Origin of the sequence: Serratia sp. PL17 (assembly GCF_017832355.1) — a bacterium.
GTDB lineage: Bacteria > Pseudomonadota > Gammaproteobacteria > Enterobacterales > Enterobacteriaceae > Serratia.
The window spans coordinates 227805-341514 of sequence record NZ_JAFIBY010000003.1 but is presented as its reverse complement, the minus strand read 5'-3'; the positions used below and the strand labels follow the sequence as shown (position 1 = coordinate 341514).

The window sequence follows — 113710 nt, the reverse complement described above, 5'->3', positions numbered from 1 at the left end:
ATAATGCAGGGTTTCCGGTAGCAGAGATTTTACGGTGCGGACATCGGTGCGCAATTCCCGTTCAAGGGTGGTCTTTTTAACAAGGCGTTTCTTTATTCTGTCCAGCTCCGGTGTGAATAACCGGCGAAGCATAATATGGAAAATAATCCCGGTTACAGTGAAAGCAATCCGTACTGACCAGGCCAGTACCGTATTATCACTGGTGAGTCTGGTCTTATACAGCCACTGGAAGGCTCCGATCACCACCGGGGCCAGTGTGCCGAAGAGAAAACACAGCAGGGAAAAAGCGATAATCAACCTTTTCCATAACGGGGCTTTCTGCCGTTCATCGCTTTTCATCGACGCGAAAAACGGCATCGTCAGCCCCGATAACAGCGCCAGCATCAGCTGATGCTGTTGCATAAAAGCCATGAAGCTCAGCGCGCCATTCACTATCGGCGACAGTGAAACGGCCAGCTTATTCAAAATCACGATGCCTCCTTCGTCAGCAGTTCGCCCCATGACGTCGCCCCATCAGTTCGCCCCACGGTGTCGGGCGAAAAGGCGGGGCGACCATCAGGGACGAAGAAGGTGGCCGCTGTGCGACCATGTGCAGGAAAGCATGCTTGCCTGCCCGAACGGCGTGCGCCAGTACATGCGGGCTGGACGCCCTTATGATATGTCGCATGGGGGTAATGTCGCGGCTGGACGCCGCACCAAAACCCCCAACGTCAACGGCGGCACACCGTCGCCCGCTACGCGCGACCACCCCCTTTAAGACGGTCGCTTTCGCCTTTTTCTTCCCTTTGCTCGTTCCTCGCAGCGGGAATAAAAGGGAAGCTGACCTTTAAAGAGGGTGGTCGCGCCACGCTACCGGCTTTTGGCCGGAGACTTAGCCGCGACGGTGTGCGGGGCTGTGCCCCCCAAATAAACCGCTGTCGTGGGCGACAGCTTTCCGCTCGCTGGGGCGGCGAAATTTATTCGGCTCCCCCCGGCCTGCAAAATCCGCGTGGGCGCGGCTGTTTGCCGGTGAGGCGCGGTGCCTGAACTATTTTCGCTCCTTAACCCGCGAAAATAGTTCTGTCCGCTGCCTCATTTTTACGGCCTGCATTTCTTCACTCCTTAATTCGTGAAAAATGTGCTGGGCCGTAAAAACCGGAAAACCACCACGCCTTAAGCCTGATTCGGCTGAAATATTTTGGCGCTATAGGGGACCTGCGAATAAAATTAATACAGGGATTAATAGTGGCTCTCGCGGATTTCCCTGATGATGTCAGAATAACACTGACGACTTTCTTTAATGCTGGTTTCATCCAGCGTAAAACCTCGCCGGTTGGCTTCCTCTGTCAGCGTTATTCTGTCGGTGGCGTTCAGCGTTTGCAGCAACTGCAATAACCTGCAGACAACCCGGTAGTGATAAATTTCATAATAAAGGCCGCATCCGTGCATCGCCTCATTTTCAATGTGCTCAATAACACAGGCTGCGCGCATGGAATCCCCACGCTGATGTGTCCAGGGATGCTGAATAAAACCCGGTTTGGTCATAAAGATAACCTCCGCTAATTAACCACGCATGCGGCCAAATTTACTGATTATCTGGTTGATAATTGCCGGGGCTGCCGAGTCACACTCAAGTAAAAATGATTTTCTCGCATCGGCAGTATGGTCTGGCAGAAAACCGTGCTTGTTCTTTTTGACGATATTAAAGAATGCACGTTCGGCCGAATGGCATTCATTGCCGCCGCCGTTCCCGGTGGCTTTACCGTACATACATAACACCACTTCACAGGCGTCAGCGGCCATGACGGAGGTGGAATATGACGCCATAATGCAGAGCAATAATGCGGAGGATATTGATTTTTTCATTTCGGTCACCTTCATATTCAAACGAGTGTTGCGTAATTCGATAAGTTATTTATTGAAGTCCTTTGCTGAATACACCTCTCATGCCATTAAGATGAAGGGGTTTAAAATAAACATCACTCATCCGGCGTATGTCACCGTGAATATCAATGCTGACTATCACATCAATGCTCTTAAGCACCTTGCGTAACAGCACGTCGAAAGGCATGTTCCGGCAGTCGGGGTTTTCATAGCAGCGGTCAATTAACCCTTCAATGCATTCTTCCGGGCTGCCCGCATGCAGGGAGGTCATTAATCCCTCATGTCCGGAACCAACGATTTTCAGCGCATCCCAGGCTTCCCGACCGCGAATTTCTGCCAGTAATATCCGGTCAGGGTTCATACGATAATTGGCGCGTATCAGTCTGCCGGGCGTGACAATGGCATTATCCCCGGCATCCGCCGGATAAAAGAGATGGACATAATTGGTGTGGTGATAGAAGCGGATTTCGGGACTATCCTCGATGGTGGTCAGCCTGAGGTGCCGGGGAATATGGTGCAGCAGCGATTTCATATAGGTGGTTTTACCGGATCCGGTTTCACCGACGATAAAAATCGTCTTGCCGTATTCCACCGCTTTTTCCATAAAGCGGGAAATTTCCCCACCTTGAAAATAGCGGGTCAGTTCAACATCTTTGCCTTCCGTTCGCTCCTTACCGCTTACCCGGTTATAAAATCCCGCATCAATCCATGACTGATGCGTTTTCTGCCCGAATGAGGGTTTGCGCAGCGTAATAGACACGGTATTACGCTCACAGGCCGGGGGAATGATGGCCTGAATGCGCTCGCCTGATTCAAGCGTGGCGGAAAGGATCGGCGAGGTGTCGTCGATATTATCGTCCTGCCACGACGCCAGTGCTCTGGCAAAGGCGTAACACTGACGCAGCGTAACCGGGGAATCATGTTTTTGCCATTTCCCCCGGATTTTGGTATGGAGTTCACCCGGCCGGTTAACGGCAATTTCCGTCAGGCCGTCCTGCGCAATAAACTCACCAAACAGCTGGTTTTTCATAAAATCCAGCGACAGGTTTTCAGCGTTCATACCACCTCTTTTTCAGTCGCAGCTGCCAGACGGATGAGAAATCAATCTCGGTGCCGGTCATGATCCCGATGACATCACCCTGATTCAGGTACAGGGTGGGCGGGATATTGATGCTGTTGTCCAGCGTCGTTTTCGCCATTTCCGCCGTGGCTGCGCGGGTGTTTTCGGTGTAGTCGGTATTGCGGTCTTTCCCCGGGGCAGCATCCGACGCCGCCGCTGCCACGTCCTGCACGGTACTGAGCATCAGGGCATTGCCGAAGCGCTCCCAGAAATGGTTGTCGATCCAACCTGAGATCCCCGCTTCGCCGAGCGGGCCGCTGGCCTGCGTATCAGTTAGCGGGATTTGCAGGCTGCCGGGCTCAGGCGTGCGCAGCTCCGTCCACAGCACAAACATCCGGCTGCGTCCGTGTTGCAGCGCCCCGGTGCGGTAGATGCCACGGGCGACCGTTCCCGCCGGGATCAGCGTCACATGGTTGCTGGCGCTGTAAACATCTTCACTGACCAGGCAGGAAATATGCCCCCCGGCATCGGACACGAAGCGCCACATCATCGAACACGGGATATAGCGGTCCACCGGGATATAGAGATCAGGATCGAGACCCAACCGTCTGACGCCGGTGACTCGGGCGACGCCCGGATTGCCGTTGTTACCCGTTTCCGGCACGGCAGTATCCGTGCAGCGAAGGCTGCCATCCTTTCCTCGGGTCAGTACTGACGGGCAGGATGTGTACGTCGTGGATGATGACCCACTGTCGGATGTTTCTGCGTGGCTGCGCGTTTCACCCGGGGACGTGCGTGCATTATCACCCGGCATTGTTCGGGCGTTGTTCAGCCCGTCAGCCAGCGCGGCTGCCTTGTTCAGGGCGGGTGGGGCCGGTGGCAGGGTGGGTGCGGGAGTGACGGTCTGGCTGGCAGGGGCAGTGGCTTTCTGTCTTTCCGGCCCGAACAGGCCAAACGGGTTACTGTCCATGCCCAGATTTTTACGCTCCTGCTGCGCAGCCCCGGCAGAGTGTGGCGGCGCGGTGTCGGCTTCTTTCTCATTACCCCCTTTCAATGCACTGAAAATCCGATCGCCGCCGGATGCCAGGGCGATCACCAGCGCCAGACTCAGCAGGCTGACGATCAGCGTACGGCGACCGGATGCCTTACGAAAACGGCTCACTTCCGGCTGGCCGGGTGGTGTTTTCTGCTCCGGCTCCTGATACGCCATTGTCGCACGGGCGCGTTCGCGGGCTTCCGCTTCCCGCTCTGCGGTGGTTTTTTCCGGTTCATCCGGGACAGGTTTATCGGTCATTTCGCCTCCAGCGTAACGGACGGTGAAACAGTGTCGCTGCGGGTTATCGGGATGCGCCCGAATCCGTCGTTTTCGATCCCCACCACCGAGGTGCCGTAACGCAACACCAGTTGTGGCGCTGCCGGCACCACCATCACGGTGTAATTACCCTGCTTAACTGTCCGGGGCGTGAGCGCCTGCTCCCGTCCGTTAACCACCCGGAAAACGGAAGGCAGGGTTCTGATGGGGGAAAAACCGATATATGCAAAACGACCATCGTCCCAGGCAAAATCCGGCGCGATGGAGGTCGAACCGGCGGCGACCCGTTTGGTGTAGCGCCAGTTGCGTGGCATGCTGGCCTCTCCGAATGCCGCTGCTATTTGCTGCTTCTCCTGTCTTTCACGCTGCTGCGTCTGACGCGCGGCGCTGGCAGCGGCGGATTGCTGGCGAACCTCGGCCGGATAGTGGTAACGGATAACGAACGCCTGCGCGGGGGAATCGTGGTCCAGCACGTTCAGCTCCAGGCTGTAATCACGCTTTGAGGTCACCACGAAGAGGTTGGTCTTCCAGTCCTTTGGCGTGGGCAGGAACACCTGGCTGACGTTGTTGCCGCTGGCGTCCGTCACCGGCTGGGTGATGGGGTTCGGGCTGACGCCCACCCGGTTATCACTTTTCGTTACCGTCCAGCCTTTTGGAAAGCCCGCTTGCGCATCAATCACAGCTTCATCGTCGTCAAACAGCAGCGTGGTGACATAGCCAGGGCGGGTATTCACCACGGTGGCGTTCTGGCTGTTATACGATACGTTCTGCATCCGGCTGTCATAGGCGCTGCCGCGCGGGGTGGCGGCGCTCCATGTCGCGCATGACGCCAGTAAGCCCGTCAGGAGCAGGATGTTTTTCAGCATTATTCGCTCCTCAGTTCTTTATCGCGCTGGTAGCTGGTGACGATAAAGCCCAGCGGATTCACTTCCCGCTGACTGTCCGTCAGTTGCTGATGCGGTACATAGCGGTAAGTGAGGCGGATATTCCAGAAGTCCGTTTTCACTGAATTATCAGAAATACGGCGAAGGGTACGCTTGATACGCAGGGTTGCCAGGTTATCCTGCCCGGTGGCAGGCGCGTGCACATTGGAAATAATGTCGATATAGACAACATATTCGGCTTTATTAAAAACAACGTCCGGTGCCTGGTCGCCGTTAAACCCGTCAAGATAAGCCCGGTTCACGCTGTCGCTGTTAAATAATTGTACGTCGTCATAATCACGCTGGAGGGAGAAATAGTTATACCCTTCGCGGAGTCTGACATAGTGTGCCGCCAGTGAATGGGCCAGCGCTTTTTCAGACGCAATATCCCGCTCTTTAATGCGGGTCATATACTCATAACGGCCGGTCTGTTTATCCACCGACCACAATTCAATGTCAGTGGTTTTCAGCGGCAGCAGAATAATAATGGCCGTAATTGCCAGTGCAGCCAGAATCAGCCCGGCAGCGGCCACCCGCCAGGCGGTTTTGCGGGAACGCTCTTCCTTTTCCAGCAGGATGGATTCAAAAGAGCGCGAGACATTAATGATACGCTGAATATCAGACATGGTGAGTCAGCTCCTGAATTATGGCGGGGGAATTAACCGGCTGGGGATCGCCGGACACCGGCGGGAGGTCGCCCTGATGCTGCGCGCAGCCCGTAAGCGCGCACAGCATCAGAAGCAAGATGGTGAATTTCATGGAAGCCTCTTATCGGATAAATGCAGGAAGGCCGCACCGCTGGCAGAGGCCACGGCGTGACGGAGAAAAGAAATTAGCGGTCGGGAGGATTAAAGGTGACGCTGCTGATTCTGGCGCTTCATGCTTTCGATGGCGGTGGCACGTTTCTGCCAGGCGTTCACGGCTTTGCCCGCACCTGCGCCAATGAACCTGCCGGTTGTCGCGGCTGCTGCCATGCCACCTTTGGCGGTCAGTCGGCCCCCGGCCTTTATGCCGGGTCTGGCGACGTCGGCAGATTTGCTCACCAGCCCGCTAAGTCCGCTCATGGTTGCACCCTGTAACACGGCCTGTACGGCGGCACCGCTCAGCGCAGTGGCTATTTTCGCTGAAAAATACACCACGACGCCTGCGGCAATTCCGGCCAGCAAACATTGCGCCGCCAGGGTCACCATATTGCTTTCAGCAGACGTTGCTGTGGCGGTATCCAGTATTTTATTCAGGTAGTTGATGGCGATCCGGACAGACAGGGCAGAGAACATGATCGTTAAGATTGCGGTAAATATTGTTTTCAGCCAGTTATCAAACATGGGTTTAAGAAAACCGTACAGCAGGCAGAAAATAAAGAGTGGGGCGGTGGTGGTCATTAACAGAATGGTGATTTCGGCGAGCAGGTTGACAAAGGTTGCAGCCAGTAACAGAACGATTGCACCGGCCCAGACCAGCACCTCGGCAAAACCGCCATTCACTTTAACGTAGGTGGAGGTATCGAGATTAAACAGCGTTTGCCCCAGCGCTTGTGCCTTTTCCCACACCGTGTCGAGCAGCGCCCAGACATTATCATCGCCACTGATGCCGTCCTTAAGCCCTTCAATGGCCACAATGATGGCATCCAGCCAGCCCTCGCGGTTTAAAACAAAAGTGGTGATCAGCAACATGCGCCCCACATCCCAGACAACATCTTCAACCGGTGTCTGGAGTTTGCCGCCAAGCGTCTGATACCCCCGATACGTAATAAATAGGGTGAAGGAACTGACGATAATCACACTGATCAGGGTGCCGTAGGTAGAGGACTGACCTTCTAACACGGCATTGAGTCCATCCATGATGTTTTTGTCCATACCAACAAAAATACCACCGGACATGGTGCCTCACTTCAGAAAAGAACAGATGGGGAATAAAAGATTAGTGATAGTCTCCTTTGCAAGGGGCGCCCAGACGTATTGCTCTGATCAGAGTTCTAGCAATCCATTAGAAAAACAGTAACAGTCCTACAAAATGCCAGACGTCTGCATTGGATTTGGCAGTGCGATCATTAAAATTGAGATTGGTACTATTCTCAGAACAGCGATAAGGCACTGAACCTTGAAAAACAAAATTGATCAGTTCAGAGATGGCGCTAAGGTCATCGAAATTTTAGATGTGGACGACCAGACGCCTTTACGTTTCATGTTTGGGACACCGGAAGGTCTTTATGTTGTAAAGGATAAAAGTATTTTCCTGATGCAAAAGGCCGATCACATCGATCCTGAGCGAACCAATATCAATGTGAGCGATGTTTATCAGAAGGTGTTTTCCTACGGTTTTGATAATCCGATTGTCGGGAAAATACTCGTTTCCGGCGAAAGGTTGTTTAGTTCCGGATTTATGAGAGATGTCATTTCGCAAGAAACAGCGATGGGACTCATCCTCAAAGGGACAGGCATCCTCTGTGAGATTCACGACCTGACCGAGAAGGTTTTCGAACAGATTTTAGAAGTCGCAGATGCGGGTGGGCCAAGCGGAAATAAAGGACAAAAGTTGCCTCATACGTCCAATCTGCATACAAACATTGACATTTATATAAGGCTAGCCGACAACCTACGACAGGTGTTGACCGATTTTCTTGTGTCAATTTATAAGCCGACGGAAGGAAAGAGGCTGCTGGAAAATCTGAGAACTACCATTCACCAAAAACACGGTGATATCCACGGATTCTGTGTGTTCTTCGACAAACTGATCTCAGTGATGTGCTTTATACGAGAGCTACGCAATGCCTGGGAGCATCCGAAAGCCGGTCAGAAAGTTGCCTGGAAAGACTTCACGATGAAACCCGATGGCAGGATTTATTCGCCGACAATCGAACTCATTAGCGATAAATATCCACAAGATGAGATGGATCTTGGTACATTTATGAAGCAATGCACCGCGATACTCATCGAGCAGTTGGAGGCCCTGATTGGCAACGCATGTGCTGCCAACTGTTCCTTCGGTGGCTTTAAATGTGGTGTGATGGAGTTACCTAAGGCGTGCCGTCCACACCCTGAAGCACGCTTGACCTGTGCAGTATTTCTCAATGGACAATGGCAACCAATCGGGTAGTTCTTTAACCTCCCTATAAAGAGTTCAGATCAGCAACGGGCGCAGTTAATTGCTGTTGCTGAAAGGCTTTCTGTTTTTGCTGTTCCAGCAGCGTTGCGCGCTGTTCAGTTTGTTTGACTGACATCTCCCACTGGCTGGTCAGCGCATTCAATTGTACGCTTTTGGCCGCGATGGCGTTAGCCAGGTCTTGTGACTCTTTCGAATCCTGCGCATTAGCAATACGGTCCGATAAATCTGATATATCGTCGAGCGTGCCCGTGATCTTGTTTTCAACCTCGGACGTATTTTCTATTGCTACAGCCTGATTCAGGATCATCTGTTTGCAACTGTCCAGATAGCGTTGTGAAGCGCTGGACGGGTTACAGGTATCGAACGTTTTATATTTGTTATACAAGCTATTAAGTTCAGACGAATATGACCCGCTTTGGTTGCTCAGCAGGTCATCCAGTGAAATACCGTTTTGACGAAGATTATCGATATCGGTTTTCAGACTTTTGGCCTCGCGGAGAAATGCCTGAACGTCCCGCACGCCCGTTGCTGTGGCTAATTGCTGCTTGTAGGCATCGAGTTCACTTCTATAGTGGGTGACGGTTTCCTGCCACTGCTGGAGTTTCTGGATCCACTGATTCATGGATTCGGTATTCTGTACGGCGTCGAATACCGGTATTCCGGCGCTCATCGCCTGGGTGGAAATACACAACGATAATGCCAGTATGATATCTCTGAACCGCATTTTCATTACCTCCGTCATGAATATTACAGGGCTTTTTTAAGGAAGGCGGCTTTCCAGTCATCAGGCTGCATTCCTTCCTGATACAGGGTGTCGAACAGTTTCAGGTTGTCTTCGCTCCCGCTCAGCATTTTGGTAAGTTTCCCGAGGCCCGATAAATCCATTTTCGCCATCGCCACAAACGGCCGGGTTTCACCTGCGCGTAACGGAGTTTTCAGAACCACCATAGAGCGCTCACCCGGATCGAGGTTTCTGACGATGTCGTACACGCTTTCAGGCACTTTCATCTTTTCCACGTAATCCGCCCGGCTGGCCTTCGGGTTGGCGAGAAAAATCTGCGTGCTGCACTGCTCAATAATCGCCGGAGCAATAGGGTGTTTGACGATTTCGTCAGGTGACTGGGTGGCGGGGACGAAGATGCCGTTCAGCTTGCGGATCACTTTCAGCATATTGAGCGAGAAGCGGGAAAATTCGACATCGGCCAGCCATTTCCAGAATTCGTCCATGAACATCACCAGCCGGCGACCATCCAGCAGGCCGGTGACGCGGTAAAGCAGATAAAACGTGATGGGGCCGCGAATATCTTCATCATCGAGAAATTCCGTACCGTCGATACCCACGTTATCAATGTTGCCGATGTTGCCGATGTTGAAGGTGTCCTCCTCATTGTCGAATACCCAGCCGAACTCGCCCCCCTGCGCCCATTGTTTAAGGCGGATGCGCAGCCCGTTGATGCGGGCGTCGGTGGTTGGCGGCTCCGGCAGGACTTCCAGCAATCGGGTGATACCGAACTTGCGGTATTCGGGCGGGTAGTCGAGCATAATGGTATCTACGGCGGCACTGATCCGTTCCTCATCGCGCGGATCGAGCGGCTTGCCGTTGCGGCGGCACAGCATGCGCACCAGTCGTTTGATAAAGCTGATATTCCGCCGGGTTGGGGCAAGCGAAAACGGGTTAAACCCGGTGGGCGTGCCGGTACGGATACGGAAGTAGCGTCCACCCATCTGGCGTATTGCCATCTCCGCCGCCCGGTCCTTGTCGAAATACACCGTTGTGAACCGCTGGATTGTGGCTGAGGCGGAGAACGTCGCCGGATTGCGGTACTTCTGCATCAGTTGCTGCATCATGGTCATCAGCATTGTTTTCCCAGAGCCGGTTTTCCCGATAATCGCTGTATTACCCGGCGTTTTTTCGTTGAAGTCATCCCGCCCACTCTGGCTGTCGTGCAGGTTCAGGTAATACCCGCCACCACCCGGTGATTTGAGGATGGCGATGGCGTCACCCCAGGGATTACCGCTCCGCTTGTGGGAATGAAAGTTGTGCAGGCTCGCCAGGTCGGCAAAGTTCTGGCTGCTGACGGCCACCAACCGCGGGCGTAGCGTATACACCCCCGGCAGTTGCGCCAGGTACGCAGCGGGCAGCGACAGCGTGGACAGCGTCGTCATGATGCCGAGGTCGGCGAAGGGCTGCGCCAGCGCGTTGGTATCCCTCACCACCTGCTCGGGGCTGTCTGAAGATACCAGCAGGGAAAAGTGATATTTCCCGCAGGAGACATGCCCGGACTGGAGCAGGTCACGCAGTACAATCAGCTCTTCGCGCTGCGAAATGGCGTCGTCATCCGCTGAAGTCAGGCGCTTTTCCGCCAGACGGATATGCTTCTGCACCTCATCGCGGGCCATGCAGGTGAAGGACTGCGTCAGCACATACTCGCTTTCGGCATACAGCAGCGCGTCCAGCAGGCCGGTCGCGGTCTCCGGCGAATAATCTTTGATTTCCAGACTGCGGAAAAAACGGGAGCCGCCGACGGTCTGGCACTCGGCGGTGTCGGTGGTAAAAAAGACATCCGGCGTGCTTAATGTTTCATAAAACGGCGCACGCGTGACCGCGACCTTTTGCCACTGGCCGGTGAGCAGGCGGTGATAAAAGGACAGCTGGGCGGAATACACCCGCCGGTTTTCTTCATACATCCCCAGCGGCGTCGCCGTATAGCGGGACAGCGCCGAAGCCAGCGCATCCCGGTGTTCCAACATTACTTTCAGAGCATCATCCAGCGCCGCTTTGCGTTTACCGGACGGCTGCGCCTTCATGGCTTTTTTCTCCAGCGGAGAGAAGGGCGCGTAGCAGACGGTGAAAAACAGCCGGTGCCGCCAGAACGGTTTTTCGCTGATCGGCTGGTAATACAACCGGGTCACTTCATCAGAAAAGGGAATGCCTGAATTCGCGTCAAAGACATCGTGGTACTTTTCCCGGATACGGTGAAGATAGAAGGTAACCGGCAGGCCTTCATACGCACGAATCACGTTATTGAGATGCATCGCCATTAACGTCAGATGATGTTCGTCCTCGCATTCAAAAAAGGTGCCCTCCAGCTCCCAGCTGGCAACCAAATCACCCTGGCGGTTTCTGATGACGTGAGGGTGAATATGGGAGGAATACGGAATGTATTTATCCAGCGTAACGTGCTCGTTTAACTTCATTTTTTCAATAAACTCCGAGACGTCGACGGCGTCATAGCGGTTTGCCAGCAGGGCATTGGCACCAAAATGTTTATTGGTGCCAAAACGGCCACGGGTTTTAAAGGCCAGCCAGAGCAGCCCGAAATAGTGAATATCGGTTCTGGCCTTTGCCTTCATCTCCAGCCAGGCGGGAATAAGCAGTAATATCAGGTAATAGCTGACATAGACCGCCAGCAGGACGATGGCCCCGCTGACCATCACGAACGGCACGAGGGGAATACCGGCTATGGCGGCAGGCCGCGTCAGCGCTTTGTTCAGCGTAGCCATCGTTACCTCCCTTATGACGCCCAGTAGGCACCGAAACCTGACGCACCGACGATAAGGATGGCGCCAATGATGACGTTGCGCATGTCATGCAGGCTCTTGCCGTCAAACAAGACTTTGTATCCCACCCACATGGTGGCCAGCGTGATGGTGACGGCGGCTAGTCCGAGCAGGCCTGTGGAAGTGTTGCTCAGCGTCTCATTGGCTTTATTAAATCCGCTGTCTGCTGCCAGCACCGGGGTTGTCATTAGCAAGGACGTGAGGACGGGCCAGTCAGTCTGTTTTCGTTTCATCATTGTTCCTCCTGGGGGCCGGGAATGGGTAACGCGCCGCGTATCACGGCATTGGGGTAGCGCAGGGATGTCAGAACTGGCGTGGCGTTATCGGTAAGCTCGCCACGCATGACGGCGGTGGGGTAATGGATTTCCGGCACGAGCTTTTCGGCGGGAGGTCGCTGCCGGTCTTCCCGCGTTGACGGTACGGCGTAGCCGATGCGCTGGATGTAGCTGGTGTGGTTAAACGCGGATTCCGGCTGTTGGCCGGTCGTGAAATTTCCCGAGTAGTAGCAACTGAGCGCACGCTTGAGGGAACCGCCGCCGCGGTAGCAGTCGGTGAGGATGCGCTCAAAGACGGACAGGTTGGTACAGGGGTCAAGAAGGTCGCGGGCGCTCACGCCGTAATGGCGGAAATTGGTGCTGGTGATTTGCATCAGCCCGACCGAATAGCGTCGGCCCTGTGCCGTCAGCTGTCTGATGAGGTTGGCCGCCTCATCTCGGCTGGCGGGAAAATGTGAAATCACGCCTTTGCCACCGGGCAGAATTTCAGCAATGGCATACGGATTCAAACCGGATTCGACCCGCGCCACATCAAGTGCCGTCGACGGGTGAACGCTGGCGGCGCACTGCATGGCCGCCGCCAGAAATACGGTGGTGGAAAGCATGGTGGCCTCGGAACGGTAAACCGGACAACGCGTACCGCCATCAGACGGCACAGGGCCGGGAAAAGGGGGAAGGGCGGTTAAATGGGCTGAGTAGCCTGTGTCGCGTCGCCGTCATCCCTGGGCTCAAGGAGCACCAGCTTTCCGGAAACGGCAATGCCGGGTGTCAGTACCACGTTCAGTCCGGGTTTACCGTGATGGGCAAAAGCCACGCCGACTTTCGTCCACCAGGTGTTTTTTTCACTCTGTGGGTCGGGCTGACTTTCCTGGGTGACAAATACGTGGTAAATGGGTTTTCGCATGGAATATCCTTTAATTAAAATAACAGCGTATGAAATAAACAGGTCACATCCCGGCTCTGCATTCCGATTTTAACGGGTCAGCGAGAACATTCAGCGGCACCCTGAATTGTGGTTATGTGACAGCCCGAACCTTATTTTTAAAGAGCAGCACCTGAACCAGGCGAATTAACGTCAATACGGGTAACTATTATGTAATGACGTTTTTATGATCAGATATCCGGGGCGGTATATAAACGATAAATTCAAAGTTAAAATGAGAGAGATAAATGAGCGGTGGAAGGGGATAAGCTTTGGAGTAAATAAAAGGAAGTGGAATATATAATAAAGACGACTGTGGATTTATAGTTAATGATAGAGACATGCAGGAGAAATATTCCTGCATGTCTCTGTGACCATTATTAACGTCTTCGGCGTTCAAGTTTTTCCTGACATTCCGTGCAGGTGGTTATGCCCGGAAGTGCCTGCCGTCGCTTTTCAGGAATGGGCTTACCGCATACACGACAATGGAATAATGATGGCGTAGACCCTGGCTTAAAACGACTCTGTTCAATCATATCCTCCAGTCGTTGCTCATTAAATTCCTGATCGCGGTCAATCTCATCTGGCATGGGCGGCTCTCCGGTCTGACGCCTCCTGTTCGCAAAGTGCGATACGCTTCCAGACGATGGTCAGTGACAGCCCTTCGACTTTCGGCAGCAGGGTTTGCGTTACCTGCATCATGGCGGCCAGCGCATCGGTCGATTCCAGGTTGGCCACCCGGCATTGTTGCCATTGCCGCCAGATGTCCGCATCCGTCTCTTCGTCCGGCTCTGGCGTCCGGCCATAAGGCACACGGACGCCCAGTAACCGGCGGCGAAGGCAAACTTCGTTGGAGGTGAGGCCAAAATACTTGTTGAGTAGCGCAATTGACCCGCCGAGCCGGATGGCATGATTGATACGTTGCTGCTGCAGAACCTCCTCACGGGATTTAGCCAGAAGCAGGTGTAACGCGTCGTGATGAACCGTCACAGCCAAAAACTGTGCAGACTCCCGACTGATGATAAACAGTTCGTCTAGTGATAATTGGTTGAGGGCATTCATTTCGTCGAAAGTGAATCCTAGCGATTCACAGTAACGAATGTTGCCATCCTTCAATGCATGCAGGGCATCGGTTAATACGGCGTAATTCAGTGACGGGATAATCATGGTGTTTTCTCCCTTCAGCCTATTGAGCGGCGGACTAATTTAATATTGATCCATTCGTCAATTTCCGATTCGAGCCAGGCGACACTGGCCGGGCCAATCTTGATTGAGCGGGGGAAGGTGCCGTCTTTCATATACAGATAGATTTGAGAGCGCTTCAGGCCCGTTTTTTCTTCAACCTGTTTCAGACGTAATAACTGATGAGATGTCACGGTATTCTCCTGTGGCAGATATAGCGCTAGCCGGGAGATAACACGACAACACAAAGTCGTGGTGTGGAGAAAGCTGATGAGCCCGTATTACGGAAAATACAATCCTTAATACGGGTTTTCATAGCGAAGGGCATCATCTTACTTTTGTGTTGGCAGGGAAGGGGGCGAGCCGCGCTCAAGCGCAGCCTTGAGCGTGTCGCCACTGAATCGATCGGTAATGCCTTCCTCTGATGCCCATTGTTCAAAAATGGACAATAGTTTATACGGTTGCATGATTAGCGGACTGATAGTTTCATTATTTTTGCAGGCAAGCCAGAAGAGGCGTGATAGAGGGGTGGATATCCGAGTTGGAGAGGGTGGAAGTATTTCTTTTTCGATCGGTTTGTTGATCAACTTATCAAGTTCACTTTTTCTGAGGACAAAGCAGGCATCACTCGGTAATTCATGCATAGGAAAATAACATTTATTAAAATCTTTTTTTAGGTCGTTTAGTGCTATTTTTTCGTAATCATCCGATGAAATATCTTTAGGTAGCCTTTTTACTTGTCGTTCGATTCTTTCATGCCATGTCATCTTTTCGAAAACTTGAAACGCTTCCCCCAATAAAGAAACGGTAATGCCATAATTATTCGACCTTGCTCCAGTTACAGGTGGTGGAATCTTTAATGATTGTGCAAGTAAACGCTGTATAAGGACATATTCATAGCCGAGCAATGTTGTGTCGATGACTCTCTGTACAGGGTGGATATATCTTCCTTCAGTACTGAAAGTTAAATTGTTTTCGCTGACAAAGGAACTTTCGGCAAGCATGAATGATTTCATCGTTGACGAACTTTTTATTGGTCTTAGCTTTAATTTATGATTTCGTGATTTAATTTTCCTCAATATTACTGGGGATTGAAAATATATTGAAAGACGAATTTTACCTTGTAGCGCGAATCGATAAAAATCACTTTTTTTTATTTTACACCCATTCAATCCGTTGAAGAGTCTAACAGCCTCCCTGATAGTTATCCAATCTGGAATTCCATCTCTAATGTTTGGGTAAGTGGGCTTTTCTGACATAGTACATCTCCTTTCACACAATGATATTGCTGATGAATGTCGCTGTGTTTTTGAAAGGTGTTTAAAATTACGATTGATACTAAACAGGCCAGAATAATAGAGGCTGAATTTGTAAAATAAACACTACTTGTATCTGGTTGTGATATTTTTCAAAGAGGTAAAATAAAATGGCTCAGTGATTTGGTGTTCACTGAGCCATTTTAAATGCTATGTGTACTATCAGGAGTAATCGGAGGTGGTGCGTCTTTTATTTGAATTTATTTGTAATAACATCCACAAAATACCAACTATTACAACTCCGCCTCCAACCCAAGTAGGGCTTGTAAGACCAGTAACATCCAGTGCTACACCTCCCAATAGAGACCCTAATGCAATACCTCCGTTAAAACCGGCAATATTCAGTCCTGCTGCCACCGCTGGAGCTTCAGGTGCATGTATGTGAGATAGTCCGATCACTCTTGCTTGCATTGAAGGAACCGCTGCGTATGTCAATGCTCCAAGCAAGCCAATAAACAATGCCATTAACATTAAGGATGAGACAGAGAACCACATAGCAAAGAGGACGATCGCCAGACCAATAAGAACTGTCATCACTGCACGGTCTGCACCTTGCTTGTCAGTCAGGCGGCCACCCCAGACATTCCCGATAGCGGCCATCACGCCGTATACCAACATAAGCAAACTACTCGTACGCTCGTCTACATGCGTTACCTGAAGTAGAATCGGGGAAATATACGTATACAGGGCAAAAGATCCTGCATAAGCCAAAACTGTAATTCCTGCTCCCGCAAGCAGTAGTGGATTGAACATGGCTTTTAAACCGTCCATGGCATTTGCTTGCAAGGATGGATCATTTTGATCCGTGGGCATCAGCATTGCCAATCCAATGAAACCGATCGCTCCACTTGCCGTTACTGCCATGAATATAGACTGCCAACTCAACAGACTACCGATGTAGGTACCAAGTGGTACGCCTAATGCCAACGCAATTGTAAGACCGCCAAAAACGACCGAAACAGCGGCGCCGGCACGATGTCGCCCGGCCAGTTGGGTTGCCACACTTGAAGCAACAGCAAGAAACACTCCGTGCCCTAAACCGGAAGCAAATCGTGCAATCAACATAGGCGTTAGGGACTCAGACGCACTGACGATACCATTGCCAACTGTAAACAGGCCCATAGCAACAAGTAATAATCTTTTACGAGGCCATCGTGTTGCCAACGCAGTTAATCCCGGAGCACCAATTACGGCACCGAGGGCGTAGGCTGTCACCGCTGTACCTACATGACTGACACTGACGTTTAAATCAACTGATATCCTGGAAACCAAGCCGATCGTGACAAATTCAGTGAATCCCAAAGCAAAAGCGCAGAGTGCAAAGACATATATAACAAAAGGCATGCGTTCTTTCATAACTCAGGCTCTTCTATTTTCAATAGAAGCCAACAAAGGCAGCATTGCCTCAGCGACTCCTTTTGCGGAAGCGGGATTCTGTCCGGTCACTAATCTCTCGCTGACAATCACCTGTGGCTGAAAATTTGCGGCTGCAAGATGCTCAGCACCTCTTTGCTTCAGCGTGTCTTCAAGTAAGAATGGAACAATGTCGTACAACCCTACGGCACGTTCTTCATCGTTGGTAAAAGCTGACACCTTTTTGCCTGCAACCAGATATTCATTATCGGAAAGCCGAATATTCACCAATCCGGCGGGGCCATGACAAACCGCAGCGACAACGCCACCCTTTTCATAAATTCGTGATGAAACACCCGCCAACTCTATATTGTCAGGGAGATCCCACATCGTCGCATGCCCTCCTGCATAGAAGACGGCGTCATAGACGTCAGGATCAATCTGCGAGGGTTTTAATGTGGTTTTAGTTGCCTCGCGTAAGGAATCATTATTCCAAAAGGAGGCGTTAACCGGATCGCTGAGGTCTAAACCGTCAACATGTGTCTTGCCCCCCTTGGGACTCACGAAATCAATTTCATATCCTTCTTTTGTGAGTACATCGTAGGGGTGAGACACCTCAGAAAGATAGAAACCACTGGGTGCGGCATCTTTACTCTCGGCTTGACCTTTACGGTCATGGCTGGTCAATACAAACAGGATACGTTTAGGCATTTTAACTTCCTCTATATGGGGGGACTTAAAGCAAAATTCTTCTGACTGCATGCGACATAACAGACTTGTCATATTGAGTCTTATTGTGGAACAATCTATTTATCCTTTAAATAGACCTAAACGGACAAACACTTACCCCAAAATGAACAAAATAAACTTGAGAAATGACGACCTTGAAGTGTTTTTACACGTCGTCGACAGAAACAATTTCTCTGCCGCAGCACGAGACCTACAGATACTCCCCAAGATGGTGAGCAAGCAGATAGCCAGGCTGGAAACTGCACTTGGCACTACACTTTTTGAAAGAAACACCCGTAATCTACGTATTACAGACGAGGGCAGAGCTATAGCTGAGAGGGCTCGCGTAGCGTTGGCCGTTCTGGATGAGATGAAGGAACTTTCCCGAGGGGATAGTGAGGAGTTAAGCGGAAATATTCGTTTGACTGCGCCCGCTCCGTTTGGCCGAAAATATGTTGCTCCTGCGATCGCTGCATTCTGCCAAGTACATCCGAGGGTGGGCTTTGATTTAAGGTTATCTGACCAAATCCAGGATCTTTACAGTGGTGATTTCGATCTGGCTATTCGTATGGGGGATCTGGCTGATTCTCGCCTTCTGGCCAGAAAAATAGCAAATAATAGACGTATTCTCATCGCATCGTCCGAATACCTGAAGAATCATCCACCCATTGAGCGACCAGAAGATCTTTTAAATCACAACTGCTTAGTATTCGCTTACCCGGGTTTTTTACACAATTCATGGACGTTACGTAAAGACGGTCATGAAAGAAGCATCAGCGTTACTGGCAACCTTATCAGTGACAACGGAGACGTATTGCATGCCTGGAGTTTGGCGGGGCTTGGCATATCTCTTCGAGAAACTTGGGATATTCATGATGAATTGAGAGCTGGGAAACTTTGCCGAGTTCTGCCTGATTGGGAAGCAAACACATCTCAGATCAGTGTTGTCCGGGCGCGGCGAGAACCAATACCCCGTAGGCTAAGTGTATTTATTGATTTCATGACTGAAAAATGGAAACGGGCACCATGGGATGATGATTAATGTTCCGAGAGGTAGTCCGAACCGGTCTAAAAGAAGCTACCGCTTCGCTGACCAACGGAATTTGTGATAACTCGATTTGAGTTGAGGTTGTCAACGTTAATAGATAAAAATACAATGATTGTTTAGTCAATTTAAAGGTTTAGCGACTATCACTCCCCAGGGTATGTAATAGAAGACAACACGCCAATCCGAATCTCATGGCATGCTTGAAACCTTAATGCCAACCAGTATAACGCACGTTAAATATAGCTATATCAATGGGTTATCTTGATATGTTCTATCCTTGCCCTATAAAATCCTTTAATTGTTAAAATAAGTTAATATGTATAGAAGCATTAACGGAACATGTTTATAACATAATACTGTGCAGGCTTTCGATTTTATGTCGTAATCGGAGAGCTTCAGGCTCTTAAGGATGCGCAGTATGAGCTATCTGGTTCAGTTACGAAGTTTTGTTGAAGTATACAAAGCTGGTTCGATTTCAAAAGCGGCAATGCGGTTGGGCATAAGCCAGCCTGCAATGTCTGCCCACATTCATTCACTTGAGGCTTTTACCGGGTGTGTTCTCTTTACTCGTCGTTCACATGGTGTGGTGGCTACAGTGGATGGGGAGGAATTGGCGAGATTGGTGGCTTCAGATTTAGAAACGATTGAACTGAAGTTGTCGATGCTTAGATCACGTACAAGAAAGTCCTCGGGGACAGTATCTTTCATCGGGCCAGCAGAATTAATGTGGTCAAAATTACCGTACTTGGTGAAAATATTATTCAATGAAGGTATTAAATTTAAAGTTTTGACAGGAAATAGGAAGCGCATATACAGCTGTCTTCTGGACGGAAGTTGTCAACTAGGTTTCACAACTTCTATGCCGGATAAACAAAAATTTGGATATGCTGAAATTGGAATGGAAAAGTTAATAGTTGTGGTAGCGTCACTCATAGCAGACAACTTCAAAGAAAACGAGGACGTGATTGATACGCTGTCGAAGCTTCCTCTAATAGCTTACGATGAACAGTTACCCTTGATAAGGGAAGTTTTCCAGGATTCTTCGCGATTTTTTGCACTGCTTCGTCCGTCTATTACTGTACCGGATTTGCGGATTTTAGAAAGAATGATCCGAGAAAATATTGGTTGGACTGTGATGCCTGAGTATTTATGCGCCCAAAGCATAGCAGGAGGTCAGATCGTTGAAGTAAATGTCCATGAGAGACTCCCTATAAATTCAATCTATTTGGTATGGATTGATAGCTCATTACGTAACCCACTCGTTTCAGGAATAAGAGACAGAATTCTCGAACTATCAAAAAATAGCGGATTTATGGTTTGAGATACATAAAACAGGCAGCCTCATCGGCTGCCGTGTCATTATTTTATCCGTGGAGATCGCTTGGCAAAGTCATCTGCAATGTCATTCAATTTTAGGAATTTCACCCCTGGATGACCAAGCATATGAGTTAAGAGGCGTTCGAGCATCATTAATACGTGCGGGCGTCCAGATACGTCCGGGTGAATCGTAAAAGTAAAGATCGCATATTCATGCTCACGGTAGACCCAATCGAATTGATCTCTCCACAACTGTTCGATGTCCCTGGGATTCATGAAACCTTGGCTGTTGGGTTTTGTTTTCATGAACATGAAAGGAGGAATATCGTCGATTGTCCAACTGGCGGGTAATTCAATAAGGTCCGTCTCTTCTCCGCGTACCAGCGGTTTCATCCATTCGGTCGGTGTCTTGGAATAATCTATCTTGGTCCAGGAATCACCTTTCCTGACATAATAAGGCTGATGATCATGATGCATTAGTGAATGGTCATATTTGATGCCATTTTCTAATAGAAGATCTGTGGTTACAGGAGAAAATTCCCACCATGGAGCGACATACCCAGTAGGTCTCTTCCCTGTTAATTTTGTGACCATGTCAATGCCTTTTAGAAGGACTTCTCTTTCTTGGTCAGGCGACATAGATATTGGGTTTTCATGACTGTAATTATGAACCCCTACCTCATGTCCAGCATTGACAACTGCTTCCATTTGCCGAGGAAAGGTTTCGATGGAATGACCAGGCATAAACCAGGTGGTGGGGATATTAAACTGGTCAAATAGATTCAGAAGACGTGGAGTACCTACTTCGCCAGCGAACATACCGCGAGATATATCGCTTGGAGAATCTTCTCCCCCATAAGAAGATAGCCAGCCTGCAACGGCATCTACACCCACTCCAAAACCACATAGTATTTCTTTCGCCATGAGTTATTACTCCTCATACAGAAAAAATTGAAATAATATTGCGTTAAGAGGGTTTCTTGACTAATTTCAAGAGATCCTCGGTATCTAATTCATTAATTCCTTTTTGAAGTGCCATTAATTTATGCTCAGGGATGTTGTATCCCCAATTAGCCCAAAATGATTGAATGCCATGATCTAATGCATCAATAACATTTTGGATATTGTCATCAATAAATAGAATATCCTCGTTTTTATCGAAGGCTATTGATTTTAGCAAGGTAAGAGTCTTGTTTTTGTCAGTCATCCTTCCATATATTTTATTCGCGGGTATGTTTAAACCATATTTACTTAGAATGTATAATATAGACTCTTCATCCTTTCCTGATACAATATAGATATCATTAGCTGTTTCAAATAAATTTGAAACATCCAATAGCGGACGGTGTAGTTCAGCCCAAAAATCAGGGTAGAGACTTCTTGCCAGCTTCCTATAATGGATGAACTTATCCCTGAATATTTTCTTATCTTCAGTTGGAATTGATTCATATATAGCAGTGAATCTGTCATTATCTATAGCTTCATTACCAAATTCAGTGAATGAGGCAATAAAGTGACCGTCATGGCGTACAAAATTCCTTAATTTCCTGAATCGTTTAGCCATCAGGCGTGGGATGTTTTGAAGTACATCTTGGTTAAAATCACTGAGAGGTCTGTCATGTAATACATTCCATGTAATTAGCATGCATTCGTCTACTCCATCAACCACGACCCCGTCGAAATCCATTGCTATTAACATCGAATTATACCACCAGCGGTTCTTTAAGAGTTTCGCCGCGCTTCCATCTATCTATTGCATCGAATGTCTGACGCATAAATTTTCCACATTCAGCATAATAGGAGCAAGTTATGATATTCCCGTCGACAACTACATCTGCTTCAATTACATTGGCGCCGGAATTAACCATATCGTCTTTCAGACCAACATAAGCGCAGGTGAGTTTGTCTCTTAGAATACCGGCAGAAATCATAATCCAGGGACCATGGCAGAGCCCAGCCACAACTTTCCCCTGTATTACCATCTGCTTTAGAAAATCTTTAACTCTCTGATCTTGGCGAACTCTATCAGGCGCTTCATGACCGCCAGTGAGAATAACAGCATCAAAATCAGTGGCGTTGAGTTGATCAAAATTAATATTGTCTTTGGATCTTTTATCCATAGGAACAGTGATGCCATATTTCCCTGTCACTGCACTTCCATCCTTTGTTGCAATAGATATATCGTATCCTTCCTCTTTAGAACGATAGTAAGTATAAACTACATCGTGATCCTGAAAACCTGGACCAGTGATTATCACTACTCGTGTCGGATTAGACATGTTATTTTCCTTCTTATTGCGTTACGGGACGTTAATTAAAAATACATTCTGACCACAGTACATTTCTGAGATGGCATCTTTAGCTCGTAGGATATGAATCTTTCCCATTAGATGGCTTTTTACATCTAATGAAATAAAAATAAAATCATCCTCGTCATTCAACATTTTTCTATCAAGATTTTTGACGGAAAAGTATGCTAATTTGTGTAGGTCATGTTCTCTGATCAATGTGCCTGCAGCTATCTGTTGCAAAGGAGGTAAAAGATCATGTTCCTGTGATTTCTTTTCATATGCCATATTTTGCCGGCCATAATTATCTTTAAGTCTGAGTAAGTCGAATTTGTTTCTTGGATTTTCAACTTCGATTAATTCGATACCTGATTTTCCCGAAATAGTCTGATGGAATACACCTTTTGCAATATATATGCTGTCCCCAGATTTTAACGCCTGATGTGTACCATCAAGAAATCTGGTCTCGCCATCACCATGTAGGCATATAAGGACGGTGTCTTTGAGTATATGACAATGCATTGAAGTGGATTGATTCTTTGATATATGAAGGCGCCATACATCAAAAATAGAATCACAATAAACTCTATACTCATGTCCCCATGGTTTTTCTATGAATCCATTGAGATGTAAGTCTTTCTCAAATGACTCACCATTATTTGAAGTTGAAAGTAGGATTTTGTTTATTTCAAGCAAGTCATATACATTTGGAGTCCGGTTGTGGATTTCCATATGGTCGCTCCCCCGCTAATTGAATTGCTGAATGTTGATTTCACTTCGGTCAATCGTTCTGTGATTTCAGTCTATAACGGTTATTTAGTACGAGAGAAATAACTTTTATGATGATTGCCTATATTGTTTCTTTTGATCAGTCCTTCATACTCAATAATTACTGAAAACTATGCTTCTATACTTGGGTACTGTTAAAGATGCATAGATTCTATGCCGTCAGGAGGTCATAGCTCACAAGCGATTAAGATGCTTAGCAAGATGCCGAACTCGGACGTCAGCACGATACATCGCATAATGTAGATATCGCAGCGTTTACGTCCCTGTTTGTAGCTCTATCTTAAGAAGTTGCCCCCATAGTGGTAGACAACACCTCAATCTTAAAGTAATCTACCATCTAGTAGGTTGATTGCGTTTGGCACCAACCTTATCTTTGAGATCACTCGACACTTCAGGAGTTGTCATGACTAATTCAAAAAAACCTTTTGCTGACGCTAATGTTATTCGCGGTACACGAGAAGCTATTCGCCAGCAGCCAGAGCTGGGCAATCTCACCTTTAACATGAAGAGTAAATCCAACGGTGGGGTATCCGTCCGTGTGGAAACTCATGCGACTATCCAGAACGGCCAGGTTGATACCAGTCGCGCCGGAAAATTTGCTAATGTTGGCGATGAACCTGCTGATTTATCGGGTACTGATAGCGGTATGGGCCCAGCTGAGTACATTTTGCAGGCACTTGCCGGCTGTTATACCGCGACTCTGACTGTGATGGCGGCAGAAAAGGGCATTGAGCTTGATGGTATTGAACTTGACCTGAACTTCGACATTAATCTGAACGGTTTCCTGGGTCTTGACGAAAAAGTTCGCAACGGGGCGAAAGCGATCAGTGTTGGCGTTAAGCTCTCCAGTCCGACCGCCAGCCGTGAACAGCTTGAAGAAATGGTTCGTGCACTGCCAGAAAGCTCGCCGATCCACGATACGTTGGCGAACCCGGTCAATATTGATACTCGGTTGGTGTAGGTAAAGCTCAGAGAGGGAAATGACTGAACACTGTCATTTCCCTACTGCCTGATGGCTATTAACTCCGACCAAAACGCGTTATCAGAGAAGGTTAAATTACTGTTGTGAACTGATGTCCCCTTGCAGGGAACAACAGGCGCAGATAATATCTACCAACTAGTAGATTATAATTGTGAGGATTATATGTCAGTCATGACACGAGAAAGGCTTCTGAATGAAGCGGACCATCTGATGCGCGAACGGGGTTACTCTGCATTCAGCTATGCTGATTTGTCAAAGAGCATTGGTATCACTAAGGCCAGTATTCATCACCACTTCCCAACCAAAGATGTTTTGGGCGAACAAGTGGTGATTCAGGCCCATACCGATACCAAAAACCGATTTGAACAGATTGAAGCGACGGAGAATACGGTTGCGCAGATGCTTACCGCCTACGTGGAGCTTTTCATCGAAAGCTATCGCACGTCGCGTATGCCGCTGTGCTGTGCTTTGTCTTCGGAAATGGCCAATCTGCCACCGAATATCAGAGTTCGGGCGACCGAATATTTCGATATGCAGATTGCCTGGCTGACCAGGATTGTCAGCCGTGGCGTTGATGCAGGGGAGCTGACTGCTGACCTGCTGCCATCAAAAATGGCTCTGCTTATTTTGAATTTATGCGAGGGCGCCAGCGTTGTTTCCCGGGCGATTAATAAGCCTGAGCTTTTCAACGATACGCTTGAACAGATCCTAATGATTGTTAAAAGAAAATAATTCTGGAGATGACCCCATGTTAGATTGGAATGAATACCGCTCAGAAGTGATGCAACGTGTTGGTGATCTGGGTAAGTTGACCCCGGAAACACTAAAAGGCGTCATGGCTTTGGGCAACGCCGGCAATAAGACCAACCTCCTGGGCGCGAAAGTGCGTGAACTGATTGCACTGGCTTGTGCGGTGACGACTCGCTGTGATGGTTGCATCGCCGTCCATGCCGAAGCTGCCGTTAAAGCTGGCGCCACAGAAGAAGAAATTGCTGAAGCCCTGGGTGTGGCAATCAACCTAAATGCAGGCGCTGCCGTTGTCTATTCCGCACGTACGCTGGATGCGATTAAGCAACTGAAAGCGCAATAGTTATCGCGTTGAAAATATAAAAGGGCATGACTGCCCTTTTTTCACTTCTGACATACATTTTCATCATGCTCTCTGGCATTAGGTCTGATATGGCTTACATTGCCCTTTATCAGAACGAAAACAGACTTTATTCCTCGTTAAACACATTTCTTACCCATTCGGCCAAAGCCTGAACGCCCGGTCGGTTAAGGTTTTCTCGTGGCATAAGGAGGTCATATCCTCGCCCGGCGGGTATTTCTATTTCAAAAGGGGCAATCAGTCGGCCCTCATCGAGGTAATGTCGAATGAGTCGTTTTCTGCCCATGATGATACCGCCGCCATTGAGTGCCGCTTCAATAGACATCTGACAATTGTTGAAGCTCAAAAAATTATCTTCAACAGGCAGGTTTTTGCCAGACTCCCTGCACCATTCTCGCCATTCGGAAAAAACATTCTGGGAGTCAACGGATTCAGACGTATGAATGAATGGGACTTCAGCTAACCAATGGTTTGCTTGCCTGATTTTTTTTGCAAGAGATGGAATACAGACGGGAACCAGCGTCTCTTCAGATAACCGTTCGCAGTAGAGATCGGGGTATTTCAGATTACTGTAGTATATAGCGACATCTACTCGTTCGAGATTAAAATCTACCAGACCGGCTCTCACTCTGAAATTGATATTCAGCCCCGGCCACCGTTCGGTAAATACCGGTAAGCGCGGCATCAGCCAGAGAAAAGCGAAGGTAGGTGGAAGGCCGACAGACAAGGTTCCTCTCAGCCCCTGCACGCGAATATCTTCTATTTCATCACTGATGCGTTTAAGTGAAAACGCGAGTACGCCAAGTAAACGCTCCCCTTCATCGGTCAACTGAAGCTTTCTGGTCATTCTAATAAACAGTCTGAATCCGAGCATGGATTCAAGAGAACGAATGCGTTGGCTAACGGCCCCTTGCGTCAGATTGAGAGTAGTCGCCGCCTTAGTAAAGCTCATATGCAGTGCTGCCGTTTCAAACGTATGCAATAGTGCCAGTATGTTCTGTTGAGCGAGCATTCATCATTTTCCTTCTTAATTTTCTCTTATGCATTATTTACAGTAATGCATACCCCGGAATTGATCGTTTGTCCACTAAGCCCCTTGTCCTCTTTAATTGGCCCAACAGACGTCCTGACAACAACGATGAGGGGAATATCTAATGAAGGGTCTTAAGTTAGTGGTTATTGGAGCGGGTTCAAGCTACACACCTGAACTGATGGAAGGCATTATCAAGCGTCAAAATGAATTTCCGATCCGCGAGTTATGGCTGGTTGATATTGAGGATGGCCGTGAAAAAATGGCGATTATCGCGGGCCTCACCCGACGGATGCTGGAAAAAAATGGGCTGGATATACCGGTTTATGAAACCCTTGACCGCACAGAAGCACTGCTCGGTGCCGATTTTGTTTGTTCTCAGTTCAGGGCCGGCTGCCTGGACGCACGGATCAGCGACGAAAGGATATCGCTGAAATACGACATGATCGGTCAGGAGACCAATGGTCTGGGTGGATTTGCCAATGCATGCCGCACTATCCCGATTGCATTGGCTATAGCGAAAGAAATGGAACAACTGTGCCCGGATGCCTGGTTGCTGAACTTCACCAACCCGTCGGGAATGGTCACTGAAGCGATACTGAAACACAGCACAGTCAAAACCGTAGGGCTGTGCAACGTGCCTGTTATTATGCAAAAGGGTATTGCCAGTGCTTTAGGTGTCAGCGATATCAATGAATTTATCATGCAGGTCGCGGGACTTAATCACTTCATTTTTGCGCGCCATATTTATCATGAGGGTAAGGATAAGCTTCCTCAGGTCATTGAGCTGATTTCAGAGGGGAATGATCCCTTGGTGCCTAAAAATATTCCTCCTTTCAAATGGCCGGATCGGTTGTTGGCGAATATGGGAATGATACCTTGCCCCTACCTGCGTTATTACTACATGAGCGATGACATGTACCGTCAGGAGCTTGGCGAAGCACAAGGGGAAGGGACTCGTGGTGAGATCGTAAAGGAGCTCGAAAGAGAACTATTCGAAATTTATCGAAACCCGGAACTCGCCGAGAAACCGAAAGCGCTGGAAGGTCGGGGAGGGCAGTACTATTCGGATGCGGCATGTGAATTGATGAGCGCAATATATAACGACAAACGCATCATCATGCATGTCAATACGCGAAACGATGGTGCGATTGCGGGCCTGCCGGATGACTGTGCGGTTGAGGTCAGTTCAATGATCACCCGTTCTGGACCGATACCACTGAATGTCGAACCTTTCCCGGAAGATGTACTTCGTCTGATTCAACTGATGAAAAGCTTTGAGCAATTGACCATTGAGGCAGCCATCAGTGGTAATCGGTATACGGCATGGCGTGCCTTGGTTATTAATCCCCTAGTCAAAAGCGGTCAACTGCTTGAAAATGCATTGGATGAAGTGATCGAACATAACAAAGCGTTGATGCCGGCCTTCCAGCGCAATAAATAACGCTAAGCAGACTGGTCGGTTATTTTATAACAAAGCGGTTATCACTCTGAACGAGGGGTAACCGCTTGCCGATGATGCATCAGACCGCTAAGAGACTTTTTTAAACATAGATAAAATGGCATCACTGCCCTTTTTTCAGCTCTGACAATGCTTGCTGATAAAACCCTGCCGATTTAACACCCGGTATACGCTGGACCAACTGCCCATCCTTGAACATCAGTACGGACGGCAGTCCCCAAATTTCATATTTGGTGGTCAGTACCGGTGCCAGATCCACATTCACTTTGCCGACTTTGACGTCGCTTTCTATCTGCTCGGCAAAATGGTTAAAAATGTCTTCGCTCATCTGACAAGGTGGGCACCAGGGGGCAGAGAAGCGCACCACCGCAACCCCTTCATGCCTCTCGATTTCTCTAAAATTATCTTCATTGTAAAGGGGTAATTCACGCATCATTCACTCCTGCAGGATGTAACTTGATAGTAATTCTACCTACTAGTTGGTTTGTTTAATTAACATAAAAAGCTATCATCGATAGAAAGGTGCTTAAGCGAAGATAATGCCATGTTTTATCAATGGATAAGCGTCATCTTATGTGGACGGCGTGCTGAGGATTATGATATTTCACTCCATCTGAATGAGAAAACTGACGTATTGTAAAATCGGGATTACTTTATAAAAAAGCAAGCCCATCCATAAAGTGTCGGCCTACAGGGCAGGCCTATTCCTTTTCGTAAGGCGATGATGGAAAGAACATTATCCAGTCGTATTAATGTGGGGAGTACAGCGCATGTGCTGCATACGCAGCCCCTGATGATGCGCCATATCACTATAGATGAACCCACAATCATCCTGGTCCGCCATGGCAGGAAAATAATCCGCTGGGCGCAAGAGGAGATAACGCTGGAAGCGGGGGACGCGGTGGTCATCGGGGAGGGGCACTCTTTTGATATCATCAATACACCATCACCTTTAACGGGTACGTACGAAGCATCATGGCTGAGTTTTTGTGCCGATTTCGTCCAAAACTACTGCTTCATGCATGCCCCACGTATGAGCATGAACGAAGCAAATAAAATGGCAGGGCCAGGCAACAGTTTTCGCCAGGCCTTTTATCACACTGCGGAGGCCATTACAGATACTGAAAACATACCTGAAAGTATCGTGGCCAGGCGTATGGAAGAGATGCTGAGTTGGCTGGATGAATACCGAATTTTCTTCGCGCTGAAACAACATACCGGACTGGCGATAAAAATCCGCAAACTCGTTGCAGCAGACATATCACAAGACTGGAATACTGCGCAGGTGGCGGCTGAATTGGGTATGTCGGCCACCACCCTGAGACGCCATCTGCATGCCGAAAATACGTCATTCACCCATCTGGTGACTGACATTCGCATGTGCCGCGCCCTGACACTTTTGCAGGTGACCGATCTTTCAGTCACCCGCATATCCCTGGAAGTCGGCTATGAAAATCCGTCTAAGTTCGCCGCCAGATTTCGAACTCGCTTCGGATTCAGCCCCAGCCTGGTCCGGGTTTCCGGCCAGGCTATCGGCAACCTGGCTGCGGTTAGCGGCCCTGCGTAATCTGAAGATGCGCTTCGCCCAGTGAGTTCGCTTTTGCCATAAAGCCGACCAGGGCGGGCGTCGAGTCCGCCGTTATTCCCGGAAGTTTGTCGACACGAAGTGCCGTCAGCGTGATCTCATAACGGTGCGTTTCACCCTTCGGCGGGCAAGGGCCGCCATAACCCGGGATACCGAAATCAGTCCGGGTCTGAAGAGCCCCTTGCGGGAGATTTTTGTTATCCGCCGTTATCCCAGCCGGTAACGAGTGAAGGGATGAGGGAATATTCACCACCTGCCAGTGGATCCAACCGAGGCCTGTCGGCGCATCCCTGTCATAAATTTTGAGAGCGAAGCTTTGAGTTCCTGCCGGCGCGCCACTCCAGTTAAAAGAGGGGGCAAGGTTTCCACCACTGCATCCAAATCCATAAGGTGAACTCAGGGTCTGAGCTGCGGGGAAATGGTTTTTTTCAAGTTCCTGACTTGTCAGCGTAAAACTGGCTGAAAAAGCGACCTGGCTCGACAACGCCAGGCATAATGTACTGATAACAGTAAGGTGAAGTTTGGACATTTACTCTTCTCCATTGGGGTGATTAACATCCTAATGATAAGGGGAGAGAAAGACTCCTCGCCGCCCTGAACCGGCCAGTCTTAGCTCCATAACGCCCAATAATGATATTTGTAATTCTCTGATTTCACAGGATGACGACCATCTCACCGACGGCAGCTCACCTTACACAGCATTCCCTGTGCCTGTATCCGGTGACAAAAGGACAGCATGATTTGTTCTTTTACCTATTGACCAATCAACTAGTAGGTAGGTATAGTGCAGCCATACGCTTAACCGGCATCAGGCAGCGATCGTCAGCTCCCCGGCCCGCTAAGTATTAACTCCGGCCCCAGCGGGGCTTTTCTCTCTTTCGCCTTGCGAGGTATACGATGAGTAAGTTGTTCACCCCCTACAATCTGTCAGGCATGCAGTTAAAAAACCGCGTGGTCATGGCCCCGATGACCCGCACCCGCACAATGAACGACGTGCCGGATGACGTCGTTGCACTTTACTACGCCCAGCGCGCCTCTGCGGGGCTGCTTATCACCGAAGGCATGCCTGTTTCTGAAGAAGGGCGCGGCTATCTGTATACCCCGGGGATCTACAACGCTGCACACGTTCAGGGCTGGCGCAAAGTGACCGATGCGGTACATGCGAAGGGCGGTCGTATTTTTGCTCAGTTGTGGCATGTGGGCCGGATGTCTCATATCTCAATTCAGCCGGGCAACATCGCGCCAGTTTCCGCCGGTACCGTACAGGCGGTTAACACCACCGTCTTTGCACTGACCGAGTCTGGCGAACCGGGGCCTGTCGTTCCAAGCCAGCCGCGTGCGCTGGAAACCGCAGAAGTTCGACGCGTTACCGCTGACTTTGTCCATTCAGCGGGTCTGGCAATGGAGGCCGGGTTTGACGGCGTGGAAATCATGGCGGCTAACGGCTTCATTTTCGACCAGTTCCTCAGCAGTGAACTGAACCCTCGCACTGATGAATACGGTGGCTCTGTGGAAAACCGTCAGCGGTTCCTGCTGGAAACGGTGGATGCCATCTCTGCGGCTATTGGTAGCAATAAGGTGGGCTTGCGCATTTCACCGTTCGGGCGGATTTACGACCTGGCGCCTTATGAAGGTGAAGAAGAGATTTGGGCCAGTATCGCTGCGGCCCTCGGCCAACGTGAGCTGGCTTATGTGCACCTCTATTATCAACCTGTTTATACCCAGGCACCGGTACCTGCCGGTTTCAAAGCCGCGTTCCGTAAAACTCTGGGGGGCACCGTTATTGCCGCCGGCGGCTTCACCCGCGAGATTGCCGAAACCGCACTTGAGGCAGACGAACTGGATCTTGTTGCGTTTGGCGTGCCGTACATCGCCAACCCTGATCTGGTCGAAAGAATGCAGAACGGCTGGCCGCTGGCTGAAAGCGATCGCACGACGTATTACGGCGTGACGGGGTCGCCGGAAAAAGGCTACACCGATTATCCCGCCTGGGAAGCCAACTAACGCCACGTAGCTGGTGGTATTTGCGGTGCCCACATAAAGAGGCACCGCCAGACGACATTAATGGGGTATTCAGGAGCCAATATGCAAACCCTTAAGCCGATTATTACGATAGATATCTGGTCAGATCTGGTCTGCCCCTGGTGTTGGATTGCCAAAAAGCGTTTCGAACAGGGCCTTGCCGCCTTTGAACACAAGGAACAGGTCGTGGTCCGCCACCACAGTTTCCGTATTTCCGGCGACCGGCCTGCCGTGCCGTTCCGCAAAGCCCTTTACAAGAAGTTTGGCGGGGAACATGGGGCGGAACTGATGATGAATCAGGTGGGCACGGCCGGGAAGGCAGAAGGGCTCCAGTATAACTTTGACACCATGCTCTTTGGCGATACCGAAGATGCCCATACGCTGCTCGCGGCTGCACGTCACGCCAATATGGGCGACGCCATGGCAGAACGGTTTTATCGGGCCAGTGTGACTGAGGGGCGTTCCATTTTCGATCCGCAGGAGCTCATTGCGTTAGCTACCGAAGTGGGCATGTCCAGAGCCGACGCTGAAAGTGCCCTTGCCAATGAGGCCTTCCGTGCATCGGTGGCCGAAGATGAAGCCCATGCCCGGTCGATCGGGGTCAGCGGTGTCCCGCTGTTCCTGCTCAATGAAAAATATGCCATCAGCGGCGCGCAATCTGCGGACAACTTCCTGAACGCGTTGAAGCAAGTCTGGGAAGAAAAAGCGGCTGAACTGGTAAAAACCGACGGCCAGACCTGCGGCGCTGACGGTTGCAGCATCTGAAATCTGAACGAGCTGGCTGCTTGACTGCCGGCAAATCTACCCTGCAAATAACGGAGTTCAAAATGAGCGATGACTTTAAAGGCAAAAAACTGCTTGTCGTGGGTGGCACCAGCGGCATGGGTCTGGAAACGGCGCGTATGGTGCTGAAAGCCGGTGGCAGCGTGGTACTGACGGGCAATAAAAAAGACAAGGCAGAAGCGGTTCAGAAAGAGCTGAGCCCACTGGGTTCCGTGTCCGTGATTGCGGCAAACCTGATGACCGAAGAGGGCATGAACGCCATTCGTCAGGAGATTAATGCTAATCATCGCGATATTAGCCTGATGGTCAATGCGGCCGGGATCTTCATGCCGAAAGGCTTTACCGAGCATTTGGAAGCCGATTACGACATGTACCTGATGTTGAACCGGGCAACCTTCTTCATCACGCAGGACGTGGTGAAGAACATGCTGGCCGACGGCCGTGAAGGGGCGATTGTGAACGTGGGCTCCATTGGCGCGCAAGCCGCACTCGGCGACTCACCGGCTTCCGCGTACTCCATGGCCAAAGCCGGTCTCCACGCCTTGACACGCAACCTGGCCATTGAGCTGGCCAGTGCGGGTATCCGCGTGAACGCGGTCTCGCCAGGGATCGTGCATACCCCGATTTATGAAGGCTTCATGGCGAAAGAAGACATTGCCGGCGCAATGCAATCGCTGAACGCTTTCCATCCGCTGGGGCGTGTCGGCACGCCGGAAGATGTGGCCAATACCATCTTCTTCCTGTTGTCCGACAAAGCCTCTTGGGTGACTGGCGCCATCTGGGATGTCGATGCCGGTATCATGGCCGTTCGCAGATAAGCTCGTCGTAACCTATCAGCCGCCCCATGATGGGGCGGCTGATAGGTATCTTGCTTGTAATTCAACCATTCTGAAAGTTAACATAATGAAAAAATTGAAATTTACCTTCAAAAATGCAGAAGGTGAGGAACTTGCCGGGTTGCTTGAATTGCCAGAAAATCCAAAAGCTTTTGCCCTGTTGGCGCACTGCTTTACCTGCGGGAAGGATCTGAAAGGTGCTGCACGCATTGCCAGGAAACTGACAGAAAATTCAATTGCGGTGCTTCGCTTTGATTTCACCGGGTTAGGCAACAGCGAAGGCGATTTTTCCAATACCAATTTTTCCTCGAATATTTCTGACCTGCTGTGCGCGGTCGATTATCTTCGTCGGGAATACGAGGCTCCTTCGCTGCTGATTGGTCACAGCCTTGGCGGTTCGGCAATCCTCTCTATTGCAGCCAAAGTGCCTGAAGCCAGAGCGGTCGTAACCATCGGTTCGCCAGGCGAATTGACGCATGTACAGCGGTTGTTCAAAGACAATATCGAAGATATCAGGAACCATGGCGCTTTCCCGGTAGAGCTTGCAGGCCGGGTATTCACGCTCAAAAAGCAAATGCTGGATAACATTCAGGAGCATAAAATAGCGGAGAAGGTATTTACCATGAATAAGCCGCTGCTGATTTTTCATGCTCCCAATGATGATACCGTGCTGATTGAACAGGCAGAGAAAATTTTTAAAGCCGCCAGACACCCCAAAAGCTTTATCTCACTGGGTGAAGCAGATCATCTTCTGACGCATCCTCAGGATGCGGAATATGTTGCCGGGATTATCGTTGCCTGGAGTTCTGCTTACATTTAAAGGGCGTGTAAAGCTTCGTGAAGCTGCAGGTGCTATCGTTGGCCACTGAATAAACGGGCGTAGCATTTTGGTTGCACATACAAGACTGCGTAGCATGCTTTCTTTACGCGAAAAAAGCCCTGCTTAGATGCAGGGCTAAGGGCATTGTTGCTATGGTTTATTTTTATTATTTCCCTGGCATTGCTCAACTTCCAGGTTTATTACCTTCAAGTTGAGATTCAATTAATTTAACTTTAACGCTCTCTTATTTTCTTGGAAAAATTGAAGTCACTTCGCGGGCGGTATCGACCAGAAGCTCACCGTTTTTGTACCTCTCGCTCACTTCTCCATTCTTGCCGGTAGCATTTTCAGGTCGTTCAATAAACTGCCCCAGCGGAGTCGCGTTCTCATCCAGTACCACGGCAAACGGAATTTTGACTTTATCGACACCAAAGTGTGCCTTAAAGACGGCTTCAGCCTTGTCGCGGGTGATAATACCCAGACGTATTGCTGGCGCTGACGCGGCAATGGCATGGATTACAGGCAAGTTTTTATGGCAGTCGGGGCACCACATTTCAGCAGCTACCAGAATGCTGTACGAACCCGGAAGTTGCGAGAGCTTACTAATGACATCGTCAGGTAATGCCTCGTTGGCAAGCCCCTCAAAATGCCGCAATGCGTTGCGGTCTTCTTCTGCTCCGCTGCCAACAAATTCGTTATAATCTGATGCTGCTTCGAGCAGTACGTTGAAATCTTGCATATGTTCTCCTTTGTTAGTAGCGGGTCTACGGCTTCACATAAATCTGGCAATGATAAAGGTCAATGCTCCAGGCATGACCTGAAAAGGGGTACCATTTTAGTGTCTGGCTACCATAAGTAGATATTGCCATCCTACCTACTAATTGATAGATTATCACGTAATTTATTAATTTTGAGGCGTCACGCTGATGGGGCGGTCTGTTGGATTCAAGATAGTGATAGCAATGATGGCATTCGCAGCCAATTCTGTGCTCTGTCGGATTGCGTTGAAAGGCGAACATATTGACCCGGTGACGTTCAGTGACCTTCGCCTGATGAGCGGGGCGGTGGTCTTGTTACCACTGTTGTTGAGACGTCAGGGGAAAAAGCAGGGCGTCTGGAGCTTGAAAAGCGGGTTCTTTCTTATGGCCTACGCCCTGTGTTTCTCCCTTGCCTATATCCATTTGGATGCAGGAACAGGTGCTTTGCTCTTGTTTGGCGTTGTGCAACTGACGATGGTGGCTCATGGCCTTTTCCATGGGGAAAGGCTGTCTTTTTCCAGAGCAACGGGGCTTGGGCTGGCTGTAGCCGGCATGGCTGCTCTTCTCTTACCTGGTGCCAAAGCGCCCCCCTTGGGCAGCGCTGTTCTGATGGCGCTTTCAGGCCTTGCCTGGGCGGCTTATACCCTTTGCGGAAAGCGCTCTCCCAGCGCAGCGCAGGCCACTGCGGCAAATTTCATCCTTGCTGTACCTTTTGCCCTGGTGTTGTCGCCGTTCATTAGCCAGGGAGCGCACTTCGACGGTATCGGAATTGTCCTGGCAATACTCTCTGGTGCCGGTGCTTCTGCCGGAGCCTATGTACTCTGGTATTCACTTTTACCTCGTCTTGAGTCTGTTGCAGCCAGTACGGTTCAGTTGAGTGTGCCCTGTCTGGCGATGCTGGGAGGCGTAACATTTTTGGGCGAGTCACTGAGCCTCAGAATGGCATTTTCAACGCTGGCAGTCCTTGCGGGCATTCTGTTGGTGATCAAGGCACCGGGTCAGAAAATACGACACTGATATCAACGTGCCAGTGATGACTTGATCACTCTGCAAATGGTTTTTTAGGTTTTAAAGCAAAGGAATATCTAATCGTTAGCAAAATCAGTGACGCTGTGACCTCTTTGGATAAACTAATCGGGTAACCTCTATGAAATACGATTTTGATGAAGCAGTGGACAGAGCAGGGACAGACAGCTTAACCGTCGACGGCTGGCGTGAATATATGTTTGGTGCCCATGAAGGCCCCGCGCCGGAAGTACCGGCGAATGGTTTTATAAACCTCTGGGTAGCAGATATGGCTTTTTCCACACCCGAGCCGGTGCTTGAAGCCATACGTTCCCGGTTAGATAAAAAAATTCTTGGCTACACCCGCGTTTATGACAGGGACTACTATGAGATTTTTGGGGCCTGGTGTGAAAGGCATTACGGATACCGGTTTCAGGAAGAAAGCATTGTTTTCTCCCCCGGTATTATCCCTGCGCTTAACCGATTGGTGCCGTTACTCACCCACGAAGAAGATAGCATCCTCATCCTGACCCCTTCTTACGCACCGTTTAAAAAAGCCGGGGACTATAGCGGTCGTCGCGTCGTCGATTGCCCGCTTAGAAATAACGAAGGCCACTGGGCGGTAGATTTTGAGACAATGGAACAAGCCCTGAGCGATGACCAGCAGCGAATTAAAGCCTTCTTTCTCTGTAACCCGCATAATCCCACCGGGCGAGTTTGGCGACGTGATGAGTTGCAGAAAATGATAGCGTTATGCCTTAAACATGATGTGTGGGTTATTTCTGATGAAATCCACTGTGATTTATCCCGCTCGGGCGTCACGCATATCCCCGCCGCGTCAATTTTTCCTGAAAATCATAAAATTATCACCTGCATGTCGACCAGCAAAACGTTCAACCTGGCGGGTAACCTGCTTGCAAACATCATGATCCCTGATGCCTCAGTGAGAGCCGAATGGCTTCGCCTGCATGATGATTTTATCTCTCCGCTGAGCCTGGTGGCTAACAAGGCCGCCTGGTCCGAGTGCGATGAGTGGTTGACTCAGGTCAGGCACTACATCGACGAGAACTTCCGTTTTCTGCAGGACTACCTAGGGACATATCATCCGCTGGCCCGTTTTATCATTCCGGAAGGGACTTATCTTGCCTGGATTGATATCTCTCGTCTGGTAGATGACAGTAATCAGGAAGAAGTAACCCTCTTTTTTGCCAGACATGCGGGTGTATTGCTTGAAGGGGGGCAAATGTTTGTCAGTAACGGCGACGGGCACATCCGCCTTAATCTGGCTTGTCCACGCGCTATGCTTGCTGAGGGGCTCAACCGTATAAGCAAGGCATTGAGTGCGAGTTCTGGCGATGCTACCTGAACGATGACCGCAGCGATGCTGCCTGGAGAACAAAATGACGAAACACTATGACTATATCGCGATTGGTGGTGGTAGCGGTGGTATCGCCTCAATCAACCGTGCGGCGATGTATGGGCAGAAATGCGCTTTGATAGAAGCGCGGGAGTTGGGCGGGACTTGCGTCAATGTGGGGTGTGTACCGAAAAAAATAATGTGGCACGCTGCGCAAATCGCAGAGGCCATTCATCTTTATGGCCCAGACTATGGCTTCGATACCACATTAAACCGCCTCGACTGGACTAACTTGCTAAAAAACCGCAGTGCCTATATCGATCGTATTCATACTTCATACGAAAATGTGTTAGGTAAAAACAAGGTAGATGTCATCAAAGGTTTTGCCCGGTTTGTGGACGGGCATACGGTGGAGGTCAACGGGGAAACGATTACCGCTGACCATATATTGATAGCCACCGGTGGTCGCCCTAGCCATCCCTCTATTCCGGGGGCGGAATACGGAATTGATTCAGATGGTTTTTTTGCGCTTGAGGCGCTACCGGAGCGCACTGCAGTTGTTGGTGCAGGCTACATTGCTGTTGAACTGGCAGGTGTTCTCAATGCATTGGGGTCAAAAACCCATTTGTTCGTACGTAAGCATGCGCCTTTGCGCAGTTTTGACCCGTTGCTCACAGAAACACTGGTTGAAGTCATGAACGTCGAAGGCCCAACGTTGCACACCCAAGCGATCCCCACTGCAGTGGTCAAAAACCAGGACGGCAGCCTGACACTGAAGCTGGAAGATGGTCGTGAACAAACGGTTGACTGTTTGATCTGGGCGATTGGCCGTGAGCCAGCCAATGACAAGTTGAACGTTGAGATGGCGGGTGTTGAACTCGATGAAAAAGGGTACGTCAAAGTTGATAAATATCAGAATACCAACGTGCCGGGTGTTTACGCGGTGGGTGATAATACCGGTGCGGTTGAGTTAACACCGGCAGCTGTTGCTGCGGGCCGTCGCCTTTCAGAACGCTTGTTTAACAACAAGCCGGATGAGTATCTGGATTACAACAATATCCCCACAGTCGTCTTTAGCCACCCAACAATAGGTACCGTTGGCCTGACTGAACCCCAGGCGCGTGAGGAATATGGTGATGATCAGGTGAAAGTTTATCAGTCATCTTTTACCGCCATGTACACCGGCGTGACGCGTCATCGCCAGCCATCCCGCATGAAGCTGGTATGTGTGGGGTTGGAAGAGAAAATCGTCGGTATCCACGGTATCGGTTTAGGCATGGATGAAATACTGCAAGGCTTTGCTGTTGCGCTGAAAATGGGAGCAACGAAGAGAGACTTCGACAATACCGTGGCAATTCACCCAACTGCGGCAGAAGAATTTGTCACGATGAGATAAGGGTGAGTAGTGCCATTTAGCACGTGACGGGAGGGCCGGAGGTTTGTTAAACAACGGCCCGTAATGAGTACGTATTATATTGAGATAAGAATGAACAAATACATCCTCGCGTTATCTGCTGCACTTATCGGCTCGCAGGTTCAGGCAGCAACGCCCGCAGCGCTTCCCGCACCGGTCAAGCAGTTGGAAAAACAAGGTATAGAAATAATCAAACCCTTCACGGCTCCAGGCGGGGTCCAGGGCTGGTTGGGAAAATATCAGGGAACGGGGGTGACAATTTATCTGACCCCCGATAAAAAACATGCCATATCAGGTTATATGTACGATGAGAATGGAAGTAACCTCAGCGAACAGGTCATAAAAGAGGAGATTTACATCCCTGCTGGCCGCGAGATGTGGAAAACACTGTCCAAAGCTGCCGGTATCACGGAAGGCAGTAATAATGCAAATTGCCAGATTGTCGTGTTTGCCGATCCCTTCTGTCCTTACTGTACAAAATTCAGACAGGACGTGCAGCCCTATATTAAGGACAATAAAATCGCTTTGAAAACGCAGTTAGTGGGTGTCATGCAGCCCGACAGTGGCCGTTACGCGGCTGCGATATTGTCTTCTGAAAACCCCGCGAAGGTCTGGCAGGATTTCGAGTTGTCGGGTGGCAAAAACAAGCCTGCACTTTTGGAGAAAACGCCGCAGCCGATTTTCTCGCAGATCCAATACAACCAGAAATTGATGGAAGATGTGGGGGCAAGCGGTACGCCAGCAATTTATTATCTTAACCACGCCAACATGCTTCAACAGATCGTCGGTCTGCCGGACCAGGAACAGATGGCCAATCTTATAGCGTGTAAATAGTTTCTGAGTCACTGGCTGCGAAATGGGTAAATTCACACATGGATGTGGGGATTTTATGAGTACACCCCTTAAAATCCTATTTTTATCTTGTACTTATGTGGCTATCAGATCTTTTCGCTATGTGTTTTGTACTGCTTTAGAATGGCGCAGCGCAAAGTGAACGGATTGAAATGTAAATCAGCTACCCTAACTAACGAAACCCGATGCAACCTGGAGAAAAGACATGAACAGAGCTCAATTGTTTTCTTATCTTTTTTTAACGGGATTTTCCGTTATAGCGTTTGCCTGTCAGGGAGGTGAAGGCGGGAAAGGCGGAACTGGAGGAAAAGGGGGATCCGTGGTAATCGTTAATCAAAACGGTGGGGCTGGTCTTAATGGAAAAAACGGAAAATCTGGGATGAATGGTTGTCCCGGTGGAACTCAGGCCGCACCCGATGGGCATTTTTATCTGCGAGGAACACATGAGCAATGTAACCCGTTTCACGCCAAAAAACAGAAATCACAGGCCACAGCGTCACTGATTGAGAGCACATAATGTAAAGCCTTGCCACCGTCAAAAAACTCTGGTCTCTTCACCCATTATCATCAGATGTGTCAGCTATCACACCGCCAAAAGATAAGACTCATTTGCTCATGTCAAAAGAGCAGGTAAAAGTGTACTCTTATGAGTAAATTGCAGGGGTAACAGTTTAACTCAGCTGATATTGTCTTTGGATGAAGATGGAATGCTCTATGCCTAAACGTATAAAAAACAGCCGCTGGTCAGGTTACGATCCCCGCTATATCTATTCTCTCGTCGTCCGACGTTACTTTGTTGAGATGAAGACCAAAACTGAGATTGCTGAAGAACTCGAGATTTCGAGATTTAAAGCGGCGCGTCTTATCGATGAGGCAATAAAGGAAGAGTATGTGAAGTTTCTCTTTCCAAAGCAGCAACTGCTTGACGAAGAGATCGCACTTAATCTCTGCGGAAAGTATGGTCTGCAGAAGGCAATCGTGCTTTCCGTGTCAGAATCCTGGTCCAATCAGGAAGAACTGAATGAGAAGCTGGGGGGTATCACTGCAAGTTATCTCAACAATAATCTCGCTGAGGGAATGAAGGTTGGTATTGCCTGGGGACGCGTTTTATCCAGCACAGTGAGTCAACTCACCAGCTTGCCGGCATTAGATGTTGTTCAGCTATCTGGCGTTCATCCGGGCATTGAATTTAGCCAGGGCCCGATCGACCTTATCCACAGACTGTCGACTATCTCTCAGGGCAAGGCACATCCTATGTATGTGCCGATGTGGGTGGATGATGAAAGCCTGGCCCAAAAACTGGCCAGTGATCCGGCTGTGGTGGATACCCAACAATATTATTCTCAGCTGGATGTTGTCATCACCGGTATTGGCGCCTGGAAAACGGGCTCATCCAGTTTGTGTGATATTTTTCCCGAGTCGTGGCAAAAAAATCTGTTTGAGAAAGATATCGCTGCGGATGTCTGCATTACTCTCGTTAACAGTAAAGGCGAGATCCTTGATAGCCCGATGAGCCGTCTTGGGTTTGGTATTTCAACCGAACAATTGCGTAACACGAAAACCGTGATTGGTGTGGCGGGGGGAGAACAGAAGTATGAAGGCATCGTCGCTTCACTGAAGTCAGGCCTTTTAGATGTGTTAATCACTGACTTCGATACTGCGGTGAAGCTTGTCAATTCCTGATTGAAATAGATCCCGGAACATCAGCAACAGGGGCGTAGCCCGCGCCCTTGATCACCTTCCTCTCAGGCATGCATCAGGCACTGCTATCAGTCATTCTGTAAACCCTCATGACTTAGATCAGAGCATTGCCAAATCCTCTGACATAGGTCAGTCCGCATATATAAACCTTCAAAAAATCCATCATCCCTTTGATTTATAATAAAAATTTTACTTCTCCTCTCCGGTTGACTTGATTGATCTAAACGATGAATTACTCGATATTGCTCATATGAGCAATTATTTGCGTGCACTTATGCATTTATTTTGTGATCAGCTTATAACTTTTGCATGTTTTCTGTTTGCGCGGAAAATTGGCATGCTATAACTGCTCATGTGATCGATTATATTTGCTCTAATGAGCAAAAAGGCGAGGTGAAAAGGTGAGTACAGTCACTATTAATGTTGCAGATGGTGCAGCATTCAAAAATTACGATGAGGTGCTGCAGCACATCCATGAAAAGCTGTATTCAGAAGGGATAGTGAAAAAGACCTATCTGGCAGCACTGCGCGAACGCGAAGCCATGTATCCAACCGGTATTTTGCTTGATGGTTATTCTGTGGCGATCCCACATTGCGACAGCAACCAGGCCAACAGCCCGTCGATTTATATTATTCGCTTACCTGAACCGGTTCAGGTTGATCAGGCTGATGGCGACGATAAATTGTGGGTCAAACTCATTATCAATTTGGTCGTTACCGATCCGGCTAATCAGCTGCAACTGCTGAAGGCCCTTTTTAGTAATCTTCAAATGGAAGACTTTTATCAAAATTTACTTGAGCTTCCTTCCGAGAAAGCGCAGGCACTTTTTATTTCCACCGTCATGCAATAAGAGTTCAGGAGCATAATGATGATTAATATCCTCGTAGCCTGCGGGAGCGGTGTCGCAACGTCAACTATCGCTGCTGATGAAGTGAAATCCGTGTGTACAGAATATGGCATTACTCAGTTCAAAATAAATAAATGCAGCATGTCAGAACTTCCTTCTGAATTACAGAATGCTGATGTGATTTTAACCACGAATAACTACAAAGGTGATATCGGAAAACCGCATATGAGTGTGGCCGGGTTTATCACCGGGATTAATGAAGCTGTGTTACGAAAAAAACTAGGGGATTTATTAACAGAGCTGGCTAAAAACTAATAAGAAAACACAGGGGATGACAAGATGGACATGTTAAAAAACATAATGCTAACGATAACAAGCATGGGGGCAACGGCAATCCTACCACTTGTCATCTTCATTTTGGGTTTGGTTTTCCGCATGAAAGTCGGTGCTGCCATTAAGTCTGGTATCACCGTGGGTATCGGTTTTATTGGTTTAGGTTTGGTTGTTAATCTGTTGAGTACATCCCTGCAGCCGGCAATTGCCTACTATTCAAAACTGGGAAGCGGATTCACTGTGGCTGATATCGGATGGCCTGCGGTGGGCGCGGCTGCATGGGTGGCACCCTTTGCCGCTTTAGTTGTTCCAGTGGGTATTATTCTTAATTTGCTACTTGTTCGTCTTAAATTAACCAAAACGCTGAACGTTGATATCTGGAATTATATGCACTTCCTGGTTCCCGGCGCGCTGGCCTATTTCGTGTTTGACAGCTTCTTTATCGGTTTTGGCGTGGCAGTCGCACTTAGCGTTATCGCTCTGTTTATTGGCGATTTAATTGCTCCCCGTTGGCAGAAATATTATGGCCTGGAAGGGACGACCTGTACCACCATGATCCATATAGGCTGGACATTACCTTTTGCACTGCTGGTCAATAAAATTATCGACCTGATCCCCGGCCTGAACAAGCTCGACGTTGATTTGGAGAGCGTACAGAAACGTCTGGGTGTGTTTGGTGAACCCGCTATCATCGGTGTCATTGTAGGTTGTCTGCTTGGACTGCTGACGAAACAGCCTGTGACCACTATTGTCCCGATGGCAATGGGGGTGGCTGCGGTAATGGTGCTCCTGCCTAAAGTGGTGGGTGTCCTGATGGAAGGACTGTCTCCAATTGGGAAAAGTGCCAAAGAGATTATGCAAAAGCAGATGGGTAAAGACGCCGAACTGAACATCGGTATGGACTGTGCCCTGGCACTGGGCGACCCAGCGACCATCACCGTCACCGTTATCACCATTCCGTTGACCATGCTTTGCGCACTGATTTTACCGGGGATCATGATTTTCCCCATCGGCGTTCTGATGTCAATCATCTATATGACAACCATGACCGTAATGGCCAGCAACGGAAACGTCATCCGCTCAATTATTTCAACCTTACTGTTCAGTATTGTCGTGATGTATTTAGGAGGGTATGTGGCTCCGGGTGCAACCCAATTCCTGCATGGCGCAGGTGTCGGCTTGCAGGGGCAGGGTACTGACTTTGTACTGACTGGCCCGTGGGAAGTATTGACGTATTGGTTGAGCACTGTATTCCATTGATTTTAAAAATGAGGTTTGCTTACCATGGCACAGATTTTACCATCAATTTTTGGCGCGAATATCTTAAGTCTGCAAGATGAGCTCCGTTTTTTAGAAGAAGAGAACACTGAAATATTGCATGTTGATTTAATGGATGGAACCTTCGTAAATAATATTGCCTTTGGGCCGAATCAAATCTCTGCAATGAAAAAAGCCAGCAAAATGACTTTCGACGTACACATGATGCTGGCTAATCCTGAAAGACATATTGATGATGTTATTAATACCGGCGCAGAAATGATCTCAGTGCATTATGAATCAACGCCGCATGTGCATTTTATTTTACAGAAAATAAAAAAGGCCGGGCGAAAAGCCGGTGTGGTCATCAATCCGGGTACGCCTGAAAGTGTTCTGGAATATTTGTTGGACGATATTGATTACATCCTGATTATGACCATTAACCCGGGGCAACCCGGGCAGACTTTCATCGAGAAAAGCCTCGAGAAAATTAAGAAAACCAGAGAAATGATTGCTGGCCGACACATTCAAATTGAAGTCGACGGTGGCGTTAATCTGGAAATAGCGGAAAAAGTACAGGAAGCGGGTGCTGATTTAATTGTTGTCGGTGGCGCATTATTTAATGACAACCCTAAAGCAAGCTATCAGGCCTTAAAGTCTGTCATGCATTAAGTATCCAACATACATTCACGCGCTCTTAATTGAGCGCGTAATCATTATGTAGACCGCAGACGTGGGGGATTTCTCTCACGTTAAGTACAAAGATTCAGGAGAACAACCGATGAGTCATTTTGAAGGTAAAGTTGCGCTAATTACCGGTGGTGCGCATGGGATTGGTAAAGGAATTGCAAAACAATTCGCCGAACGCGGTGCGCATACCGTCATTGTCGATTATAACGAGGCTAATGGCATCAAAACTGCGGAAGAACTGACCTTTGGCAATGTTAAATCGCTCTTTGTCAAAACGGACGTCTCTGATCCGCAGGCACTGGCTGAAGTGCGCAGAAAAGTTATCGAAACTTATGGCCGTATCGACATTCTGGTTTTGAACGCAGGTGTCGCTTTTGCCAATAAAGTCAAAGACATTACTTTCGAAGAGTGGAACAAAACACTCTCAATCAACCTGACGGGTTTATTCAATACGGTCAAAGCATTTTACGATGACTTCTTAACTAACCAGGGTTCAATCGTTTACATCTCCTCCGGTTCTGCGCTGTCAGGTACTGGCGGGGGGGTGAGCTATCCGGCCAGTAAAGCGGGGGGTGAAGGTCTTATTCGTGGTCTGGCGAAGGAGTTGGGTCCAAAAGGTGTTAACGTCAACGCTATTGCGCCGCGTCTTATCGACACCGGCGAAATGATGCGTGTTAATTACCCGACGCAGGCAGATTTAGACGCAGTACTGGAGAAAATTCCGGTCCGTCGTCTGGGCACAATCGATGATGTCGCAAACCTGGCCATCTTCCTTGCTGATAAGTCAAATTCTTACATCCAGGGACAGACGATCCTCATGGATGGTGGCCGTACAATTGCCTGACCGGAGGAAAAGAAAATGGGTGTTCAGGAAAATACTGTCAGTATTCTCAGGGAACTGGAGCAAAACGCGCTCAATATCGACAATGATCAGGCACAGCATTTTATCGGGAAGATCCGTAATGCGAAGCATATTTTCCTGCAAGGTGCAGGGCGCAGCGGTATTGCCATCCGCGCGTTCGCTAACCGTTTATTGCATTTAGGCTTCTCGGTCAGCGTAGTTGGGGAAATTTCATCACCTCATACGAAAGCGGGTGATTTGTTAATTATTGGTTCAGGCAGTGGCGAAACAGGCAGTCTCAAGAGCCTTGCGCAGAAAGCCGTTGAGTGTGGCGTCGACGTGGCGCTGGTCACCATGAAGAAAGACTCTGCGATTGGCCAGTTGGCCAACTGCGTACTGGTATTACCGGGAACGGTCAAAACTGAAAACGATCGCACTCCGGGCCAGTTTTCGCAGCCAATGGGTTCCTCTTTCGAGCAACTCTGCTTTATCACCTACGATGCCATCGTGCTTGAACTCATGGACCAACTGCGTGAAACCAGTGAAACCATGTTTAAACGACACGCTGATTTTGAGTAATGACACTGAGCGCTTCGCCGGAAGCGCTCATTCGTTTATAACATCACATCATTAAAATTAACGTGCTGAATGTGTTGCCCTGCATTGTCTCTGCGTATACCCGAGATGTAAAAGTCTGCCATTTTTTTTGCCCTCTCGCCGCTGGCACGTTAATTAAACGCTGAAACAAAAACGGCCAGCTAAGCTGGCCGTTGGAGATGCGTTCTGTTCCGGGGAACGAGTGCCCTAAGCCTGGGCTTCAGCATGCTCCCATGCGGCTTTGCGGAGATCTGCGGGTTTAAGGTCGCGTGCAGGAATGATCACACCATCGCATTTACCCTGTCGGAACACCGTAATGGTATCTGCCACGTCCAGCAATTCCTCTTCCTCACTCGATACCACGATGACGCAGCAGCCTTTATCCGCCAGCTGATGGATGATGCGATAAATATCCGCTTTTGCCCCAATGTCGACGCCTTTGGTCGGCTCATCCAGCAATACCAGATTGGCGTTTTGCGCAATGACCCTGGCGAGCAGAACTTTTTGCTGATTGCCGCCGGAAAGCGATTTAATCGGTCCGCTCAGCGTTCCCAGCGTATTCATCTTGCTCAGCAACTCAGCGGCGGCCTGCCGCGCCGCGCTGTGACTGACAAATCCGCCAGAACGGAATTTTTTCAGAACCGGCAGCATGGCGTTGGCATAGCTCGACATCTGAGGAATGAAGCCATCTTTTTTACGTTCTTCTGTCAGGTAAGCAATCCCCTTATCAATGGCTTTTGCCGGTGAAGAAGGATGGTATTCTTTGTGACCCAGCCGGATGTCACCACCGGTAACGGTTTCCAACCCAAACAGCGTCTGGCACAAGCGCGTTCGCCCTGCGCCGGCCAGCCCGTATATACCCAAAATTTCCCCGCGATATGCTTCAAGGTTGATGCCTTTCAGGCGATCAGTCTGCAGGTTGGTGACCGAGAGCCAGGGTTTGCCCATCGCGCCGCGTATCAGACTACGGCTGTTAGACGGCGCCTGATAGGCATTTGCGTCGCCCACAATAGCGTCAATGATGGCGCTTTTGCTCAGCGTCTTTTTGCCTTCGTTGTAAATCACCCGGCCGCCGCACATGACGGTCGCTTCATCACAAACACCCAACACTTCGTCTAATTTATGAGAGACCAGCACTACGCCAATCTGCTTTTCGCGTGCGATACGTTGTACTGCCTGCAGCAGTTCTTCTGCCTGCGCACCTTCCAGCGCGGTTGTCGGTTCATCGAGGAAAAGAAAACGGGCGTCACGATCAAGGTTAGAAACCACCTCCAGCATCTGCTTTTCAGGATGTGACAAATTTTTGACCAGCGCGGTAGCGCTGAAACTCAGATGGTAATCATTCAGTACTTTCTCGGTATGCGCGATCATACTTGCATCATCTATAAAGCCACTGCCTTTACGACATTCACGTCCGAGAAAAAGGTTTTGCCAGACGCTCATGCCGGGAATGAGACGGAGTTCCTGATACACACAAGCAATACCTTTGTTGAGTGCATCCCGTGGCGAAGCAAGGTGCACCGGCGTTTCGCCGATCATCAGCTCTCCACTATCCTGCGTGTTAACGCCCGCCAGGATTTTCAGTAGCGTTGATTTACCCGCTCCATTATGGCCAAAGAGGCCGTGGATCTCGCCAGGCTTTACGCTGAAATCCACACCGTGGAGAACCTGCACACCCGAAAAACCGATTTTGACCTGCTTCGCCACATAATTCATCATTCTTCGCCTTTCACTTAAGTCAGTATGCTGAACCCATTACCGATGCTGCGTTGTCTTTGGTGACCAGCAGCGGTGGGTTGTTGATCATGGCGGGAACCTGTTCACCGTTCAGACTCTTGCTGGCATTTTCAACCAGCAACTGAGCCAGTTTAACCGGCTCCTGGATCGCACCGGCTTTCAATATGCTGTTGTTCTGAACGGCTTTGACGCCTTCTTTATCCACAAACGCATACAGCTTCACTTTGTCACTGACCCCCAGTTGCTGGATTGCCGCCAGTGACCCGAGCGCGGAAGGTTCGGTGTCTGAGTACACGACGTTAATTTCTGGCCTGCCCTGTAGCATTTCAGTGGTGACTTTCAGGGAGGTTGTTTCTTCTACTTTGCCATTGACCAGCGCGACGAACTTAATGTTTTTGTTGGATGCCACGGCTTCCCTGAAGCCTTCATCACGTGCATTTGCGGCAATGGAGGTTGGTTCTCCCACGATACCCACTGTCGCCGTGCCATTTTCACCAATGTCTTTCAACAACTGCTGGCCAATGAGCTTGCCGCCTTCACGCTGATCGGTCTGAACACCTTGAACCAGCGTGACGTTTTGCTGCTTCATCCCTTCGGTATCCGGCAGGATGTTGATGGCAAACGCCGGAATTTTTGCCTGATTAAGCTGGTTTATGATCGACACGCAGGGGCCTGAGGAGACGCAGTTCACTGCGACCGCATCCACCTTCTGTTCAATGAAGTTCTGCACCTGCGAAAGTTGCTTGGCGTCGTCATTATCAGCAATCGAAATTTTTACGTTCAAGCCCTGTGCCGCTGCATTGTCTTCAAAGCTTTTTTTCATGGCAACGTAATAAGGGTTGGTGAGGTTCGGCAGCGTAACGCCCAATGTTTTTTTGCCGGCACCCACGGTGCTTTCAGTATCCTCGCGGTTACAGCCGGCGAGCATGCAGGACAGCGCGACTATCGCTGCAGCTGCGGTGATTGTGGTACGGAGTTTCATGTTTATCTCCTGGATATATGTAGGTCAGGGTTTAAGAAGCGTTATTGTTGTGTTTTGCGTGACTTCCTGACTTTGAGCCAGGGGATCACGATTTTTTTCGAGGTACGTAAGGTATCGAAAGTGACGCCGAACAGGATGATCAGGCCGATGACCAGCGGCTGCCAGTAGGCACTGACGTTCAGCACGTTCATCAGATTCGATATTGAGGCAATAAGCATGGCGCCAATCATCGCGCCGATAAGGCTGCCGGTGCCACCAAACAGACTGACGCCACCGACCACCGCACCCGCTATTGAGAAGAACAGTTCGTCACCACGGCCCGCCGTCGGATAGCCTGTCATCAGACGCGATCCATAAATCAGGCCGCCGCATGCCGCACAAAGCCCGGAAATGGCATACACCAACAGGGTGATGCGTGGAATGCTGATCCCCGATAAGCGTGCAGCATCTGCGTTACCGCCTACCGCATAGATGTGAGTCCCGGTGATGGTGCGGCGCAGGAAGATGACACCAATAACAATGGCCAGCAGCAGCGCTATGACAGGGAACGGAATACCCAGCGGTTTTGACTGACCGATGAGGCTGTAACCAATTTGCGTCACGCGTATCGATTCGGCGCCGGTGATAATTTGTGGTATGGATGCCGCAACCCCCATCATCGCAAAGGTGACAATGAATGGCGGCACGCCGGTGCGTTCGATTATCAGACCATTTACCAGCCCACTCAGCGCACCCACCGCCAACACGATGGGTACGGCAAGCTGCCACGGAATGCCAAATTTCTCCATCAGCAAAGCCGCAACCACGCAGGTCATCGCCACGATGGAGCCGCAGGAGAGGTCGATACCCCCGGTCAGCAGGACAAAGGATTGCCCCAGGCAAAGGAAGCCGATGACCGCGCCGTTCAGAAGCAACACCATCATGTTCGAAACAGTCAGGAAGTTAGGCGTGGCGATAAACCCGCCCAGCATGACCAGTAAGAAAACCACGGCGATACCCGCTTCTGCAGGGACTTTGAGCGGCTGCTTAGGGGGTTTGATTTTGGCAGGGGTAGTTATTGAACTCATTGCAGCTCTCCTGATAATGCATTGGCATAGGTAACGTAAGCGTCCAGGACATGGCGCGCATCTTGTTGTGGCCCGGCCACTTTCTCAAGCGGCACACTCCAGCGATCGGCCATTTCAATATTTGTGCATCCCAGCACGGCAGCGGCAGCCTGAATGGCTGCACCCGCGGCTGCCGTTTCACCCACCGGAGAAATCCAAACGGGCTTGCCCGTCAGGTCAGCCAGAATCTGACGATAGGCTCGTGACTTTGCGCCGCCGCCGGTGACAATAATGCGACCGTCGTCAGTGAAGCCATGTTGTTTCAGTACCAGACCGCCCGCCAGCAGGCCGCACAGTACGCCTTCCACGGTGGCGCGAGCCATATCCTGCATCGTTGTGGTGGTACGTAATCCGCGCATGTGTCCCGTGGCGTCAGGAAGGTTGGGGGTGCGCTCGCCGTCCAGCCACGGAACAAGCTGAAGACCGTTGGCGCCGGGTGGTGAACTCAGCGCGAGCTCGTCGAATTCGTCAGGGGTAACGCGCAGCATTTTGCGAAATGTATCGGTGACTTTGGCGGCGTTCAGCGTAGTAATCATGGGGATAAAGCGATCGGCCGCATCGGCATAACCGTTGATGGTGCCGGTGCTGTCGGTAATACCTTTGTTGGTGATGCCATATAACGTACCGCTGGTCCCGATAGAGATACCGGTATCACCGGTTTTCAGGTTCATCCCTAACGCGGCGGACATGTTATCGCCGGTCCCGACACCCACGATTGCCCCCGCCAGTCCAGCCAGTTCGGGCATTAACTTCACAACGCCAGCCGGTTGATGCGACGGGATGATAGTGGGCCAGCGGGAAATCCAGTCAATTTGACTGTTAACCACCGCTGCCAGCTGTGGTTCCCAGCTATTGGTGAAGGGGTTGAAGTAACCCGTACCGGATGCCCCGCCGCGCTCGCACACAAAGCTACCGCTCAGACGGTAAACCAGATAATCAAACGGCAGCATGATGCGGTGGGCTTTTTCCAGCAGCCCCGGATAATTTTGTTCTGTCCAGGCCAGTTTAGAAATGGTCATTGCCGGCCCCGGAACGGAACCCGTCAGGCGTGCCCATTCTTCCGGAGCAATCTTCTCGCACAATTCACGCGCCTGCGGCGCAGACTCCGTGTCATTCCACAGCTTCGCAGGACGCAGCGGGCGATCGTGATTATCAAGCATGACGAGGCCGTGCCCCTGGCCACCGACAGCCAGACCTGCAATACGTGGCCACCATTGTTTTAATTCAGTGAGCGCGGAGACTAAAGCATCCCACCAGGCTTGCGGATCCTGCTCGCTACACGGCGGCGTGGTCGGTGGGTGCAACTTACGAGCCTGTGCGATCACCTTGCCATTTTCAAGACTACGCAGCATGACGGTGCAAGACTGGGTGGAGGAATCTATACCCGCTACAAGGTCCTGTTTCATAGAACTACCTCTGAACTATCGTTAAGAAATGACAGAGCTGAAAGTGATAACTGAACGACAAACAAACGGGTTTATGGTTTTAGATACTCAGCTTTTTGCTCATATGATCAGTTTTGTTTGCTCGTTTGTAAGATATAGACAATACCCACGGCAAAACATTCGTCAATTGTCGTGTTAAGGGAACGTTACACAGCTCTCACTTTTAGTTTCACCTGACAGCTCTGACGGTTTGTTCATTTGATCAGTGGAAAAACCTTAATTTTTTGCAGTAGGGTAGAAATTAGCGCTGAGAGTCATCTTCTGTTCGGTGTTTAAGATTGTTTATTTTGGCGAGGGCAGTGATGTGAAGAGGTTTTATTTGCAAATAATCAGGTGAGATGAACGTGCCGGGGATGTGGTACAGAAAGCTCATAATAAATCGTCTCAATGTTGAAGAGACGGTTAATCTCGGAGACTTTAAAGGGTTTATCAGAAGGCCTGAGACTGCTCATTTATTTATCATCCGGAGACATTGGGTAGTCACGCCATCATCGAACCGCAAATGCCACCCGGTCTGAGCACCAATCGACGCTGATGAGCGAATCAGGGGGCTGGGATGTCATTACTTATTGTTGGAATGGGGGACATGCTGCTGCATCAATTCAACGATCCAATCAATAAAAACTCGCAGTCTGGCGCTGACATGGCGGTTTGGCGGAAATGCCAGGTACAGGGGCATTGGATTAATACGCCAATTTTCAAATAGCGGAATCAGGGAGCCACAAGCCTGATGTGCTGCCGCCATATAGACTGGCAGCGCAATCACGCCTAACCCGGCCAGCCCAGCTTCGAGGTAAGCATTGCCATCATCCACTGCAAGCACATAACTGCTCTTGATTTCAATATGTTCACTCTCACAGTGCAGTAACAGAGAATCAATCTTGCCGGTGCGTGAGGACAAGAATCCCACTATGCGATGGTCAGTATTTTCCAGCTCTCGCGGATGCGCAGGGGCACCAAGGCGTTCCACATAACTGGGGGCGACGTAGACGCCGATTTGCAAATCGCCGACATGACGGGCGATCAGGGACTGGTCGTTGATTTCGCCACCGCGCAGGACGCAATCCACATTGTCGCCGATCAGATCCACCACCCGGTCACTCACGCCCATGTCGAACTGGATATCAGGGTAGCGCGCGTGGAAAGCCGGTAGTGCCGGCACCAGCACAAGGCGGGCCAACGGACTGGGCACATCCACCCGTAGCCGTCCTCCGGGCGTAATCGCCGTACTTGACAGGCTGTTTTCAGCATCCTCCATGTCCGCCAGCAGGCGGATGACGCGCTCGTAGTAAGCCGCTCCATCAGGAGTGACACCAAGCTTGCGGGTGGTGCGATGGAGTAACCTGACGCGCAGCCGCGCTTCCAACTGCTGAATAAGTTGTGTCACCGTGGTTTTGCTCATATGGAGTGTTTGGGCAGCCTTTGTGAAGCTACCTGCCTCTACCACACGAGCAAAGGCGCGCATCGCATCGAAACGATCCATTCCTTACCCTCTCTTTTCACCGATTGTTTGGATTTTACAAACAATGATGAACAAAGTCGCTTGTTTATCCACCCGATCTGGCACCTGTAAAGTGTCTTTATATTCATTGGGCAGATTTCGCCCCATTGCAAAGGTACAAACATGACAACACGCGAAGCAGTTTTTCCCTTCGGGCGACAGGCGCTCTATGAGCGCAATCGGTATTCACCGGCCATCAAATCTAACGGTTTCTTGTTTGTTTCGGGGCAGGTGGGTAGCCGGGAGGATGGTTCGCCTGAACAGGATCTTAAAGAGCAGATCAGGCTGGCATTCGATAACCTTAATGCTGTTCTCACGGCTGCGGGCTGCACGTTCGGTGACGTGGTTGACGTTACCCTCTTTGTCGTCGATCCCGAGTCAAACCTCGACGCTATCTGGAGTATCCTGCCAGAATATTGGGGGGAAGCGCCTTACCCTACGTTGACCGGGATCGGCGTGACGTGGCTTTACGGATTCAAGTTTGAGATTAAGGTGATTGCCAGGCTACCCTGAGCGTTACGGGTCTTTCCGCCCGTCGAAAACTCAACAGGGCAGCCCGCGCTGCCTGTAAAGGCAACAGAGAGATTTCTGACGTGCTATAGGCCGGACCGGGATGGTTTGCCGGACGGGTCCGGATTGACTGATGAGACAGAGGAAAATTTATGAAAGCAGCGGTTTATGACGTGGAAGGCGCTCCCGGCGTCCTGAAATATGTCGATATCCCGGATCCGGTCACAGGGCCTGACGACATCCTGATTTCTGTCGAGGCTATCTCGATTGAAGGTGGGGATCTGATCAACCGCCGTTCAACTCCGCCGCCTCATCCTTTATGGATCGTCGGCTACGCGGCCGCGGGCACAGTTATTGCAGTCGGATCGAAAGTCAGTAGCCGTAAGGTTGGGGACAGAGTCGCCGCTTTTAACATACAGGGATCACATGCGGAACGTTGGGCTGTGCCTGCGGAACGAACCTGGCTGATACCCGACGGGGTGGATACGGCAGAAGCGGCGGTGTTACCGATTTCTTTTGGAACCGCGCATCATTGCCTTTTCACACGAGGCATGCTCCGGCACGGGGAAACCGTCCTTATTCAGGCAGCAGCGGGTGGCGTGGGGCTCGCGGCCGTTCAGCTTGCCTCACAAGCAGGCGCGACGGTCATCGCCGTGGCAAGCGGGACGCAGCGAAGAAGCCGGTTGCTTGAACTTGGTGCCCATCATGTCGTGGATCGTGCAGAGAATAACGTCGTGGACAGTGTCCGACAGTACACCCATGGCACCGGTGTTGACCTCGTCGTCGATCCGGTGGGGACGACGTTACCTGCTTCGCTTGCTGCACTCGCTCCGCAAGGACGTCTCGTCTTCGTCGGTAATGCGGGCGGTGGCAGCCTGACTGTCGACTTGTGGCCGCCAATGCAGTCTAACCAGACACTCATGGGGGTATTTATGGGACCCCTTTTTGAAAAGCCCGGAGTTCGGGCAAGTGTGGACGACATGTTGCAGGCTCTAGCCGCAGGGCGCATCAGGGTTGTCATTGACCGCATCTTCCCCCTGGCCAGCGCTGCTGCGGCCCACGAATTCGCCGAGACAGCGAAACCGCTTGGCCGCATCGTTATGAAGCCATGAGGCGCGTTTGACCAGTATGAGTGCGCTGGGCTAATTACTGGGTTCTGGTATCAAGGCTAAGTTCAGATGTCAGGGGTAGGGCAAAGCTGAAATGCCCGCTCTGTGCCAAAGCAGACATTGCTAGCTCTACACTGCATTAATTATTGGGGAACATGTCAGTTCGTTATCTCAGGCTCATTTCATTGAGTTCTGAACTTTGAAGCCGGGATTTTTTTCAAAAATCTCAGCAACAAAATCCATGAACACAATCGCCCGTTTTGGTAAAAGTCGATTAGCAACATAAACGGCTTGAATGGGAACGAGCGATGCAGTGTAATCAGTCAGTAATAATTGTAAATTGCCACTTTCCAGTCCCTCCTCGAACAACCATTCTGGGCCCTGTGCGATCCCAATCCCTGCATTGACAAATTTCTGTACTGCTTCGGGTGAATTGACCCTGAGCCGACCAGAAACAGGAACATTGATATCTTGAAATCTCCAGGTAGCTCCTGTTGTCAGCAAGGTATAAATCAAACAATCATGTTTTTTTAAATCCTCGGGGGTATTAGGGGTTCCACGTTTCGCTAAGTACTTGTTACTGGCAACACAGACTCGCTCAAACATGCCAAGTCTGCGGGCACGCATAGCACTGTCCTCCAGGTGTCCAATGCGGATTGCCAGCTCAGCCCCTTCATCAACGAGATTGATATAGCGGTCATTAATCTGTAGATCGAGTGTTATCTCAGGGTAGCGTTCTAAAAAATCTGAGATGTGCGGGACTAAGAATGTGTGAGCCAATGCTGTGGGGCAGGCAACGCGTAATAGCCCTGTGGGTGTAACATTTCCTCTGAAAGAAGACTCTGACTCTTCGACCGCTTCCAGAATACGCCTTGCTTCCAAATAATAACGTTCTCCTTCAGGAGTCAGGGAAAGCTTGCGGGTTGATCTGTGAAGTAATCTGGTCTGCAAATGCTCTTCGAGGGCTGCAATATGACGACTCACGTTCGGTTGCCCTAAGCCCAAATCCCTGCCGGCTGCGGAAAAGCTGCCTGTTTCAGCGGTACGGACAAAGCATGTCATCAACAGTAATCTATCCATCCTAAAACCCATTTATGCTTTTAATGCATGAAAGATATTTAAAAATACAATCTTATCACTATCTGAGCATGAGCATACAGTGGCTATCAAATCGGTCATTCGCCGGTCAGTAGTTAAAACTAACAGGAGATAGTTATATGGCTAGATTACAAGGTAAACGCGCACTGATCACGGGTGGAACAAGTGGTATTGGTCTTGAAACAGCGAAGCTGTTTGTTGCAGAAGGTGCACGCGTAATTGTTACGGGTGTTAACCCTGATTCTATCGCAAAGGCGAAAGTAGAACTGGGTAATGACGTGTTAGTCGTGAGTGCTGATTCCGCTGATGTGAACGCACAGAAAGCGCTGGCTCAGACAGTTCAGGAACACTTTGGACAACTGGATATCGCTTTTCTGAATGCGGGTATATCAATGTATATGCCAATTGAGGTATGGACAGAAGAGCAGTTCGACCGCATTTATGATATCAACGTTAAAGGTCCTTACTTCTTGATGCAGGCGCTGCTGCCAGTGTTCGCAAGCTCTGCATCAGTGGTCTTTAATACCTCTGTAAATGCTCACACGGGACCGGTGAACTCTTCAGTTTATGGCTCAACAAAAGCAGCATTACTGAACATGTCGAAAACACTTTCCAACGAGTTACTTTCTCGTGGGATCCGTATCAACGCAGTGAGCCCTGGCCCTGTTGATACACCGCTTTACGATAAGGCGGGGATCCCAGTGGAATATCATGATCAAGTGATGAAAGATATCGTTGCAACCATCCCTGCCGGTCGTTTTGGTAAGCCTCAGGAAGTAGCACAAGCGGTACTTTACTTCGCATCTGATGAGTCTGCCTGGACCGTGGGTTCAGAAATCATCATCGACGGCGGCGTTTCAATCTAAGCCACCAAAATAAGATTTACAATTCATCAAGCCCGCCACCTTTTATAGCGGCGGGCTATCTTTTTATCTGGAGTCTGAGATGTCTACCTGTGACCTGACACTTATTAGCCACCTACTGTGCCCCTTTGTGCAGCGTTCAGCGATCGTTCTTCTCGAGAAAAATGTGCTATTTGAACGCGTAAATGTAGACTTATCGGCAAACCTGACTGGTTTCTTGCTCTGTCACCCACTGGCAAGGTGCCGCTACTTAAAGTGTGTCAGGAAAATGGTGAAGGTGCTCTTATTTTCGAGAGCATGGTGATCTGCGAGTACCTTAATGAAACACAGGACGGTTATTCGATGTATGCTGACGATGCATTAGTAAGAGCCAGACAGCGCGCATGGATCGAGTTCTCTACATCAATGCTTGGAAATGCATGGCAATTTTTAAATGCGACTGATCAGGTCATTGCAGACAGCAAACGCGCGGTGTTCCGTGAGCAGCTTGAACGTATTGAATCTGAATTGAGCCTGGGACCTTATTTCTCTGGTGCCGAATTCAGTATGGTTGATGCGGTCTACGCTCCTGTTTTCCGTTACTTCTCCATCATCGATGCATCAGTCTCTGAGGCGATTTTTGAGGGGCTTCCACGTGCTTTAGCGTGGAAAGCTGCACTTGCGAAAAGGGAAAGTGTACAAGCCGCTGTATCATCAGATTATGCAGAACTTTTCCAAAATCATCTTCGTCAGCATTCCGCAATTCTCGCTGCCTGAAGATATTCGCTGGGAAACCGTGACCTGTTTCCCGCTGATTAAAACACTGCAATGTTAGTAATTCCTCCACCAACTGAGAGAACAATTTTGAACTTCTGCTTTTCGCTCAGGCTGTGTGAAAACCCTAGTCCAAAACTGATGTGAGCGTGTCTACGCAAAATCTGAAATTAATCGACCGGTTAGTAGAGCCGAATTTTACGTATGAGCGCGGTTTTCAGCTCTGTTTTTGGCAGTTTCAGCGGCCAAAAAAGTTTTCACACAGCCTGCGCTCTCAGCAGACCTTCAGCGTCACGTATTTGTCTGCTGTGTGCCAAGAGCGGAAGTTAACTACGGATAAAATTCAGCGCCTCACCTCCAGAGCCGCTGCATAATGGCAATAAGCTACACTTGTTCATTATTTCCAAAACAGGAAAGCCTTCCGCTGCTTCAACGGTGTGTGTTTGACATCGCGCAGTTGGGACATTTTGATCAACAACGAGCATGGCCAGCTAACGATGAAATTGATACTTGTTCGACACGCAGAAACAGAGTGGAATTTGGAAGGAATTATTCAGGGGCACAGCGATAGCCCCTTGACCTGTCGGGGTTTGCGTGAAACATCCGTCCTACTAGCAGCGTTTAGTGCAAGTGAGTATCAAATAGAGCGTGTTTACGCTTCTCCGCTTGGGCGTGCCTGGCAAATGGGGCAAAGCCTGGCTGAACACTTTCATTGTTCACTGACGGCTGAACCGGCCCTTAAAGAGCAGGCCTTTGGTCAGTTTGAAGGTATGCCGTTAGAACTACTCAGACAAAAACATCCAAACTATGCAAATGAGTTATTCAGGCTTGATGCAGAGTATTGTCCACCTGGGGGGGAGTCACTGGCGCATGCTTCTCAGCGAGTTATGCGTTTTTTACAAAACCTGGAAGATACCTCATCACATCAACAAACAATATGTATTGTGTCTCACGGGCATGTCAGTCAGGGCACTCTGGCAATTCTTAAAGAAGGGACTGTCAATAGTTTCCCTCGCTATGCTCACCCCAATGCAAGTTATTCTGTTATCGACCTGATTAATGGAAAATGTATCGGCCTAAAGTGGGGGATTGCTACACATTTACGTCACCTGAATTAGTGGCTACCTTTCAAGCATTGAAAACCCATCCTGCCAGAGTCATCATTATTTAAGCACAAAGTCCGCTTTTCGCTCTCAGCAGACCTTCAGCGTCACGTGTTTGTCTGCTGGTCAGGAGCGGACGTCACCAACAATTGAGTGTGCTACTCATAAGGGAGCAGATCAGACGAACTCAAAAATAGTTGTCGGGACCCTTAGCGAGCATGCGGATAGGATGCATTTCAGATGCATTTCTGTTTCAGGGAAGCTTAATCCACGTGATACGTGGGATAATCTATATAACCTGCATCTCGCCCAGTATAGAACGTATCCTTATCAGGAATAGCTATCGGCCACCCATTTTTCATGCGTTTAACGAGATCAGGATTGGCTATGAAAGGACGCCCAAATGCGATTAAGTCGGCATAACCTTCTCTGAGTGCCAGTTCAGCACGCTCCTGTGTATAGCTGCCCGCGACGATGAGGGTACCTTCGTAGGCCTCGCGAAACTTTGTCAGAAAGCCAGCAGGAATGGCCTGAGCTCCCAGAGATTCCTGATCGCTCAAATGCACATATGCGAGATGTCGACGACGCAGTTCGATACCCAAAGATAACCAGGTATCCTGCTCATCATCAAAGCCATGCATATCCTGCAGGCGGCCAAAGGGTGCAATACGGATACCTGTCAGATGACTCCCGATGGCTGCAGAGACGGCATCCACCGTTTCCAGCGTAAACCGCAGGCGACTAGCAATATTACCGCCATAGCGGTCTGTTCTGTCGTTAAGTCCACCATTGATAAATTGCTCGAAGATGTAGCCGTTAGCCGCGTGGATCTCCACACCGTCAAAACCCGCCTCGATAGCATTTTTAGCCGCCCGAACGAAATCCTGTGTCACCCGCGGGACTTCATCCGTTGCTAATGCGCGGGGCTGGCTGTGAAATACGCGTACAGACTGACAGTTATCACCGGGAATGTGAGTGGTGCAGCCTTCTGCAACGCGTGAGACGGAGCTGACCGGTGCCTGCCCATCAGGCTGGTGAGCAATGTGAGAGGAACGACCTACGTGCCAAAGCTGGATGAATATTCTCCCACCCTGCGCATGTACTGCCTCAGTCACCTTTTTCCAGCCCTCTATCTGTTCGTCAGTGTAAATTCCCGGCGTGTAAGCCTGTCCACGGCCTTCCATTGAAACAGGTGAACCTTCGGAAACAATTAAACCTGCTGTTGCGCGCTGGCGATAGTAGGTGACCATACTGTCAGTGGGAACATGGTCATAGGCTCGCGATCGGGTCATTGGTGCCATAACGACACGATTATTAAGCTTTATTCCATTCATTGTATAGATATTCAGTAACTCGCTCATTCTGTCTCCTGAAGCCATTTCATGGTAAAAATCTGTTAGCAACGATCTTATCCTTATTTGAAGGCCATGATTACCTGGGCAAAAAGACCCTCAGTGTTGAGATAAAGGAACCAATATTTGTGACGGTACAACTCAATGGCGTACAGGAATTTACTGAAATCGTCAGAAAAGGCAGTTTCGTTGCTGCAGCTGAGGGTTTAGGCGTGACGCGTTCGGCACTCAGCAAAAGCATCAAGCGTCTGGAAATTCGGCTGGGGGTTCGCTTACTCAACCGCAGTACGCGAAGCCTGTCGCTGACACCGGAAGGTGAGATCTATTTCAATCACTGCACTGTTGCTCTGGATATGATTTCAGATGCCGAAAGCAGAATAGAGGCGGGGATAGTCGAGCCGTCTGGACTGATGCGGCTGACGGTTCCCGTGGCCTTTGGGCACCTTTTCATTATGCCCTTACTCAATATCATGGCGTTAAAATACCGGGCCCTGAATATCGAAGTTGATTTCAGCGATCGGGTTCGCGACCCGTCGACAGACGGTTTTGACCTCGCACTGAGGCTTGGCCCCCTACCTGACTCAGGTGATTTGGTTGCCACCCGCCTGGGCGAGCAAAGGCTTATCATTTGTGCCTCAGCGGGCTATCTGGAACAAGCAGGCACCCCCATTGATCTTCGTGAGCTTTCATCTCACAGATGCATTTCAGGGTTACCATCAGACGGGCAAACTTACTGGCTAATCCGGGGCAAAGAGGGGCACGTTGTAAGACATGTTGTTTCCTCAGCCTACCGTTTTAATAATGGTCAAGCCATGCTGGAAGCGGCTATCGCAGGATGTGGGGTGACGCAACTTCCGGACTGGTTATGCGGTGATGCCATCAAAAAGGGGCAGCTTCGTGCAATTCTACCCACCTTTCAGGCACCGCCCACCCCCATTTCTGCAATGTGGCCCAGGACTCACACGGTGCTTCCTAAAGTGAGAGCCTTGATTGAAGAACTGAAAAAAGAGTTGCCGGCACTGTTAACGAGCGCGCAGCGTTCATCTGTTACGAGATAATGAGATATCAGTGCCTGATACATCAGCGACCGCAAGCCTGCCAGAATTATATTCGCTCAAGCATATTGACCAATGATTGTGAGCGTCTGTTTCCATTCTTACCCGGTAATGAGCACCGTAGATTTCGCCCCCCTGAGTCATACGTTTTCTCCTGGATAATCCGGCCTATTATCAGGAAGGCCGACTGGTTAACCTTCAAGCGGCATAATAATAAAGCCGAAGGTCAGGCGGCCCAGGCGGAATACGCGCTTATATGCGCTATGTGAGGCAAGATCCAGCGGATAAGTGAGTTGTATCTGTAAATTGGGGATTTTCACTCCTGACGGGCGCAGTCAGTCGCGCCCGTTATTTAGTTCATCACTGATGATTACTTCGCTGCATCCCGCAGGACCTGCTTCATAAAGGCGACGGAGCTCTCCAGAGCCTGCACTGCTTCTGGCTGCAGCGTGGAGAAGAAATGCCAGGCGTGGAACATACCCGGCCAAACCTCCAAATTTACGCGAACCCGGTTATCACCCAGATGAGTTGCGAGCCGCATCGCGTCGCTCAGCATCAGTTCATTCTCGCCAATCTGAACCAGCACCGGCGGCAGACCCGTCACATCCGCAAACACCGGTGATGCCATTGGGTGATTAGGTAACGCATCGCCCAGGAAGGTGCGTGCCAGGAAATCCAGGCCGGCCTTGGTGTTCAGAGGATCAAGACCTTCCCGGTTGGTCATGGAGACGCCCGTATGCTCAAGGTTGGCCCATGGGGAAATGGAAACACCGCCGGCCGGAAGTGGCAGGCCTTTATTACGTGCAGCTACCATAACGGTAACCACCATTGCTCCGCCTGCAGACTCGCCCGCCAGTACGATTTTGCTGGCATCAAAGCCCTGTTCAATCAACCACTCATACGCACGAACGGTATCGGTAACGGGCGTGGGGAAAGGATACTCCGGTGCCAGACGGTAATCCGGCATGTAAACCCGTGCGCCCAGCATGCTGGCGTAGTTACCACCAATACCGTGATAGCCCGCCGGTTCGCCGACAATATAAGCCCCGCCGTGGATGTACATCACGATGGCATCAGTTTCAAGTTTGTCAGGCGTCACCAGCGTGCCCGGTACGCCCCCCATGTCGACTTCAGTAAAACTGACACCGGCAGGTGCAGGATTTTTAGCCAGCATACGGGTATAGGCGTCACGTACCTCACTCATAGGCGTTACGGTATCCTCACCCGTAAGGATTGGACCCAGGCCGGCCAGGCTTTCTGACCATTCTTTTACGGCTTGTTTGGTTTGTTGATTCAGCATTTTTATTCCTGTTTGTATTTGCGTTAAAAAATAACAGGAACCTATAGTATATAAACATTTAGGGAATGTGTTTCCCGTATCAGGGTACGTTAAAGCCCGTATTAAAGGAGATAAATAAAGCATGGAGATCAACAGCATTGGTGATATCGCCGCATTCGTCGCGGCTGTAAAAGCCGGGAGTTACACCCACGCAGCGGGTTCCCTCGGGCTCACTCGTTCTGCCATTGGCAAGAGTATTGTCAGGCTCGAAACGCGTATGGGTGTTCGTCTCCTTAACCGTACCACCCGGAGTCTGAGTCTGACTGATGAAGGGAGGGTCATGTTCGACCGTTGCCGACAGATACTGGATGACCTGGAAGAGGTCGATGCCGCCATGGCCATGCGCAGGGGGAAACCAACGGGGACTCTCCGGCTGAGTGCTCCGCTTTCTTTTGGGCAGCGCCACATCCTTCCCATTCTGGATGTTTATCTGAAAAAGTGGCCGGAACTTCGTGCGGAGGTGTCCTTTAGCGACAGGTTTGTTGATCTTATTGAAGAAGGCTTTGATATTGCCATTCGCATCGGTGAACCCCGCGATGACTCGCGCATTCTTACCCGAACGATTGCTTCGCAGCACATTGTCACTTGTGCATCTCCAGAATATTTGTCCTCACGGGGCGTTCCAGAAACGCCCGCAGACTTAACCAGGCATGACACTATTTTTCTTCTGAGTGCAGAAAAGAGACGCAGCTGGCGGTTTGCGACTCCGGAAGGTACTTTTGTGTATGAAGGACCCGGGCGGCTAAACCTCGACAGTTCGGAAGCCATGCGGGCATCGGCAATTTCCGGATTTGGTATCGTTCACTTACCGACCTATTTGCTAGGGGAGGATTTACGTAGTGGTAAGCTGATACCGGTGCTTGAGGAGTATCCTTTCCCTCCGGAACCTATTCGGCTCATTTATCCCAGTAAACGACATTTATCCCCGCGAATTCGGGCCTTTATTGACCTGCTTGTGGAAAGCTGGGAGCAAGGTTTACCTTGGGAATAAAGTATATCCAAACGCAGTTGTCCGGCTACATTTTCAGGCACAATGTCCGCTCCTCGCTCACAGCGGACCTTTCATAACCAGAGGTCCGCTCTGTGCCAGAAGCGGACGTTGTATCTTTGCACGCTGCGATAACTTTTTGATAATTTTGCAAACGCATTAAAAAGACAATTATCAGAGTGGCCTCTTAAGTGTTCTTATGCAGATTGCGGTAGCCTCCTGGCGTTCTTCCGGTATGACGTTTGAATGCCAGCGAAAAAGAGGGAACAGATTTATATCCGGTTAATCTTGCTATCTCACTAATACTTAAGTGATGTTTCCTGAGTTCAGCGCATGCCAGCTCCATTCGCCATGACGTCAGATAATTCCCGGGCGTTGAACCGGTAAGCTGGTGAAACCGACTAGCGAACGCACTGCGGGACATGGCTGATTTAGCAGACAGACTTGCCAGCGTCCAGTCTGCAGATGGAGAAGAATGTATCAGTGACAGTGCGGTTCCTATTTTCCTGTCACCGAGCGCTTTCAGCCAGGATGTCCCTTTCTGATTACCCTCTAAGTATTCCCTCAGCATCTGCACCAGAACAAGTATTGCCATGCTACTGGCCACAATGTCGTGTCCGGGACGAAGCGCTGATGTTTCATGCGAAAGCAAAGTGATAAGGGCGGTGAGTGCAGGAGAAGAACTTTCCTCTCGTCGTGAAACCAGAACCGGAGGCAGATGTTTTAAAAGCAGCGGGCTGGAAGCCTCCTCAAATACGAATCTTCCCCCAATCCCCTCACTGATAAGTTCTCCCTGGCCGTAGCGGACCACGCCATCCGCTTCACGGTGAGAAGAGAATATCTGCCGTCCGTCACTCACCATCAATGCCGGACTTGAGCCACAGCAGTAAGCGTCACCCGAGGTCAGAAGATAGAAGTCCCCTTTTTCAAGCAGCAGAGGCTGCATTCCGACCATCCAGAGCCAGAAGTTCCCCTCAAGCACAGTGCCGAACTTAATGTGTTTATAAGAGGGAAACCGCATTGCCCAGGGGCCACGTGCTTCCATACGGGCCGTAAGAATGGCCTCTACCTTCAGGAGTGAAAGAATATCAGACAGCGGATCCATAACATCCTGGACGAATGAATAATAAAAAAGGGATTTCTATAATAAAAGAAAGCTTTTATCTGCGTCATTATCATTTGGAGCTTAACGGAGAAAACCAAATGAAATACGCAGAACTGGGTAAAACAGGGGTTTATGTTTCACGCATTTGTCTCGGGACGATGACATTTGGCGGGGCGGATAATGCCGCCGGTAATGCCATCGGCCGTCTGACGGGCAAAGAGGCGGATATTATCGTTGGTGAGGCGCTGGACGCCGGCATCAATTTTATTGATACCGCCGATGTCTATGGTTCGGGGGGCTCTGAAAGCGTGCTGGGCGAAGTGCTGGCGCAGCGCCGCGGTCAGGTTTTCCTTGCAACAAAAGCGCACAGCAGAATGAATGCGGGCCCAAATGATGCAGGCCAGTCGCGCTATCACTTGATGCAGGCGCTTGAAGCCAGCCTGCGGCGGCTTAAAACCGATCACATTGACTTATATCAGGTTCACAACTTTGATGCTGCAACGCCGCCTGAAGAGGTTTTACGGACACTGGATGATATGGTGCGACAGGGTAAGGTCAGGTATATCGGCTGTTCGAATTATGCGGGCTGGCAGCTTGCCAAAGCCCTGGGTGTCTCGGCTGAACATAAGCTTGAGAAATTTGTCAGCGTACAGTCTTTTTATTCGCTGGCCTGCCGCGACATTGAGCATGAACTCCTGCCGGCAATCAAGGACAGCCACAGCGGACTTCTGTGCTGGAGTCCACTGGCAGGCGGGCTGCTTTCAGGCAAGTTTGATCGCAGCGGCAATCATGACGCTTCGGGCAGGCGCGCGAAGATCGAATTTCCACCCGTCGACAAGAACCAGGCATGGGATATCGTGGATGTGCTCAGAGCAGTTTCTGAAAAACACAACACCACACCAGCCTGCATTGCGCTCGCCTGGCTGCTTTCGTCACCGCAGGTGACCAGCGTTATAGCGGGCGTGCGTAATGTGGAGCAACTCAGGGGCAACCTCTGCGCACTGTCTGTTGAGCTCAGTGAAGAAGAAAAAGGAATGCTCGATGAGGTCAGTCATCCAGGGATTCGTTATCCGGGCTGGATACAGTCATATAATGCCGCGAGTCGTTTCCCTGCGGGCTTTACCGATACCGGACCCAGTTGGGTGCTGGGCGAGTCACCCGTCTGAAATAAAATATATATGGGATGTCCGGTTCGTATTTAGGCCGAAAAGGGCTGGTACAAAATAAATGCCAGTAGAAGCTGAATATCTCAGTGTCAAAGATCCGCTGCTCGCTCGAAGCAGCCTGATGGGCTTCACCTACAGCAGTTTGGTGCCAGAAGCGGACATTACTGGCAGACTGAAGCAGATAAAGTCCTGCCCGCATGCGGCAATTAGAGCTCTCACATTGTTTATGCTGCAAACCGGCTTTCTGGTAAACCGGCAAAGACTGCAGATTCGGCCTTCAGTAAAGCACCGTCATAAATTGATGGCGCAGAAAGCCCCACAGAAGCAGTGGTGCAGTAGAGGTTGGTGAAGCCCTCACCGGCCAGTATCGGACAGGTGCTCTGGATACCAGGGGATGGCAGGATAGTGTCTGTGGTCCCATCCGGACTGTAACGAACAATACGATTCCCTCCCCATTCAGCATTCCATAAATAGCCCATCGCATCCACGCAGGAGCCGTCAGGTGCACCATTGCCTGCTGTTTCGGTGAACACGCGCGGGTTCTCCAGAGATGGATAATCGCAGCAGAATATTTTGCCCTGCATCGAGTCGCTGTAATAGATCGTGCAGCCATCGGGGCTGAAACAGATGCTGTTCGGGATGGCGACCTCGGGCAGCGCAAGCGTTTCAACAGTCAGCGTTGCAGCATTTAGTCGGTGAAACTTACCGATGACTTTTACGGGATAACCTTCATCCATAGTCCCAAAGACAAAATTACCGGCACGGTCGCACCGTCCGTCACCTGTGCGGGTGCCTGTTTCTCCCGGTGAGGCTGCCACCGTTGTAAGAATACCGGTGTTGAGATCATAGAAAGCCAGCCTGGACGCGAGTCCCATCAGCAGAATGTGACTCTTTTCGGTCAGGGCAAAGGATCCAAGGCGTTCTGGCAGCGACCAGCGCATCACAGCGTCATCGCCTTCTTCTAAGGCGAGTAGTTCACTGCATTCAATGTCAGTCCAATAGAGTCTGCATGTTCTTTCACACCACAGGGGGCACTCTCCCAGCGTATTCCTGACATCAGCTGCAATTGAAAACATGTTAATCCTCCGGATAAATAAAGGTCGTACTGCACATTGAGCGTGACTCACCCGCGTCTGCGCTGTGGTAAACGTGGGTAAACGCAGTTACTGCAGATAACGCGCAGAAAGTCGATCGCTGAAAAGCATGACGGCAAGTCCGATCAGCATAACCAGCATTCCCCCCAGCCTGAGTAACGAAACCGGACGCCGCACAGCGCCCAACAAGCCAAAATGATCAATCATCTGCGAGGAAAGTAACTGTCCGACAATCGCCAGCCCGAGCAGAGCTGAAAACCCAATTTTCGGCGCAAGCACGACATAGCTGAACAGTGCACATGCACCTATCATTCCGCCCGCCAGACTCCAGAGGGGTTGCGACGGGATCGCCGCTAGCGATGTCATCAACCCACCCCGCAGCAGCGCGTAAATCCCTAGACTGAACGCGCCCGCCGTAAATGAAAACAGCGCCGCAGTGACCGGGTCGCCGCCCAGTCCCTTTGCCAGCTGGCTGTTCAGGGTCGTCTGCAGGGTGATCCCCAGACCTGCGGCAAAAGCGATTACGTAATAGGTCATGCCCATGCTTTTCATCCTGGTCAGTCGGCCTGCACCAGCGGCAGGAAGGTGTCAGCAAAAATGTCAGGCTGGTAGCCAGAGGCTGCAAAAAGGTGCTCACGCGACTCATCAATCGCCGCACGTAGTCGCGCGCTGTCTACGCCCAGCACCTTACCGTTCTGTTTAACGATGCGTCCGCCGATCATGACGGTGTCGATGTTGCTGCGCTCGGCGGCATGAACCACCGTGCCAAAGGCATTGCCGGACGGGTAAAGATTGAGATCACTGACGCTAATCAGCACCAGGTCGGCTTGTTTGCCTGGCGTCAGGCTGCCAACTTTGTCCTGCAGCCCTGCACAGGCAGCGCCATCAAGAGTCGCGGCTTTAAGGAGTTGCGCCGCCGGAAGCGTTTTCAGCGCATGTTCAGAATCGCAGCACTGCTGCTGATGCATGCCCATCACGCGCTGCAGGTAAAAGGCGACGCGCATCTCCATAAACATATCGGTGCTGTACGACGTTTCATTGTCTACGCTCAGGCCAGGGTTGATGCCATGACGCTGCGCGGCCTCAATGGCGAACATCCCGCTTTCGATGCCATAGTGCGAATCTGAGCGCGGGCAGACGTTCACCCGGACACCGGCCTCCCGCAGAATTTCCCATCCCCTGTCGGGCAGCGCCGTGCAGTGATTGAAAATATTGTCCGGACCCAGAAGCCCCTGCTGATGCAGCGACTCAAGTTCAGACCCCATCTCAGCGCCAAAGAACTCAGTGACAATCGACAGTCCCAGCCGGCGGGCTTCGGCCCACAACTCCGGCTCCAGCTGGGCCATGACGGCGAGAGAGACCAGGCTTTCAGGGTTGTCGGTGAAATACTTATCCTGCAGACGCTGCCAGTTTCCCGGCCAGTGCGCTTTATCCCATTCGCCAGCTACCGGTGCGCCGGAAGCATGAATGGCACGAATGCCGGTATCAAGCAGGGCCTCGACGGCGGCATCGGAATGCGCTGCGGTTCGGCTGTTGTGCGAGTTATCGATCATTGTGGTGATGCCCGCGTCAATAGCGCCCAGCGCCGTCAGCAGGTTGCCAACATAGATATCGGCAGGACGGTAATATTTAGCGAAGGAGAAGTGCGTGGCGTTGCTGTAGTCGTCCAGGCAGGTGGCGTTTGGGTTAATGCGGCGCAACTGTCCTTCCCATGCGTGACGATGAGAATCGACCATTCCCGGCATGGCGATCATGTTGGTGGCATCAATGACATGCGCACCCGGCACATCAAGGTTCTGGCCGACGGCGGTAATCGTTGAGCCGTTGATGAGAATATCGCCGCGCTCAATGTTACCGACGTTCCCGTCCATGCTCAGTATCGTCGCGCCACGAATCAACGTAGCCTGTGAAGTGACATTCTGATTGTTAACAATATTTCGGATGTATTTGGTCATTAAACCTGCCTCTTTCCTGATTAATGGGGAAACGATACACCACGTTATTAGCCTGAATAAGATGCTTAAAGCGTTTTCATAATTCATAATTCGCGAATAATCAGACTCACTTTTACCCAGGAGCAGGACGATGGATCGGATTCAGGCTATGCAGGTTTTTATAAGGGTTGCTGAAGCCGGAAGCTTTGTGCGCGCGGCAGAGACACTGTCACTGCCAGCTTCCACCGTCACCAGCACGATTAAAAATCTGGAGAAATACCTGCAGGTACGTCTGCTTAACCGGACAACAAGACGGGTCAGCCTCACACCTGAAGGACTGCAGTATCTGGTGCAGTGCCGGGAGATCCTGTCGCTAATTGAACTTAGTGAATCCAGCCTGAGTGATTCCGTCAGGCGACCCCAGGGACGGCTGCGGGTTGATATGCCAGGGGGTATCGCCCACTTCGTCGTCATGCCCAATCTGAAAGAATTTTACCGGCTCTATCCGGATATTTACCTGATGATTGGCGTCAGCGACCGGCAGGTCGATCTTGTTCAGGAAGGGATAGATTGCGTGATCCGAACCGGAGAATTAACCGACTCCACGCTGGTTGCGCGGCCACTTGGCCGGTTTCGCTGGGTGACCTGCGCCTCGCCTGACTATCTCAGGCAATACGGTGTGCCTGAGACGCCGGAAGCGTTGTCGCTGCATCGGGCGATTCATTACTTTTCCGGTTCGGGAAGACGCACTAATGAACTGCGTTTCACACGAGGCACTGAGGCCTTCTCTGTGCCGGTTGAGGGGGATGCAGCCGTTAACGAAACGGGACTCTATATCAGACTGTGCCTTGAGGGTTTTGGGCTGGCGCAGCTTGCTGAGAATGTGATTTCGGAGAATCTGCGGCAAGGCAAACTGGTCGAGGTTCTGGCGGACTGGCAGCCACCTTCCGTGCCGGTGACGATGCTCTATCCGCATCAGCGTTTTCTCTCTCCCGCCGTGCGTGCTTTTGCTGACTGGGTCGGCGAACTTTTCAACGATGTCGCAGGTGAGAAACGGCCTTCCCGGTAAGAGATGGTCTTGAGAGCAAGAGTACGCTTCAGAACGATAATGGACAGCATCCACAGCAGAGGAACCGATCGTTCCCCTGTGGTGCCAGCCAATTCAGCCCGTCTGCTGTACAGGTTCCAGATGCGCATTTCGTCCGGCAGCCATTCCGGTGCAGGCACCTGCGACCGCGATTGCTGCGGTCATCAGTAATGGCAATGTCCAGCCTCCGGACAACTCCTGTACTTTGCCCAGCAGCAGCGGACCCATCGCCGCCATCAGATAACCGACGCTCTGCGCCATGCCTGACAGCGCGGCGGCGTCACCGGCATTTTTGGTACGAAGTCCGATGAAGGTCAGGCCCAGCATCATACTGGCACCCGAGCTGAAGCCGAGAAGAGCAGCCCACAGCATCGCCAGATTCGGCAGGTACATGATGCCGATAAAGGACGCAGCGGTTAACAGGCTGACGCCGGCAGCGGCTGCTTTCTGATCGTTGAGGCGACGCAGCGTGGCGGCCAGAATCAGGCCGGGAATGGCGGTGGTCAGCTGAAGAATGCCGTGTACTTCACCGGCCTGGGCTGAGGAGAGTCCACTGTCCGTTAGAATGGCGGGCAGCCAGCCGACAGCAACATAAAACGGCATCGCATTCAGGCCCATAAACAAGGTGACCTGCCATGCCAGAGGCGAGCGCCAGACCGCGACGGTCGCCGTTGTTTTCTCACCCGCTGCTGGCAACTGATGCTTCATCTTTAACTGGGGCAACCATAAAAGCAACGCAAGCAGCGGTGCAATAACCAACATGGCTAACGCGATGTTCCAGCCCCAGTTCTGCGTCAGAGGAATGACAACGGCTGAACCAATAGCACCAGCCGCGCCCATGGTGATGGAATATGCCCCCGTCACGGAAGCCACGTTGCCAGAAAAGTCGCGTTTGATAAGGCCAGGCAACAGGACATTGCCGAGGGCAATCCCGATACCTATCAATATGGTTCCGCCATAAAGCGCCCAGACACTGCCTGTGGAGCGAAGCAGGATGCCAGCTGAAATCACGGCCAGGGCACCAAAAAGGGTGCGTTCAAGACCGTACTTGTGTGAGATGGATGCGCTCAGCGGTGAAAAGGCGGCAAATGCCAGTAAAGGCAGCGAGTTAAGCAACCCAACGGCAGTAATACTTAGCCCAAAATCATGGCGAATAGACTCTAAAACGGGTGCGATAGCGGTAAAAGGAACACGCAGGTTGATAGCTATAAAAAGGATGCCGGTCACAAGTATGATTGAAGACCACTTGTTCGTAGTGTGGGACATAAATTTTGCTTTCTCTGGTAAAAAGAAAGACTTTAAAGGACGCATGAGTTACAGAATATAGATAACCTGACAACATATAACTAAATCATGCCACTTAATAAAAAACCGGTGACCTCACCGGATGAGTTTAATTCCGATGCTTTCAGTCAGGCTGCTATCGCGCTGCATGTATCATCGTCAGGCGAGTATGCAGGTCAGAGTCCGCACGCTCACCGTAAGGGACAACTTATTATCTCTTTGCGCGGTGCAGTGAGCTGTGAGGTTGAGGATGCGCTGTGGCTTGTTCCACCCGGACATGCTGTCTGGGTTCCGGGTGAAATCCCCCACAGTTGCCGGGTCACGAAGAATGCAGATACCTGCTTTCTGTTTATCGAACCCGGCGCGGCAGCGATGCCGGAAATCTGTTGTACCCTGGCGATGACTTCTCTGGTCCGCGAGCTTGTTCTGTATCTGGCAGAACAGGGACAGGCTTATTCTCCTGACAGTAAAACTGCCAGGCTCGCAGCGGTGCTGCTGGAGCATATTCCGGATGTGCCGGTTGAAGCGCTCCATCTTCCCGTATCCGATCATCCTAAAATCCGGAATATGGCGGAGGCACTTTTTAATGAGCCTGATGATCGGCGAACGTTAAAGCAGTGGGCTGCACATCTGGTCACCAGCGAACGATCGCTGGCCAGGCTGATAAAAGAGGCGACAGGAATGAGCTTTGGTCGCTGGCGTCAGCAACTGCATTTGATGATTGCCCTGAGCCATCTGGCTGAAGGTCAGTCCGTGCAGCGCGTAGCCGGAACGCTGGGATATGATTCGGTCAGCGCATTTATTACGATGTTCAGAAAAGCGCTGGGTAAATCACCGACGCAATATTTTTCGTCTCTAAACTAATGCAAAACAACACAAACCGAATTTTTATAAAGAACCCCAGCGTCCGCTGTTCACTCTCAGCAGACCTTCAGCGTCACGTGTTTGTCTGGTGTGTGCCAGAAGCGGACTGTGCTGACGTCGTTCTATGTTAATTTAGGGTTGCAGCTCATATCCACACAAAGGAATCTATAAAAAACTGGCTCATACCAAGCGAATGAGCCAGTTGAAAATGATCACTTCAGTGCAGCGTTTATCGCATTTATGAGATTCGTGCAGCCTTGGATCTCATTAGCAGATAGATCAGTGAACGAATGATCTCGAGACCATCTTAAGAAAGCCTTAGCTAACTTATATTTGGAAAAATCTTTGCCAATTTCACTTTGGAACAAATTGATAATAGGCTTATCCCCAGCGCTTGCCATCGCCGTGGTTAAATCCCAATTTAGTTCAGATTTGGCTATTCCGATTAATGTATCTCTGAGCAGGTCTTCGATTTCTGCTTTTTCAATTTTAGGAACTGTAAAATCTGATGTTCGAAGGATTCTTTTATTGCTGAGACGGTGAACCAGAATTTCCTGATTTGCTGCTTGATCACCAGCATTATCTGAGTCAAGTAAAGCCGCGACCTTTAGGTTGTGTGAAGTAAGAATTGTCGCGAAATAGACGACCTTGCTTGCTGTGTTGGCTGGTACAAGCGCGATCTTTTCGTGCAAAAATGTTTTTCCGCCATCCTTAAGCAGGCCGGATATGGCTTCGACATACCAATAATCTGTCAAACCTTCTAAAATCAAATTACGCTGGTTGGCAAATAGACTCTGAGCTAAATCATATCCAAGCGCTTCCTGTAGCGGTAACAGCGCTGCAGGATCACTGGAGGAGACTGTTGTGTGTACTTTCGTACCAACAGTCCTATCGGTCAGTTCCACAACTCTCACAATATCGAGTTCATCCGGGCCAACTAGAAATGGTGAATGAGTTGAGTATAAAGTCTGATTGTTATCGGCAAGTAATGAGATAGTTTTTCTAAACTCTCTTTGCTTCAGGGCATGGAGGCTAACTCCTGGCTCATCTAATAGGAGAACTGTGTTCTTATGTTTACCTTTAGCCTCAGCAAAGAACACTATGAAGAACGACACTAGCCACTGAAAACCTTCGGAGCGCTGATCGAGTTCAACCTCAACGCCTATGTTGTCTTCGACAACTACTTTTAGATATTGTCCGTCGGCAGTCAGCTTAAGCCTGCTTGCCTCTGCTTTGTTATCATCAGGGTTCCATACTTTGATTATTTGCTGAGTCAATTCAACACTGGCCGCATTGAGCTCATAGCTACGCTGGTCGAGTCTTTCTCTGAAGCTTTCAAGATCAGTCGAAGTGTGGCTTGGATCGGATGCTTTTCCGAGTTCAGAAAGTTCCTGTGCAGTAAAACCAAGCAATCTGAGCAGACAACTGTTGCCGTAATCATAGGCATCATCATCAAGGCTGTTAGATTCAAGCCGTTTAGCAAGATTTCCTAAATGGATGATAGGCTTAACTCGGAAGTAATTGCTGTAAAGTACAAATACAGGCTTGTTCTTGTCTAGATATTCAAGAAAACTGCAGATAGCAATTGATAAATTCAATTTTGAATCAATTACTTCCCAACGCGTAACCTCTTTCTCATCTTCTTCATCAACAAATGGAAGCTTATCTTCCAGCCACTTTTTTAAAATCGCAGAATCAGTATATAAAGATTTATTTTGTGCCCAGCCATTCGTTATTTTACTAAGGCTTTCTGAATGCGGTTTTGCTTCACCTGCAGCAGACGACCGATCTAAATGAGCAGTCAGTCTTATCAGGTCATTTTTGACGTCATTGTAAGTTGGAGATGTGAAACCTATTAAACCATGACTCGCATTATTGTTTAAATACCGAGTGAAGGTGTAACTGATTGGACTGCCCTTGATTTGCTCTGGTGCATGCTCTAAATCAAACTCTTCAAGTTCAAAGACTGCAGTGACTACTTCCACCTCATTCGGATCCAGGTCCCCTCGGCTGATTTTGGTATATTGAGCTCTTGGGTAGTCGCGTAAGGGTTTGAATTTTTTAGTGCCTACTGGTGGGTTAATTTGTTGAATAGCTTGAAGAATGGCTGTTTTACCTGCTTCATTTGGGCCAACTAGAATTGTTTTAAGCCTTTCAACATCAAACTCACCGGTATCAATGATGCTCCGATAGTTTTGCACTCGAACTTTACTCAAACGCATAGCCAATCCTTTTGAAGTGTGTGTATTAAGTCTTACAGTAAAAAAGTGTTGTACCCGTACTATCAAAAATAAACAGTTGAGACGATTCCTTAAGATGACTGATTAAACTGTTGAGCTCAAGTCGTGATGACACATTGTAAATGTAGTGGACAAGTCAAGCTATTGAAACCGCTGAATAGCTACAGCGTCGGTAGTTATCTTTTAAATTAGTTGCTATGAATATTAATCATATGAATATTAATCATATGTGCCAAGGTCTGCTCCTCGCTCATAACAGGCCTAATACGTTTCCGTGGATAGTTCTGTATGAGAAGCGGACTTCACACTTTCGATTCACGCTGGACAGTCTGGCTGACGATGCTCATAAACGGCTTAACAATTTATCCGAACTGAAACTAGAAAAATGCCGTACCAGTACAGACTGATACGGTTATTTTTGTGGTTTATTTTGTCAGAGTGGTTATCCCATTGTGCAACTGATTTCCTTCCCACAAATATAAGGTGGGGCATACGCTTTCCGGCACATATCCAGATAATCCGACCACCACTGCATCATCGCTTTACGGGCATCGAGATATTCTGCTTTATGGATGTAGGCTGCTCGAACGCTATTGCGTTCCTGGTGACTCATCTGCCGTTCAACCGCATCCTGTGCCCACAGGCCAGACTCCATCAGGGCACTACAGGCCATTGCCCGAAACCCGTGGCCGCAGATTTCATCTTTTGTGTCATAACCCATCAGGCGTAGCGCCTTATTGACCGTGTTTTCGCACATCGGTTTATACGGATTATGATCGCCGGGGAATACCAGTACCTGATGCCCGGATATTTCCCGTATCTGTTTCAGAATAGCAATGGACTGACGGGAGAGTGGAACGATATGTGGAGTGCGCATTTTTGCACCACGCCCGGAGTAGCGGACACCGGGAATGGCCTCGCGAGTGGCAGGAATGGTCCAGATTCTATTTTTGAAATCGATCTCAGACCAACGGGCGAAACGCAGTTCGCTGGAACGGATGAACAGGTGCAGAGTAAGTGATACTGCCAGGCGGGTTAACTCTCGTCCTTGCTGGTAGTCCTCAATACGAATCAAAAGCTCCGGCAGTCGCTCCAGCGGAAGGGCAGGGTAGTGGCGTTTAACGGGAGGGGCGATGATACCGTCCAGATTTGCTGCCGGATTGTGCTCTATCAACTCCTGATGTACGGCATGACGCATGATGTTGCACATATGCTGCCGGGTACGTGCTGCGACTTCCAGCAGACCTTTTTTCTCAATCCCTTTCAGCAGGTCGATAAAATGGCGGGTTTTCAGTTCTGTGACCGGCAGGTGTCCAATTATCGGGAAGATATGGTTGTTCATGCTGGCAAGCAGGCGGGTTGCGTGGTTCTCTGACCAAGTTCGGTTGCTTTTATGCCAGTCCAGTGCCACATACTTGAAAGTTTTTTCTGGTGTGGAAGTGGCTCTTTCAGCGGAGCGCTGTTGTGCTGGATTGATATTTTGCGCGAGGAGTTTACGGATACCGTCACGTTGTTGACGGGCATCAGCCAAAGATACGTCGGGATAGGCACCTAGGCCGAGGCGGGATTCTTTACCATTGATACGATATTTGAGATACCAGAGACGTGAACCGGCTGGATTGACTAAAAGGTACAGGCCATGAGAATCGGAAACTTTGAAAGGTTTAGCGGATGGCTTTAAGCTGCGGATTTTTGTGTCGTTAAGAGACATTTGGGGGTCACTCCGTCATCGAACCAACATGACCCCAAATCTGACCACCAAATTCTCCCGATGCGGAGGGAAAACTAAAAATGCATCGGGAAGACTTTTCACACTAACTCGTTGAATCTAAATCGTATAAAGATTCGTGAAGATGCATGAAAACATAAATTTGGCTCCTCTGACTGGACTCGAACCAGTGACATACGGATTAACAGTCCGCCGTTCTACCGACTGAACTACAGAGGAATTGTCTGAACGGGGCGCATCATATCCAGCCACCCAGAGTGTGTCAACGCTAAATTCGCCGATTCGGTGCGACTGCTCAGCATCTGAGCAATGCGGGCGCAGTTACAGCAGCTCTGTGCCGCCCTCAGCTTGCCAGCGTTGCAAACGCGCGAGTGTATCTTGTTTATAGAAGCGGCAGAAATGCTGGTATAGCGCGGGAAAACGGTTGGCCAGCAGTTCGGGAGCGCTGAAAAAATACTCTGACAGCACGGCAAAGCACTCGGCCGGATCGGTCGCGGCGTAGGCATCCATGCTGGCGGCGTCTTCGCCGACCATGTCGATCTCGTCCTGCAGGTTTTCCATTGCGGCGTGCAGGTCATGTTCCCAGGCGGCAATGTCGCGTAGCGGAATAGGGGGGACCCCCGTAGCGCTGCCGCCATTGCGCATATCCAGTTTGTGTACCGCCTCGTGGATCACCAGGTTAAAACCGGAGAGATCGAAAGAGTCTTGCACGTCTTGCCAATTGAGTACGATCGGCCCCTGTTCCCAGCTCTGGCCAGATTGTACTACGGGCCCTGAATGCACAAGGCCGAAATCATCCTGCCATTCATCTTCCACCACAAAAGGGGTTGGGTAGAGCAAAATCTCATTGAAACCGTCAAGGCATTCGGCACCCAACTCCATTACCGGCAACGCGAACAGCAGGGCAATGCGCGCCTGCATTTGCGGCGTCAGCACCAGCCCCTGTAACGGGACAATGCGTTTTTGCTGCAAAATCTGCCCGGCAACGGCAACCAGCCGTTGTTGTTCCCGCTCATCCAGCGGAGAGAGCAGGGGAATTGCCAGCGCGTCTTGCCACTGGGCAAGCGTTTCCGCCTGCGGTTGATGCGTTTTCCACGGCCATTTAATCATCGCGTTGCTCGCAAAGTCTTCACTTGAACATTCGGCTGGAGGCTAACTCTGTAAAAATGCCGCAAAAAGGGGCATGATAGCAAGCACTTGAAGGAGAGATGCCGGAGCGGCTGAACGGACCAGTCTCGAAAACTGGAGTAGGGGCAACTCTACCGGGGGTTCAAATCCCCCTCTCTCCGCCATTATTCAATCACTTACAGACGATTTTGTCTGTGATCCACGCCTCACATGCCCCATCGCGATCAAAAATCACTGCTGCTGCCCAGGGCGGCGCTGCTTATTGCCTTGCCTGAACAAAACCCTTTCTTTTTATTCTGACGGCAAAGAGATAGCTGATAACCAAAAAGGCACATTGGAAGATAAAGAAAGGCTCGAACCATTGGTGATTAAGGTAAACGTAATAGCCATTGTGCAAGACATCAACGGTAATGATGGCTAAGGTGCTGGCGATGCCAGCCTTGGGCTTGGCAATGAGAAGATAAGCCGCGAGTGGGTCAAGGAATGTCAGACTGCCCCAAAATAAACGGCTGACAAGGAATGCCTGTTCGCCATAGCCATAATCCCAGAGAAAACCAAATTTCAGGGCGGCAACAAGATGATTAATTGTCGCAATGATTAAGCAAATGGCTAAAAAATAACGCATCGCATTGGCGTTGTTCATAAGTCAGCTTGCCTTAATGCCCCAAGGGCGGCGTTATCCAGCGTAATGACGGATTTTATGCTGGAGGCGATGAGTGCAATGATGGATTCTCGGGGGCCTGAACGCCAGGCATCGCTGGCATAGAAGGCACTTTGGCTGGTCTCGAGATGTTCTGCGTTATCGTAGGCCCGGATTAAATAATAGCTATCCGGATCATGCAAGGATTGACCATAACGAACAACATCCATGCCGCAGGTCCGGTGCAACGGCACACTTATCTCATGCATGATTTGATGAAATGCCTCGCCAGTGCCTGTTTGTAGGCTATACAACAGAATTTCTACGGTTTTCATTCCACCTCCTTGATGTTGTGCCATCATGGCACGCAGAATACTGTTTTTTCAACCAGTATCCCACAGGTTGGTAGGGTACCTGCGCCCCCATAACGCCTCAGAAATAATGCCCGCCCATTGCCTTGCAGTATTTTATGGCTCACCTACTATCATTTAATCATCACTTTTTTTGCGGGTAATCACTATGTTTGCACTGTTACGCACATCAATGGTTGGCGCTGCGGCATTGTTATTGATCGCCGGTTGCCAGCAAAAGGCGCATAAACCGGTGCCACCGCTGCAAGCGCAGTTGGATCAGCTTTCTACGATGCTGGCCGGTAGCCATTTCCTGCGACAAAATTGCCACCGTTCGGACATTCCTGACGATGTAAAATTACAACGTACAGCGATGCGGGTAGCGGAGCATCGCGGCTGGGATATCCATGCAGCGGGCTATCAGCAATTACCGGCATTGGCCCAGGCACGTTATCTGGCTGTGCTGGAGGATCGTCAGTTGCTGACGGATAAATGCACTGTGATGGAGAATCGCACCGCAAACTTTATTGCCGCAGCGAAGTCCGATCAGGAAGACTATATGGAGTAGTGCGTGCCTGATGCATGCCGGTGTGGCGTGCTGCGTATCAGCCTATTCCCAATTCTTGGCGCATTCTCAAAAAATTCTTTGCAGGATAACGATCTGTCGCTCATTATTTGAAATGTTGTTTCACTTTTATCTCATGAGCCGATCTTGAACCCATATGTCGCCCTGCGTCAGCGCGTAGAAAACACCCCCTGGTATGGCAAACGGAAAAGCTACCGCGTGCTGTTTTGGCGTGAGATCACGCCGCTGGCGGTGCCGATCTTTATGGAGAACGCCTGTGTCCTGCTGATGGGGGTATTAAGCACCTTTCTGGTGAGTTGGATCGGCAAGGAGGCGATGGCCGGGGTGGGGCTGGCCGACAGCTTCAACATGGTGATTATCTCGTTCTTTGCCGCAGTGGACCTGGGGACGACGGTGGTAGTGGCCTTCAGCCTTGGCAAGCGGGATCGTAGAAGAGCGCGCGCGGCCGCACGTCAATCGCTGGTGTTGATGACCCTGGTTGCCTTGGGGTTGGCTGCGGGCATTCATTTGGCGGGCGAGCAGATTATTGATGTGATCGCCGGTGCCGCCACACCAGAGGTAAAGGCGCTGGCACTGTCTTATCTACAAACGACGGTATGGAGTTATCCCGCCGCGGCCATTGCACTGATTGGCAGCGGTGCGCTGCGTGGTGCCGGGAATACCAAAATCCCGCTGCTGATTAACGGCGGCATGAATATCCTGAATATTATCATCAGCAGCATACTGATTTACGGCATGCTGGGCTGGCACGGCCTGGGCTTTATCGGCGCGGGGTTAGGGCTGACCATCTCCCGTTATCTTGGCGCTATTGCGATTATTTACGTCCTGATGATCGGTTTTAACCCGGCGCTGCACATCACACTGAAAAGTTACTTTACCCCCTTAAAACTCAATATCCTCTGGGAGGTCTTGGGGATCGGTATTCCTGCCAGCATCGAGTCGGTGTTGTTTAACGGGGGCAAGTTACTGACTCAAATGTTTGTCGCCGGTATGGGTACCAACGTGATCGCCGGCAATTTTATCGCCTTCTCTGTCGCCTCGTTGATCAACCTGCCGGGCAATGCCCTGGGGTCGGCGTCGACCATTATTGTGGGAAAACGCCTGGGGAAAGGGCAGATAGTTCAAGCGGAAAGGCAACTGCGTCACATTTTCTGGCTGGCGACGATTGGGTTAACGGTGATCGCCTGGGGCACGGCACCTTTGGCGGGGATATTCGCCTCGTTTTATACACAACAAGATGACGTGAAGGAGGTGGTAAAGGTATTGCTCTGGCTTAACGCTGCCTTTATGCCTATCTGGGCGGCTTCGTGGGTATTGCCCGCCGGTTTGAAAGGGGCGCGCGATGCCCGTTTCGCCATGTGGGTGTCCATGTTGGGCATGTGGGGCTGCCGTGTGGTTGCCGGTTATACGTTGGGCATTATGTTGGGTATGGGCGTTGTTGGCGTCTGGTTGGGGATGTTTATGGATTGGGCGGTACGCGGTGCGTTGTTCTACTGGCGTATGGTCAGTGGGCGCTGGTTGTGGAAGTATCCGCGCATAAAATCGAGCGTCACTGAAGAAAAAACCGTCGTGAAGTGACCCTTAGCTGTCAGCCGGCCCTGGCTGATTATTGTCCTGCCGCCATTTGGCCGGTGACACGCCGTGAACCTGCTTGAAGGCTTTGGAAAAGTGCAGTTGATTTTCATAACCGACAGAAATTCCCACCACTTTGATTGCCGTCTGGCTATTACGCAGCAGGCTGGCGGCGATATTCATACGGAAGTTAAGTAAATACGCCTTTGGCCCGATACCGTAAGCGTTTTTAAACAGCCGACACAGGTAACTGCGGTTGATGTTGCAGTAGGCGGCCAGGCGTTCAATGGTGAGCTGTTCATGGTAGCGGTTTTCAATGAGTTTAACCGCCTTATGCAGGTGCTGCAGTTTGTCGCTTGGGAGCTCGCCGCCGCCTTGCAGTGCGTTATCGATCAGTGCAGAAAAAAACAGGTAGCTCAGGCCGAGCGTCTTTAGCCTGTGTTCATCGCCATGACTAACCAGTTGCCGCAGATAACGCAGTGCCAGTAAGGGATCTTCACTTTGACGCGGGTGATAGATCGGAAATTGGCGGCTCAGGCGGCACTCTTCAAAAATTTTGCCTGCAACCAGCCCATCGACCTCCAGCCACATGTAGTGCCAGGGATCTTTTTTGTCGGCGCGATAGGTGGTCACGTCGTGCGGGTGGATCAAAAAACCTTCGCCGGCAACCACGGGAAATGAGCCGTATTCAGTGCTCAGTACACCGGTGCCACTTATCACATAATGAAATAAATAGTGCTGGCGTACCGCAGGCCCAAAGCTGTGCCCCTTGTCACAATTTTCCTCACCATACTGGTACAGATTCAGTTCGATGTTGTCAGTGCGACTCAACGTAAAACTCTTGTGCATCCGCTATGGCTCCTGTTTTTTCCCCACTGTAGCAGCGTCGTTGCGGCAACCCAGTGAAATGTGCTCCAGATCCAGACCTGGCTCACAGTTTTTGCGGTGCGTCATTTTTCGCCATAACACGGTCACATTTATCCATATCTCGTTCAGATGTTGCAGGGTAATTTCAGCCTATCGAAAACACGTGCAGCGGAGAAATACGATGATTAAAGTGACATTTATGGGCGCAGGCAGCACCATCTTCGCCAAGAACGTACTCGGCGACATCATGGCGACGCCGGCATTGAAGGAAGTGGACATTGCGCTGTATGACATTGACAGTGGGCGCCTTAGCGAATCATTCGCCATGCTGAACAATATCAATCGCAATATTAATGGCGGCAGGGCGAAGATCACTCCTTATCTCGGGGTTGAAAATCGCCGTACGGCCTTGAAAAATGCCAACTATGTGGTGAATGCCATTCAGGTCGGTGGTTATGATCCTTGCACGATCACCGACTTTACCATTGCGAGAAAGTACGGCTTGCAGCAGACCATTGCCGATACCCTGGGAATAGGTGGGATTTTCCGCGCATTGCGCACCATTCCGGTTATGTTTGATTTTGCTCGGGATATTGAAGCGGTTTGTCCAGATGCCTGGTTGCTGAACTACACCAACCCGATGGCGTCTTTAACTGGTGCCATGCTGCGTCATACGGGGGTGAAAACGGTGGGCTTGTGTCACAGCGTGCAGGTTTGCGCGGAAACGCTGCTGAAAAGCGTGGATATGCCGACCGATGATGTGCAGTTCCACATCGCGGGCATTAACCATATGGCATGGCTGCTGGATGTTCGTCGCCATGGCGAGGATTTGTACCCAGAAATTAAACGTCGCGCCAATGCGTTACAGGGCAAGCATGATGATATGGTGCGCCATGAAATCATGAAAACCTTCGGCTATTACGTTACCGAATCTTCCGAGCATAACGCGGAGTACATGCCCTATTGGATTAAACGCCATTACCCAGAACTGATTGAGCGCTTTAACATTCCTCTCGACGAGTACCCGCGCCGCTGTATTGAGCAGATCGAACAATGGCAGCAACGTAAGCTGGCGCTGACCCATGACGCCAACCTAACTCACACGCGTACCCATGAGTATGCCTCTTACATCATTGAAGCAATGGAAACCGATCGCCCTTACAAGATTGGCGGCAATGTGCTTAATACCGGTTTGATTACCAATTTACCGGCAGAGGCCTGTGTCGAAGTGCCTTGCCTGGTCGATGGGCAGGGGGTCACGCCATGCTACGTCGGTCATTTACCGGAGCAACTGGCCGCGCTCAACCGCACCAATATCAATACCCAACTGTTGACGATCGAAGCTGCGGTGACGCATAAACGTGAGGCGATTTACCATGCAGCACTGCTGGATCCACACACTTCTGCCGAGCTGTCGATTGATGATATTCGTAAACTTTGCGATGAGCTGATTGAAGCCCACGGCAATTGGCTACCCGCTTACCACTGATCGCTGAACTACCCCGTATTACCTCCTCAAAACGCACAAGGCGCAGGGCTTCCTGCGCCGTCATAAATGGGATGGTGAGCCATGTTTTATTTGAAAAACAAGAACTTTTGGATCTTTGGTGCCTTCTGTTTTTTCTATTTCTTTATCATGGGGGCGGTACTGCCGTTCTTTCCGATTTGGTTGCATGACGTTAACCAGCTCGATCAACAGCAAACCGGACTGGTGTTCGCCTGTATGGCGCTGTTTGCCCTGGTATTCCAACCCATTTTTGGTTTTGTCACCGACAAGTTTGGCCTGAAAAAACATCTGTTGTGGATGATCATCTTTCTGCTGCTGTTTCTGGCACCGTTGTTTATCTACGTGTTCTCGCCGCTGCTGCAAACCAATTTTGTGCTGGGGGCGGTGTTGTGCGGTATTTACCTGGGATTGGTCTGCAGCGGAGGATCGCCGGCGATTGAAGCCTATATCGAGAAAGTGAGCCGGCGCAGCCAATTTGAGTATGGCCGCGCACGCTTATTTGGCTGCATTGGCTGGGCGATTTGCGCGTCGATCGTCGGCTATATGTTCACGATTAACAATCAGTTTGCGTTTTGGTTGGCGTCGAGCTTTGCGCTGGTGTTGGCCGGTCTGCTTTATTTGTTTAAACCCGAGCAGGGCAACACGCTGGCGGTCGCAGAGGGTTTGGCGTTGAACAGCAAACCCATCAAATTAAAAGCGGCGCTGAGCCTGCTGAAGATGCGTAAGTTCTGGTGCCTCGTGATGTATATCGTCGGGGTAGCCTGTGTGTATGACGTGTTTGATCAACAGTTCGCCAACTTCTTCACATCGTTTTTCAGCGATCGCCACGCGGGGACTCAGGCGTTTGGCTATGTAACCACCTTGGGCGAATTTCTTAATGCCTTTATCATGTTTTTTGCCCCCTTGATCATCAACCGCATTGGCGGCAAGAATGCGTTGCTGATAGCCGGGGTGATAATGTCTGTGCGGATTATCGGTTCGTCCCAGGCGGATTCGGTGACGGCGGTGATTTTCCTCAAAACCCTGCATATGTTTGAGGTTCCCTTCCTGTTGGTGGGTATTTTCAAATACATCACGACACAGTTTAACGTTAACCTCTCGGCATCGATTTATCTGTGGGGTTTTTGCTTCTTCAAGCAACTTTCGGCCATCGGCATGTCCTATGCCGCGGGTCTGATGTACGTTAATTACGGTTTTAAAACCTCGTATCTGATCCTCGGCTGCATCGCATTGCTGTTTACGCTAATTTCAGCCTTTGCCTTGAGTAGCAGAGTGGTGGTGGTGAAGGAAGAGGGGGCGTTGCCCGTGGCGGTAAGTTAGCCTTAATCAATACAATAACGTCATGATGCTGAAAAACAGCAGCGTCAGAGCAATGATAAATCCGGTTTGTACCGTCTTGCGCATAAGACGACTCTGGCCCCAGCGGCTTGTGCTCAAGCGGTTGTCGATTGCGAACAGTGCCGGCACCATCAGCAGCACATAAACCAGCATCAGCATGGCGGTCAGTGGCTGTTGGCTCATAGGGTATTCTCCATGCTGTGGTGGATGTGCGTCACTTGTGCTGGTGTGACGTTGAGTGGTTGCCGACTGCTGTGTTCGATCATGTGCCTCCGAATGGGGCCGCCCGAGGGCGGCCACCCGTCTACTGCCTGTAATGTAGAGATGATTGTCGGCCACTGCCGAGGCCAACGGAACCATAATATTGCGAATGATAATCATTATCAATATATGAAGTGAAATTTTATTGCAGAGGGTTACGCCGGAAAGGAAATGCGTTGGGGGATGTTTACGGTGACGGAGCACGCCTGGCGGCGTGCTCCGTGATAGAACTACTGTCGACGATTATTTCGCATCAGGCAAGGCATAAGCGACGATATAGTCACCCAGCTTGGTGCCGAACGAGCCATGACCGCCTGCGGAAATGACCACGTATTGCTTACCATTAACCTCATACGTCATTGGCGTTGCCTGGCCACCGGCCGGCAACCGCGCTTCCCACAGTTTTTCACCGTTGGTCACGCTGAAAGCGCGCAGATAGTTGTCTGCTGTCGCGCCAATAAAGAACAGGTTACCCGCGGTAGAGACCGGGCCACCCAACATTGGCATACCCATCTTGAACGGCAGCGGCAGCGGGGAGCTGTCGCGCACGGTACCGATGCGCTTTTTCCACACGATGTCGTTGGTCTTCAGGTCTACAGCAGAAATATACCCCCAGGCTGGCTGTTTGCACGGCAGGCCAAACGGTGACAGGAACGGATTCAATGTGACGCCGAACGGCACGCCATACTGTGGTTGAACGCCTGCCTCAGTGCCGCTGCCGCCCTTGTCGCCGGCTGGCGGTTCAATGGGGTTGCCTGGGCCACGTGGGATCAGTTTTGACACAAATGGCAGTGCGATAGGGTTGGCAATCGCGACCTGACGATCGGTATCGACAGACAAACCGCCCCATTCGAACATGCCGAGGTTACCTGGGAATACCAACGTGCCTTGTTCTGAAGGCGGTGTGAAAGTGCCCTCATAACGCAGGCTGTGGAACATCACGCGGCAAACCAGTTGGTCGTAAATGGTCGCCCCCCACATGTCCGCGCCAGTCAGTTTTTTCTCAGGGCGGAAGGTCAGCTCAGAGAAAGGCTGAGTGGGTGACAAACGATCGCCCTTGGCCGGGCCTTGTGGCACTGGTTTTTCGGGGGCCGGTACCACCAGTTCACCGTTGGTGCGGTTCAGTACGAAGATATTACCGGTTTTGGTCGGTACGTAGATGACCGGCACCTTATTGCCGCTCTTGTCGGTAATATCCGCCAGCGTTGGCTGGGCCGGTACGTCCATATCCCACAGATCGTGGTGCACGGTTTGATAGAACCAGACCAGTTTGCCGGTTGAGGCATTCAGCGCCAGCAGGCCACTGGCATAGCGTTCCATCTCTGGTGTGCGGTTACCGCCCCAGATGTCCGGTGTTGCTACGCCCATTGGCAGGTAGACAATATCCAGCTTGGCATCATAAGCAGCAGGTGCCCATGAGTTAGGTGAGTTCGGGGTAAAGTGATGCTCGTCTGCTGGAATCGCGTTAGGGTCTTTGGCACCCGGATCAAATGCCCACAGCAGTTTGCCGCTGTTGACGTCAAATCCGCGGATCACGCCGGACGGCTCGCGGGTTGAATAGTTGTCGGTTACGGCACCGCTGACCACGATCACCTTGTCGGTGATCACGGGCGGAGACGTCGGCTCATAATGGCCTGGCGTCGCATACGGCATATTGCTTTGCAGGTTGAGCTCGCCGTTATTGGCGAAGTCGGCACAAGGCTTACCGGTTTCGGCATCCAGGGCAAACAGGCGCCCGTCGTTCACTGGCAGGAAAATGCGTCGTGTGCACATTGCCGGTGAAGCATCAGTTGCTGAACCTGCTGCTGCGGTGGTTTCATGATAAGAAACACCGCGACAGGTGATGTGCTGGAAGGTCGGGTTGAAGTTCAACTGAGGATCAAATTTCCACTTCTGCTTACCGGTGGCCGCATCCAGTGCAAACAACTTCTGGTGAGGTGTACACAGGTAGAGCGTATCGCGGATTTTAATCGGGGTGACTTCGTTGGTGATTTCCCCTGGATCGTTAGCGGTTTTCAGATCGCCGGTTTGGAAGGTCCAGGCTTCTTTGAGCTGGCCTACGTTTTTGTCGTTGATCTGGCTCAGAGGGGAATAACGCGTACCTTCCTGCGTCCGGCCATAGGCAGGCCAATCGGCGTCAGACGCCTGGGATTCTGCTTTCACCTGCGCAGGCTCAAGGGTGCCGTTGATCTCTTGCGGATCGTTAAATACGGCATAGGCCAGTACCGCGACGGTGAACACCAGCGCAATGCTCAGAGCGCTGTAGGCCAATTTGCCGTTCGCGATTAGCTTGTGATAGATAAACGGTAACACCAGCCACAGGCCGAAGAAGAAGGTGACGTCCAGGCGTGGCGTCAGCGCCCAGAAGTCCGGGCCGACCTCCCACAGTGCCCAAATTGTGGTGCCGAGTAAAAACACGGCATACAGCAGCAGTGCGGTGGCGCGGCGACGAGCCAGCAGCCAAGCGGTAACCAGCAAAACCAGGCCGGCGATGATGTAGTACAGTGAACCGCCGAGTTTGGCCAGCCAGATGCCGCCTCCCAGCAGATAGAGCCCACTCAACGCGGCAAACAGCGCCGTGATGATGATGAGCGGCGACAATGATGCTTTATTTTGCATAGTATTATCCTTACCAAAATGAAAAGTCCCCGATTTAGAGATTAAGCCATATCCAAAAAAACACGCGGTTTCTCCCTAAAAATCCGTCCCGTATGTTCGGCAACCTCTCTCATCACCAACGCCAATCGGCACTGACAGCAAAAATGGAGAGGACAGTTTTGGATGATTGAAGAAATTCTAAAATCGAGGTTAAAACCAAAACAAGACTGAATCAGGCACAGCGCTCGACAACGCCCTTAAACGGATGAGTCAGCACCGCCTGAAGCGCGGCTAGGTTACTCTAACTGTTACTCTTTAGTTACATACCTTGTGCTGTTTTTGCGATTATTTGTTGGTTTTATGAATGCAGCTCATAGGCTCAAGCACAGTTAACCCATAGTCATTTGCCGACCGTCCTCCTACAGTAATCACACTTTGTTTGCCGCGGCGTGAGCGGTGGCCAGCGTGACACTTTTGGAGGCAAAAATGCAAAAACGTAAACTGGGTAGCAGTGGTTTAGACGTCTCGGCGTTGGGTTTAGGCTGCATGGGGCTGAGTTTTGGCTATGGCCCGGCAACGGATAAACAGCAGGGGATCGCGTTGATTCGTGCGGCAGTGGATCAGGGCGTGACCTTTTTCGATACCGCTGAAGTGTATGGGCCCTTCACCAATGAGACACTGGTCGGCGAAGCGTTGGCTCCGGTGCGTGATCGCGTCGTGATCGCCACCAAATTTGGTTTTGAACTGCCCCAGCCGGATGGCAAACAGGTGCTCAATAGCCGGCCGGAGCATATCCGTCAGGCGGTGGAAGGGTCACTGAAACGTCTGAATATTGAAACGATCGATCTGCTTTACCAGCATCGGGTCGATCCCAACGTCCCGATTGAAGACGTTGCCGGTACTGTGAAGACCTTGATCCAGGAAGGGAAAGTGAAGCATTTTGGTTTGTCAGAGGCCGGGGCGCAAACCATTCGCCGTGCCCATGCCGTACAGCCGGTGACGGCATTGCAAAGTGAATATTCGCTGTGGTGGCGCGAGCCGGAGCAAGAAATCTTACCGACGCTGCACGAGTTGGGCATCGGTTTTGTGCCCTTTAGCCCGTTAGGGAAAGGTTTCCTGACCGGGGCGATTAATGAAAATACTGCCTTTGACAGCGCTGACTTCCGCAATATTGTGCCGCGTTTCAGCGCGGAGGCACGTAAAGCTAACCAGGTGCTGGTGGATGTCCTGGGGCAAATCGCGCAGCAAAAAGGGGTAACTTCAGCCCAAATTGCGTTGGCCTGGTTGCTGGCGCAACATCCGTGGATTGTTCCTATTCCAGGGACCACCAAGCAGCATCGCCTGCAAGAGAACCTGGGTGCAGTGGCGATAACGTTGAACGTGGATGAACTGCGCAGCATCGAGGGGGCACTTGCCGCCATTGAGGTGCAGGGCGCCCGTTATCCTGCACATTTGCAACAGAACGTCGGGCGTTGAAAGTGGCCCCCTGCCGCAGCTGTTTGCAGCGGGGAATTCAGGGTTGGCGCGTCTACCTGTAGGGCGAAGGCCGCAGTGTGCTGCCGACGGCTGAGGTTTCAAACCATAGGTCCTTGCGCATTTCATCCCGCTTTAGGCGTTATCCGGTGAAATGACGCGCAGCTTCTACAATTATTCTGTCCATGCCCGTCATGCTTCAAGCTGCAGGTGTGTTGGCTGCCTTTCTCACAGGGTAAGTTCATCGGGACTCACTCAGTTGCCGCCTTCCTGCCTGCAACCCGAATTATTTAGGGTATATGTTAGCGTCGGCAGCTTTTACCGAAATGGAGAAATACGTGAAAATTCAACGCAGCGGTTCCCAACCTTCTCGTCCAGGTCCAGAGGATTATTTCACCGGCAAAGTGCGCATTGACGCGCCATTTACCGGCAGCGCACCGGCCCGCATCGGCGGCGCGACCGTGACCTTTGAGCCAGGAGCACGTACCGCCTGGCACACGCATCCACTTGGACAAACGCTGATTGTTACCCAAGGGCGAGGCTGGATCCAGGTATGGGGCGACGAGATCCAGGAATTGAATCAGGGCGATATTGTTTGGATCTCGGAAGACGTCAAACACTGGCACGGCGCGACACCGGATACTGCCATGACCCATATTGCAATCGCTGAGTCACTTAACGGCAGCCCGGTTGACTGGATGGAAAAGGTCAGTGACGCACAGTATCAGAAGTGACGCCTGCGCGCAGAGAGGCCGTCAGCTGTTGCTTATCTGCTCACAAAAACGCAGGCGGTTGCCGAAGGGGTCTGTGATGTTTAACTCTTTCCCCCAATCAACCTTTTCAACCCCAGGTCTGGCATAGCGATACTGTTTGGCCGACAGTTCCCGGTGTAATGCGTCGATGTCATCCGTGGGGATAAACACCGCAGAACCCGGCGTGCTGTCACCGTGGTGTTCGCTGAGATGCAGGGTGAGGCCAGAGCGAGAGACTTGTGCGTACAGCGGCAGATCTTCGCTGAAGCGATGCTCCCAATCGAGCGTAAAGCCGAGAAAATTCAGATAAAACTCCTTGGCTTTTGCTACCGAGAAGATCCGAAGAATAGGGACGGCGGCGGAGAATTCCATTATTCATCTCTCTTAATTTGCAATGATGATACGCCCCGTATTATACGGGCCGTATCATCACATCAGGTGGTTAGCTGTCTAGCCCACCGAGGCACAGGTACTTAATCTCAAGATAGTCCTCGATGCCGTATTTTGACCCTTCACGCCCCAAGCCGGAGCTTTTGACCCCGCCGAAGGGGGCGACTTCGGTAGAAATCAGCCCTTCATTGATGCCGACGATACCGTATTCCAGAGCTTCTGCGACGCGCATCACTCGGCCAATATCACGGCTGTAGAAGTATGATGCCAGGCCAAATGGCGTATCGTTGGCCAACTCAATGGCCTCGGCTTCATGTTCAAAGCGGATCAATGGCGCTACCAGGCCAAAGGTCTCTTCATGGAAGATTTTGGCCTGACGAGGCACGTCGGTCAGGATGGTGGGCAAAAAGAAGTTTTTGCCCAAGGCATGCGGTTTTCCCCCCAACAAAACCGATGCGCCGTGCTGCACCGCGTCAGCGATATGTTCACTGACCTTTTCGACGGCAGCGGAGTTAATCAAGGGCCCGATGGTCACGCCATCGTCCATGCCGTTACCGACTTTTAGTTTTTCTACCGCGGTTTTCAGCTTTTCAGCAAAGGCGTCATAAATGCCGTCCTGTACCAGGAAACGGTTGGTGCACACGCAGGTCTGGCCGGCATTACGGTATTTAGAGGCCACGGCGCCGATGACAGCGGCATCCAGATCGGCATCGTCAAACACGATAAATGGCGCATTGCCACCCAGTTCCATACTGGTCTTTTTGATCGTAGGCGCACACTGTGCCAGCAACTGTGCGCCCACCTCAGTACTGCCGGTAAACGAAAGCTTGCGCACGTCTGGGTTGGCGGTCAGCTCTGCACCGATGGCCTGGCTTGGGCCGGTAATCACGTTGCAGACCCCCGCCGGTAACCCCGCGCGTTCGGCCAGTACCGCAATGGCCAGTGCCGAGAATGGCGTTTGGCTGGCAGGGCGGATCACGCCGGTGCAGCCTGCCGCCCAACCGGGACCGGCCTTGCGGGTGATCATGGCAGCAGGAAAGTTCCAGGGTGTAATGGCGGCGAAAACCCCAATCGGTTCTTTCTGCACGATAATGCGGCGGCCGGGCTGGGGTTGCGGGATGGTATCGCCGTAAACGCGTTTGCCTTCTTCGGCAAACCACTCAATAAAGGACGCCGCATAGGCAATCTCACCACGGCTTTCGGCCAGCGGTTTACCCTGTTCTGCGGTCATGATACGAGCCAGGTCGTCCTGATTTTCCATCATCAGTTCAAACAGGCGGCGCAGCTTACCGGCGCGTTCTTTGGCGGTCAGCGCACGCCAGGCTGGCTGGGCTTTCTTGGCGGCGGCAATCGCCCGTGCTGTTTCCCTGGCACCCAAAGCCGGTACCTGGCCGATCAATTCACCGGTTGCGGGATTGTGGATCTTGATACTCTGGTCATCTTTGACCGACAGCCATTGCCCATCGATATAGTTGGCTTCGCGGAACAGTGAGGCATCTTTGAGGGTGGCAGAGAAGTGATTGCTCATCGGTTATCTTCCTTTTTCAGAATTCAACACAGGGTGACCTATCCCAAACGGCTACCCTTTACCCTAGCAAACTTTCCCAACTTCATTTGCCCCATCCGTGGCAAGAAATCAATTTACTGCCTTGAGCACCTTCTGTACAAAAAACGCCCGCGTTCGAGACGATACTGACATTAGCAAGTCTATGACCCTTTTTGAAATGACCATACCCTGGGAATTTCACGCTGTAGTCACCAACGCGGCAACGTGAAAGGCGAAGGGGATAAAAGGAGTGTGCAGAATGATGACTTCAGTGAATCGGCACCTTGCAGTCCATAGCGGGAGTAATATGGATTTTTTGGCTTCAAGCATTGCATTGATGGAGTGGCAGGGACGGGAGATTGACGCCGAGAACGTGGCTGGCAATATGTCTGAGTCTCAAAGCCGTTTGTTCTTTGAACGTTTGAATTATTTCCGCCAGCTTTATCAGGCGGCTTCGACCTTAGAACACAGCGTCTAAACGACCTCAACCGACCCCGCCAGAGCGGGGTTTTTTATACCGGCCATACCCCGGTATTCAGGGTTGCCGGTGAATACTCCAGATTGCGGCCGCGCCACGGCAGAGCCTGAGAAAAGCGCCATGCACTGCGTATATCGAAACGCCAATAGCGTTCAGCGCCCACTACGCCGTGCCCAATTTCCGTTTGCCAGAGAATGTGGGTTTCCCCTTGCAGGTGCAAAATATCCCCATGCTCAAAATCGACAAACAACAATGCCGCACGCGGCTCTGCAAGCAGATTACCCAGCGTATTCATATACCGGTTGCCACGAAAATCGGGTATCCACAGGGTATTACCCGCCAAATAAATAAAACCCGGTTTACCACCGCGGTGGGAGATATCGACCCCACCTTGTGCCAGCGTGGTGTGGGCGCAACTGGCGACAAAACAGGTATCAGCCTGGCGGATTAACCTTTCAGCGGACGCGTCCAATGTCAGGAGCTGTTCAATCGACGTAGGTGAGCCGCTTACCGGATACAGCTCACGCCGTTGAATATACTGCGGGCAGTTACCAAAACTCTGTCTGACGTCGATCTCAATACGGTTCTTGTCGGTGCGTCCAATAATACCGTTGACGCGGTTACGACGCCGGTTGCTGAAGTCCAACCCCAACGCACCCACCGCTTTACCCGTTTCCAACGCAGCCTGCGCGGGATCGTCACTTCGCCGAGGGGCGCTGATGCGCAGGTGGCCGTTGTCCGGCGTGCGCAGGAAACCGGGCGGGCCGCAGAACAGTGTTGCCACTGGCCAATCTTGGTTGTCCAGTGTGGCGACGAACAGATAAGGCAGGGCAGCGAAAAACGCGCGATGCTGCTCTGGCATGCTGGGGTAAATGCCGCCACTCACCCGATCAAACCCGGCTAACGTCTGGGCGCGCAGCTCGTCGGGATGAAACACCGGTTGGCTCATCCGTTACCTCTTGCCGGGTTCCGGCAGCGTTGGCATGGCGAAGAAACCGGGCAGCGCAGCGATACGTGCCACCCAGCGTTGAATCGCGGGATAGGGGGTCAGAGCAATGCCGCCCTCCGGGGCCACCGCGACATAGCTGTAGCAGGCCAGATCGGCAATAGTGGCATTATCAGTTGCCAGAAACTCACGGTCGGTCAGATGCTGTTCCATCTGTGGCAGAAAACGGGCGGCGACCGCCAGTGCACTCTGATAATCCTCTGGCGCAGAGAATTGCGCGATCAAACGGCTTGACGCTGGCCCATAGCGTACTTCTCCGGCGGCTTTGGATAACCATTCTTGCACCTGAGCCGCCGCGAAGGGGGATTCCGGCAGCCAATGGCTGCCCGGGGCGTAACATTTGACCAGATACACCAGAATGGCATTACTGTCGGCCAGCACCTGGGCGCCATCTACCAGAACGGGGATCTGGCCAAAAGGGTTCAGGCGGCGAAACTGCTCGCTCTGACGCACCTCCGCCCCGGCCTCGATAAATTCATACGGCAGATCAAGCATCCGCAATAGCAGCGCCACACGGTGAACATGGCCGGAAAGCGGGGTACCGTAAAGTTTCAGTTTTTGCATGGTAAGGCTCCTCAACAATTATTATCAGCATACTCTTGCAGACAGCGAGCGAAATCCGGCAATGTGGAAATTGATAATTTCACTTTATGGAACAATCTATGGATCGGTTGGACGAACTGGCGATCTTTGTTGCGGTGATCCAGCAGGGTAGCCTCGCCGCTGCCGGGCGCAAGCTACGGCGTTCCGCACCGGCGATCACCCGGGCCATTGCCTCACTGGAGCAGCGCTTGGGTGCCCGGTTGGTTGAGCGCACCACCCGGCGGCTGGCACCAACCGAGGCGGGGTTACGCCTGATGGAACGCGCACAGGTATTGCTGCATGAATATCAGGCTGCCGTGTTGGACACGGCGGATACTCAGCTCACGGGCCTGTTGCGGATCACATCGCCGGTGCAGTTTGGGCGCAAGCATGTGGCACCGGTGGTGATGGCCTTTCTCGACCGCTATCCGCAGATGCAGATTGAGCTGGTGCTCAACGATCGCAATCTGGACTTGATCGATGAAGGGCTGGATGTGGCAATACGCATCGGGCATCTGCAAGATTCCTCACGGGTGGCGCGGCGGCTGGGGCAGGTCTCCAGGGTTACGGTCGCCAGCCCGGCTTATTTGGCACGGCGCGGGGAACCTCAAGAACCGGCGCAACTGGCGGATCATGACACCATCGTCGGTACCCAACGGGCGTCGCTGCGTGAATGGCGCTTTGGCCCACAGGAAAATGGCGAGCGGGTGCGCTTGACGCCGCGCTTGCTGCTTAACGAGGTTGAAACGCAGTTATTGGCGGTGCGCGCAGGCAAAGGCATCGCTCGGCTGTTGTCGTACCAGGTTGCGGACGATTTGGCGGCGGGTACGCTGGTGCGTCTATTGCCGGCCTATGAACCCTTGCCAATGCCGGTGCAATTGGTGGCTCAGAACGTACAGAGAATGCCGCTAAAGGTACGCACATTTTGGGATTATGCCTGGCAAGAACTCAGCCAATTAGCGCACATTCAACCGGTAGAATAATAAAGGCCACGACCCAATAAGTTTCACTGGTTAAACTTATTGGGCGGCCAAAAAGATTTATATTACCCGACCCGCATTGCTGTTGTTCCCTTCTTGACAATATTATTCCCGGTGCTAATAGTTAACGCATATCTTAAATAATAAACGAAGTTTAATATATGAAACTTGTTCCAGGGGATTACGATAACGGCGCTTCGGTGGACAATGAAGATGAGATCCTGACGTCGTTTCAAACACGAAGTCAGGACGTTTATCGCCAAGTACGTAGTGAGCGTAATATTGCCTACGGCAATTCTCCACGGGACGTTTTCGATTGGTTATATTCCGACAAGGCGCATAAAGGCACATTAATATTTATTCATGGCGGCTATTGGCAATTTTGTAATAAAGATGATTTTGCCTTTATTGCCGACGTGCCCCTGTCGTTGGGTTTTGATGTTGTGCTGCTGGAATATACACTGGCACCTTACGCCACGTTAGACGATATTTGCCGGCAAACGGGGGCCGCACTGAGTGCCGTTCAACAACGGCTGGGGCAGGATAATTCAGCGCCGGTTTATCTGTGTGGGCATTCTGCGGGCGGGCATCTGGCAAGCTTTTGGCAGCATCATGAGGTCGTCGATGTGGTGTTGCCCATCAGCGGTATTTTCGAACTGGCGCCTTTGTTAAACACTTATGTTAACCGGCAATTACAGCTGACCCCACAGCAAATTGCCCGGCTGAGCCCGGCGCGTCATATTCCTGAATGTATAAAGCCCATGACGTTATTTTATGGCGACGCAGAGTTGCCGGAACTGATTGGCCAGTCGCAGCACTATTACACGGCACTGCATGAAAAACACCTGCCCGTCAGCCTGGTTCCGGTTGCCGGTGCGAACCATTACAACGTGCTGGATTCGTTGTTCGCCAGGGATGGGGCACTGATCCGCCAGTTAATCACCACGGGGAAATAAACCATGCGCACTATCATCGACACGGGCCTGCCGGAGATTGGCCAACCTTTTTCCTGGGCGACCAAAGGTGGCGGCATGTTGTTCACCGCCCATGGCCCGGTGAGGTCCGACGGCACGATAGAAACAGGCGCGCCGGAAAAACAGATTACCCTGACATTCGATAATCTTGCACAGACGCTGAAGGCGGCAAATAGCCACAGCGACAATGTCTTGCAGGTTATTGTTTATCTCACCGATGTGAATGACGTTAAATTACTCGATGAAATCTATAAGAACTATTTTAATTACCCTTATCCCAATCGCTCAACGGTGATTGTAGATAAATTGGTGGTACCAGGAATGAAAATAGAAATAACGGTGAGTGCCGTCGACGAATAACCTATCGCAATAACATTTGACGGTGCTGTTCAGTGAGTCGCACCGTTAAATGCATGAGATATATTCTTGAGTAAGTTCACCTGAGAATTCATTAAATAATGAGTTAAGGAATCGCTATGTTTAATCACATTGGCCGCTCTGCGCCCGATCCTATTATGTCGTTGATGGAAGCTTATTTGCAGGACGAAAATACACAGAAAGTGAATTTGGGTATTGGCCTTTATTACGATCGGCAGGGCAAAATCCCGCTGATGCAGGCGGTTGAGGCGGCCGAACGGCGCTTACTCGACCAGCGCCGCCCACACGGTTATCCGCCGATCGAAGGCTCGGCGCTGTTTGCCCAGCAGGTTCAGGCATTGTTATTTGGTGAGCAGGCATCATCGTCAATCACCACGGTGCAGAGCGTTGGCGGTTCTGGCGCTCTGAAGCTGGCGGCGGATTTTATTCATCACTACCTGTCCCGCCACGATATTTGGGTGTCTGATCCAACCTGGGCGAACCATTGGGCTATTTTTGAAGGCGCTGGGCTGAAGGTACATACCTATCCGTACTTTGATGAGGTGAACGGCGGTCTGCGCTTTGACGCCATGCTGGACACGTTCAATAGCCTGCCAGAAGGCAGCGTGGTGCTTTTACACCCGTGTTGTCATAACCCAACCGGTACCGATCTTAGCCAGGCGCAGTGGCGTGCCACCCTTGAGGTGTTACAGCGTCGTCGCCTGTTGCCGTTTTTTGATATTGCCTATCAGGGCTTTGGTGACGGCCTGGAAGAAGACTGTTTTGCCTTGCGCGAAGCACTGAAAACCGATCTGGCATTCTTGGTTGCTAACTCGTTTTCAAAGAATGTCGCGTTATATGGCCAGCGACTGGGTGGGCTTTCAGTACGTTGTGCCAGCCCAGAGAGTGCGGCGAACGTTAAAGGCGCGCTGAAAACGCTGATCCGCCGCAGTTACTCGTGTCCCCCGATTCACGGTAGCCAGATTGTGGAAACGCTGCTGGCGGACGAAACCTTGCGGCAACAGTGGGAAGACGAACTGGCCGGCATGCGGCAGCGTATCAAACAGATGCGGCAAATCCTGTCTACGGGGCTGGAACAGGGCGGTTCGCAGTTGGACTACCGCCGTATCCGCGATCAGAAAGGCATGTTCAGCTACACCGGCCTGAACCCAGCGCAACTTGAGCGGTTACGGCAACACTATGCCATTTATCTGGTGGCGCCTGGTCGTATGTGCCTGCCTGGTTTAAATCAAAATAATGTCGACTACGTTACTGCCGCCATTCTGGATGTCACCCGTACTGCGTGAATAAGGTAGGACACTGCTATGAAACAGATGAAAGGTTTTGACGAAATAGCGCGGCGGCAGGGCGGTTTGCAGAAACAGCTCACCGCTGGGCAGATGTCGATGCTGGCGATAGGTGGCGCGATCGGTACCGGGCTGTTTCTCGGCAGTGCCTATGCCATCCAGATGGCGGGTCCCAGCGTATTGTTGAGCTATTTTATTGGCGGCGTTGTTGCGCTGCTGCTGATGGGGTGTTTGGCGGAAATGACCTCCGAACACCCGACACCGGGTTCATTCGGTGACTACGCCGAGTTTTACATCAGCCCACTGTTTGGTTTTCTGGTGCGTTATTCCTATTGGTCCTGCGTGGTGCTGGCGGTGGGGACGGAGGTCACCGCCATTGGCATGTATATGCAGTTCTGGTTCCCGACCACGCCAATCTGGCCTTGGGTGCTGTTGTTCTCAGCGGCGGTCATCGTCATTAACATTATTGGCGTCAAGTCATTCGGCCAGGTCGAGTATGCGCTGTCGACCATTAAGGTGGTCGCTATCGCGGCGTTTATCGCTATTGGTATCGGTATTTTGGTGTTCTCCGGCAACCCGTCTTTTGGCATCCAAAACTTTACCGCAAACGGCGGCTTCTTCCCGTTTGGCGTCAAGGGAATGTGGTTTGCGGTGATCGTGTCCATTTTCAGCTATCTGAGCATTGAGATGATCGCGGTGGCTGCCGGCGAAGCCAAAAACCCGGTGATCGCGGTGAAAACGGCGTTCAAAGGCACGATTTTGCGGCTGTTTATTTTTTATATGCTGTCGATTGCGCTGATGCTGGCAATTGTTCCCTGGCGGCAATCCGGTACCGGCGAAAGCCCGTTTCTGGTGGCGATGAACGTGATCCACTTGCCAGCCGCCGCCGGCATCTTCAATTTTATCGTGCTGGTGGCCGCGCTCTCGGCGATGAACAGCCAGCTGTATATCACCACGCGCATGATGTTCTCGTTGTCACGCGCCGGGCAAGCACCGGCCGCGCTCGGGCGAGTCAGTCAACGCGGTATACCGGTAAGCGCACTGGCGATGTCCTGTATCGGCATTGTGGTGTCGATCGTGCTGAGCCTGGTGTATCCGCAAAAATCGTTCGCCGCCATGATGTCCATTTCGGTATACGGTGCCTGCTTTACCTGGTTGATGATTTTCGTCACCCACCTGTTTTTCCGTCGTCAGCATCGCCACACTCACCTGAAATTCCGCATGTGGGGTTTTCCATACACCACGCTGGCCGGGGCAGGACTGATGACCGCGCTGTTGATTTCGACGGCATTCACCGAGTTTTTCAAGATGACCCTGTGGTTTGGCATCCCGTTTACCCTGCTGCTGGTGGCAGTCTATTACTTCTATAGTCGTCATCAGCCGGTGCCCGCTGCGATGGAAACACCGAGTGTGGAATAAACTGGCTCAGTAAAAAATGTGATTATGTGGCTCTGTAAATAAACCACTTTAACCGGAGAATAAAGGGTCTTTCGGGATTGTGGAGTCGTATTGCAATGCGCAGTGAAACAGAAAGAAATAGCGTTATCGTCCGGGTTAGCGATGCGGAAGCACGCCGCTCGGCCCAGGGGTGGACCAGCGGCTTTTTGGGGATGTTGATTTTTAGCGGTTCTTTGCCCGCGACGCGACTGGCGGTGCTGGAGTTTGATCCGCTGTTCCTGACCGCGATGCGGGCGGTGCTTGCCGCTTTGCTGGCCATCGCTGCACTGGGCGTTATGCGCCAACGCCGGCCGCAGCGTCATGACATCATGCCGCTGGTGATGGTGGCGGTTGGGGTGGTCATTGGCTTTCCTTTGCTCACGGCGTTAGCTTTACAGCACACCACGTCGGCTCATGCCTTGGTGTACATCGGGCTGCTGCCGTTGGCAACCGCGTGTTTCGGCGTGCTGCGGGGTGGGGAACGACCGAAGGCCGCGTTCTGGCTGTTTTCGATGTTGGGCGGCATGCTAGTTGCCGCTTTCGCGCTGAGCCAGGGGAGCGGCGGTTCCTGGATCGGTGATGTGTTTATGGTGGCTGCGGTTCTGCTCTGCGGGCTGGGTTATGCAGAAGGCGCGGTACTGACGCGCAAACTCGGTGGGTGGCAGGTGATCTCCTGGGCGCTGGTGGTGGCGTTACCGCTAACGGCAGCGGTTGCCATGGGGTCTGCCCCTGCGGTATGGCCGCAGGTCAGTCTTGGTGCCTGGCTTTCTCTGGGCTACATTTCGCTGTTCAGCATGTGGATAGGTTTTATTTTTTGGTATCGTGGTTTGGCGCTGGGCGGCATCGCCGCCGTTGGGCAACTGCAACTGCTGCAACCGTTTCTCGGCCTGGCGCTTGCCGGACTGATACTGCATGAAACTGTCCAGCCATCCATGATTGCGGTAATGGTTGGGGTGTTGGTTTGCGTGTACGGCGCGAAGCGTTTCTCGCGATAATCTGCGAGGGCAGGTTTCGGCTTACCCTGGGTGGGCTAACGACACCAGTACCTGATTGAGCGTTTGGGCGGCACGGTGGATCTGTGCTTCATCGTAGCCGCCCAACCCGAGTATTAACCCGCTTTTCCCGCTGCCGCTGGCATACATGGGTGAGAGTGCGCTTACCGCCACACCTGCTTCGGCTGCCTGGCGCACAACCTGCAGATCGTCCAACCCGGCCTTTAACCATAGCAGCATATGCATGCCTTGATCGCTGGGGTGCAAGGCCGCCAGTTCGGGAGAAATATGGGCGTTAATGGCGCCGGTGAGCACACGCCGTTTTTCCGCATACACGCCACGCATCCTGCGTATATGGCGATCCAGATGCCCTTGTGCCATAAAACTGGCCAGTACGTGTTGGTCGGCGCTGGGCGGGTGGCGATCCATCAACACGCGGGCACCACAGAAGGCATCGACTAACGGTGTGGGCACGATGGCATAACCCAGCCGCAACGACGGAAACAGGATCTTGCTGAAGGTCCCCAGGTAGATCACTCTGGATGGATCCACCCCCTGTAATGAAGGGAAAGGATGACCGGAATAGCGCATTTCGCTGTCGTAGTCATCTTCAACAATCCAGGCGCGGCTTTCCTTGGCCCATGCCAACAGCTCGAGTCGGCGGGTCATACTCATCGGCATGCATAACGGGTATTGATGAGAGGGGGTGACAAAGGCGGCTCTGGCCCGTGGCGCGATCTTTTTACCCGCCGCGATGTCTATGCCTTCCTCATCTACCGGGACCCTGGCCATGATTCGATCCCTGAATACGCTGTTAAAGATGGCAGTAATACCGTGATAGGCGGGGTTTTCCACCCAGGCCGTGTCACCGGCATCCAGCAAAATTTGCGTGGCGAGATAGAGACCCTGTTGAGTACCGGCGGTGATAATGACCTGTTCGGGTGTACAGAGCACCGAGCGGGATTTACGGACGTATTCACAGACGGCCTTGCGCAATGCCAATGCGCCGAGCGGTTCACCATAACCGGCGGGGGCACCGGGTCCCCGTGCGCGAATTCGGTTACCGAGCCGGCGCCAGACATCGTCGGGCGCGGTATCGTTGATCGGTACGGACACGGTGAAGGGCACTGGCGGCAGCGGCCGCAACTGGGCTGCAAAGCTTGCCAGCGCCTGTGCCTGACTGGAAAGCGGCATGTCGCAGGCTTCGGGATGCGGAGCGGGAACAGGGGGCTGGCGTGTGAGTGACAGGGCTACGCGGGTACCCGAACCGGGTTGCGCCTCCAGGAAGCCCTCTGCGGTCAGTTGTTCGAAGGCCGCCAGTACGGTGCCTCTGGCAAGCTGCAATGCGCTTGCCAGCACGCGGGTGGAGGGCAACAGATCGCCCGCTTTCAGTTCGCCCTTATTGATGGCAGCCCGTAACGCTCGGGCAAGCTGCAGGCTGAGTTGCCCTGCGTGGCGGTCAAGCTCGCCGATCGCAGGAACGTCAACCGTTTTGGCCGTTCTGGGCATCTATTCCGGTCCAGGTAAATGGGGTAAGTAAGAGCATTACTTTAAACCACTTTGTCCCTCAATAGCCTGTTGGGGCAGCAATTAAAGCTGACTTTTCGGAATCAGGTGGTCGCCAAAGCACAGGCGCTGTCGGTCAGGTTCAATGGCGGTTAGCGGCGCGACCTCATGCAGTGAAGACTTACAGCGCGATACCAGATCGTGGTATTCGCGTGTGCCAGCCACTTTCCACGCCAGCTCCTGTTCGGTTAAATCGCGCAAGACTCGCGCCGGGCTGCCGACCAGCAATTTATTGGCGTCGATCACTGCGGCCGCCTTGACGAATGCCATCGCCCCCACGATGGTATTCTCACCGATCTCTGCGCCGTCCATGATCACGGCGTTCATGCCGACCATGGCGTTGCGCCGGATGCGGCAGCCGTGCAGGATCGCGCCATGGCCAATATGACCATCTTGCTCCACAACGGTGTCTTGCTGCGGGAAACCGTGCATGACGCAGTTGTCTTGAATATTGGCACCGTCGCAGATAACCAATCGGCCAAAGTCACCGCGCAGGCTGGCGTTTGGGCCGATATAAACGTGTTTGCCGACGATCACATCGCCAATCAACACCGCCGTCGGGTGTACATAGCTGCTGGGGTCTACGACTGGGGTTAGGCCGTCAATCTGATACACGGGCATAGCTAATGCTCCCTATAGTGAAGGATCTCGTGGCAGGCCGCCAAAGCGTCGGTAATAGCCTGCTGCCGGGGCGGGCAGGGCACCGATAGTGGTTTCTGCCAGCGTGCTGACATACTCGGTAGCGGCACGATCCACGCGTTGATAAATATTGATGCACAGATTACGGGCGATTTGCCCCTCCCACTGCGTGGGCAGCAAGGCATCCGGCAGTAAAGGATCTTTTAGCACCACGCGCCGGAAGAAGTGGATCAATAATAGCTTAATCTGGAAACAGCGCTGGGGTGTCAGCAGCACGTCATCGGTTTCGCGCAGCAGCGCCATAAGCGGGCGGAAAGAAACGATAAATTCGTGATAATCGGCAGCAACATCCGCCAGCGCCCAGCAGCTCGCCACGATCTGTTGCAAGGTTTGTTCTGAGCGATTATAGGGATAGTCTGCACGGAAATAGATCACCTGTTCGCTGGCGTTAAGTTCGCCGAGCAGCGCCGTCACGTCGGTTTGCACGTGCGTCGGGGCGGCCATCAGGTTATTGGCTATTTGACCGAACCCCAACCAGCCCAGCTCTTTTTTTAGCCGTGCGCGATCGTTCTTTTCTGCCCCTTCCAGCAACAGCAAATCCCATTTGCCATCCCAGGCGGGTGGTTCGCTGAGATAGATTTTCGACTCGGCGTGGCGGAATTGGCGCATGCCCTGTTCAGTCACCCGATAAAAGCTGCGGCGGCCGATTTTTTCGACGTCCAGCCAGCCCTCTTTTTGCAGGCGAAATACCGAAGTGCGCACAAAGCGATCGCCGAAGCCCAACGCTTCCAGCAACGCGCTCAGGCTACCGAGCCACACCTCGCCACCGCGATGGCTGAGCGCATCGCCGTATAAGGAGATAATCAGTGAGGTGCCGCTGATCGGCTGAGCGTCTATGGCATGGCGGATAAACTCATCCAGTTTATGTTCCATATTTTTCCATGGGTTAGCCGTCGATGAAGCATAACATTACCACAATTCATTAAGGCGTCATCCGTGACGCCCGTTGAATCAGCGCGGTCTTAAGTCAATCACGCGCTGGGCCTTGCCTTCCGAACGCGGAATGTCGCCACAGTTGGCGATGCTGACGTCGGTGCTGACGCCGATAATCGACTTGATATGGTGGCGTAACTGGTGACAGATCTCACAGCGTTGCTGGTGGCTGAGGCTGAGCGCCGCTTCTTTCAATTCAACGCGCACCGCCAGCGTATCCAGGTGCCCGCTGCGGCTGACTTGCAGTTGATAATGCGGTGACAGCTGTTCGAACTGCATAATTTGTTCTTCAACCTGCGACGGGAAGACATTGACGCCGCGGATGATCAGCATGTCGTCGGAGCGACCGGTAATTTTCCCCATTCGGCGCATTTGGCGTGCGTCGCCCGGCAGCAGGCGGGTGAGATCGCGGGTGCGATAGCGAATCACCGGCAGCGCCTCTTTGGTCAGGGTGGTGAACACCAGTTCACCGTGCTGTCCGTCTGGCAGGGCGATGCCGGTCTCCGGGCAGATGATCTCCGGCAGGAAGTGGTCTTCCCAGATCGTTGGGCCACCGCCGCTTTCTGCGCACTCCATGGCGACCCCAGGGCCCATCACTTCGGACAAACCATAAATATCCAGTGCCTTGATGCCCATGCGGCTTTCGATCTCGTGCCGCAGCGCTTCGGTCCAGGGTTCGGCACCGAAGACCCCAAGACGCAGTGAACAGCCGCGAGCGTCGCCACCCATTTTGCGCTCCAGCTCGTCGATCAATGTCAAACAGTAGGAAGGCGTCACCATGATCACGTCGGGTTTGAAATCCAGGATTAACTGGGCCTGTCGTTCCGTTTGCCCACCGGACATCGGGATCACCGTTGCCCCAAGCCGCTCCGCACCGTAATGCGCCCCCAGTCCGCCGGTAAACAACCCATAGCCGTAGGCCACATGCACCTTGTCTTTGGCGGTGGCACCGGCGGCTCGTAGGCTGCGCGCAACAATATCCGCCCAATTATCGATGTCCCGCTGGGTGTAGCCGACGACGGTTGGCCGCCCCGTGGTCCCTGACGAGGCATGAATACGGACCACTTGCTCCATCGGCACGGCGAAGGTGTCGAAGGGATAGTTGTCACGCAGGTCTTGCTTGGTGGTGTAGGGGAAGCGGGTCAGGTCGCTCAGCTGTTTGAGATCGTCGGGGTGGACACCCGCCTGATCGAACTTGCGTTTATACATCGGCACATTGTTGTAAGCGTGGTGAAGCGTCCATTTCAGACGTTCCAATTGCAACGCTTCAATCTCATCGCGCGAGGCGAACTCAATGGCATCGAGTGGCTGTGGATTAGTTGTCATAGTTAGCCTCGGGGATCAAACTCGCTCAATAATCATGGCGATGCCTTGGCCGACGCCGATGCACATGGTGCACAGTGCGTAGCGACCGGAACGCCGTTCCAGTTCAAACAGGGCGGCCAGCGCCAAACGCGCACCGCTCATACCCAGCGGGTGGCCCAGGGCGATCGCACCGCCGTTGGGGTTTACCTGTGGTGCGTCGTCAGGCAGGCCAAGCTGGCGCAGCACGGCCAGCGCCTGGGCGGCAAACGCCTCATTGAGTTCAATCACGTCCATTTGCGCCAGACTCAGTCCGGCTATCTCCAGCACCTTGCGGGTCGCGGGCAGCGGTCCCATGCCCATCAGGCGGGGTTCGACACCGCAGGTGGCGGTGGCGACGATACGCGCCCGCGGCGTTAAACCCTGGCTTAGGGCCATTTTCTCAGAGGAGACGATCAGCGCAGCTGCCCCGTCATTCAAGCCGGATGCGTTGCCAGCGGTTACCGTGCCGGGTTGGCGGAACGGGGTTTTCAGCGCCTGCAATTGCGCCAACTGAGTGTCTGCGCGTGGATGTTCGTCCCGGCTGAACAGCGTGACGACGCCTTTTTTGCCGCTGAGGCTGACCGGCTCAATTTCCTGCGCCAGCCATCCGCGCTCTTGTGCCTGAGCAGTACGTTGCTGGCTACGCAGCGCGAAAGCATCTTGATCGGCACGGCTGATGTTGAACTGTGCCGCCACGTTTTCGGCTGTTTCTGGCATCGAGTCGGTGCCGAACTGTGCCTGCATCAGCGGATTAATAAAACGCCAGCCCAGGGTGGTGTCATACAGTTGTGCCTGGCGGCTGAAGGCACTGTCGGCCTTGCCCATCACCAGCGGTGCCCGCGTCATCGATTCCGCACCGCCAGCCAATACCAGCTCAGCGTCACCGGCTTTGATGCTGCGCGCCGCCATTGCCAGGGCGTCCAACCCTGAGCCACACAAACGGTTGACGGTGGTACCGGACACATTGACCGGCAGACCGGCCAGTAGCGCCGCCATGCGTGCCAGATTGCGGTTATCTTCCCCGGCCTGATTGGCACAACCCAGGATCACGTCATCAACCAACGACCAGTCCACCTGGGGATGGCGGGCCAGCAGAGTACGCAACGGCAGCGCGGCTAAATCATCAGCACGCACGTTGGCGAGTGCACCACCGTAACGGCCTATTGGCGTGCGGACGCCGTCGCAGATAAACGCCTGTTTCATGGTTGTTCCCCTAAAATGTGGTGGCCCAGGCGATGTGCACGGCCGCGGAACCAAGCGACGGTTTTGCCCAGTTGGTTGACGATTTCCACGTCATATAACCCCGTTGTTTTGCCCTGATGGCGTACTTCGGCGCTGGCGGTCAGGCGATCGCCTGCCAGCGCAGGGCGGATGAAATCGATGCTGCAGCCGGATGCGACAGCGGCTAACCCTTGGCTGTTGCAGGCGTAAGCGAAGGCGGTATCCGCCAGGCTAAACAGTTGACCGCCATGGCACGTCTGGTGCCCATTGAGCATCTGCGGGCCGACGGTCATGCTGACGCGGGCGAAACCGGCATCTACGGCATCCACACGCATGCCCATTGCCTGCGCGCAGGTATCTTGTTGAAACATCTGTTCGGCGCAGCGTTGCGCCAGCGCATGGGGCGTATTGGCGTTCATCATTGGGCTCCTGAAGAGAGGGATGCGTAGTGGCGCAGCAGCGGCATGGGACGGTAGCGAGGTTCACCGTAATAGTGTTGCAGGTTTTCCAGCGTGGTCAGGATCTGTTGCCAACCCAGAGCGGCTGCCCATTCCAGCGGGCCACGAGGGTAATTGACCCCGCAGCACATGGCGCGATCGGTATCGGCAGCACTGGCAACGCCCTTGTTCACCACGTCGAGTGCTTCATTCGCCAGCATGGCGAGGGTGCGCATGACCAACAGGCCGGGATAGTCCGGTAACTGAATCACTTTTTTGCCAAGGGATTGCAGCAGGCGCACTACCGTGGCGTTGTGCCGGGCGTCGTTTTGCGCCGCGCAGCTTATGGCGACGGTGGACGCCTGCGAATAGTGGGCGGACAGATCAAACAGCACCACGGGGGGCCCGGTTTCCTCGGCGATTTGGCTAGCTGTTTTACCATTTGTTAACATAAATGTAACTTCATCTATCCGGGCAAATGCGCTGGTCTGGCCAGGTTGTTTGATCGTGACCGCATTTTCCGTCAGCAAAGTGGCCAACAGAGTCATGCCCGCAGGATCGCCGTGCAGCGTGATACTGCGTGGTAACGCGGCGGTCGAGGCGGGTAAGCAGGTGGCAGCCGGTTGAGGATGATCGCCATAACGGTAAAACCCCTGGCCGCTTTTCCGCCCCAGGCGGCCGGCGGCGACCAGTTCTTGCTGTACCAGAGAGGGTGTAAAACGGGGATCCTGGAAGAAGGCGTGAAATACGGACTCGGTCACGGCGTAGTTGACGTCCTGACCAATCATATCGGTCAATTGCAGTGGCCCCATGGCGAAGCCACCCGCGTCACGCATCACGGCATCGAGCGTCGTGGCATCGGCGACCTGTTCTTCCAACGCGCGGAGGGTTTCGGCATAAAAAGGCCGTGCTACGCGGTTCACAATAAAACCGGGTGTGGAACGGCACAGGACGCTTTGTTTACCCCATTGTTGGGTGAGCGCTTGCAGCGTCGCCACGGTTTCGGCGCTGGTGTCCAGGCCGCTGACGATCTCGACCAGCTTCATCAGCGGTGCTGGGTTGAAGAAGTGCAAACCAGCCAGGCGTTGTGGGTGCTGTAAGGCTCCCGCAATGGCGGTGATGGACAATGATGACGTGTTGCTGGCAAACAGAGTGGCAGGGGAGCACAGGGCCTCCAGCTCGCGGAACAGGCTCTGTTTGATCGGCAGTTTTTCTGCTACCGCTTCAATCACCAGTTCGCTGTCGGCCAGTTGACTCAATGCATCTACCGGATGAATGCGTGCCAGCAACGCTTCGGTGCTGGCAGCATCAGCCTTACCAGACGCAACCCGTAGGCGCAGCCGCTGCCCGAGCGCGTCGAGTGCCCGTTGGGCGGCGGTGGCGGCGATATCAAATAGCAGTACCTGATGCCCGGCGCGAGCCGCCACTTGGGCGATACCTATCCCCATGGTTCCGGCACCGATCACCGCGACCCTTGCGTTGACGTTCGGCAGGTTCATGATCATTTCCCGCTGAAAGAAGGAGGGCGTTTGGCGAAGAAGGCACTGACCCCTTCACGGTAGTCGTCGCTGCGGCCGCCGAGGCGCTGTAGATCGCGTTCCAAATCAAGCTGCTGATCGAGGGTGTTGTTCGCCGAACTGTAGAGGGCTTTTTTAATCAGCCCCAGCCCATAGGTTGGTTGAGTGGCCAGGTGCTGTGCCAATGTTTGGCTGGTTGACGCCAATTCATCCGCAGCCACAACTTGCCAGATCATGCCCCAGGCCAGCGTCTGTTGTGCGCTGATTTTGTCACCCAGCATGGCCATGCCCATGGCGCGGGCGTGGCCTGCCAAGCGTGGCAGGAACCAGCTGCCGCCGGAATCCGGTACCAGGCCCAAACGACAGAAGGACTGAATAAAGTTGGCGTTATCGGCGGCAATCACGATATCGCAGGCGAGCGCCAGAGCAGCACCAGCGCCTGCCGCTACGCCATTGACGGCGCATACCACCGGTTTTGGCAAGGTGGTCAGGCGGCGGATCAGCGGGTTATAGAAACGTTCCACTGACAGACCGAGGTCGGGTGCCTGTTGCTCAACGCTGACATTGCGATCATTGAGATCTTGTCCGGCGCAAAAACCACGCCCGGCTCCGGTGATCAGCAGGCAGCGTACCTTGTCGTCCCTTTCCGCGAGAGTGAGCGCTTCACTTAACTGGCGGTGCATCTCATCGTTAAAGCTGTTGAGCCGGTCCGGACGGTTGAGGGTCAGGGTCAGCACCCCGGCTTCGAGGTGGGTGAGAATCAATGCATTATCCATAAATCAGCGCCCCTGATAGTTTGGCGTACGTTTTTCGAAGAAGGCGGCGATGCCTTCACGGCGATCGTCGGTGGCCGCCAGAGTGACGAATTGCTGACGTTCAATGGCCAGCCCCTGGCTAAGGCCGGTTTCTTCAGCCTGTTTCAGAGCCTGTTTGGCGGCACGGAGTGCCAGCGGTGCTTGTAGGCTGATGCGTTCGGCTATCTGCTGTGTGCGTTCCAGCGTGAGTGCATCTACGCATACCTCACTGACCAATCCGGCTTGCAATGCACTTGCGGCGGTAATGGCTTCTCCTGTCAGCACCATTTGGCTGGCTCGAGACTTACCGACGCAGCGGATTAATCGCTGTGTGCCACCGGCACCCGGCATCAAGCCGAGGGTAATTTCCGGTAGGCCAAAGCGGGCGCTTTCACCGCAGATAACGATGTCGCAGGCCAGGGCCAGTTCGCAGCCTGCACCCAGCGCATAACCGTTCACTGCCGCTAGCAGGGGTTTGCTAAATTGTGCCAGCCGTTGCCACAGCGACGGGCGACGATCTGTCAGCGCTGCGGGCAGATCTTGTTGCTGCAGCTCATGCAGATCGGCACCGGCTGCAAAGAAACGGGCGGCACCGGTAATGACCACGGCGCCAACGCCGGTGTCGGCGTCGGCGTGTTCCAGCAAATAAACCAGCTGTTCCAGGCACGGGGTGTTCAGGGCGTTGCGGGCCTCTGGGCGGTGGAGCGTCAGTGTCACCACGCGCTGGTGTTGCTGTCGCAGGATCAAAGGGGTTTCCATTGGTGGCTCCTATACGTCAAAGTCCAAGACCACACCGTCGCCGCGAGGCCACGACTGGCAGCTCAATACGTAACCTGCCGCCAACTGATCCGGCTCCAGGCTGTAGTTGACGGCCATATCCACCTGGCCGGCCTTTAAACGGCATTTGCAGGTGGCGCATACCCCACCTTTGCACGCATAGGGCAGATCGGCGCCTTGACGCAGCGCTGCATCAAGAATGCTGTCGTCCTGTGCGCCAACCTCGATATTCACGCGACGACCATCAAGCAAGATTTCCACTTGGGTGGCGTTACGATTGCCATCATTGACCGGCCGAACGGCAATGCCGCTGGTGTTAAAACGTTCACTATGAATGTGCCCAGTGGGCACGCCGGCCTGTTCCAGCACGCTTTGGGCATCGTCCATCATGGCTTCAGGCCCGCAGATAAAGGCGTGGTCATAGTCAGGGTAATCCAGCAGGGTCTTGCCGATAGCCAGCAGGTGCTCGCGGTCAATACGACCACTCAGCAAAGGGCTGTCCAGGTTTTCCTGGCTGAACATATAGAGTGGCTGAAAGCGCTGCGGGTAGCGGTTTTTCAGATCGGACAGTGCTTCTTTGAACATCATCGAACGGCTGCTGCGATTGCCGTAAATTAACGTGAAGCTGCTGCGTGGTTCGAGTTGTAGCGTGGCTTTGATGATCGACAGCATTGGCGTAATACCGGAACCGGCGGCAATGGCCAGATAGTTACCGCTATTTTCTGCCTGTGGCTGATAGCCGAAACGCCCTTGTGGCACCATGACCTCCAGCGCGTCACCGACCTTCAGCATGCGGTTAACGAACGAGGAGAATCGCCCCTGGTGAATGGCTTTAACGCCAATCTGCAACAGCCCCTCCTGCGGCGAACTGCATATGGAATAGCAGCGACGTAACTCTTCACCGTCAATCTGCGCCTTGAGCGTCAGATGTTGACCCGGCGTGTAGCGATAGTGACCTTTGAGTTCTTCGGGCACCCGCAGTGTGATGGCTACGGCGTCCGGCGTTTCGCGCTCGATGGCGGCGACGTTCAGGCGATGGAAGACCGTCATGGCGTTTCCTAAATACATTTGAAGTAATCGAAGGGTTCACGGCAATCGCAGCAGCGGTACAACGCCTTGCAAGCAGTGGAACCAAATTCGCTGATTTTCTCGCTGTGAGTGCTGCCACAACGCGGGCAAGGTACCGGGCCGTGCAACTGCGGTTTGTCACAGGTTTGCCCCTGTGGCGGCGCAACGCCATATTCGCGCAGCCGTGCGCGTGCAGCGGCGTTCATCCAGTCGGTGGTCCAGGCTGGGCTGAGTTGGATCGTCACTTTCACTGGGCTGAATCCTGCCTCTGCAAGGCGCTGTTCTATTGCCTCAAGCAGGAACTCGGTGGCGGGGCAACCGGAGTAGGTCGGCGTAAAGGTAATGCGCCAGCCGGTACCTTCAGCCTCAACGTCGCGCACCATGCCCAGATCGGTAATCGACAGCACCGGCAATTCCGGATCGCTGATCTGTTGCAGGCAGTGCCAAATTTGCGGGATCTCAGGGGCCTGTAGCCGGGTTATGTTCATAACGGCCTCCTACCAGTTCGCGTTCGGATAGGCGCGTTGCAGAAATTGCATCTCTGCCAGCAGTGGACCGAGGTGCTCGCTATGCTGCCCTTGTTTGCCGCCATGGCGGAACGCCTGCTCTGCGGGCAACGTCAGGGTGGCTTCTTGTAACGTGTCATTGACTAGCGCGAGCCACGGTGCTTCAAGCTGACGTGGATCGGCGGCGATACCCTGTTCTGCTAATTGCTGCTCCAGGTCATCGGCGTGGAACAGTTCGGCGGTAAATCGCCACAGGTTGTCCAGCGACTGCTGGATTTTTTGATGGCTGAGTGGGCTACCGTCACCCAGGCGGATCATCCAGCCGCGGCTGAAACGTAGGTGGTAATGCGCTTCTTTTAGCGACTTGGCGGCGATAGCGGCTATTTGAGCATCGCGGCTGTTGCTCAGGGCCTGATGCAGTTGTACGTGATAGGCATCGATCAGGAACTGGCGTACCAGAGTGTCGTTGAAACCGCCGTTGGGTTGCTCTGCCAGCAGCAGGTTGTGAAACTCGCGTTCGTCACGACCGAAAGCCAAACGGTCTTCGTTGTATTGCGGCCCCGCCAGCTCGGCGGCATAGCCGAGAAAGTTGCGCGCCTGGCCAAGCAGGTCCAGGCCAATGTTCGCCAGCGCCAGGTCGATTTCCAGCTCCGGTGCGTGTCCACACCAGGCGCACAACCGTTGGGCGAGGATCAGTGGCGTGTCGCCCTGACGCAGGATATAAGTGATTCGCGGATCGTTAAGGGTCATAACCGCCTCTACATGTTCTTGATGCCGTCGGGAATGGTATAGAACGTCGGATGACGGTAAATTTTGTCATCGGACGGATCGAAGAAAGCTTCGCGATCCTCAGGCTGTGAGGCGATCAGGTGACTGGACTGCACCACCCAGATTGAGCAGCCTTCATTACGGCGGGTATAGGCATCGCGTGCATTTTCCAGCGCCATTTGATCATCAGCGGCATGCAGGCTGCCGACATGGCGGTGTGCCAACCCTTGTTTGCTGCGGATAAACACTTCATACAGCGGCCATTCAACGTGTGTCATCATCGATTCCTTTTATGCAGCGGTTGAGGTGTTTTTCGACGCGTGGGTCAGGGCGCCTTCACGCACCCAGGCACCGTCTTCCCAGGCGCGACGTTTGGCCTGCAGTCGTTCGTGATTGCATTGCCCACGCCCTTTGATCACCTCGTGCAGTTCACGCCAGTCAATGTTGCCGAAACGGTAGTGGCCGGCAGCGGCGTCCCACGCCAGGTCAGCGTCCGGTGCGCTCATCCCCAGTGCTTCCAATTGCGGCACGGTGTTGTCGACAAATTTCTGCCGCAGTTCATCGTTGCTGTGGCGTTTGATCTTCCAGGCCATGCTTTGTGCGCTGTGGGGCGAGTCGGTATCACTGGGACCGAACATCATCAGTACGGGCCACCAGAAACGATTAATCGCGTCCTGCAGCATCGCTTTCTGCTGTTCATTACCGTTAGCCATTGCCATTACTGCTTCGTACCCCTGACGCTGGTGGAAGCTTTCTTCTTTGCAGATTTTCACCATTGCGCGTGCGTAAGGACCGTAAGACGCGCGGCACAGGGCTACCTGATTGACGATAGCCGCGCCGTCCACCAGCCAGCCAATCACCCCGATGTCCGCCCAGTTAAGCGTCGGGTAATTGAAGATGGAGGAGTATTTCATTTTGCCGTCGAGCATCTTTTGGTAGATGTCCTGACGCGAGCAACCCAGGGTTTCGGCTGCGCTGTAGAGGTACAGGCCGTGACCGGCTTCGTCCTGGACTTTTGCCAGCAATACCGCTTTGCGACGCAGGGTAGGCGCTCGGGTTAACCAGTTGGCTTCAGGCAGCATGCCGACCACTTCGGAATGGGCATGCTGGCCAATCTGGCGGATCAGGTTTTGGCGGTAGGCATCCGGCATCCAATCTTTGGCTTCAATGGCGGTATCCGCCGCAATTTTGTCGTCGAAGTGCTGCTGTTGTTGCGCGTCAGTTGTCATGCTTGCCTCTTGGTGATTCGTATTTTTCACATTAAATATAAAAATGTGAATCACGTTAACTAACCATAAGGCTACAAACTGATAACAAAAAGATCAAATGAGATTTGTGTGGTTTTGCGATGGTACTCACAAGTGCTTTAATTATCTTATTGTTATCTTTACTTATTTAAAATCACCTCAGTGCTGAAAACCGTCTTTTTTGCGATGCTGACAGGCTTGGTGTTTTAATTTTGTTAAATTTTACCTTGGTGTGAACTGGACAATATGTGATACGTCATTAATCCTTGTTGTGTAAAATTATGAATTCTGGAGGATCAAATGCAGCAGTTACACAGTTACCTTTCTGGCGGCTGGGTGTTCGGTCAGGGCGCCGCCCGCGAAATCCATCATGCCGTCACCGGCGAACCCTTGTATCAGGTTTGTTCCGACGGGTTGCCACTGGCTGCCAGCCTGGAGTACGCACGCAATAAAGGTGGCAAGGCGCTGGCACAAATGACCTTCCAGCAGCGTGCACAAATGATGAAAGCGGTGGCGAAACACCTGTTGGCGCATAAAGAGGCGCTGTATGAAATTTCATACCAGACCGGCGCGACGCGCAGTGACGGTTGGGTGGATATCGAGGGGGGGATTGCCACGTTGTTCGCCTATGCCGGGTTGGCGGGGCGTGAACTGCCGGACGATACCCTGTGGCCGGAGGATGAACTGATTCCACTGTCCAAACAGTCGCAGTTTGCCGCTCGCCACGTACTGACATCGCGGCCAGGTGTCGCGCTGCATATTAATGCCTTTAACTTCCCTTGTTGGGGGATGCTGGAAAAACTGGCACCGACCTGGCTGGCTGGCATGCCGGCTGTCATTAAGCCGGCAACGGCGACGGCCCAATTAACGCAGGCGATGGTCAGGCTGATTATCGACAGTGGCTTGGTACCTGAAGGCGCATTGCAATTGGTCTGTGGCGGCGTAGGTGACATGTTTGAACATCTGGATTACCAGGACGCGGTGACCTTCACGGGGTCGGCGCAGACCGGCCAGCTACTGCGTGCTCATCCGCGCCTGCTGGAGAAATCTATCGCCTTCACCATGGAAGCGGATTCACTCAACTGCTGCGTGTTGGGGGAAGACGTCACGCCACAGATGCCCGAGTTTGCGCTGTTTATCAAAGAGGTGTGCCGTGAGATGACCGCCAAAGCCGGGCAAAAATGTACGGCTATCCGGCGGATTATCGTACCGGCGAAGCGGGTGGCGGACGTGCAGCAGGCACTGTTGCAGCGGTTAGCGGGCGTGACAATCGGCGATCCAAAATTGGAGCAGGTGCGCATGGGCGCGTTGGTCAGCCATGAGCAGCGCGATGATGTGCAGCAGAAGGTCGACTACTTGCTGCACAATGGGTGCGAGCCGTTGTGCGGTGCGGTGGCAGATAAACTGGACATCATGGGGGACGGCGCGAAAAACGGGGCATTTTACCCGGTCACCCTGCTTTATTGCGCCGATCCCTTTGCTCATCAGGCCGTGCACGGCACTGAGGCATTTGGCCCAGTGGCAACGCTGATGCCCTATCAACACACCGAACAGGCGATAGAACTGGCCTTGATGGGCCAAGGGAGCCTGGCAGGATCGTTGGTCACTGCCGATGAAGCGTTGGCGACACAGTTTATTCGCGCTACTGCCTGCGCGCATGGCCGCATGCTGATCCTGGATCGGCATGCGGCGACGGAATCCACCGGCCACGGTTCGCCACTGCCGATGCTGGTACACGGCGGGCCAGGGCGCGCCGGCGGCGGCGAAGAGTTGGGCGGATTGCGGGCGGTGAAACACTATATGCAACGCACCGCGATCCAGGGTAGCCCGGCGATGCTGGCGGCAATCGGCCGTGAGTGGGTGCGCGGGGCCACGGTGATTGAGGATCAGGTTCATCCATTCCGTAAATACTTTGAACAACTGCGACTGGGCGAAAGCCTGCTGACGGCACGCCGTACCCTAACCGAGGCCGATATTGTTAATTTTGCCTGTCTGAGCGGTGACCATTTCTATGCGCATATGGACAAGATCGGCGCTGCCGAGTCTCTGTTTGGCGAGCGAGTCGCCCACGGCTATTTTGTGGTTTCCGCCGCGGCCGGGCTGTTTGTTGACCCTGGCGTAGGGCCGGTGATTGCCAACTATGGCATGGAAAACTTGCGCTTTATCGAACCGGTGAAGATTGGCGATACCATTCAGGTGCGACTGACCTGCAAGAAAAAAATCCGTAAGCCGCAGAAAACGGCAGAAGATCGTCCGCATGGCGTGGTGGTGTGGGATGTCCAGGTACTCAATCAGCACCAGCAAGCGGTGGCGCTATACAGTATTCTCACGCTGGTAGCGCGTCAGGAAGGGGATATTGCGCCGGCAAGCTGATGGCGGCGGGGGTAGGGCGCCTGGGTTAAGAAGCGCCTTACTCTGGTCAACATGGTTGGGTCTACGCAATGGCCTGCATTTGCAATTGCTGCCGGCATTGGCACCCCGGTGGCTGAAGCCAGGCGTGGAGCACCAGCCACTGATGCCACGGCAGGGAAACCCTGCTGATGGAACCGGGCTAAAGCAATGGCTGGTGCAGCAGTGTTTCCAATACTTTTAGCGGCGATTGTTGCGGGTTTTTCATGGCGTCTACCGGCAGCAGGAAGGTCTGTTCCAACATAAATTGGCCTGCCATTGCCGCGTGCGGCGTCTGATCGGAAAAACAGATCCAACTGCTACCCGGTGGCAAATCCAGCGCCAGTTGCGGGCCCTGCTGCTGATAGTGTTGGTCGGCTTTCATGGCGTCATGCAGTTGCAGCATCAGGTGGTCGTAATGGCTACGTCGGCGCTTGGTAATACCGACTTTATGCTGCAACCAACTGCTCAACGGTGAATAGCGGGACAGGCGCGGGATAAAACGTTGCGCTAATTCGGGAAAAGGCTCACCAATACGCCATTGGCGATGCTCTCC

General features: G+C 51.9%; 115 protein-coding genes, 2 tRNA genes and 1 pseudogene (2 of these 118 only partly in view). 50 read left to right on the top strand and 68 right to left on the bottom strand.

Features of this window, described 5'->3' with window-relative positions; genetic code table 11:
* The 8 genes from JOE25_RS13240 to JOE25_RS13205 form a co-directional block, all read right to left on the bottom strand.
* Window positions 1-471, bottom strand: partial view of a type IV secretion system DNA-binding domain-containing protein gene (locus JOE25_RS13240; protein WP_209635826.1) — the 5' portion only. 1401 nt of this gene lie to the left of the window's left edge; the window shows 471 of its 1872 coding nt (coding positions 1-471); the start codon lies at window positions 469-471; the stop codon falls past the left edge of the window.
* A 747-nt stretch (window positions 472-1218) separates the two neighbouring features.
* Window positions 1219-1524: a hypothetical protein gene (locus tag JOE25_RS13235; RefSeq protein ID WP_116164652.1), complete on the bottom strand. Its 306-nt coding sequence runs from the start codon at window positions 1522-1524 to the stop codon at window positions 1219-1221.
* A gap of 18 nt (window positions 1525-1542) precedes the next feature.
* Complete coding sequence (locus JOE25_RS13230; RefSeq protein WP_209635824.1) at window positions 1543-1845, bottom strand: TrbM/KikA/MpfK family conjugal transfer protein; 303 nt, start codon at window positions 1843-1845, stop codon at window positions 1543-1545.
* Between the two features lie 49 nt (window positions 1846-1894).
* Window positions 1895-2923, bottom strand: a complete 1029-nt coding sequence (virB11, locus tag JOE25_RS13225) for a P-type DNA transfer ATPase VirB11 (protein ID WP_209635821.1) — start codon at window positions 2921-2923, stop codon at window positions 1895-1897.
* The gene (gene virB10, locus JOE25_RS13220; RefSeq protein WP_209635819.1) at window positions 2913-4217 is read right to left on the bottom strand and encodes a VirB10/TraB/TrbI family type IV secretion system protein; all 1305 of its coding nucleotides are present in this window, start codon (window positions 4215-4217) and stop codon (window positions 2913-2915) included. The genes virB11 and virB10 overlap by 11 nt, the downstream gene beginning before the upstream one ends.
* Complete coding sequence (gene virB9, locus JOE25_RS13215; protein ID WP_209635817.1) at window positions 4214-5101, bottom strand: P-type conjugative transfer protein VirB9; 888 nt, start codon at window positions 5099-5101, stop codon at window positions 4214-4216. The genes virB10 and virB9 overlap by 4 nt, the downstream gene beginning before the upstream one ends.
* Window positions 5101-5784 carry a type IV secretion system protein gene (locus tag JOE25_RS13210; protein WP_209635815.1) on the bottom strand — a complete coding sequence of 228 codons (684 nt, stop codon included), beginning with the start codon at window positions 5782-5784 and terminating at the stop codon, window positions 5101-5103. The genes virB9 and JOE25_RS13210 overlap by 1 nt, the downstream gene beginning before the upstream one ends.
* A gap of 222 nt (window positions 5785-6006) precedes the next feature.
* Window positions 6007-7038: a type IV secretion system protein gene (locus JOE25_RS13205; RefSeq protein ID WP_209635813.1), complete on the bottom strand. Its 1032-nt coding sequence runs from the start codon at window positions 7036-7038 to the stop codon at window positions 6007-6009.
* Window positions 7039-7258: 220 nt separating this feature from the next.
* On the opposite strand from JOE25_RS13205, the gene JOE25_RS13200 reads away from it, so the two are divergent.
* On the top strand, window positions 7259-8254 hold the full coding sequence (locus tag JOE25_RS13200; RefSeq protein WP_209635810.1) for a hypothetical protein: 996 nt from the start codon (window positions 7259-7261) through the stop codon (window positions 8252-8254).
* A 13-nt stretch (window positions 8255-8267) separates the two neighbouring features.
* On the opposite strand, the gene JOE25_RS13195 is transcribed toward JOE25_RS13200, so the two are convergent.
* The 11 genes from JOE25_RS13195 to JOE25_RS13145 form a co-directional block, all read right to left on the bottom strand.
* Window positions 8268-8987 (bottom strand): type IV secretion system protein, encoded by a 720-nt coding sequence (locus JOE25_RS13195; protein ID WP_209635809.1) that lies wholly within the window; start codon window positions 8985-8987, stop codon window positions 8268-8270.
* Window positions 8988-9010: 23 nt separating this feature from the next.
* Window positions 9011-11767: a VirB3 family type IV secretion system protein gene (locus JOE25_RS13190; protein ID WP_209635807.1), complete on the bottom strand. Its 2757-nt coding sequence runs from the start codon at window positions 11765-11767 to the stop codon at window positions 9011-9013.
* 11 nt (window positions 11768-11778) lie between these two features.
* Window positions 11779-12057, bottom strand: coding sequence for a TrbC/VirB2 family protein (locus JOE25_RS13185; protein ID WP_060854760.1), 279 nt, complete (start codon window positions 12055-12057; stop codon window positions 11779-11781).
* Window positions 12057-12704 carry a lytic transglycosylase domain-containing protein gene (locus tag JOE25_RS13180; RefSeq protein ID WP_209635805.1) on the bottom strand — a complete coding sequence of 216 codons (648 nt, stop codon included), beginning with the start codon at window positions 12702-12704 and terminating at the stop codon, window positions 12057-12059. Before JOE25_RS13180 ends, JOE25_RS13185 begins: the two co-directional genes overlap by 1 nt.
* A gap of 77 nt (window positions 12705-12781) precedes the next feature.
* Window positions 12782-13003 (bottom strand): hypothetical protein, encoded by a 222-nt coding sequence (locus tag JOE25_RS13175; RefSeq protein ID WP_209635803.1) that lies wholly within the window; start codon window positions 13001-13003, stop codon window positions 12782-12784.
* 398 nt (window positions 13004-13401) lie between these two features.
* A complete protein-coding gene (locus JOE25_RS13170; RefSeq protein ID WP_009635174.1) occupies window positions 13402-13611 on the bottom strand; it encodes a TraR/DksA family transcriptional regulator in 210 nt (69 codons plus the stop codon).
* Window positions 13601-14188, bottom strand: coding sequence for a DUF2857 domain-containing protein (locus JOE25_RS13165; protein WP_209635802.1), 588 nt, complete (start codon window positions 14186-14188; stop codon window positions 13601-13603). Before JOE25_RS13165 ends, JOE25_RS13170 begins: the two co-directional genes overlap by 11 nt.
* Window positions 14189-14202: 14 nt before the next feature.
* Window positions 14203-14397, bottom strand: a complete 195-nt coding sequence (locus JOE25_RS13160) for an AlpA family transcriptional regulator (protein WP_009635172.1) — start codon at window positions 14395-14397, stop codon at window positions 14203-14205.
* A gap of 138 nt (window positions 14398-14535) precedes the next feature.
* Window positions 14536-15462 (bottom strand): hypothetical protein, encoded by a 927-nt coding sequence (locus JOE25_RS13155; RefSeq protein ID WP_064367709.1) that lies wholly within the window; start codon window positions 15460-15462, stop codon window positions 14536-14538.
* A gap of 219 nt (window positions 15463-15681) precedes the next feature.
* Window positions 15682-16875 carry an MFS transporter gene (locus JOE25_RS13150; RefSeq protein ID WP_064367710.1) on the bottom strand — a complete coding sequence of 398 codons (1194 nt, stop codon included), beginning with the start codon at window positions 16873-16875 and terminating at the stop codon, window positions 15682-15684.
* Between the two features lie 3 nt (window positions 16876-16878).
* Window positions 16879-17583, bottom strand: a complete 705-nt coding sequence (locus tag JOE25_RS13145; RefSeq protein ID WP_048284456.1) for a type 1 glutamine amidotransferase domain-containing protein — start codon at window positions 17581-17583, stop codon at window positions 16879-16881.
* 142 nt (window positions 17584-17725) lie between these two features.
* Here JOE25_RS13145 and JOE25_RS13140 point away from each other — a divergent pair, with 142 nt between their 5' ends.
* The gene (locus JOE25_RS13140) at window positions 17726-18643 is read left to right on the top strand and encodes a LysR family transcriptional regulator (RefSeq protein WP_048284455.1); all 918 of its coding nucleotides are present in this window, start codon (window positions 17726-17728) and stop codon (window positions 18641-18643) included.
* A 424-nt stretch (window positions 18644-19067) separates the two neighbouring features.
* The gene (locus JOE25_RS13135; protein ID WP_015689822.1) at window positions 19068-19970 is read left to right on the top strand and encodes a LysR family transcriptional regulator; all 903 of its coding nucleotides are present in this window, start codon (window positions 19068-19070) and stop codon (window positions 19968-19970) included.
* 38 nt (window positions 19971-20008) lie between these two features.
* On the opposite strand, the gene JOE25_RS13130 is transcribed toward JOE25_RS13135, so the two are convergent.
* Genes JOE25_RS13130 through JOE25_RS13115 form a run of 4 tightly spaced genes read right to left on the bottom strand, consistent with a single transcriptional unit; the run spans window position 20009 to window position 22986 of the window.
* On the bottom strand, window positions 20009-20890 hold the full coding sequence (locus JOE25_RS13130; RefSeq protein WP_015689823.1) for a polysaccharide deacetylase: 882 nt from the start codon (window positions 20888-20890) through the stop codon (window positions 20009-20011).
* Window positions 20891-20933: 43 nt separating this feature from the next.
* A complete protein-coding gene (locus JOE25_RS13125; RefSeq protein ID WP_224328057.1) occupies window positions 20934-21611 on the bottom strand; it encodes a hypothetical protein in 678 nt (225 codons plus the stop codon).
* A gap of 58 nt (window positions 21612-21669) precedes the next feature.
* The gene (locus tag JOE25_RS13120) at window positions 21670-22245 is read right to left on the bottom strand and encodes a DJ-1/PfpI family protein (RefSeq protein ID WP_024359927.1); all 576 of its coding nucleotides are present in this window, start codon (window positions 22243-22245) and stop codon (window positions 21670-21672) included.
* A 21-nt stretch (window positions 22246-22266) separates the two neighbouring features.
* Window positions 22267-22986: a cupin domain-containing protein gene (locus JOE25_RS13115; protein ID WP_209635800.1), complete on the bottom strand. Its 720-nt coding sequence runs from the start codon at window positions 22984-22986 to the stop codon at window positions 22267-22269.
* A 460-nt stretch (window positions 22987-23446) separates the two neighbouring features.
* On the opposite strand from JOE25_RS13115, the gene JOE25_RS13110 reads away from it, so the two are divergent.
* From JOE25_RS13110 to JOE25_RS13100, 3 genes are all read left to right on the top strand, one after another.
* Entirely contained in the window at window positions 23447-24004 is a 558-nt protein-coding gene (locus JOE25_RS13110) for an OsmC family protein (RefSeq protein WP_209635798.1), read from the top strand.
* A gap of 183 nt (window positions 24005-24187) precedes the next feature.
* Window positions 24188-24757 (top strand): TetR/AcrR family transcriptional regulator, encoded by a 570-nt coding sequence (locus tag JOE25_RS13105; protein ID WP_094898027.1) that lies wholly within the window; start codon window positions 24188-24190, stop codon window positions 24755-24757.
* Window positions 24758-24773: 16 nt separating this feature from the next.
* Window positions 24774-25115, top strand: a complete 342-nt coding sequence (locus JOE25_RS13100; protein WP_032693558.1) for a carboxymuconolactone decarboxylase family protein — start codon at window positions 24774-24776, stop codon at window positions 25113-25115.
* A 127-nt stretch (window positions 25116-25242) separates the two neighbouring features.
* On the opposite strand, the gene JOE25_RS13095 is transcribed toward JOE25_RS13100, so the two are convergent.
* Window positions 25243-26145: a LysR substrate-binding domain-containing protein gene (locus tag JOE25_RS13095; protein ID WP_209635796.1), complete on the bottom strand. Its 903-nt coding sequence runs from the start codon at window positions 26143-26145 to the stop codon at window positions 25243-25245.
* 142 nt (window positions 26146-26287) lie between these two features.
* Here JOE25_RS13095 and JOE25_RS13090 point away from each other — a divergent pair, with 142 nt between their 5' ends.
* Window positions 26288-27607: a 6-phospho-beta-glucosidase gene (locus JOE25_RS13090; RefSeq protein WP_048284451.1), complete on the top strand. Its 1320-nt coding sequence runs from the start codon at window positions 26288-26290 to the stop codon at window positions 27605-27607.
* A 121-nt stretch (window positions 27608-27728) separates the two neighbouring features.
* Here the strand turns inward: JOE25_RS13090 and JOE25_RS13085 are convergent, their stop codons facing one another.
* Complete coding sequence (locus tag JOE25_RS13085; protein WP_094898028.1) at window positions 27729-28058, bottom strand: thioredoxin domain-containing protein; 330 nt, start codon at window positions 28056-28058, stop codon at window positions 27729-27731.
* Window positions 28059-28349: 291 nt separating this feature from the next.
* Between JOE25_RS13085 and JOE25_RS13080 the strand changes: the two genes are divergently transcribed.
* A complete protein-coding gene (locus JOE25_RS13080; RefSeq protein ID WP_209635793.1) occupies window positions 28350-29192 on the top strand; it encodes a helix-turn-helix transcriptional regulator in 843 nt (280 codons plus the stop codon).
* Here the strand turns inward: JOE25_RS13080 and JOE25_RS13075 are convergent.
* On the bottom strand, window positions 29176-29739 hold the full coding sequence (locus tag JOE25_RS13075; protein WP_209635791.1) for a YbhB/YbcL family Raf kinase inhibitor-like protein: 564 nt from the start codon (window positions 29737-29739) through the stop codon (window positions 29176-29178). The two genes, JOE25_RS13080 and JOE25_RS13075, sit on opposite strands and share 17 nt — an antisense overlap.
* A gap of 368 nt (window positions 29740-30107) precedes the next feature.
* Here JOE25_RS13075 and JOE25_RS13070 point away from each other — a divergent pair, with 368 nt between their 5' ends.
* The 4 genes from JOE25_RS13070 to JOE25_RS13055 all read left to right on the top strand — a co-directional run bounded on the left by JOE25_RS13070 (window position 30108) and on the right by JOE25_RS13055 (window position 33671).
* Entirely contained in the window at window positions 30108-31214 is a 1107-nt protein-coding gene (locus JOE25_RS13070) for an alkene reductase (RefSeq protein WP_098363208.1), read from the top strand.
* Between the two features lie 81 nt (window positions 31215-31295).
* A complete protein-coding gene (locus JOE25_RS13065; RefSeq protein WP_115657492.1) occupies window positions 31296-31997 on the top strand; it encodes a DsbA family oxidoreductase in 702 nt (233 codons plus the stop codon).
* Window positions 31998-32059: 62 nt separating this feature from the next.
* On the top strand, window positions 32060-32833 hold the full coding sequence (locus tag JOE25_RS13060; protein WP_015697019.1) for an SDR family oxidoreductase: 774 nt from the start codon (window positions 32060-32062) through the stop codon (window positions 32831-32833).
* Window positions 32834-32918: 85 nt separating this feature from the next.
* Complete coding sequence (locus JOE25_RS13055; protein ID WP_007374395.1) at window positions 32919-33671, top strand: alpha/beta hydrolase; 753 nt, start codon at window positions 32919-32921, stop codon at window positions 33669-33671.
* 244 nt (window positions 33672-33915) lie between these two features.
* Here JOE25_RS13055 and JOE25_RS13050 read toward each other — a convergent pair whose 3' ends face one another.
* Window positions 33916-34410 (bottom strand): thioredoxin family protein, encoded by a 495-nt coding sequence (locus JOE25_RS13050; protein WP_032693565.1) that lies wholly within the window; start codon window positions 34408-34410, stop codon window positions 33916-33918.
* Window positions 34411-34597: 187 nt separating this feature from the next.
* Here JOE25_RS13050 and JOE25_RS13045 point away from each other — a divergent pair, with 187 nt between their 5' ends.
* The 12 genes from JOE25_RS13045 to hxlB all read left to right on the top strand — a co-directional run bounded on the left by JOE25_RS13045 (window position 34598) and on the right by hxlB (window position 45306).
* Entirely contained in the window at window positions 34598-35446 is an 849-nt protein-coding gene (locus JOE25_RS13045) for a DMT family transporter (RefSeq protein WP_209635788.1), read from the top strand.
* 130 nt (window positions 35447-35576) lie between these two features.
* Window positions 35577-36800 (top strand): PatB family C-S lyase, encoded by a 1224-nt coding sequence (locus JOE25_RS13040; RefSeq protein ID WP_209635786.1) that lies wholly within the window; start codon window positions 35577-35579, stop codon window positions 36798-36800.
* 34 nt (window positions 36801-36834) lie between these two features.
* Window positions 36835-38187: a glutathione-disulfide reductase gene (gene gorA / locus JOE25_RS13035; protein ID WP_032693568.1), complete on the top strand. Its 1353-nt coding sequence runs from the start codon at window positions 36835-36837 to the stop codon at window positions 38185-38187.
* A 90-nt stretch (window positions 38188-38277) separates the two neighbouring features.
* Entirely contained in the window at window positions 38278-39039 is a 762-nt protein-coding gene (gene dsbG / locus JOE25_RS13030; protein ID WP_032693652.1) for a thiol:disulfide interchange protein DsbG, read from the top strand.
* A 223-nt stretch (window positions 39040-39262) separates the two neighbouring features.
* The gene (locus tag JOE25_RS13025; RefSeq protein ID WP_046373124.1) at window positions 39263-39574 is read left to right on the top strand and encodes a hypothetical protein; all 312 of its coding nucleotides are present in this window, start codon (window positions 39263-39265) and stop codon (window positions 39572-39574) included.
* A 197-nt stretch (window positions 39575-39771) separates the two neighbouring features.
* Window positions 39772-40740 (top strand): sugar-binding domain-containing protein, encoded by a 969-nt coding sequence (locus tag JOE25_RS13020; protein WP_015697025.1) that lies wholly within the window; start codon window positions 39772-39774, stop codon window positions 40738-40740.
* Window positions 40741-41159: 419 nt separating this feature from the next.
* Complete coding sequence (gatA, locus tag JOE25_RS13015; protein ID WP_020439342.1) at window positions 41160-41609, top strand: PTS galactitol transporter subunit IIA; 450 nt, start codon at window positions 41160-41162, stop codon at window positions 41607-41609.
* A gap of 18 nt (window positions 41610-41627) precedes the next feature.
* Window positions 41628-41921 carry a PTS sugar transporter subunit IIB gene (locus tag JOE25_RS13010; RefSeq protein ID WP_024359913.1) on the top strand — a complete coding sequence of 98 codons (294 nt, stop codon included), beginning with the start codon at window positions 41628-41630 and terminating at the stop codon, window positions 41919-41921.
* Between the two features lie 24 nt (window positions 41922-41945).
* The gene (locus tag JOE25_RS13005; protein ID WP_020439340.1) at window positions 41946-43199 is read left to right on the top strand and encodes a PTS transporter subunit IIC; all 1254 of its coding nucleotides are present in this window, start codon (window positions 41946-41948) and stop codon (window positions 43197-43199) included.
* 24 nt (window positions 43200-43223) lie between these two features.
* Window positions 43224-43868, top strand: coding sequence for a ribulose-phosphate 3-epimerase (gene rpe, locus JOE25_RS13000; RefSeq protein WP_048284445.1), 645 nt, complete (start codon window positions 43224-43226; stop codon window positions 43866-43868).
* A gap of 109 nt (window positions 43869-43977) precedes the next feature.
* Window positions 43978-44730, top strand: a complete 753-nt coding sequence (locus JOE25_RS12995; protein ID WP_032693571.1) for an SDR family NAD(P)-dependent oxidoreductase — start codon at window positions 43978-43980, stop codon at window positions 44728-44730.
* A gap of 15 nt (window positions 44731-44745) precedes the next feature.
* The gene (gene hxlB / locus JOE25_RS12990) at window positions 44746-45306 is read left to right on the top strand and encodes a 6-phospho-3-hexuloisomerase (protein ID WP_024359910.1); all 561 of its coding nucleotides are present in this window, start codon (window positions 44746-44748) and stop codon (window positions 45304-45306) included.
* A 225-nt stretch (window positions 45307-45531) separates the two neighbouring features.
* Here the strand turns inward: hxlB and JOE25_RS12985 are convergent, their stop codons facing one another.
* The 5 genes from JOE25_RS12985 to JOE25_RS12965 all read right to left on the bottom strand — a co-directional run bounded on the left by JOE25_RS12985 (window position 45532) and on the right by JOE25_RS12965 (window position 52077).
* Complete coding sequence (locus tag JOE25_RS12985) at window positions 45532-47043, bottom strand: sugar ABC transporter ATP-binding protein (protein WP_223226851.1); 1512 nt, start codon at window positions 47041-47043, stop codon at window positions 45532-45534.
* A 19-nt stretch (window positions 47044-47062) separates the two neighbouring features.
* On the bottom strand, window positions 47063-48043 hold the full coding sequence (locus JOE25_RS12980) for a substrate-binding domain-containing protein (RefSeq protein WP_209635784.1): 981 nt from the start codon (window positions 48041-48043) through the stop codon (window positions 47063-47065).
* 41 nt (window positions 48044-48084) lie between these two features.
* Window positions 48085-49110 (bottom strand): ABC transporter permease, encoded by a 1026-nt coding sequence (locus JOE25_RS12975; protein WP_032693575.1) that lies wholly within the window; start codon window positions 49108-49110, stop codon window positions 48085-48087.
* Complete coding sequence (gene xylB / locus JOE25_RS12970) at window positions 49107-50555, bottom strand: xylulokinase (RefSeq protein WP_015697035.1); 1449 nt, start codon at window positions 50553-50555, stop codon at window positions 49107-49109. Before xylB ends, JOE25_RS12975 begins: the two co-directional genes overlap by 4 nt.
* A 601-nt stretch (window positions 50556-51156) precedes the next feature.
* Window positions 51157-52077 (bottom strand): LysR family transcriptional regulator, encoded by a 921-nt coding sequence (locus tag JOE25_RS12965; RefSeq protein WP_187514419.1) that lies wholly within the window; start codon window positions 52075-52077, stop codon window positions 51157-51159.
* 141 nt (window positions 52078-52218) lie between these two features.
* On the opposite strand from JOE25_RS12965, the gene JOE25_RS12960 reads away from it, so the two are divergent.
* Both JOE25_RS12960 and JOE25_RS12955 read left to right on the top strand, forming a co-directional pair.
* Window positions 52219-52608: a RidA family protein gene (locus JOE25_RS12960; protein WP_015697037.1), complete on the top strand. Its 390-nt coding sequence runs from the start codon at window positions 52219-52221 to the stop codon at window positions 52606-52608.
* A gap of 149 nt (window positions 52609-52757) precedes the next feature.
* Entirely contained in the window at window positions 52758-53717 is a 960-nt protein-coding gene (locus tag JOE25_RS12955; protein ID WP_129991135.1) for a zinc-binding alcohol dehydrogenase family protein, read from the top strand.
* Window positions 53718-53891: 174 nt separating this feature from the next.
* On the opposite strand, the gene JOE25_RS12950 is transcribed toward JOE25_RS12955, so the two are convergent.
* Window positions 53892-54794, bottom strand: a complete 903-nt coding sequence (locus tag JOE25_RS12950; protein ID WP_037039047.1) for a LysR family transcriptional regulator — start codon at window positions 54792-54794, stop codon at window positions 53892-53894.
* A 137-nt stretch (window positions 54795-54931) separates the two neighbouring features.
* Here JOE25_RS12950 and JOE25_RS12945 point away from each other — a divergent pair, with 137 nt between their 5' ends.
* From JOE25_RS12945 to JOE25_RS12935, 4 genes and pseudogenes are all read left to right on the top strand, one after another.
* A complete protein-coding gene (locus JOE25_RS12945; protein WP_015697040.1) occupies window positions 54932-55678 on the top strand; it encodes an SDR family oxidoreductase in 747 nt (248 codons plus the stop codon).
* Between the two features lie 206 nt (window positions 55679-55884).
* Window positions 55885-55947, top strand: a pseudogene (locus JOE25_RS26725) (hypothetical protein); the annotation flags it as partial.
* Between the two features lie 25 nt (window positions 55948-55972).
* Window positions 55973-56431: a glutathione S-transferase family protein gene (locus JOE25_RS12940; RefSeq protein WP_348539698.1), complete on the top strand. Its 459-nt coding sequence runs from the start codon at window positions 55973-55975 to the stop codon at window positions 56429-56431.
* Between the two features lie 494 nt (window positions 56432-56925).
* Window positions 56926-57546: a histidine phosphatase family protein gene (locus JOE25_RS12935; protein WP_015697053.1), complete on the top strand. Its 621-nt coding sequence runs from the start codon at window positions 56926-56928 to the stop codon at window positions 57544-57546.
* 248 nt (window positions 57547-57794) lie between these two features.
* Here JOE25_RS12935 and JOE25_RS12930 read toward each other — a convergent pair whose 3' ends face one another.
* The gene (locus tag JOE25_RS12930; protein WP_112152428.1) at window positions 57795-58892 is read right to left on the bottom strand and encodes an alkene reductase; all 1098 of its coding nucleotides are present in this window, start codon (window positions 58890-58892) and stop codon (window positions 57795-57797) included.
* A 119-nt stretch (window positions 58893-59011) separates the two neighbouring features.
* Here JOE25_RS12930 and JOE25_RS12925 point away from each other — a divergent pair, with 119 nt between their 5' ends.
* Window positions 59012-59941, top strand: a complete 930-nt coding sequence (locus tag JOE25_RS12925) for a LysR family transcriptional regulator (protein ID WP_131637738.1) — start codon at window positions 59012-59014, stop codon at window positions 59939-59941.
* A gap of 367 nt (window positions 59942-60308) precedes the next feature.
* On the opposite strand, the gene JOE25_RS12920 is transcribed toward JOE25_RS12925, so the two are convergent.
* On the bottom strand, window positions 60309-61238 hold the full coding sequence (locus JOE25_RS12920) for an alpha/beta hydrolase (protein WP_112152430.1): 930 nt from the start codon (window positions 61236-61238) through the stop codon (window positions 60309-60311).
* Window positions 61239-61359: 121 nt separating this feature from the next.
* Here JOE25_RS12920 and JOE25_RS12915 point away from each other — a divergent pair, with 121 nt between their 5' ends.
* Window positions 61360-62268, top strand: coding sequence for a LysR family transcriptional regulator (locus JOE25_RS12915; RefSeq protein ID WP_112152431.1), 909 nt, complete (start codon window positions 61360-61362; stop codon window positions 62266-62268).
* 184 nt (window positions 62269-62452) lie between these two features.
* Here JOE25_RS12915 and JOE25_RS12910 read toward each other — a convergent pair whose 3' ends face one another.
* On the bottom strand, window positions 62453-63370 hold the full coding sequence (locus tag JOE25_RS12910) for an AraC family transcriptional regulator (protein WP_013199736.1): 918 nt from the start codon (window positions 63368-63370) through the stop codon (window positions 62453-62455).
* Window positions 63371-63468: 98 nt separating this feature from the next.
* Between JOE25_RS12910 and JOE25_RS12905 the strand changes: the two genes are divergently transcribed.
* On the top strand, window positions 63469-64536 hold the full coding sequence (locus tag JOE25_RS12905) for an aldo/keto reductase (RefSeq protein WP_013578385.1): 1068 nt from the start codon (window positions 63469-63471) through the stop codon (window positions 64534-64536).
* A 224-nt stretch (window positions 64537-64760) separates the two neighbouring features.
* Here JOE25_RS12905 and JOE25_RS12900 read toward each other — a convergent pair whose 3' ends face one another.
* The 3 genes from JOE25_RS12900 to JOE25_RS12890 all read right to left on the bottom strand — a co-directional run bounded on the left by JOE25_RS12900 (window position 64761) and on the right by JOE25_RS12890 (window position 67585).
* The gene (locus tag JOE25_RS12900) at window positions 64761-65612 is read right to left on the bottom strand and encodes an SMP-30/gluconolactonase/LRE family protein (RefSeq protein ID WP_015697042.1); all 852 of its coding nucleotides are present in this window, start codon (window positions 65610-65612) and stop codon (window positions 64761-64763) included.
* A gap of 87 nt (window positions 65613-65699) precedes the next feature.
* Window positions 65700-66173, bottom strand: coding sequence for a DMT family transporter (locus JOE25_RS12895; RefSeq protein ID WP_015697043.1), 474 nt, complete (start codon window positions 66171-66173; stop codon window positions 65700-65702).
* Between the two features lie 14 nt (window positions 66174-66187).
* Window positions 66188-67585 carry an amidohydrolase family protein gene (locus tag JOE25_RS12890; protein ID WP_129991134.1) on the bottom strand — a complete coding sequence of 466 codons (1398 nt, stop codon included), beginning with the start codon at window positions 67583-67585 and terminating at the stop codon, window positions 66188-66190.
* Between the two features lie 130 nt (window positions 67586-67715).
* Between JOE25_RS12890 and JOE25_RS12885 the strand changes: the two genes are divergently transcribed.
* Entirely contained in the window at window positions 67716-68633 is a 918-nt protein-coding gene (locus tag JOE25_RS12885; RefSeq protein ID WP_015697045.1) for a LysR family transcriptional regulator, read from the top strand.
* A gap of 93 nt (window positions 68634-68726) precedes the next feature.
* Here JOE25_RS12885 and JOE25_RS12880 read toward each other — a convergent pair whose 3' ends face one another.
* Window positions 68727-69917, bottom strand: a complete 1191-nt coding sequence (locus tag JOE25_RS12880) for an MFS transporter (RefSeq protein WP_119261557.1) — start codon at window positions 69915-69917, stop codon at window positions 68727-68729.
* A gap of 87 nt (window positions 69918-70004) precedes the next feature.
* On the opposite strand from JOE25_RS12880, the gene JOE25_RS12875 reads away from it, so the two are divergent.
* Window positions 70005-70799 carry a helix-turn-helix transcriptional regulator gene (locus JOE25_RS12875; protein ID WP_015697047.1) on the top strand — a complete coding sequence of 265 codons (795 nt, stop codon included), beginning with the start codon at window positions 70005-70007 and terminating at the stop codon, window positions 70797-70799.
* Window positions 70800-71011: 212 nt separating this feature from the next.
* On the opposite strand, the gene JOE25_RS12870 is transcribed toward JOE25_RS12875, so the two are convergent.
* The 4 genes from JOE25_RS12870 to mtfA all read right to left on the bottom strand — a co-directional run bounded on the left by JOE25_RS12870 (window position 71012) and on the right by mtfA (window position 75878).
* Entirely contained in the window at window positions 71012-73021 is a 2010-nt protein-coding gene (locus JOE25_RS12870; protein WP_209635782.1) for an AAA family ATPase, read from the bottom strand.
* Between the two features lie 460 nt (window positions 73022-73481).
* Window positions 73482-74750, bottom strand: coding sequence for an integrase arm-type DNA-binding domain-containing protein (locus JOE25_RS12865; RefSeq protein ID WP_129991912.1), 1269 nt, complete (start codon window positions 74748-74750; stop codon window positions 73482-73484).
* A 161-nt stretch (window positions 74751-74911) separates the two neighbouring features.
* Window positions 74912-74987, bottom strand: a tRNA-Asn gene (locus tag JOE25_RS12860).
* A 102-nt stretch (window positions 74988-75089) separates the two neighbouring features.
* Complete coding sequence (mtfA, locus tag JOE25_RS12855; RefSeq protein ID WP_209635780.1) at window positions 75090-75878, bottom strand: DgsA anti-repressor MtfA; 789 nt, start codon at window positions 75876-75878, stop codon at window positions 75090-75092.
* A gap of 92 nt (window positions 75879-75970) precedes the next feature.
* Here mtfA and JOE25_RS12850 point away from each other — a divergent pair.
* Window positions 75971-76060, top strand: a tRNA-Ser gene (locus JOE25_RS12850).
* Between the two features lie 95 nt (window positions 76061-76155).
* On the opposite strand, the gene JOE25_RS12845 is transcribed toward JOE25_RS12850, so the two are convergent.
* Both JOE25_RS12845 and JOE25_RS12840 read right to left on the bottom strand, forming a co-directional pair.
* On the bottom strand, window positions 76156-76539 hold the full coding sequence (locus JOE25_RS12845) for a hypothetical protein (protein ID WP_209635777.1): 384 nt from the start codon (window positions 76537-76539) through the stop codon (window positions 76156-76158).
* Window positions 76536-76871 carry an NIPSNAP family protein gene (locus JOE25_RS12840; RefSeq protein ID WP_209635775.1) on the bottom strand — a complete coding sequence of 112 codons (336 nt, stop codon included), beginning with the start codon at window positions 76869-76871 and terminating at the stop codon, window positions 76536-76538. The genes JOE25_RS12845 and JOE25_RS12840 overlap by 4 nt, the downstream gene beginning before the upstream one ends.
* A 184-nt stretch (window positions 76872-77055) precedes the next feature.
* Between JOE25_RS12840 and gspS the strand changes: the two genes are divergently transcribed.
* On the top strand, window positions 77056-77454 hold the full coding sequence (gene gspS, locus JOE25_RS12835; protein WP_209635773.1) for a type II secretion system pilot lipoprotein GspS: 399 nt from the start codon (window positions 77056-77058) through the stop codon (window positions 77452-77454).
* Between the two features lie 144 nt (window positions 77455-77598).
* Window positions 77599-79050 carry an EmmdR/YeeO family multidrug/toxin efflux MATE transporter gene (locus JOE25_RS12830; protein WP_209635771.1) on the top strand — a complete coding sequence of 484 codons (1452 nt, stop codon included), beginning with the start codon at window positions 77599-77601 and terminating at the stop codon, window positions 79048-79050.
* 3 nt (window positions 79051-79053) lie between these two features.
* Here the strand turns inward: JOE25_RS12830 and JOE25_RS12825 are convergent, their stop codons facing one another.
* Complete coding sequence (locus JOE25_RS12825; RefSeq protein ID WP_209635769.1) at window positions 79054-79893, bottom strand: AraC family transcriptional regulator; 840 nt, start codon at window positions 79891-79893, stop codon at window positions 79054-79056.
* Window positions 79894-80092: 199 nt separating this feature from the next.
* On the opposite strand from JOE25_RS12825, the gene JOE25_RS12820 reads away from it, so the two are divergent.
* Window positions 80093-81400 carry an alpha-glucosidase/alpha-galactosidase gene (locus tag JOE25_RS12820; RefSeq protein WP_209635767.1) on the top strand — a complete coding sequence of 436 codons (1308 nt, stop codon included), beginning with the start codon at window positions 80093-80095 and terminating at the stop codon, window positions 81398-81400.
* A gap of 81 nt (window positions 81401-81481) precedes the next feature.
* Window positions 81482-82738 (top strand): MFS transporter, encoded by a 1257-nt coding sequence (locus JOE25_RS12815; protein ID WP_209635765.1) that lies wholly within the window; start codon window positions 81482-81484, stop codon window positions 82736-82738.
* 6 nt (window positions 82739-82744) lie between these two features.
* On the opposite strand, the gene JOE25_RS12810 is transcribed toward JOE25_RS12815, so the two are convergent.
* Both JOE25_RS12810 and JOE25_RS12805 read right to left on the bottom strand, forming a co-directional pair.
* Window positions 82745-82939 (bottom strand): hypothetical protein, encoded by a 195-nt coding sequence (locus JOE25_RS12810; RefSeq protein ID WP_209635763.1) that lies wholly within the window; start codon window positions 82937-82939, stop codon window positions 82745-82747.
* Window positions 82940-83260: 321 nt separating this feature from the next.
* Entirely contained in the window at window positions 83261-85636 is a 2376-nt protein-coding gene (locus JOE25_RS12805; protein ID WP_209635761.1) for a glucose/quinate/shikimate family membrane-bound PQQ-dependent dehydrogenase, read from the bottom strand.
* 465 nt (window positions 85637-86101) lie between these two features.
* Here JOE25_RS12805 and JOE25_RS12800 point away from each other — a divergent pair, with 465 nt between their 5' ends.
* Both JOE25_RS12800 and JOE25_RS12795 read left to right on the top strand, forming a co-directional pair.
* Window positions 86102-87091: an aldo/keto reductase gene (locus tag JOE25_RS12800; protein ID WP_209635759.1), complete on the top strand. Its 990-nt coding sequence runs from the start codon at window positions 86102-86104 to the stop codon at window positions 87089-87091.
* Between the two features lie 335 nt (window positions 87092-87426).
* Complete coding sequence (locus tag JOE25_RS12795; protein ID WP_209635757.1) at window positions 87427-87822, top strand: cupin domain-containing protein; 396 nt, start codon at window positions 87427-87429, stop codon at window positions 87820-87822.
* Window positions 87823-87843: 21 nt separating this feature from the next.
* On the opposite strand, the gene JOE25_RS12790 is transcribed toward JOE25_RS12795, so the two are convergent.
* Window positions 87844-88212: a glyoxalase superfamily protein gene (locus tag JOE25_RS12790; protein WP_209635755.1), complete on the bottom strand. Its 369-nt coding sequence runs from the start codon at window positions 88210-88212 to the stop codon at window positions 87844-87846.
* A 70-nt stretch (window positions 88213-88282) separates the two neighbouring features.
* Window positions 88283-89758, bottom strand: a complete 1476-nt coding sequence (gabD, locus tag JOE25_RS12785) for an NADP-dependent succinate-semialdehyde dehydrogenase (protein WP_209635752.1) — start codon at window positions 89756-89758, stop codon at window positions 88283-88285.
* A gap of 277 nt (window positions 89759-90035) precedes the next feature.
* Between gabD and JOE25_RS12780 the strand changes: the two genes are divergently transcribed.
* Entirely contained in the window at window positions 90036-90254 is a 219-nt protein-coding gene (locus JOE25_RS12780; RefSeq protein ID WP_209635750.1) for a glycogen synthesis protein, read from the top strand.
* 34 nt (window positions 90255-90288) lie between these two features.
* Here JOE25_RS12780 and JOE25_RS12775 read toward each other — a convergent pair whose 3' ends face one another.
* Complete coding sequence (locus JOE25_RS12775) at window positions 90289-91203, bottom strand: pyridoxamine 5'-phosphate oxidase family protein (protein WP_209635748.1); 915 nt, start codon at window positions 91201-91203, stop codon at window positions 90289-90291.
* A 3-nt stretch (window positions 91204-91206) separates the two neighbouring features.
* A complete protein-coding gene (locus JOE25_RS12770; protein WP_209635746.1) occupies window positions 91207-91824 on the bottom strand; it encodes a glutathione S-transferase in 618 nt (205 codons plus the stop codon).
* A 98-nt stretch (window positions 91825-91922) separates the two neighbouring features.
* Between JOE25_RS12770 and JOE25_RS12765 the strand changes: the two genes are divergently transcribed.
* From JOE25_RS12765 to JOE25_RS12740, 6 genes are all read left to right on the top strand, one after another.
* The gene (locus JOE25_RS12765; RefSeq protein ID WP_209635744.1) at window positions 91923-92825 is read left to right on the top strand and encodes a LysR family transcriptional regulator; all 903 of its coding nucleotides are present in this window, start codon (window positions 91923-91925) and stop codon (window positions 92823-92825) included.
* 158 nt (window positions 92826-92983) lie between these two features.
* Window positions 92984-93778: an alpha/beta hydrolase gene (locus JOE25_RS12760; RefSeq protein WP_209635742.1), complete on the top strand. Its 795-nt coding sequence runs from the start codon at window positions 92984-92986 to the stop codon at window positions 93776-93778.
* 3 nt (window positions 93779-93781) lie between these two features.
* On the top strand, window positions 93782-94156 hold the full coding sequence (locus tag JOE25_RS12755) for a RidA family protein (RefSeq protein ID WP_209635740.1): 375 nt from the start codon (window positions 93782-93784) through the stop codon (window positions 94154-94156).
* 116 nt (window positions 94157-94272) lie between these two features.
* Complete coding sequence (locus JOE25_RS12750; protein ID WP_209635738.1) at window positions 94273-95460, top strand: amino acid aminotransferase; 1188 nt, start codon at window positions 94273-94275, stop codon at window positions 95458-95460.
* Between the two features lie 18 nt (window positions 95461-95478).
* On the top strand, window positions 95479-96879 hold the full coding sequence (locus JOE25_RS12745; RefSeq protein WP_209635736.1) for an amino acid permease: 1401 nt from the start codon (window positions 95479-95481) through the stop codon (window positions 96877-96879).
* Window positions 96880-96974: 95 nt separating this feature from the next.
* The gene (locus JOE25_RS12740; protein WP_209635734.1) at window positions 96975-97892 is read left to right on the top strand and encodes a DMT family transporter; all 918 of its coding nucleotides are present in this window, start codon (window positions 96975-96977) and stop codon (window positions 97890-97892) included.
* Between the two features lie 21 nt (window positions 97893-97913).
* Here the strand turns inward: JOE25_RS12740 and JOE25_RS12735 are convergent, their stop codons facing one another.
* The 14 genes from JOE25_RS12735 to paaA all read right to left on the bottom strand — a co-directional run bounded on the left by JOE25_RS12735 (window position 97914) and on the right by paaA (window position 110748).
* The gene (locus tag JOE25_RS12735) at window positions 97914-99398 is read right to left on the bottom strand and encodes a PLP-dependent aminotransferase family protein (protein WP_209635732.1); all 1485 of its coding nucleotides are present in this window, start codon (window positions 99396-99398) and stop codon (window positions 97914-97916) included.
* A gap of 81 nt (window positions 99399-99479) precedes the next feature.
* On the bottom strand, window positions 99480-100076 hold the full coding sequence (paaY, locus tag JOE25_RS12730) for a phenylacetic acid degradation protein PaaY (protein WP_209635729.1): 597 nt from the start codon (window positions 100074-100076) through the stop codon (window positions 99480-99482).
* A gap of 12 nt (window positions 100077-100088) precedes the next feature.
* Window positions 100089-101027, bottom strand: coding sequence for a phenylacetic acid degradation operon negative regulatory protein PaaX (gene paaX, locus JOE25_RS12725; RefSeq protein ID WP_209635727.1), 939 nt, complete (start codon window positions 101025-101027; stop codon window positions 100089-100091).
* A gap of 78 nt (window positions 101028-101105) precedes the next feature.
* Window positions 101106-102413 carry a phenylacetate--CoA ligase PaaK gene (gene paaK / locus JOE25_RS12720; RefSeq protein ID WP_209635725.1) on the bottom strand — a complete coding sequence of 436 codons (1308 nt, stop codon included), beginning with the start codon at window positions 102411-102413 and terminating at the stop codon, window positions 101106-101108.
* A 15-nt stretch (window positions 102414-102428) separates the two neighbouring features.
* On the bottom strand, window positions 102429-103634 hold the full coding sequence (gene pcaF / locus JOE25_RS12715; protein ID WP_209635722.1) for a 3-oxoadipyl-CoA thiolase: 1206 nt from the start codon (window positions 103632-103634) through the stop codon (window positions 102429-102431).
* Window positions 103631-104071 carry a hydroxyphenylacetyl-CoA thioesterase PaaI gene (gene paaI, locus JOE25_RS12710; RefSeq protein WP_209636129.1) on the bottom strand — a complete coding sequence of 147 codons (441 nt, stop codon included), beginning with the start codon at window positions 104069-104071 and terminating at the stop codon, window positions 103631-103633. The genes pcaF and paaI overlap by 4 nt, the downstream gene beginning before the upstream one ends.
* On the bottom strand, window positions 104071-105588 hold the full coding sequence (locus JOE25_RS12705; RefSeq protein ID WP_209635720.1) for a 3-hydroxyacyl-CoA dehydrogenase: 1518 nt from the start codon (window positions 105586-105588) through the stop codon (window positions 104071-104073). The genes paaI and JOE25_RS12705 overlap by 1 nt, the downstream gene beginning before the upstream one ends.
* 2 nt (window positions 105589-105590) lie before the next feature.
* Complete coding sequence (paaG, locus tag JOE25_RS12700) at window positions 105591-106382, bottom strand: 2-(1,2-epoxy-1,2-dihydrophenyl)acetyl-CoA isomerase PaaG (protein WP_209635718.1); 792 nt, start codon at window positions 106380-106382, stop codon at window positions 105591-105593.
* A gap of 3 nt (window positions 106383-106385) precedes the next feature.
* Window positions 106386-107159 carry a 2,3-dehydroadipyl-CoA hydratase PaaF gene (gene paaF / locus JOE25_RS12695; RefSeq protein WP_209635716.1) on the bottom strand — a complete coding sequence of 258 codons (774 nt, stop codon included), beginning with the start codon at window positions 107157-107159 and terminating at the stop codon, window positions 106386-106388.
* A 9-nt stretch (window positions 107160-107168) separates the two neighbouring features.
* Window positions 107169-108227 carry a 1,2-phenylacetyl-CoA epoxidase subunit PaaE gene (paaE, locus tag JOE25_RS12690; protein WP_209635714.1) on the bottom strand — a complete coding sequence of 353 codons (1059 nt, stop codon included), beginning with the start codon at window positions 108225-108227 and terminating at the stop codon, window positions 107169-107171.
* 8 nt (window positions 108228-108235) lie between these two features.
* Window positions 108236-108733, bottom strand: coding sequence for a 1,2-phenylacetyl-CoA epoxidase subunit PaaD (paaD, locus tag JOE25_RS12685; RefSeq protein WP_209635712.1), 498 nt, complete (start codon window positions 108731-108733; stop codon window positions 108236-108238).
* A gap of 9 nt (window positions 108734-108742) precedes the next feature.
* Window positions 108743-109501, bottom strand: coding sequence for a 1,2-phenylacetyl-CoA epoxidase subunit PaaC (gene paaC / locus JOE25_RS12680; protein ID WP_209635710.1), 759 nt, complete (start codon window positions 109499-109501; stop codon window positions 108743-108745).
* An 8-nt stretch (window positions 109502-109509) separates the two neighbouring features.
* On the bottom strand, window positions 109510-109797 hold the full coding sequence (gene paaB / locus JOE25_RS12675) for a 1,2-phenylacetyl-CoA epoxidase subunit PaaB (RefSeq protein ID WP_017893307.1): 288 nt from the start codon (window positions 109795-109797) through the stop codon (window positions 109510-109512).
* A 12-nt stretch (window positions 109798-109809) separates the two neighbouring features.
* A complete protein-coding gene (gene paaA / locus JOE25_RS12670; protein WP_209635708.1) occupies window positions 109810-110748 on the bottom strand; it encodes a 1,2-phenylacetyl-CoA epoxidase subunit PaaA in 939 nt (312 codons plus the stop codon).
* A 318-nt stretch (window positions 110749-111066) separates the two neighbouring features.
* Here paaA and paaZ point away from each other — a divergent pair, with 318 nt between their 5' ends.
* The gene (gene paaZ, locus JOE25_RS12665; RefSeq protein ID WP_209635706.1) at window positions 111067-113139 is read left to right on the top strand and encodes a phenylacetic acid degradation bifunctional protein PaaZ; all 2073 of its coding nucleotides are present in this window, start codon (window positions 111067-111069) and stop codon (window positions 113137-113139) included.
* Window positions 113140-113317: 178 nt separating this feature from the next.
* On the opposite strand, the gene JOE25_RS12660 is transcribed toward paaZ, so the two are convergent.
* Window positions 113318-113710, bottom strand: the final stretch of a protein-coding gene (locus tag JOE25_RS12660; RefSeq protein WP_209635704.1) for a Kdo hydroxylase family protein. It continues 510 nt past the right edge of the window; only the last 393 of its 903 coding nucleotides appear in the window; the start codon falls outside the window, past its right edge; it ends in the stop codon at window positions 113318-113320.

Coding starts and splice junctions, on each gene's coding strand:
- JOE25_RS13235 (WP_116164652.1), bottom strand. CDS start 1,524: ATGACCAAACCGGGTTTTATTCAGCATCCCTGGACACATCAGCGTGGG.
- JOE25_RS13230 (WP_209635824.1), bottom strand. CDS start 1,845: ATGAAAAAATCAATATCCTCCGCATTATTGCTCTGCATTATGGCGTCA.
- virB11 (WP_209635821.1), bottom strand. CDS start 2,923: ATGAACGCTGAAAACCTGTCGCTGGATTTTATGAAAAACCAGCTGTTT.
- virB10 (WP_209635819.1), bottom strand. CDS start 4,217: ATGACCGATAAACCTGTCCCGGATGAACCGGAAAAAACCACCGCAGAG.
- virB9 (WP_209635817.1), bottom strand. CDS start 5,101: ATGCTGAAAAACATCCTGCTCCTGACGGGCTTACTGGCGTCATGCGCG.
- JOE25_RS13210 (WP_209635815.1), bottom strand. CDS start 5,784: ATGTCTGATATTCAGCGTATCATTAATGTCTCGCGCTCTTTTGAATCC.
- JOE25_RS13205 (WP_209635813.1), bottom strand. CDS start 7,038: ATGTCCGGTGGTATTTTTGTTGGTATGGACAAAAACATCATGGATGGA.
- JOE25_RS13195 (WP_209635809.1), bottom strand. CDS start 8,987: ATGCGGTTCAGAGATATCATACTGGCATTATCGTTGTGTATTTCCACC.
- JOE25_RS13190 (WP_209635807.1), bottom strand. CDS start 11,767: ATGGCTACGCTGAACAAAGCGCTGACGCGGCCTGCCGCCATAGCCGGT.
- JOE25_RS13185 (WP_060854760.1), bottom strand. CDS start 12,057: ATGAAACGAAAACAGACTGACTGGCCCGTCCTCACGTCCTTGCTAATG.
- JOE25_RS13180 (WP_209635805.1), bottom strand. CDS start 12,704: ATGCTTTCCACCACCGTATTTCTGGCGGCGGCCATGCAGTGCGCCGCC.
- JOE25_RS13175 (WP_209635803.1), bottom strand. CDS start 13,003: ATGCGAAAACCCATTTACCACGTATTTGTCACCCAGGAAAGTCAGCCC.
- JOE25_RS13170 (WP_009635174.1), bottom strand. CDS start 13,611: ATGCCAGATGAGATTGACCGCGATCAGGAATTTAATGAGCAACGACTG.
- JOE25_RS13165 (WP_209635802.1), bottom strand. CDS start 14,188: ATGATTATCCCGTCACTGAATTACGCCGTATTAACCGATGCCCTGCAT.
- JOE25_RS13155 (WP_064367709.1), bottom strand. CDS start 15,462: ATGTCAGAAAAGCCCACTTACCCAAACATTAGAGATGGAATTCCAGAT.
- JOE25_RS13150 (WP_064367710.1), bottom strand. CDS start 16,875: ATGAAAGAACGCATGCCTTTTGTTATATATGTCTTTGCACTCTGCGCT.
- JOE25_RS13145 (WP_048284456.1), bottom strand. CDS start 17,583: ATGCCTAAACGTATCCTGTTTGTATTGACCAGCCATGACCGTAAAGGT.
- JOE25_RS13140 (WP_048284455.1), top strand. CDS start 17,726: ATGAACAAAATAAACTTGAGAAATGACGACCTTGAAGTGTTTTTACAC.
- JOE25_RS13135 (WP_015689822.1), top strand. CDS start 19,068: ATGAGCTATCTGGTTCAGTTACGAAGTTTTGTTGAAGTATACAAAGCT.
- JOE25_RS13130 (WP_015689823.1), bottom strand. CDS start 20,890: ATGGCGAAAGAAATACTATGTGGTTTTGGAGTGGGTGTAGATGCCGTT.
- JOE25_RS13125 (WP_224328057.1), bottom strand. CDS start 21,611: ATGCTAATTACATGGAATGTATTACATGACAGACCTCTCAGTGATTTT.
- JOE25_RS13120 (WP_024359927.1), bottom strand. CDS start 22,245: ATGTCTAATCCGACACGAGTAGTGATAATCACTGGTCCAGGTTTTCAG.
- JOE25_RS13115 (WP_209635800.1), bottom strand. CDS start 22,986: ATGGAAATCCACAACCGGACTCCAAATGTATATGACTTGCTTGAAATA.
- JOE25_RS13110 (WP_209635798.1), top strand. CDS start 23,447: ATGACTAATTCAAAAAAACCTTTTGCTGACGCTAATGTTATTCGCGGT.
- JOE25_RS13105 (WP_094898027.1), top strand. CDS start 24,188: ATGTCAGTCATGACACGAGAAAGGCTTCTGAATGAAGCGGACCATCTG.
- JOE25_RS13100 (WP_032693558.1), top strand. CDS start 24,774: ATGTTAGATTGGAATGAATACCGCTCAGAAGTGATGCAACGTGTTGGT.
- JOE25_RS13095 (WP_209635796.1), bottom strand. CDS start 26,145: ATGCTCGCTCAACAGAACATACTGGCACTATTGCATACGTTTGAAACG.
- JOE25_RS13090 (WP_048284451.1), top strand. CDS start 26,288: ATGAAGGGTCTTAAGTTAGTGGTTATTGGAGCGGGTTCAAGCTACACA.
- JOE25_RS13085 (WP_094898028.1), bottom strand. CDS start 28,058: ATGCGTGAATTACCCCTTTACAATGAAGATAATTTTAGAGAAATCGAG.
- JOE25_RS13080 (WP_209635793.1), top strand. CDS start 28,350: ATGGAAAGAACATTATCCAGTCGTATTAATGTGGGGAGTACAGCGCAT.
- JOE25_RS13075 (WP_209635791.1), bottom strand. CDS start 29,739: ATGTCCAAACTTCACCTTACTGTTATCAGTACATTATGCCTGGCGTTG.
- JOE25_RS13070 (WP_098363208.1), top strand. CDS start 30,108: ATGAGTAAGTTGTTCACCCCCTACAATCTGTCAGGCATGCAGTTAAAA.
- JOE25_RS13065 (WP_115657492.1), top strand. CDS start 31,296: ATGCAAACCCTTAAGCCGATTATTACGATAGATATCTGGTCAGATCTG.
- JOE25_RS13060 (WP_015697019.1), top strand. CDS start 32,060: ATGAGCGATGACTTTAAAGGCAAAAAACTGCTTGTCGTGGGTGGCACC.
- JOE25_RS13055 (WP_007374395.1), top strand. CDS start 32,919: ATGAAAAAATTGAAATTTACCTTCAAAAATGCAGAAGGTGAGGAACTT.
- JOE25_RS13050 (WP_032693565.1), bottom strand. CDS start 34,410: ATGCAAGATTTCAACGTACTGCTCGAAGCAGCATCAGATTATAACGAA.
- JOE25_RS13045 (WP_209635788.1), top strand. CDS start 34,598: ATGGGGCGGTCTGTTGGATTCAAGATAGTGATAGCAATGATGGCATTC.
- JOE25_RS13040 (WP_209635786.1), top strand. CDS start 35,577: ATGAAATACGATTTTGATGAAGCAGTGGACAGAGCAGGGACAGACAGC.
- gorA (WP_032693568.1), top strand. CDS start 36,835: ATGACGAAACACTATGACTATATCGCGATTGGTGGTGGTAGCGGTGGT.
- dsbG (WP_032693652.1), top strand. CDS start 38,278: ATGAACAAATACATCCTCGCGTTATCTGCTGCACTTATCGGCTCGCAG.
- JOE25_RS13025 (WP_046373124.1), top strand. CDS start 39,263: ATGAACAGAGCTCAATTGTTTTCTTATCTTTTTTTAACGGGATTTTCC.
- JOE25_RS13020 (WP_015697025.1), top strand. CDS start 39,772: ATGCCTAAACGTATAAAAAACAGCCGCTGGTCAGGTTACGATCCCCGC.
- JOE25_RS13010 (WP_024359913.1), top strand. CDS start 41,628: ATGATTAATATCCTCGTAGCCTGCGGGAGCGGTGTCGCAACGTCAACT.
- JOE25_RS13005 (WP_020439340.1), top strand. CDS start 41,946: ATGGACATGTTAAAAAACATAATGCTAACGATAACAAGCATGGGGGCA.
- rpe (WP_048284445.1), top strand. CDS start 43,224: ATGGCACAGATTTTACCATCAATTTTTGGCGCGAATATCTTAAGTCTG.
- JOE25_RS12995 (WP_032693571.1), top strand. CDS start 43,978: ATGAGTCATTTTGAAGGTAAAGTTGCGCTAATTACCGGTGGTGCGCAT.
- hxlB (WP_024359910.1), top strand. CDS start 44,746: ATGGGTGTTCAGGAAAATACTGTCAGTATTCTCAGGGAACTGGAGCAA.
- JOE25_RS12985 (WP_223226851.1), bottom strand. CDS start 47,043: ATGATGAATTATGTGGCGAAGCAGGTCAAAATCGGTTTTTCGGGTGTG.
- JOE25_RS12980 (WP_209635784.1), bottom strand. CDS start 48,043: ATGAAACTCCGTACCACAATCACCGCAGCTGCAGCGATAGTCGCGCTG.
- JOE25_RS12975 (WP_032693575.1), bottom strand. CDS start 49,110: ATGAGTTCAATAACTACCCCTGCCAAAATCAAACCCCCTAAGCAGCCG.
- xylB (WP_015697035.1), bottom strand. CDS start 50,555: ATGAAACAGGACCTTGTAGCGGGTATAGATTCCTCCACCCAGTCTTGC.
- JOE25_RS12965 (WP_187514419.1), bottom strand. CDS start 52,077: ATGGATCGTTTCGATGCGATGCGCGCCTTTGCTCGTGTGGTAGAGGCA.
- JOE25_RS12960 (WP_015697037.1), top strand. CDS start 52,219: ATGACAACACGCGAAGCAGTTTTTCCCTTCGGGCGACAGGCGCTCTAT.
- JOE25_RS12955 (WP_129991135.1), top strand. CDS start 52,758: ATGAAAGCAGCGGTTTATGACGTGGAAGGCGCTCCCGGCGTCCTGAAA.
- JOE25_RS12950 (WP_037039047.1), bottom strand. CDS start 54,794: ATGGATAGATTACTGTTGATGACATGCTTTGTCCGTACCGCTGAAACA.
- JOE25_RS12945 (WP_015697040.1), top strand. CDS start 54,932: ATGGCTAGATTACAAGGTAAACGCGCACTGATCACGGGTGGAACAAGT.
- JOE25_RS12940 (WP_348539698.1), top strand. CDS start 55,973: ATGGTGATCTGCGAGTACCTTAATGAAACACAGGACGGTTATTCGATG.
- JOE25_RS12935 (WP_015697053.1), top strand. CDS start 56,926: ATGAAATTGATACTTGTTCGACACGCAGAAACAGAGTGGAATTTGGAA.
- JOE25_RS12930 (WP_112152428.1), bottom strand. CDS start 58,892: ATGAGCGAGTTACTGAATATCTATACAATGAATGGAATAAAGCTTAAT.
- JOE25_RS12920 (WP_112152430.1), bottom strand. CDS start 61,238: ATGCTGAATCAACAAACCAAACAAGCCGTAAAAGAATGGTCAGAAAGC.
- JOE25_RS12915 (WP_112152431.1), top strand. CDS start 61,360: ATGGAGATCAACAGCATTGGTGATATCGCCGCATTCGTCGCGGCTGTA.
- JOE25_RS12910 (WP_013199736.1), bottom strand. CDS start 63,370: ATGGATCCGCTGTCTGATATTCTTTCACTCCTGAAGGTAGAGGCCATT.
- JOE25_RS12905 (WP_013578385.1), top strand. CDS start 63,469: ATGAAATACGCAGAACTGGGTAAAACAGGGGTTTATGTTTCACGCATT.
- JOE25_RS12900 (WP_015697042.1), bottom strand. CDS start 65,612: ATGTTTTCAATTGCAGCTGATGTCAGGAATACGCTGGGAGAGTGCCCC.
- JOE25_RS12895 (WP_015697043.1), bottom strand. CDS start 66,173: ATGGGCATGACCTATTACGTAATCGCTTTTGCCGCAGGTCTGGGGATC.
- JOE25_RS12890 (WP_129991134.1), bottom strand. CDS start 67,585: ATGACCAAATACATCCGAAATATTGTTAACAATCAGAATGTCACTTCA.
- JOE25_RS12885 (WP_015697045.1), top strand. CDS start 67,716: ATGGATCGGATTCAGGCTATGCAGGTTTTTATAAGGGTTGCTGAAGCC.
- JOE25_RS12880 (WP_119261557.1), bottom strand. CDS start 69,917: ATGTCCCACACTACGAACAAGTGGTCTTCAATCATACTTGTGACCGGC.
- JOE25_RS12875 (WP_015697047.1), top strand. CDS start 70,005: ATGCCACTTAATAAAAAACCGGTGACCTCACCGGATGAGTTTAATTCC.
- JOE25_RS12870 (WP_209635782.1), bottom strand. CDS start 73,021: ATGCGTTTGAGTAAAGTTCGAGTGCAAAACTATCGGAGCATCATTGAT.
- JOE25_RS12865 (WP_129991912.1), bottom strand. CDS start 74,750: ATGTCTCTTAACGACACAAAAATCCGCAGCTTAAAGCCATCCGCTAAA.
- mtfA (WP_209635780.1), bottom strand. CDS start 75,878: ATGATTAAATGGCCGTGGAAAACGCATCAACCGCAGGCGGAAACGCTT.
- JOE25_RS12845 (WP_209635777.1), bottom strand. CDS start 76,539: ATGAACAACGCCAATGCGATGCGTTATTTTTTAGCCATTTGCTTAATC.
- JOE25_RS12840 (WP_209635775.1), bottom strand. CDS start 76,871: ATGAAAACCGTAGAAATTCTGTTGTATAGCCTACAAACAGGCACTGGC.
- gspS (WP_209635773.1), top strand. CDS start 77,056: ATGTTTGCACTGTTACGCACATCAATGGTTGGCGCTGCGGCATTGTTA.
- JOE25_RS12825 (WP_209635769.1), bottom strand. CDS start 79,893: ATGCACAAGAGTTTTACGTTGAGTCGCACTGACAACATCGAACTGAAT.
- JOE25_RS12820 (WP_209635767.1), top strand. CDS start 80,093: ATGATTAAAGTGACATTTATGGGCGCAGGCAGCACCATCTTCGCCAAG.
- JOE25_RS12815 (WP_209635765.1), top strand. CDS start 81,482: ATGTTTTATTTGAAAAACAAGAACTTTTGGATCTTTGGTGCCTTCTGT.
- JOE25_RS12810 (WP_209635763.1), bottom strand. CDS start 82,939: ATGAGCCAACAGCCACTGACCGCCATGCTGATGCTGGTTTATGTGCTG.
- JOE25_RS12805 (WP_209635761.1), bottom strand. CDS start 85,636: ATGCAAAATAAAGCATCATTGTCGCCGCTCATCATCATCACGGCGCTG.
- JOE25_RS12800 (WP_209635759.1), top strand. CDS start 86,102: ATGCAAAAACGTAAACTGGGTAGCAGTGGTTTAGACGTCTCGGCGTTG.
- JOE25_RS12790 (WP_209635755.1), bottom strand. CDS start 88,212: ATGGAATTCTCCGCCGCCGTCCCTATTCTTCGGATCTTCTCGGTAGCA.
- gabD (WP_209635752.1), bottom strand. CDS start 89,758: ATGAGCAATCACTTCTCTGCCACCCTCAAAGATGCCTCACTGTTCCGC.
- JOE25_RS12780 (WP_209635750.1), top strand. CDS start 90,036: ATGATGACTTCAGTGAATCGGCACCTTGCAGTCCATAGCGGGAGTAAT.
- JOE25_RS12775 (WP_209635748.1), bottom strand. CDS start 91,203: ATGAGCCAACCGGTGTTTCATCCCGACGAGCTGCGCGCCCAGACGTTA.
- JOE25_RS12770 (WP_209635746.1), bottom strand. CDS start 91,824: ATGCAAAAACTGAAACTTTACGGTACCCCGCTTTCCGGCCATGTTCAC.
- JOE25_RS12765 (WP_209635744.1), top strand. CDS start 91,923: ATGGATCGGTTGGACGAACTGGCGATCTTTGTTGCGGTGATCCAGCAG.
- JOE25_RS12760 (WP_209635742.1), top strand. CDS start 92,984: ATGAAACTTGTTCCAGGGGATTACGATAACGGCGCTTCGGTGGACAAT.
- JOE25_RS12755 (WP_209635740.1), top strand. CDS start 93,782: ATGCGCACTATCATCGACACGGGCCTGCCGGAGATTGGCCAACCTTTT.
- JOE25_RS12750 (WP_209635738.1), top strand. CDS start 94,273: ATGTTTAATCACATTGGCCGCTCTGCGCCCGATCCTATTATGTCGTTG.
- JOE25_RS12745 (WP_209635736.1), top strand. CDS start 95,479: ATGAAACAGATGAAAGGTTTTGACGAAATAGCGCGGCGGCAGGGCGGT.
- JOE25_RS12740 (WP_209635734.1), top strand. CDS start 96,975: ATGCGCAGTGAAACAGAAAGAAATAGCGTTATCGTCCGGGTTAGCGAT.
- JOE25_RS12735 (WP_209635732.1), bottom strand. CDS start 99,398: ATGCCCAGAACGGCCAAAACGGTTGACGTTCCTGCGATCGGCGAGCTT.
- paaY (WP_209635729.1), bottom strand. CDS start 100,076: ATGCCCGTGTATCAGATTGACGGCCTAACCCCAGTCGTAGACCCCAGC.
- paaX (WP_209635727.1), bottom strand. CDS start 101,027: ATGGAACATAAACTGGATGAGTTTATCCGCCATGCCATAGACGCTCAG.
- paaK (WP_209635725.1), bottom strand. CDS start 102,413: ATGACAACTAATCCACAGCCACTCGATGCCATTGAGTTCGCCTCGCGC.
- pcaF (WP_209635722.1), bottom strand. CDS start 103,634: ATGAAACAGGCGTTTATCTGCGACGGCGTCCGCACGCCAATAGGCCGT.
- paaI (WP_209636129.1), bottom strand. CDS start 104,071: ATGAACGCCAATACGCCCCATGCGCTGGCGCAACGCTGCGCCGAACAG.
- JOE25_RS12705 (WP_209635720.1), bottom strand. CDS start 105,588: ATGAACCTGCCGAACGTCAACGCAAGGGTCGCGGTGATCGGTGCCGGA.
- paaG (WP_209635718.1), bottom strand. CDS start 106,382: ATGGATAATGCATTGATTCTCACCCACCTCGAAGCCGGGGTGCTGACC.
- paaF (WP_209635716.1), bottom strand. CDS start 107,159: ATGGAAACCCCTTTGATCCTGCGACAGCAACACCAGCGCGTGGTGACA.
- paaE (WP_209635714.1), bottom strand. CDS start 108,227: ATGACGGTCTTCCATCGCCTGAACGTCGCCGCCATCGAGCGCGAAACG.
- paaD (WP_209635712.1), bottom strand. CDS start 108,733: ATGAACATAACCCGGCTACAGGCCCCTGAGATCCCGCAAATTTGGCAC.
- paaC (WP_209635710.1), bottom strand. CDS start 109,501: ATGACCCTTAACGATCCGCGAATCACTTATATCCTGCGTCAGGGCGAC.
- paaB (WP_017893307.1), bottom strand. CDS start 109,797: ATGACACACGTTGAATGGCCGCTGTATGAAGTGTTTATCCGCAGCAAA.
- paaA (WP_209635708.1), bottom strand. CDS start 110,748: ATGACAACTGACGCGCAACAACAGCAGCACTTCGACGACAAAATTGCG.
- paaZ (WP_209635706.1), top strand. CDS start 111,067: ATGCAGCAGTTACACAGTTACCTTTCTGGCGGCTGGGTGTTCGGTCAG.